Consider the following 113,370-nt stretch of genomic DNA (forward strand, 5'->3'; position numbering starts at 1 on the left):
CTCGCCCCAGCCGTGATGGCCGGAGACGGGGTATCAACATATCTGGCGTTGACTTTTGGCACGCTGTTGAGTTCTCAAGGAACGGTCGCTTCCTTTGTACTCACCCTCTCGGGCTTTCCTCCGGGCTTCCCTTCGTTCTTGCGTTTCCGACTCTATCAGATCTTTTTCCGATCCGATTTCCTCGGTGCTTTCCAGGTTCTCGCTCTCGCGTTTCCCTTTCCGGCGGTTCCGACTCTATCAGATCCTTTCGGCGTCTGATTCCCAGTCAGCGGGGGTTGTCTTCGCGGCTGTTGGGCCGTTCCGACGAGTGAGACTTTAGCGGATTCCCGGCCTCCGAGCTAATCGGGGGCCGCGTCCTTTCGAACGTGGATTCCTTCATTTCGCACATACGCATGCCGAAGCAAAACGACGACGAGTCGCCGACTGCTGGTAGGTACTTGCGGAATGGCTGTCCGGGGACCGACCGGAGTCGGCGCTCACGTCGGACAACTCGGAGAACATTACGTAACCGGTTGGGGTGTGTCAACTCGCGGCGGGACGGCACCCCGGAGCGTATGGTGGACGACATGACTACGCGTACGTGCACCCAGCAGTGGTGGGCCGCCTGACGGCGGCCGCGTTCACGTACGCATTCAACGGCCGCCGCTTCGGCGGCCGTTCGTGTATCTCCCTCCAGAACCTCTGAGGGTCGGCCGCTCGGGACGGCGGCTCCGACCAGGAGGTGGAGAAGGAATGACACGGGTCTTCAGCGGGATCAAGCCGACCGGGCACCTGACGCTGGGGAACTACCTGGGGGCCATGCGGCAGTGGGCTGCCGTGGATCAGCACCAGGCCGACTCCCTGTTCTGCATCGTCGATCTGCACGGGATGACCGTGGACCACGATCCGGCGCGGCTGCGCCGGCTCACCCGGCAGGCGGCGACCCTGCTGCTGGCGGCCGGTCTGGATCCGCAGCTGTGCACCGTGTTCGTGCAGAGTCATGTCGACGAGCACACCCGGCTGTCGTACCTCATGGAGTGCGTGGCGACCGACGGGGAGATGCGGCGCATGATCCAGTACAAGGAGAAGGTCGCGAGCGAGGCGGTGCGCGGGCGGAGTGTGCGGCTGTCCCTGCTGACGTATCCGGCGCTGATGGCGGCGGACATCTTGGCGTACGGGGCGGACGAGGTGCCGGTCGGGGACGACCAGGCGCAGCACGTGGAGCTGGCGCGGGATCTCGCGGTGCGGTTCAACCAGCGGTACGGGCATACGTTCGTGGTGCCGAAGGCGACCGTGCCGAAGGTGGCGGCACGGGTGATGAACCTGCAGGATCCGACGTCGAAGATGGGTAAGAGCGACGACTCCGGGGCGGGCATCGTCTATCTGCTCGACGAACCCGAGGTGATCCGGAAGAAGATCATGCGGGCCGTGACGGACAGCGGGCAGGAAGTCGTCTACGACCGGGAGGAGCAGCCCGGGGTCGCGAATCTGCTGGAGATTCTCGCTGCGTGCACGGGCGGGAACCCTGAGTCACTGGCAACCGTTCACGATTCGTACGGCGCTCTGAAGCAGGCCACCGCGGAGGCGGTGTTGGACGTGCTCGGTCCCGTGCAGGCCAGGCACAAGGAGTTGTGCGTCGATCCGGGATATGTGGAGGAGGTGCTGCGGCATGGAGCGGAGAAGGCTCGGGCGATCGCCCGGCCGATCGTCGATACCGCCTATCGGGGGATCGGGCTGTTGCCACCGGGCGCCTTCTCGGGGGCTGCCGCGGCCCAGCCCGCGTTGAACGCGGCGCGCTAGGCGCACGGCAGTCCCTCGTGGCCCAACTCGATCCTGCTCGCCTCGGTCCTCGGTGTCCTGGGCCTTGTTGCCCCGGTCTTTCTTGCCTCAGTCCTTCTTGCCTCAGTCCTTCTTGCCGGTGGCGAGTGCACGGCTGCGGTCGCGGGCGGCTTCGAGGGCGGCGATGAGGGCGGCTCGTACGCCGTGGTTCTCCAGTTCGCGGATGGCGTTGATGGTGGTGCCGGCGGGCGAGGTGACGTTCTCACGGAGCTTGACGGGGTGTTCACCGCTGTCGCGGAGCATCACGGCGGCGCCGATCGCGGACTGGACGATGAGTTCGTGGGCCTTGTCCCGGGGCAGGCCGAGCAGGATGCCGGCGTCGGTCATGGCCTCGACCAGGTAGAAGAAGTACGCCGGGCCCGAGCCCGACAGGGCGGTGCAGGCGTCCTGCTGGGACTCGGGGACCTGGAGGGTCTTGCCGACGGCACCGAAGATCTCCTCGGCGGTGGCGAGGTGGGCGGCGGTGGCGTGGCTGCCGGCGGAGATGACGGACATCGCCTCGTCGACGAGGGCGGGAGTGTTCGTCATGACACGGACGACCGGGGTGCCGGTGACGAGGCGCTCCTCGAAGAAGGAGGTGGGGATGCCCGCCGCGCCGCTGATGACGAGGCGGTCGGCGGGGATGTGCGGGGCGAGTTCGTCGAGGAGGGTGCCCATGTCCTGCGGCTTGACCGTGAGGATCAGGGTGTCGGCCGTCTTCGCGGCCTCGGCGTTGGTCACCGGGGTGACTCCGTGACGGGCGCGGAGTTCTTCGGCCCGTTCGGGGCGGCGGGCGGTGACCAGGAGGTCGGCGGGTGCCCAGCCTGCCCGGATCATTCCGCTGAGCAGGGCTTCGCCGATCTTGCCGGTGCCGAGGACTGCGACTTTCTGACTCATACGGTTCAGTCTGGCACCGGGAGTGGCGGGCGAGGGGCGGTTGTCCGCTGGGCGGACGTCGGCGGCGGCTATGCCGTCCGTCGCCTGAGGGTGGCCGCGCCCAGGGTCAGCACCAGCAGGGCGCAGCCGGCGACGATCAGGACGTCCCTGAGGAAGGTGGCGGTCATGTCGGTGTGGTTGAGGACCTGGTTCATGCCGTCGACCGCGTAGGACATGGGGAGGACGTCGGAGAGCGCTTCGAGGGCGGGGTGCATCTCGGAGCGGGGTGTGAAGAGGCCGCAGAGGAGGAGCTGGGGAAAGATCACCGCGGGCATGAACTGGACCGCCTGGAATTCCGAGGCCGCGAAGGCCGAGACGAAAAGACCGAGGGCCGTGCCGAGCAGGGCGTCGAGCAGGGCGACCAGGAGCAGGAGCCAGGGGGAGCCGGTGACGTCGAGGCCCAGGAACCAGACGGCCAGGCCGGTGGCCAGGGCAGACTGGATGATCGCGAGGATGCCGAAGGCGAGCGCGTAGCCGGCGATCAGGTCGGCTTTGCCCAGGGGCATGGCGAGGAGGCGTTCGAGGGTGCCGGAGGTGCGTTCGCGGAGGGTGGCGATGGAGGTCACCAGGAACATCGTGATGAGCGGGAAGATGCCGAGGAGTGAGGCGCCGATGTTGTCGAAGGTGTGCGGGCTGCCGTCGAAGACGTAGCGGAGCAGGACCAGCATCAGGCAGGGGATGAGGAGCAGCAGCGCGATCGTGCGGGGGTCGTGGCGGAGCTGGCGCAGGACGCGGGCCGCGGTGGCCGTGGTGCGGGAGAGGTTCAGGGCGCTGACGGGTGCGGTGGCGGTGGTCGCCGTCCGGGTGGTGGCCGTCTGAGTGGTCATCGTGCGCTTTCCTTCGTGCGGGACTGGGAAGTCGCGGCCGCTTCGTCGACGAGGTGGAGGAAGGCCGCCTCGACCGTGTCGGAGCCGGTGCGGGTGCGGAGGGCCTCGGGGGTGTCGTCGGCGAGGATCTCGCCCTCGCGCATGAGGAGGAGGCGGTGGCAGCGCTCGGCCTCGTCCATGACGTGGGAGGAGATGAGGAGGGTGGCGCCGCGGGTGGCGGTGATGGAGTGGAAGAGCTGCCACAGGTCGCGGCGCAGCACGGGGTCCAGGCCGACGGTGGGTTCGTCGAGGACGAGGAGTTCGGGGGTGCCGAGCAGGGCGACGGCGAGCGAGACGCGGCTGCGCTGGCCGCCGGAGAGGTTGCCGGCGAGGGAGTCGGCGTGGCTGGTGAGGTCGACTTCGCCGAGGACGCGTTCGACGTCGGCTCGACGGTCGGGGGCGGGGCGGGTGGGGTCGAGGATCGCGCCGAAGTAGTCGAGGTTCTGGCGGATGGTCAGGTCGTCGTAGACGGAGGGGGCTTGGGTCACGTAGCCGATGCGGGTCCGGAGGGTGGGGTGGCCCGCGGGCCGGCCGAGGACGTTCAGGGTTCCGGTGACCTTGGCCTGGCTGCCGACGATGGAACGCATCAGGGTCGACTTGCCGCATCCGGAGGGCCCGAGCAGGCCGGTGATCTGGCCGCGGGGGACGGTGAAGTCGAGGCCGCGCAGGACGGTACGGGGGCCGCGGACTGCGGTGAGTCCGGCGGCTTGGACGGCTGGGGGCAGGGCGGAGTTGCCGGGGGCCTCGGTCGGCTCCGGCGAGTAATTCACCATGTGATGAATAATCCTCGGCGCGGCAGGGGTCGTCAAGGGGAGCATGCGAGGGGCAGCACCGCTGGAACTGTCGTGCCGGGGCGCCGGGAGTCGGGCGTCTGGCGTCTGGCGTTCGCTGCGACGACCGGAGGGCAAGTCGCCCTCGCCGGTGTCCCGCTGACCGGGCGGGATCCCGGCAGGTGGGCGGGGTACGCCTGTCACGTCCGCTGATCGTGATCGAGGGGTACGTCCGAGGCGGGTCCGCCCGCTGAGTCCGGCCGGGTCCGCCGGGGGGACATGGCTGAGCCGCCACCGGCCCCCGCGGCTGCATCGGGTCGGCGGGCCGGTGTGGGCGTATGGCTCAGGTGTTGAGGGCGACGAGGAGGAGGACGTCGTACGTCTCCTCGACGATCCCTTCCGGGAAGACCTTCAGAAGGTGGGCACGCTCGTCCGCGAAGAAGGCGGTGCGGCGGTCCTCGGGGGTGACCAGGAATGCCGAGTGGCTGCCGATGTTGGCGAGGTGGGTGTCGAGGGGGACGCGGCGACTCCAGCGGACCTCGCGGCGGGTGAAGCGGAGGCGGCCGCTGGGGTCCGCGAGATCCGTGCGGTCGGCCGCCTTGCGCTTCTCTGCGGCCGTGTCCAGGCCGAGGAAGCGGCTTGTCCGGTCGCTCTGCCCGACGATCCAGTCGATGTCCTGGGCGTCGGTGTTCCACCACAGCGCCAGCGCGCCGCCGGGGCGCAGTACGCGGAGTGCCTCCGGTACGGAGCGGGCCGGGTCGGTCCAGTGCCAGGCCTGGGCGTAGGTGAGGAAGTCGGCGGTGCCGTCGGCGAGCGGGAGGGCGTTGCCGTTGCCGCGGACGACCGGGACGCCGGGGAGTGTGGCCTGGAACTGCGCCGCCATGCCCTCGCCCGGCTCCACCGCGACCACGTCGGCGCCGCGCGCGTGCAGGAGGGCGGTCGCGATGCCGGTGCCCGCGCCGACGTCGACCACCCGGGCGCCGGCGAGGGAGCGGCCGGCCTCCTCTTCGACGGCGTCGAGGAGAGCCGGCGGGTAGGAGGGGCGGTTCGCGGCGTACTGGGCCGCGGCGGCGTTGAAGGAGTGGGCGCGGGTCGCGTGGGAGGAAGGGGCGGGGTTCGAGGGGTGCGACTGGCTTGTGGTCATACGGCCATGGTCCCGGGGGCGGGGTGGGGGACGACAGGGGATATCGGCAGGCGGGCATGGACGCCCGGTGCCGTACCGGACGGTCTCAGCGCTTCCGCTTCTTCTTCGACGGATTGCCCGTGCGACGCGTGGTGCGGCGTTCGTGTTCCTGGACGGCGGTCTCGTACTCGGCGCGGTGGAGTCGTTCGCCGGGGGCCTCCGTCAGGGCGCGGAAGAAGTAGGCGAGGAGGGAGCCGACGAAACCGATGGCGAGGAGGCCGCGCAGGGAGGCCTGCCGTTCGGGGTCGGGGCGCTTGCCGAAGGACTCCCAGGTGTTCCGGAAGGCCAGGGCGCTGCAGATGGCGAACATCGCGACGACCAGGACCGTGACGAAAGCCCCGGTGTCGGCGAGTTGCACGCCCTGGTAGGCGAGGCGGAGGACCAGGCAGGAGGCGACGGCCGCGGCCAGCGAGCCCACGGCCACGCCGACGCGGCGGACGGTGTATCCGTCGTCATGGTTGACCCAGGACGTGCCGAAGAAACGGAGGGGCTCGGGGCGGGGGCCGCTCGAGGCCTCGCCGGTGGAGCCCGCGGGGGTGTCCGGGGTGCCTGGTTCGTCGCTCACGGGACGATTATGGCGCCGGGGGCCGCGGGCTCCGGGTCGGGGTGACCGGTCAGGCGCAGCGGTCGGCCACGTAGCCGTCGCTGCCTGTGTGGACGTTGGTGTCCGAGACGTATTCGCCGTTGTCGATGTTGTCCCAGATGTTCGACGTGCCGTAATACCCGGACACAGTCGTACCCGGCGTCTGGCAGAAGATCGGGACCTTGGTGCCCTCGGGGAGGGTGCGGGTGATGTTGTAGTTGGTGCCCGGGCCGCTGCGGACGTTCAGACGGACGCCCGGGGCGACGGAGTATGTGTTCACGGTGGCGGCCGCGCTGGCGACGGAGGCCGACCCCATGATCATGAGAAAGGCTCCGGCGGAGCCTGCGAGAAGGAGGGAAGCGCGTCTTCTGGATGTCATCCCAGTCCTCCTGGACCGGTCAGGAGCAGCGGTCGGTCACGTAACCGTCGCTGCCCGTGTTGACGTAGGCGTCTGACACGAACTCGCCGTTGCTGATGTTGTCCCAGATCTTGGACGTGCCGTAGTACCCGGAGACCGTCGTACCGGGCGTCTGGCAGTAGATCGGGACCTTGGCGCCCTCGGGGAGGACGCGGGTGATGTCGTAACTGGTGCCGGGACCGCTGCGGACGTTAAGGCGGAGGCCTGGGGCGACCGAGTAGTAGCGCACGGACGCCGTCAGCGTCGTGACGGCCTCCTCCTCGCCGCTGCTCTCGGCTTCCTGCGCGTGATCGACAGACATGTAGAGCTCCCCCCACCAGACCCATGAGTGCCATGGAGTCCCGTTGATTCCCCTGAATCGAGCCACGAAACACATGTGCGCAACTCGCACGCGGAGGCTAGCAAGCCGCCTCTGTATCGCACGCGTCATCGACTAGGCTCCGTGCGTCGCGCGCCGCGAGGAACAGCACGGGGGTGATCCCATGACGCCACAGCGCAACACCGGAGCGGGCGCGGAAGCGGAACTTCCCGAGTACGCCGGGCACTACCGCCTGGAATCCTGCCTGGGTTCGGGCGGCATGGGCGTGGTGCACCTCGCCCGCAGCACCTCGGGGCTGAAACTCGCCGTGAAGGTCGTGCACGCCGAGTTCGCCAAGGACCGCGAGTTCAGGGGCCGTTTCCGGCAGGAGGTGGCTGCGGCACGGAAGGTCAGCGGGGCCTTCACCGCGCCCGTCGTGGACGCCGATCCAGAGGCCGCACGGCCCTGGATGGCCACCCTCTTCATCCCTGGCCCGACCCTCTCCGAGCAGGTGAAGCGGAACGGGCCCATGTCCCCTGCCCAGCTGCGCCGGCTGATGGCCGGGCTCGCCGAGGCGCTGCGCGACATTCACCGGGTCGGGGTGGTGCACCGGGATCTCAAGCCGAGCAACGTGCTGCTCGCCGAGGACGGTCCGAAGGTCATCGACTTCGGCATCTCCCGGCCGAAGGACAGCGAACTGCGGACCGAGACGGGGAAGTTGATCGGTACGCCGCCGTTCATGGCGCCGGAGCAGTTCCGGCGGCCGCGTGAGGTGGGGCCGGCCGCCGACATCTTCGCGCTCGGGTCGGTGCTGGTGCACGCGGCGACCGGGCGGGGGCCGTTCGACTCCGACAGCCCTTATGTCGTCGCCTACCAGGTCGTCCATGACGAGCCCGACCTCACCGGCATGCCGGAGGAGTTGGCTCCGCTGGTGCTGCGCTGTCTCGCCAAGGAGCCCGAGGACCGGCCGACGCCCGACGAAATGATGCGGGAACTGCGGTCGTTGTCAGCGTCGTACGACACGCAGGCGTTCATACCGGCACAGCGGACCAATGGCATCGGTGACAGCAGTGACATGCCGGAGCCGCCGAAGGCGAAGGAGCCGGAGCGGCGGCGGCCACGCCTCAGCAGGCACGTCGCCTTGGCCACGGGTGCCGTCGTGCTCGCGCTGGGCGGGGCCGCGGCCTTCGTCCAGTGGGGGGCCGGGAGCAGCGGCCCGGAGCAGCGGGAGAGCAATCCGAGAACCACTGCCGCCGCTTTCGCCGCCTGGCAGGCGAAAGCGGTCACCAAGGGCGCGGCCACGCCCCAATGTGCCACCGGTGAGGGAAAGTTGTTCTGCACCGAGTCGTCTGCGGCCTTCGCCCTGGACCCGGTGACGGGCGCCGTGCTCTGGCGCCACTCCGTCACCGACGCCCACTGGAGCAGGCCCCCGGTCCTCTCCGGCGGGCTCGTTCAACTCGTCACGGACGGGGCCCGGCATGTGACGGCGCTCGATCCGGACTCGGGCAGGAGCCGATGGCAGCGGGACCTGCCCGAGAACAGGGGGATGAAATTCGCCGGCGACATGCTTCTGCTCGCGCGCGCGGACGGCACGGTCAACGGGGTGGACAGCGCGACCGGCACCAGCAAGTGGAGCCGACCCACAGGGGGGCACGGCACACCGCGGATAGACTTCTTCCCCTCGGATCCGTCGTCGGCGTATGTGACCAGTTCGTCCGCGGATGGGGCCGGCACCCGGGTGACCGCCGTGGACCCGGCCACCGGAGACGTACGGTGGGACGCGCCTTTGCAGGGTCTGCTGCGGCCGGTCGGCGCGCAGGACGGGGCGGTCTTCCTGCTGGCCGCTGATCCGGTGTACGGCGACACCGATGCGGTGGTCCGCTACACGCCGGGGTCCGGAACCACCCGCCGGGTCAAACTGCCCGTACCGCGTGCGGACGCGCAGGCCGGGGTGTACGACGGCGTGGTCTACCTGCTGGCCGCCACCGGGGCCCTGGACGCCGTCGACCTGGACTCAGGCAAGCGGACATGGCACCTGGAGACTTCGGTGAGCCGGGGCTCGGCGCCCGTCGCCGACGACCGGCACGTGTACTTCTCGGCCGCCGACGGACGGCTCATGGCTGTGGACACGCACGACGGGAAGGTGGCGGGACAGACCTCGCCCCGCTTCGGAACGGCCTCGGGCGGGGTCGCCACCTCGGTGCCCGCCCCCCTGATCCTCACCACCCACATCTACGCCACCGCCCCCGACGGCACCGTCTTCGCCGTGGACGCGGAGGATCCCGCCGCCTGGTGATGACACACGGCGGAAGGGGGCGCCCCCCTTGTGGGAGGCGCCCCCTGTCGCAGGTGTCACGTGCCCGGTGTCAGCCGAGCTTGCTCACGTCGCGCACCGCGCCGCGGTCCGCGCTGGTGGCCATCGCCGCGTAGGCCCGCAGGGCCGCCGAGACCTTGCGGTCGCGGTTCTTAGGGGCGTACACGCCGTCCAGGGCCTGCTCGCGACGGGCCAGCTCGGCGTCGTCGACGAGGAGCTCGATCGTGCGGTTCGGGATGTCGATGCGGATCCGGTCGCCGTTCTCGACGAGGGCGATGGTGCCGCCCGAGGCCGCCTCCGGGGAGGCGTGGCCGATCGACAGGCCCGACGTGCCGCCGGAGAAGCGGCCGTCCGTGATCAGCGCACAGGTCTTGCCGAGGCCGCGGCCCTTGAGGAAGGACGTCGGGTACAGCATCTCCTGCATGCCGGGGCCGCCCTTGGGGCCCTCGTAGCGGATGACGACCACGTCGCCGTGGGTGACCTGCTTGTTGAGGATCTTCTCGACGGCCTCTTCCTGCGACTCGCAGACGACCGCCGGGCCCTCGAAGGTCCAGATCGACTCGTCGACGCCGGCCGTCTTCACCACGCAGCCGTCGACGGCGAGGTTGCCCTTGAGGACGGCGAGGCCGCCGTCCTTGGAGTACGCGTGCTCGACGCTGCGGATGCAGCCCTCCGCCGCGTCCTCGTCCAGGGCCTCCCAGCGCTCGGACTGGGAGAAGGCCTCGGAGGAGCGGACGCAGCCGGGGGCCGCGTGCCACAGTTCCACCGCCTCGGGGGACGGGGAGCCGCCGCGCACGTCCCAGGTCTTCAGCCAGTCCGACAGGGACGGGCTGTGCACGGAGTGGACGTCCTCGTTGAGGAGACCGCCGCGGTGCAGTTCACCGAGGAGGGCGGGGATGCCGCCGGCCCGGTGCACGTCCTCCATGTAGTACGTGCGGGTCTTCGCGACGTTCGGCGCCACCTTGGCCAGGCAGGGCACCCGGCGCGAGACCTCGTTGATCTCCTCCAGGCCGAACGGGACACCCGCCTCCTGGGCGGCGGCCAGCAGGTGCAGGATCGTATTGGTGGAGCCGCCCATGGCGATGTCCAGGGCCATCGCGTTCTCGAACGCCTCGAAGGTCGCGACGTTGCGGGGCAGGACCGTGTCGTCGTCCTGCTCGTAGTAGCGGCGGGTGATGTCCATGACCGTGCGGGCCGCGGCGACGTACAGCTGTTTACGGGCCGTGTGGGTGGCCAGGACCGAGCCGTTGCCGGGGAGGGAGAGACCGATGGCCTCGGTCAGGCAGTTCATCGAGTTGGCGGTGAACATGCCGGAGCAGGAGCCACAGGTCGGACAGGCGTTCTCCTCGATACGGAGGATGTCCTCGTCCGAGATCTTGTCATTCACGGCGTCGGAGATCGCGTCGACCAGGTCGAGGGTGCGGACCGTGCCGTCGACGAGGGTGGCGCGGCCGGCCTCCATCGGGCCGCCGGAGACGAAGACCGTGGGGATGTTGAGCCGCAGCGCGGCCATCAGCATGCCCGGCGTGATCTTGTCGCAGTTGGAGATGCAGACCAGGGCGTCGGCGCAGTGCGCCTCGACCATGTACTCGACCGAGTCGGCGATCAGGTCGCGGGACGGGAGGGAGTACAGCATGCCGCCGTGGCCCATCGCGATGCCGTCGTCCACGGCGATCGTGTTGAACTCGCGCGGGATGCCGCCCGCCTCCTTGATCGCCTCGGAGACGATCCGGCCGACCGGCTGGAGGTGGGTGTGGCCCGGCACGAACTCGGTGAAGCTGTTGGCGACCGCGATGATCGGCTTGCGGCCGATGTCCGCGCCCGGTACACCGGAGGCGCGCATAAGGGCGCGGGCGCCCGCCATGTTGCGGCCGTGGGTGACTGTGCGGGACCTCAGCTCGGGCATCGTGGCTCGCTCCTTCAGACAGATAGGGCTGCTAACGAGCGTACGCCCGTTGCCCAGGCCTCGGGACGAGGTGTCCGGAATGCGGGACGGGTGTCTCGTGATGCCGGCCTCAGGGCCCGGTCAGATGCCCCTGCACCACCGGCGCCACCCGCGCCACGATCTGCTCCAGGTCGGCCGACGCCAACGGCTCCAGCTTGATCACGTACCGCAGCATCGCGCACCCGACCAGCTGCGCGGCCGCCAGCTCGGCGCGCAGATGCGCGTCCGGGAGGTCCAGCTGTTCGGCGAGACGGCGCAGCAGCTGGGCGGCGATCAGCCGGCGGAAGACGGCGGCGGCTGTCTCGTTGTTCACGGCCGAGCGGAGGATCGCCAGCAGGGGTGTACGGGTGGTGGGGTTCTCCCAGATGCCGAATATGAAGCGGGTCAGGCGCTCGCCGACGCCGTCCACCGGGCCGTCGGCGATCGCCACGGGCGCGTTCAGCGCGGGGGCGAAGGCGACCGAGATGGCGGCCTCGAAGACCTGCTCCTTGGTGCCGAAGTAGTGGTGCACGAGGGCCGAGTCCACGCCGGCGGCCTTGGCGATCCCGCGGACGGACGTCTTGTCGTACCCGAGTTCGGAGAACTCCTCGCGCGCGGCGGCGAGGATACGGTCCCGGGTGTCCGCCGACTCGGTACGCGGGGGGCGGCCGCGGCGACGGGTACCGGTACCGGTACCGGTACCGGTACCGGTACCGGTACCGGCGTCACCGTTTCCGGTCTCGGCGCCGGTCACCGGCGGGGCACCTTCAGCGCCGAGGCCAGGTGCAGGCGGGTGAAGGCCAGCGCCTCCGCGAGGTCGGCCTCGCGCTCGGCGCCGGACATCGCGCGCCGGGTGTTGACCTCGATGACGACATGCCCGTCGAAACCGGTGAACGCGAGGCGCTCCAGGAGCTCGGCACAGGGCTGGGTGCCGCGGCCGGGCACCAGGTGCTCGTCCTTGGCGGAGCCGCGGCCGTCGGCGAGGTGGACATGGCCGAGCCGGCCGCCCATCCGGTCGAGCATGGCGAGCGCGTCCGTGCGCGAGGTCGCGGCATGGCTGAGGTCGATCGTGAAGTGCCGGTAGTCGTCCTTGGTGACGTCCCAGTCGGGGGCGTACGCCAGCATCTCGCGGTCGCGATAGCGCCAGGGGTACATGTTCTCCACCGCGAACCGGACGTCCGTCTCGTTCGCCATGCGCCAGATCCCCTCGACGAAGTCGCGGGCGTACTGACGCTGCCAGCGGAACGGCGGATGCACCACGACCGTGCTCGCGCCCAGCTTCTCGGCGGCGGCCCGGGCCCGCTGGAGCTTGACCCAGGGGTCGGTGGACCAGACCCGCTGGGTGATCAGCAGACAGGGCGCGTGGACGGCGAGGATCGGGATGCGGTGGTAGTCGCTCAGCCTGCGCAGGGCCTCGATGTCCTGGCTGACCGGGTCGGTCCACACCATGACCTCGACACCGTCGTAGCCGAGGCGCGCGGCGATCTCGAAGGCCGTCGCCGTCGACTCCGGATAGACGGAGGCCGTGGAGAGCGCGACCTTCGCATCCGGGATGCGGACGACGTCCCTTGGTTTTGCCACGAGGGACAGGTTACGGGGTGGGGTTGGGTGGAGGCGGGGCACGTCTTCGCCGGTGTGACGATCGTCGCGTCGGCGGTGGGGCCCGGCGCCTGCCCGCCGTTGCGGGTCGCCCGCGCCCCCTGCGGGGGTGCCTACGCCGAACCCATGTGATCAAGTCGCCGCAGGATCACGCCCTCCCGGAGCGCCCACGGGCACACCTCCACCGTCTCCACCCCGAACAGGTCCATCGCGGCCTCCGCCACCAGCGCGCCCGCCACCAGCTGGCCCGAGCGGCCCTCGGAGACTCCCGGGAGCGCGCTGCGCTGGGCCGTGTCCATGGCCGCCAGCCGCGGGACCCAGGTCTCCAGGGAACTGCGCTTGAGCTCGCGCTGGACGTAGAGGCCGTCGGCGGAGCGGGCCGCGCCGGCGATACGGGCCAGCTGCTTGAAGGTCTTGGAAGTGGCGACCACGTGGTCGGGGGCGCCGAAGCGGCTGAACTCGCCGACCGTTCGCGCGATCTCGGCCCGTACATGGCGGCGCAGTGCCCGTATGTCCGCCGGGGCCGGCGGGTCGCCGGGGAGCCAGCCGGCGGTGAGCCGGCCGGCGCCGAGCGGCAGCGAGACGGCCGTGTCCGGCTCCTCGTCGATGCCGTACGCGATCTCCAGGGAGCCGCCGCCGATGTCCAGGACCAGCAGTTTTCCGGCGGACCAGCCGAACCACCGGCGTACCGCGAGGAAGGTCAGCCGGGCCTCCTCGGCGCCGGTGAGGACCTGGAGCTCGACGCCGGTCTCGGCCTTCACGCGCGCGAGGACGTCATCGGCGTTGCTGGCCTCGCGCACGGCGGAGGTGGCGAACGGCAGCAGATCCTCGACGCCCTTGTCCTCGGCGGCCTGCAGGGCCTCATGGACGACACGGACCAGTTTCTCGACCCCGTCGGGACCGATCGCGGCGTCGCCGTCGAGGAGTTGGGCAAGGCGCAGTTCCGCCTTGTGCGAGTGCGCGGGCAGCGGGCGTGCACCGGGGTGCGCATCCACCACCAGCAGATGCACCGTGTTGGATCCCACGTCGAGGACACCGAGTCTCATGTACGGAACGCTACTGCCAGGTGGCCGGTATCCCCTCGTCGGAGCCGTCCCCGAAGCCGGGCCGGGCGACATACCCTGTACAGGTGCCAAAGACGAAAAAGACGAAGGACCACAAGGGCGCCAAATCCGCCGACGGTTCTTCTCGGGCGAAGCCACCGAAGAAGTCGAAGACGTCACAGCGGCCTCCGGCAGGGGACGAGAAGGGCCTCGACTTCGCGCGCGCATGGGTGGAATTCCCGGATCCGGCGGACGACGAGCAGGTGTTCCGCTGTGATCTGACATGGCTGACCTCTCGCTGGAACTGCATCTTCGGCAGCGGCTGCCAGGGCATCCAGGCGGGCCGCGCGGACGACGGCTGCTGCACGCTGGGCGCGCACTTCTCCGACGAGGACGACGAGAAGCGGGTCGCCGATCATGTGTCGAGGCTCACTCCGGACATCTGGCAGCACCACGACGAGGGCACACGGAACGGCTGGATCTCGGAGGACGACGAGGGCTCCCGCCAGACCCGCCCGTTCAACGGCTCGTGCATCTTCCAGAACCGTCCCGGGTTCGAGGGCGGCGCGGGCTGCTCGCTGCACATCCTGGCGCTGCGGGAGGGCCGCGAGCCGCTGGAGACCAAGCCGGACGTCTGCTGGCAGCTGCCGATCCGCCGCACGTACGACTGGATCGACCGCCCCGACGACACGCGCGTCCTCCAGGTCTCGATCGGCGAGTACGACCGCAGGGGCTGGGGCCCGGGCGGCCACGACCTGCACTGGTGGTGCACGTCGGCGACCTCGGCACACGGCGCGGGCGACCCGGTCTACGTCTCCTACCGCCCGGAGCTGACCGAACTGATGGGCAAGGCCGGCTACGACCGCCTGGCAGAACTCTGCGAGCAGCGCCTGGCCTCCCAGCTCCCACTCGTGGCCCCGCATCCGGCGGACCCGGCGAGCTGAGGCACTCGTTTCGGGAACGCCCCGAAGGGGCGCGGGGAACTGCGCGACCAGCCACGATGCGGCCACACCTGCCCACACACCGCAACCCACCCGTCACGGACTCGCCGACGCCCCCGCACTCTCGCTCTCCGTCGGCGAAGCCGACCCCGTCGGGCTGGGCGTCTCCGATCCGGTCGGCGTAGGCGAGGCCGACGTCGGCGGCTCGCTGACCGGCGGTGTCGGTCGGGGAGACGCCGACTCGGTCACCGTCGGCGTCGGCCGCCCCGGAGGGGTCGGCCCCCTTCGCACCGGCGGAGCCATCCCGTACCCGTCGATCGACACCACCGCCCCCGCCGGCGCCACCGCCACCCGCGCGCTCCAGTGCCCGGCCGGCTCCCGCAGATGATCGACGTACACCTTGATCGTGAACGACTCGCCCGGCCGGAGCGTTCCCGAGGACCGCGAGAAGTACAGCCACCCCGCCGAGGTGGACACCGACCACCGCGTCGGCGCGTCCCCCGCGGCCGCGAGCGTGATCAGCGTCGTGTCACCGTCGTTCGCGGCCGTCACCGCGAGGTGCCCCGCACCGGCCTTCGTCCGGTCGCCGCCCACGACGCCGACCACCTCCACCGAGACGTCGGCCTTGCCGTCCTTCCCGATGCGCGGCCCGGGTCTGGTGCTGGCGTTTCCGGCGTTCTCGTAGCCCCCCGCCTCGTCGCCCCCCAGCGCGTCGGGCCCGGAGGCCTCGCGCGCGGTCGCGGAGGGACCCTCGTGGCTCTCCCCCGCCGGCGAGCCCCGGTACGCGGCCCACAGGGCCAGCACCGGCGCCGCCACCACCGTGGCGACGACGGTCGTCGTGACGGCACGCGCGCGTAGCCGGTCGCGGCGGGCCGCGCGGTCCTTGGGGTCCATCGGGAATCCGCGCCGGTCGAAGCGCGGCACGGCGGCGCCACGCACGCGCGTGGGGTGCGCCATCGCCATGTGCAGGGCCGCGCGGGGCGCCTCCAGGACGGGCAGCTCGGCGGGCGTGGTGATCGCGCCGGGCCACCGCCCGGGGGCCGCGCGTTCCGCGGTACGGCGGCAGCGCGGGCAGTCGTCGACGTGCCGGACCAGCTCGCGGCGCAGGGCGCTGCTGAGCACCAGCTGGCTGTCGCCGGTGAGGTGGGACACGCTGGGGCAGCCGCCGGTCTCGACGACGGCGAGCGCCGCGCGGGTGCGTTCCACCTCACAGGCGGCGGAGGCGAGCAGCTCACGGGCGCCGGGCAGGTCCATGCCGAGGACGGCGGCGACCTCGTGGGCGGTCAGGTGGTGGCGTACGGCGAGTTCCAGCGCCTCGCGCTGCTCCGGGGTGGTGCCGGCGGCCTCGGGCCAGGCGAGCTGGGCGAGTTCGCGGCGCCGCTGCTCCTCGGTCTCGCCGGCGGCCGGCGGTTCGGGGGCGCTGCGCCGTCCCGCCGCGTGGGTGGCCTGACGTTTCTGCTTGGCCTCGGCCAGCCCGCGCAGACAGGCCCAGCGGGCCAGCGCGTACAGCCAGGCCCTGCGGTCCCCGGCTGCCTCCAGGACGCGCTGGCCACGCCGCTCGGCGAGGGCGAGGACGTCCCCGAGGGCGGTGGTGGCCGCCTCGTGGTCGCACAGCACCGAGAGGCAGTACGTGAACAGCCCGTCCAGGTACGGCTCGTAACGCGCCGCCGGCGACTGCGCCAGCGCGCGAGCCGCCGTACGATCGCGCGCCGCGCGCGCCCCCCGGTGTGCCCGGTGCGCGCCAGTCATGCGGGTCGAGGTTTCCGGGCTGCTGCTCATCACCCGTGCGACCGTAGGCGGCGGCGTAACGTCCCTTCTGGCGCCTTGAGCTCTTTTAATCCGTACGGGTGAAACGATCCCTCATAAGGGGACCCGGACCCGATATTCGGTGGCTTGTTCCAGATGAGGCATGGCCAGGACCCGTCCACCCACATCCGTCACGGGCGTCACCGTGGCCCCGCTGTCAGTGGCGGGGGCTACGGTTTCCGCATGGCTGCCCGTACCAAGACCGCGAAAGACCGTCCGTCGTACCGCTGCACCGAGTGCGGCTGGCAGACGGCCAAGTGGCTCGGCCGCTGCCCCGAGTGCCAGGCCTGGGGGACGGTCGAGGAGTACGGCACGCCCGCGGTCCGCACGACGTCGCCGGGCCGGGTCACCACCTCCGCGGTGCCCATCGGAGAGGTCGACGGCCGCCAGGCCACCGCGCGGACGACCGGCGTGCCCGAGCTGGACCGGGTGCTGGGCGGCGGCCTGGTCCCCGGCGCGGTCGTCCTGGTGGCCGGCGAGCCGGGCGTCGGCAAGTCCACCCTCCTGCTCGACGTGGCGGCCAAGTCGGCCAGTGACCAGCACCGCACGCTCTACGTCACCGGCGAGGAGTCCGCGAGCCAGGTCCGGTTGCGCGCCGACCGCATCGGCGCCATCGACGACCACCTCTATCTCGCCGCCGAGACCGATCTGGCCGCCGTCCTCGGCCACTTGGACGCGGTCAAGCCGTCGCTGCTGATCCTGGACTCCGTACAGACGGTCGCGTCGCCCGAGATCGACGGCGCACCCGGCGGCATGGCCCAGGTGCGGGAGGTGGCCGGCGCGCTCATCCGCGCCTCCAAGGACCGGGGCATGTCGACGCTCCTGGTGGGCCATGTCACCAAGGACGGCGCGATCGCGGGCCCCCGTCTGCTCGAACACCTCGTGGACGTCGTGCTGCACTTCGAGGGCGACCGGCACGCCCGCCTGCGGCTCGTCCGGGGCGTCAAGAACCGCTACGGCACCACGGACGAGGTCGGCTGCTTCGAACTGCACGACGAGGGCATCACGGGCCTCGCCGACCCGAGCGGACTTTTCCTGACACGTCGTGACGAACCGGTCCCGGGTACCTGTCTGACGGTGACCCTGGAGGGTCGCCGCCCGCTGGTCGCCGAGGTGCAGGCGCTGACCGTGGAGTCCCAGATCCCCTCCCCGCGCCGCACCACCTCCGGCCTGGAGACCTCCCGGGTCTCGATGATGCTGGCGGTGCTGGAGCAGCGCGGGCGGATCAGCGCGCTCGGCAAGCGGGACATCTACTCCGCGACCGTGGGCGGCGTGAAGCTCTCCGAGCCCGCGGCCGACCTGGCGATCGCCCTCGCCCTGGCCTCCGCCGCGAGCGACACCCCGCTCCCCAAGAACCTGGTGGCCATCGGCGAGGTCGGCCTCGCGGGCGAGGTCAGACGGGTCACCGGCGTCCAGCGCAGGCTCGCGGAAGCGCACCGCCTGGGCTTCACGCACGCGCTCGTACCGAGCGATCCCGGCAAGATCCCCACGGGCATGAAGGTCCTGGAAGTCGCGGACATGGGGGACGCGCTGCGGGTGCTGCCGCGCTCCCGTCGCCGAGAGGCCCCACGGGAGGCGGAGGAGCGCCGGTAGACTTTGCCCTGGTCTCGCCCGTCCGTACGAACCGCGTGCGGGTGCGGGAGCGCCTCAGAATCTGCGACCGGAGGAGTGCAGTGGCAGCCAACGACCGGGCAACGGCTCCCGGAAAGTCCGGTGGGAGTGCCGGTTCCGATGGCCTGATGCGCGCCTCGCTGAGCGCTGTGGCTCCGGGCACGTCGATGCGCGACGGCCTGGAGCGGGTCCTCCGCGGCAACACCGGCGGGCTCATCGTCCTCGGCTTCGACAAGACGGTCGAGACGATGTGCACGGGCGGTTTCGTCCTCGATGTCGAGTTCACGGCGACCCGGCTGCGCGAGCTGTGCAAGCTCGACGGCGGCATCGTGATCTCCTCCGACCTGTCGAAGATCCTCCGGGCCGGCGTCCAGTTCGTGCCGGACGCGACGATCCCCACGGAGGAGACCGGCACGCGGCACCGCACGGCGGACCGGGTCTCCAAGCAGGTCGGCTTCCCGGTGGTCTCGGTCTCCCAGTCGATGCGGCTGATCGCGCTCTACGTCGACGGGCAGCGCCGCGTCCTGGAGGACTCGGCGGCGATCCTCTCCCGTGCGAACCAGGCGCTCGCGACCCTGGAGCGGTACAAGCTCCGCCTGGACGAGGTCGCGGGAACGTTGTCAGCGCTGGAGATCGAGGACCTGGTGACGGTCCGCGACGTCTCGGCCGTCGCCCAGCGGCTGGAGATGGTCCGCCGTATCGCCACGGAGATCGCCGAGTACGTCGTCGAACTGGGCACCGACGGGCGGCTGCTCGCGCTCCAGCTGGACGAGCTGATCGCGGGTGTCGAGCCCGAGCGCGAACTGGTGGTCCGGGACTACGTCCCCGAGCCCACGGCCAAACGCTCCCGCACGGTCGACGAGGCGCTCTCCGAGCTGGACGCGCTGAGCCACGCGGAGCTGCTGGAACTGCCGACGGTGGCGCGGGCGCTCGGTTACACGGGTTCCCCGGAGACGCTGGACTCGGCGGTGTCGCCGCGCGGCTTCCGGTTGCTGGCGAAGGTTCCGCGGCTGCCCGGGGCGATCATCGACCGGCTGGTGGAGCATTTCGGCGGCCTGCAGAAGCTGCTCGCCGCGAGCGTCGACGATCTCCAGACCGTCGACGGGGTCGGCGAGGCGCGCGCCCGCAGCGTCCGGGAGGGCCTGTCGAGGCTGGCGGAGTCGTCGATCCTCGAACGCTACGTGTAGCTCCGCGGGGGGCCGGTATTTCGGCTGCCTGCCGGTGGGGGCCGGCCACGCAGTTCCCCGCGCCCCTTACGGGGCCCGTCGTAACTGCGGGCAGTCGTGCCTCCCCCAGTGCCTCGAGGGCCTGGGAGGTGCCCCCAGGTGGCACGGGTGGGCGCAGGCGGCACCCTGCAAGCGCCGGTGAGGGAAACCCCCCGGCCTCGGCTAATCCGCCGCCAGGACGAAGGAGGCCTGGGCCTTTGTGAAGCCCGGGGTGGCGGCTTCCAGCAGGTACGTGCCGGAGCCGGCCGATCCCGCCGAAGGCGTCGCGCACTGGGGAGCGCTCGGCTTGCGGTCCCACTTCAGGGTGTACGTGATGCTGCTGCCCGCCGGCACGCGGTACCACAGGGTCCCCGCCGACCTCGGGCAGTCCGCCGACGACCAGTAGCTGTCGTCCGCACTGGCCGGCGTGATCGTCAACACCGCGTTCTTCGGCCCGAGATCGACCTTGCAGTCACTGGACGACGTGTTCTTCGCCGTGAGTTCGAAGGTCGGCGTCTGCTCCGGCGAGTAGGAGTTGTGCAGGCTCTTCAGGCTCAACGACACCGCAGCGGCCGTGCAGTTGGGAAGGGTGGAGGCCCCCGGCAGCGAGGCGACCGTACCGCCGGAGCCCGAGGTGACGTCCCCCGAGCCCGACGAGGCTCCCGAGGATCCGCCGGAACCGGACGACGAGCCGTCACCCGACCCGTCCGAACTCCCGCCGCCGGAACCGGAACTGGCACCGGAACCGGCACCGGTGCCCGTGCCGGACGACGCGCCGCCGCCCCCGCTCGACTCGTCCCGCCCGCCCGGCGCCTGGCTGATCGCCGGCCCGCTGCCGGACGGCCCCGGCGTGATCGTGGACGCGGGATTCTTGCCGTCCGCCCCGTCGGCGCCCTTCTTGCCGCCCCCGCCACTCGACGTGACGATCCAGGTGATCAGCAGCGCCAGCACGGCGACCACGGACACCATGACGACCCTCCGTCGCCAGTAGATGGAGGAGGGAAGCGGCCCGACCGGATTGCGCAGAGATCCCACGGCGCAAACTGTACGAGAGATCCGTGCACTTCCTCGCCCCACCCGCCGCTCAAACCTCAACTTTTCCGGATCATCATTTCGGCAACTTCCGTCGGCACGACCCCTCTTCGCGTGACAGGCGCGCGGGGCGGGTCCGAAGGGCGGGTCCGGGGACAGTCACCGGAAGGGCACGCCCCGGCCCGGCCGCCGCCCGGCCCCGCCGCGAACCACGTCCAACCCAGCCGTGGCCGGACGTGGCAGGATCGGAAGGGCCATGACTGAGAAGCTCCACGCCCCCGTGATCGCCTGGTTCGACGCCCATGCCCGTGACCTCCCCTGGCGCCGCCCGGAGGCGGGCCCGTGGGGTGTGATGGTCAGCGAGTTCATGTTGCAGCAGACCCCGGTCAGCCGGGTGCTGCCCGTCTACGAGCAGTGGCTGGCCCGCTGGCCGCGCCCCGCCGACCTCGCCGCCGAGGCGCCCGGCGAGGCGGTACGCGCCTGGGGCCGGCTCGGCTACCCGCGCCGCGCCCTGCGGCTGCACGGCGCCGCCGTCGCCATAGCGGAACGGCACGGCGGCGACGTACCGACGGATCACGCGCAGCTGCTCGCGCTGCCGGGCATCGGCGAGTACACCGCCGCGGCCGTCGCCTCCTTCGCGTACGGGCAGCGGCACGCCGTGCTCGACACCAATGTGCGGCGGGTGTTCGCACGGGCCGTGACCGGTGTGCAGTACCCGCCGAACGCCACCACCGCCGCCGAGCGCAGGCTCGCACGTGAGCTGCTGCCCGAGGACGAGCGGACCGCCGCCCGTTGGGCCGCCGCCTCCATGGAGCTCGGCGCGCTGGTGTGCACGGCGAAGAACGAGACGTGCCTGCGCTGCCCGATCGCCGGGGAGTGCGCCTGGCGGCTGGCCGGCAAGCCGGAGCACGAGGGGCCGCCCCGGCGCGGGCAGACGTACGCCGGTACCGACCGGCAGGTGCGCGGCAAGCTGCTGGCCGTGCTGCGCGAGGCGTACGCCCCCGTGCCGCAGGCGGCGCTCGACCGGGTGTGGCACGAGCCGGTGCAGCGGGCCCGCGCGCTGGACGGGCTGGTCTCGGACGGGCTGGTGGAGCCGCTCGCGGGCGGCCTGTACCGGCTCCCGCTGGGCTGACGTACAGCCACATCACAGGAGAAGGGGCTGTGTTACGGCCTCACCCGCACGGCAAATCAGCACATAACACGCCATAAGGTTGCGCTCGCTTACCCCGCACCTACATCCGTTACACAACCGACGGACAGCCGATTGCTACCCGAAGGCTGCTCCGCACAGCCCCGTGACAACAGGTCCGTAGCTTCGTTTCTGTGCCCGCCAGGACCGCGGGACGGCAGTAACTCAGGCACAGGGCCGGGGAAAACGGGGATCGGGAGGCGGTTGATCATGGCGCAGGGCGAGGTGCTCGGATTCGAGGAGTACGTCCGCACTCGGCAGGACGCGCTGCTGCGCAGTGCCCGCCGCCTGGTCCCGGACCCGACGGACGCCCAGGACCTGCTCCAGACCGCGCTGGTACGGACGTACGGCCGCTGGGAGACCATCGAGGACAAGCGGCTCGCGGACGCCTACCTGCGCCGGGTCATGATCAACACGCGCACCGAGTGGTGGCGGGCCAGGAAGCTGGAGGAGGTCCCGACCGAGCAGCTGCCCGACGCCTGCGTGGAGGACTCCACCGAGCAGCACGCGGACCGCGCGCTGCTCATGGACATCATGAAGGTTCTGGCACCGAAGCAGCGCAGTGTCGTGGTGCTGCGACACTGGGAGCAGATGTCCACGGAGGAGACGGCCGCCGCCCTCGGCATGTCGGCCGGAACGGTCAAGAGCACGCTGCACCGGGCGCTCGCCCGGCTCCGCGAGGAGCTGGAGTCACGCGACCTCGACGCACGCGCGCTGGAGCGTGAGGAGCAGGAGCGTTGCGCGGCCTGACCGGCACGGGGCCCAGCCGGGGCCCGGCGAGTGCACAGGCGGTGACCACGGCGGCGGCCGTGCTCGCCGCCCTCGCCCTTTTCGCCGCCGCCTGCGGCACCGGCGGCACCGGCGCCCGGGACGAGGGGCCGGCGCACGCCGACTCGGCGGAGAAGGCTCCGGCCGCCGCCGCCCCCTCACCCAACCCGTCCCAGACGTATGCCAAGGTCGACGCGGTCGCCCTGGTGAAGGCCGATCCGGCGGTCTCGGCCACCGTGAAACGAGACCTGAAGCCGTGCGCGGGCGACGAGTACCCGGTCGACGTCACCTACGGCGACCTGACCGGCGGCCCGGCCGAGGACATCGTCGTGAACGTGCTGACCTGCGGAGACGCGGTCGGGGTGGGGGCGTACGTGTACCGCGAGCAGAGCGGCGCGTACAAGAATGTGTTCAAGGCAGAGGAATCCCCGGTCTACGCGGAGATCGACCGGGGCGACCTGAGCGTGACCAAACAGGTGTACGAGAAGGGCGACCCGGTGTCGAGCCCGTCCGGTGAGAACGTGATCACCTACAGCTGGGCCGCGGGACGCTTCGTCCAGGAGGACTTCCACCACACCGACTACGGCAACGCGACCGGCAGCGGCGGCGCCACGCCGGTCCCCTCCCCCGCCGGCTGACCCCACACGAGCACACGACCACACGAGAGAGCAGGGATGGCAGACCAGACCCACGTCCTGTTCGTCGAGGACGACGACGTCATCCGCGAGGCCACCCAGCTCGCCCTGGAGCGCGACGGCTTCGCGGTCACCGCCATGCCCGACGGGCTGTCCGGCCTGGAGGCGTTCCGCGCCGACCGGCCCGACATCGCCCTGCTGGACGTGATGGTGCCGGGCCTGGACGGGGTGAGCCTGTGCCGGCGCATCCGCGACGAGTCCACGGTGCCGGTGATCATGCTGTCGGCGCGCGCCGACTCCATCGACGTGGTGCTGGGACTGGAGGCGGGCGCCGACGACTACGTCACCAAGCCGTTCGACGGCGCGGTGCTGGTCGCCCGGATCCGCGCCGTGCTGCGGCGCTTCGGGCACGCCAGCGGCGGCGACCGGCCGCACGAGGACGCTTCTCCGGTGACCGGCCTCCCGCTCACCTTCGGCGAGCTGGAGATCGACACCGAGGGCATGGAGGTGCGCCGGGCCGGCCAGCCGGTCGCGCTCACCCCGACCGAGATGCGGCTGCTCCTGGAGTTCTCCTCGGCACCGGGGACCGTACTCTCCCGGGACAAGCTGCTGGAACGCGTCTGGGACTACGGCTGGGGCGGGGACACCCGGGTCGTCGACGTCCATGTGCAGCGGCTGCGTACGAAGATCGGCCAGGACCGGATCGAGACGGTCCGTGGTTTCGGTTACAAGCTGAAGGCCTGAGCGGGGCGGTCATGCGGGGGCTCATCAGATCCATCCGGAGATCCATTCGGCACCGAGGTCCGAGTTTGCGCACCGGGCTCCGGTGGAAGCTGAGCGCGGCGATCGCGCTGGTCGGCGCGCTCGTCGCGATCGCGCTGAGCCTGGTGGTGCACAACGCCGCCCGGGTCTCGATGCTGGACAACGCGCGCGACCTGGCCAACGAACGGCTGCAGATCGCGCAGCGCAACTACGAGCTGTACGGGCGGGCGAACTTCCCGGACGTCAAGGTCAACGACCCCGAGCTGCCGCCGGCGCTGCGCGAGCGGGTCGACGCGGGCCGCCGGGCGACCGACGTCATCGACCCGGGCGGCGGCGCGCCGGACATCTGGGCGGCGGTACAGGCCAAGGACGGGCGGGTGCTGTCCCTGCACGGCACCTTCCCGAACCGGAGCAGCGATGTGCTCAAGGACCTCGACCAGGCCCTCGTCATCGGCTCCATCGCGGTCGTGCTCGGCGGCAGCGCGCTCGGCGTGCTGATCGGCGGGCAGCTCTCGCGGCGGCTGCGCAAGGCCGCGACCGCGGCCAACCAGGTCGCCCAGGGCGAGCCGGACGTGCGGGTGCGGGAGGCGATCGGCGGGGTCGTACGGGACGAGACCGACGACCTGGCGCGCGCGGTGGACGCCATGGCGGACGCGTTGCAGCAACGCCTGGAGGCCGAGCGGCGGGTGACGGCCGACATCGCGCACGAGCTGCGGACGCCGGTGACCGGACTGCTCACGGCGGCCGAACTGCTGCCGCCCGGCCGCCCGACCGAGCTGGTCCTGGACCGGGCGAAGGCGATGCGCACCCTCGTCGAGGACGTGCTGGAGGTGGCCCGGCTCGACAGCGCCTCCGAGCGGGCCGAGCTGCAGGACATCATGCTGGGCGAGTTCGTCTCCCGGCGGGTGGCCGCGAAGGACCCGGCGATCGAGGTGCGGGTGGTGCACGAGTCGGAGGTCACCACCGATCCGCGGCGCCTCGAGCGGGTGCTGTTCAACCTGCTCGCCAACGCGGCCCGGCACGGCAGGCCGCCCATCGAGGTGACCGTCGAGGGCCGGGTCATCCGGGTCCGCGACCACGGCCCCGGCTTCCCCGAGAAGCTGCTCGCGGAGGGCCCGAGCCGCTTCCGTACCGGCAGCGAGGACCGCGCGGGGCAGGGCCACGGCCTGGGCCTGACCATCGCGGCCGGCCAGGCCCGCGTTCTGGGCGCCCGCCTGACCTTCCGCAACATCCGCCCGGCGGGCGCGCCCGAGCACATCCCGGCGGAGGGCGCGGTGGCCGTGCTGTGGCTGCCGGAGCACGCCCCGACAGCCACGGGGAGCTACCCGATGCTCCCGGGGCCGACACAGGCGAGCCGTGGAGCCACTGAAGGACTGCGCTGAGCCACTGAGCGGCTGAGCGGCCGGGGGCTGGGGGCTGAGCGGCTGTCGGGGGCGCGGCGGGCTCATCCCGCTGTCCGGCTCGACGTCCTCGATCGGCCGTAGGAACGTCGTGACCAGCGTCGATCCAGGGGCCGGCCCGGCGATACGGCGGAGGGTGGCGGCCACGGCGTCCTCGGTGAGGTACATGGCGACCCCGAGAAGACAGCCGCGCACGCCCGTACCGCGAAGACGACCCTGCGCCCGTACCGAGAAGACAGCCGTGCGCCGGTCCTGAGACGGCAACCGAAAGCGGGTGGCCCCGGAGACGCTCGGTCCCCGGAACCACCCGCCGGCGTCTGTCAGACGGCCTCGACCACGGGCAGCGGCGCCGCCTCGTCGGAACCCGCCTTCTGCGCGCCGCCCCGCAGCGGCACCTCCTTGACGAACACCGCCGCCACCACGACCGCCACCGCGATCACGGCACCGAGCAGGAACGCCGAGTGCGTGCCGGCCGCCACCGCGTGCTGGTACGCCTCGCGCACCGCGGCCGGCAGCTTCGCCAGGCTGGCCGCGTCCAGCGAGGCCGACTGCTCGGTGACCTTCGAGCCCAGCCCGCCGGCCCGCGCCGCCATCTCGTTCTTGACCCGGTCGTTGAAGATCGCGCCCATGATGGCGACGCCGAAGGAGGAGCCGAGCGTACGGAACAGGGTGGTGGACGAGGACGCGACGCCCATGTCCTTCATCTCCACGCTGTTCTGCGCGACCAGCATGGTGATCTGCATCAGGCAGCCCATGCCGAGGCCGACCACGGCCATGTACACGCCGGAGATGAACCGGGTGGTGTCGGTGTCCATCGTGGACAGCAGGTACAGCCCGACTGCCAGCAGCACCCCGCCCGCGACGGGGAAGACCTTGTAGCGGCCGGTGCTGGTGGTGACCCGCCCGGCGACCAGCGAGGTCACCAGCATCGCGCCGAGCATCGGAAGCAGCAGCAGCCCGGAGTTGGTGGCGGACGCGCCCTGCACGGCCTGCTGGTACAGCGGCAGGAACAGCGTGGCGCCGAACATCACGAAGCCCACGATGAAGCCGATGATCGACATCAGGGTGAAGTTGCCGCTGCGGAAGATGTGCAGCGGCAGGACCGGCTCGGCGGCCTTGGTCTGCCAGAAGACGAACCCGATCAGCGAGACGACGCCGATGGCGATCAGTTCCATGATCCGCGCGGACGTCCAGGCGTACTCGGAGCCGCCCCAGGTGGTGACCAGCACGATCGAGGTGATGCCGAGGGTCAGCAGACCGGCGCCGAGGTAGTCGATGCGCGCCTTGCTCCGCTTCTTCGGCAGGTGCAGTACGGCGGTGACGGCGGCCAGCGCGACCACGCCGAGCGGCAGGTTGATGTAGAAGGCCCAGCGCCAGCCCCAGTTGTCGGTGATGGTGCCGCCGACCAGCGGGCCGCCGATCATCGCGAGCGCCATGACGCCGGCCATCATGCCCTGGTACTTGCCGCGCTCACGGGGCGGCACGAGGTCCCCGATGATCGCCATGACGCCGACCATCAGACCACCGGCACCGAGCCCCTGAACGGCCCGGAACCCGATCAGCTCGCCCATGTTCTGGGCCATGCCGCTGAGCGCGGAGCCGATCAGGAAGATGACTATGGAGGTCAGGAAGGCGCCCTTGCGCCCGTACATGTCACCGAGCTTGCCCCAGAGCGGGGTGGCCGCCGCGGTGGCGAGGGTGTACGCGGTCACGACCCACGACAGATGTTCGAGGCCGCCCAGGTCACCCACGATCGTCGGCATCGCCGTACCGACGATCATGTTGTCGAGCATCGCGAGCATCATCGCGATCATGAGCGCGAGGATCACGACCCGCACGCTCCTGGGCTGTTTCGCCGACGCATCCGCCGCGACCGGTGCCCCCGGTGACTCCTGGCCGGTGCCGGCCGCCTGGGTGTCCGCCATCTCTCCCACTCCCCCTGGCGGCAGCTACTTACTTGCCGCCCGGCTAGTTCAGTACACTGGAAAGGTAAACCTGTCACTAGCCGGTCGTCAAGTAAGTTACCGGGCCGGCCGCCGGTATCCGACAGGGCGAGTTTTCGCGGGAGTGCGAGGAGTAAGAGGATGGGCGTCATCATGGACGGCACCAAGCAGCAGCGCCGGGGCAACACCCGCCAGCGCATCCAGGACGTTGCCCTCGAACTCTTCGCCGAGCAGGGCTACGAGAAGACCTCCCTGCGGGAGATCGCCGAGCGCCTCGACGTGACCAAGGCGGCCCTGTACTACCACTTCAAGACCAAGGAAGAGATCCTGGTCAGCGTCTTCGAGGACCTGACGCAGCCGATCCAGGACCTGATCGAGTGGGGCGAGGGCCAGCCGCACACCCTGGAGATCAAGCTGGAGATCGTACGGCGCTACAGCCGGGCGCTCGCCGAGGCCGGACCGCTGTTCCGCTTCATGCAGGAGAACCAGGCGACCGTGCGGGAACTGCGCATCGGCGACACCTTCAAGGACCGGATGCGCGGCCTGCGGAGCATCTTCGTCGACCCGGACGCGCCCCTGACCGACCAGGTCCGCTGCATCAGCGCGATGTTCACGCTGCACGCGGGCATGTTCGTCATGCAGGACCTGGAAGGCGACCCCCAGAAGAAGCAGGAAGCCGTTCTGGAGGTCGCCCTGGACCTGGTGACCCAGGCCCACCAGGGCTCGGATCGCTCCGCTTAGAGGATCACGCGCCTCAGACGGTCACGCCCTTGGCACGGAGGAAGGCGACCGGGTTCACCGCGGAGCCGTAGTTCGGCGTCGTACGGATCTCGAAGTGCAGGTGCGGCCCGGTGGAGTTGCCGGTGCTGCCGGAGAGCGCGATGTGCTGGCCGGTCCTGACGACCTGGCCGACCTTGACGTCGACGCGGGACAGGTGCGCGTACTGCGAGTACTGACCGCCGGCGTGCTTGATGACGACGGCGTTGCCGTAGGCGGGACCGTCACCGGCCCCGTTGCCGCCGGCCTTGACGACGGTGCCGCCGTGCGCGGCGAGGACTTCGGTGCCGGTCGGCACCGCGAAGTCCTGGCCACTGTGCTTGGCGGTCCACATGCCGCCGGCCTGGGCGAAGCTCGCGGAGAGGGTGTACCTCTTCACCGGGTCGATCCAGGCGGCGGCACTGGAGGTGGCGGCCGACGCGACCCCCGAACCCACCACGGCCGTGACTCCGACACCGGCGGCCAGAACGGCGGCCCGCTTGCGGAGCGAGGACGTACGGGGAGCACGGAGAGTGGCGCGCAGGGACATCGGAACCTCGTGGAGTAGGCAACGGGGATCCCCCTCCGGCACCGGCTGACACTGACAGCCGCCGAACGGGGCATCTCTTGGTAACCCGAAAGCCGCGCACCGCTCAAATGCCACCATCTACGGCATGCCCTAGTACCTATACGTAAAGTTGACTCTTTCTTGACAGAGCCCTCGGCCGGACAGCCGGGGCCCGGCTGTGTCCGTTCGAGGGGCGAGATGGGGTAAAAACCCACTGCCCCACCACCCGGGCCCCACTATCCCGGCTAGTAACGGGCATTTCGCCCGTGCGCTATGTCACCGGCGACCGGGACCCGAAACCGTCCGGATGTGACCCGCACCTCGCCCGTTCTACCCGCAAGTAACCTCACGGTCCCCTCCGCGCCATATCCTCCACTCATCATGCCCCTGACACAGCCGTGGACGTGAGAGGACACCCCAACCGATGACCACAGGCACCTGGACCCGCCGCATGTCCGTCACCGCCGTCTCCGTGGCCGCGCTCGCCGGGATGGCCGCGCCGGCCCAGGCCGCGACGGAGAGCAGCTCCACCACGGTCGACTACGCCACCTGGCAGAGCGACTGCCAGTCCGTGATGGACCAGGCCCTGCCCTACCTGAAGCAGCGCATCGCCGCCGCCAAGCCGGGCGAGCGGCAGGCGATCGTCTTCGACATCGACAACACCACCCTGGAGACCGACTTCGGCTTCAGCTTCCCCCAGGCGGCCAACAAGCCGGTCCTGAACGTCGCCCGGTACGCCCAGGAGCACGGCGTCGCCCTGTTCTTCGTCACGGCCCGCCCGGGCATCATCTACCTGCCGACCGAGTACAACCTCGAACACGACGGCTACGACGTCTCCGGCCTGTACGTCCGCGGCCTCTTCGACCTCTTCAAGGACGTCGCCGCCTACAAGACCGCCCAGCGGGTCGACATCGAGAACAACGGCTACACGATCATCGCGAACATCGGCAACAGCGCCACCGACCTCTCGGGCGGGCACGCGGAGAAGACGTACAAGCTGCCGGACTACAACGGCCAGCTGTCGTAGTCGCACGACGCCCCACATGGCGACCCGCACCGCGTCCCACGCGGCGGTGGGCAGCCCGCGCGGCGGCATGCGAAAGGGGCCGGTGCTTCGGAAAAGCACCGGCCCCTTTCTTCGGCGAACCCCGAGGGGTTACGCCTCCTTGCTCAGGTTCGGACCGGCTCCGCCGGCCGCCTGCTCGATCGGCGGGACGTCGGGGAGCGCCGACTTCTCCTCACCCCGGAAGGTGAAGGTCTTGGCGTCGCCCTCGCCCTCGGTGTCCACGACCACGATGTGACCGGGGCGCAGCTCGCCGAAGAGGATCTTCTCGGAGAGCGTGTCCTCGATCTCGCGCTGGATCGTGCGACGCAGCGGACGCGCGCCCAGCACCGGGTCGTAGCCCTTCTTGGACAGCAGCTCCTTGGCGGACTGGGAGAGCTCGATGCCCATGTCCCGGTCCTTGAGGCGCTCGTCCACCTTGCCGACCATCAGGTCGACGATCCGCAGGATGTCCTCCTGCGTGAGCTGCGGGAAGACGACCACGTCGTCGACACGGTTGAGGAACTCGGGACGGAAGTGCTGCTTGAGCTCGTCCGACACCTTGTTCTTCATGCGCTCGTAGTTGGACTTCGTGTCGCCCGTGGCCGCGAAGCCCAGGTTGAAGCCCTTGGAGATGTCCCGGGTGCCGAGGTTGGTCGTCATGATGATGACCGTGTTCTTGAAGTCCACGACCCGGCCCTGGGAGTCGGTCAGACGACCGTCCTCCAGGATCTGCAGCAGGCTGTTGAAGATGTCCGGGTGGGCCTTCTCGACCTCGTCGAAGAGGACGACGGAGAACGGCTTGCGACGGACCTTCTCGGTCAGCTGGCCGCCCTCTTCGTAGCCCACGTAACCGGGGGGCGAACCGAAGAGACGCGACACCGTGTGCTTCTCACTGAACTCCGACATGTCGAGGGAGATCAGCGCGTCCTCGTCACCGAAGAGGAACTCGGCGAGGGCCTTGGACAGCTCGGTCTTACCGACACCGGACGGGCCCGCGAAGATGAACGAGCCACCGGGGCGCTTCGGGTCCTTCAGACCGGCACGCGTACGGCGGATCGCCTTCGACAGCGCCTTGACGGCGTCGACCTGGCCGATGACCCGCTTGTGGAGCTCGTCCTCCATGCGCAGCAGACGCGAGGACTCCTCCTCGGTGAGCTTGAAGACCGGGATGCCCGTGGCCGTGGCCAGCACCTCGGCGATCAGCTCGCCGTCGACCTCGGCGACGACGTCCATGTCGCCGGCCTTCCACTCCTTCTCCCGCTTGGCCTTGGCGGCCAGGAGCTGCTTCTCCTTGTCGCGGAGGGAGGCGGCCTTCTCGAAGTCCTGCGAGTCGATCGCGGACTCCTTGTCCCGGCGGACGGCGGCGATCTTCTCGTCGAACTCGCGCAGGTCCGGCGGAGCGGTCATCCGGCGGATGCGCATCCGGGAGCCGGCCTCGTCGATCAGGTCGATCGCCTTGTCCGGCAGGAAGCGGTCCGAGATGTAGCGGTCGGCCAGGGTGGCCGCCTGGACCAGCGCCTCGTCCGTGATGGAGACCCGGTGGTGGGCCTCGTACCGGTCACGCAGACCCTTGAGGATCTCGATCGTGTGCGGCAGGGACGGCTCGGCGACCTGGATGGGCTGGAAACGGCGCTCCAGGGCCGCGTCCTTCTCCAGGTGCTTGCGGTACTCGTCCAGGGTGGTGGCGCCGATGGTCTGCAGCTCACCGCGGGCCAGCATCGGCTTCAGGATCGAAGCCGCGTCGATGGCGCCCTCGGCGGCACCCGCACCGACCAGCGTGTGCAGCTCGTCGATGAACAGGATGATGTCACCGCGGGTGCGGATCTCCTTGAGCACCTTCTTCAGGCGCTCCTCGAAGTCACCGCGGTAGCGGGAGCCGGCGACCAGGGCGCCGAGGTCCAGGGTGTAGAGGTGCTTGTCCTTGAGGGTCTCGGGCACCTCGCCCTTGACGATGGCCTGGGCGAGGCCCTCCACGACGGCGGTCTTGCCGACGCCGGGCTCACCGATCAGGACCGGGTTGTTCTTGGTACGGCGGGACAGCACCTGCATGACCCGCTCGATCTCCTTCTCGCGCCCGATGACCGGGTCGAGCTTGGACTCACGAGCGGCCTGGGTGAGGTTCCGGCCGAACTGGTCGAGGACCAGGGACGTCGAGGGGGTGCCCTCGGCAGGCCCGCCGGCGGTGGCGGTCTCCTTGCCCTGGTAACCGGAGAGCAGCTGGATGACCTGCTGCCGCACCCGGTTGAGATCTGCGCCCAGCTTGACCAGGACCTGGGCGGCGACGCCCTCGCCCTCACGGATCAGGCCGAGCAGGATGTGCTCCGTGCCGATGTAGTTGTGGCCCAGCTGAAGGGCCTCGCGGAGCGACAGCTCCAGGACCTTCTTGGCACGGGGGGTGAAGGGGATGTGCCCGGACGGGGCCTGCTGGCCCTGGCCGATGATCTCCTCCACCTGCTGGCGGACCGCCTCGAGCGAAATCCCGAGGCTCTCAAGGGCCTTGGCGGCGACACCCTCACCCTCGTGGATCAGGCCCAGGAGGATGTGCTCGGTGCCGATGTAGTTGTGGTTGAGCATCCGGGCTTCTTCCTGAGCCAGGACGACAACCCGCCGCGCGCGGTCGGTGAACCTCTCGAACATCGTTAATCGCTCCTCAGAGCGGTCAGGCAGTGGGGGGAACTTCCCCTCTCTGTCCTTCCGCAGCTTAGTCCCGCAAGCGGGGACCGCTCATTCCAACTGCCGACACCGTCGATGGCCTCCTGACCCCGAACGCCGACATATGCTCCAACCCGATGGTGCGAGACGATGTTCCCGCAGGCCAGGCAGTTACCCCTTCCTCCAGTACGCCGATGGCGAACGTGAGACGGCCTCGCCTGCGTGTCGCCCCCTCCCACTAGGGATGTCTTACCCGCCCGGACTGACAGTCCATGCCGTATGCCCCCGGTCCCTCCGCTATGGGCGAACAACCTTGCGTCTCTCCGGACCCCGAAGGCCCCCTCTTCCGGCACTCGGCGCATTCACCCGCACACCCAGCGTAACTTGGGCGGGTTCGCGACGGTTGCACCGGGCATGGCTGGCACGGTCCCTCTGTCCGCTTCAACGGTCCCTCACCCCCGTCGTCCGCTCGGTTCCGGTGTCGATTGCGCCGTCGCGCCCGGTTCCGGTTGCGCCCTCGCACCGGGTTCCGGCCGCGCCGTCGGGCCGGACGGGCGGGCGGCCCGGCTCCGGCACTGGTACGAGAACGATCTGGGCTGGGCGACAGTGCCCGAAGCGCCCGGAAAGCCGCTGCGGCTGGTCACGGGCGTGCGTTTCGACGTGCTGGACGTGCCGGCCCCGGCGGGCGCGAGGGCGCTCAGGCATCTGGGGCCGGGCTCTCCGGTGGCACTCCGGGGCGACCGGATGCTGCTGCTGGTGGCCGCGGGCAGCGCGGAGGAGCTGCCGGGGCTGCTGGACTGGCTGGAGTGGGGCGCGCTGGCCCTGGATCTGCGGGCACTGGGCGCGCACGGCCGGATGGACGCTCCGGTACGGCGCGAGCCGGTCTCCACCGGGACCCGATCAATTCCCGAAGCCGCTCAGGCCGCCGAAGGCCCCGATGAACCGTCGGACCCTCCGGAACGTTCGGAACTTCCGGAATCCGTGCAGGGGGCCGCCTTCTGGTTGCGGCCCCCCGAGTCGGGGTGCGAGGTCGAGGCCTCGCTGCCGAGCATGTCGACGCTGTCGACGAGGTCGGCCATGGGGGGCGTCACAGGCGCCCCCGATCTCGTACGGCTGGTGGACACGGTGGCCACCGAATGCCACCGGGTCCGGTTGTGGCGCGCGAGCCATGGGCCAAAGGACCGTCAGGCGTTGGCGTCCTCGTAGGCCTGGCGAATCGTCGCCGGAACACGGCCGCGGTCGTTGACCTCGTAGCCGTTCTCCTTCGCCCACGCGCGAATCTGCGCGGTGTCCTGGCTGCCGCCGGCAGCCGCACGGGCCTTTCCACGTCCGCCCGACGCACGGCCACCGGTACGACGACCGCCCTTGACATAGGGGTCGAGAAGGCCGCGCAGCTTGTCCGCATTGGCAGTCGTGAGATCGATCTCGTACGTCTTGCCGTCCAGCGCGAACGTCACGGTCTCGTCCGCCTCGCCGCCGTCGAGGTCGTCGACAAGAAGGACCTGAACCTTCTGTGCCACCGGATTTCCTTTCATCGATAACTTCAGGGCCGGGGGTCTGCGGCGCCCGCCGTTTCGCCGCCCCCTGTTATATGCAGTACTGCAGTACGTCGGAAAGCAAACCGCTTTTGCGGGAAAAACACAAACCCCTGGGAGAGACCGAGGGGCCTGCTCCCGCCCAGAAACATGCGCGTTTCGGACATAGGGCACCGGGGCAAGGCGAGGTGCCCGGAATTGGGGCCCGATCTCCCGCCCAACTCCGCCGCGATGCCTCTTGTCCGCCCCGATCCCTCCGGGCGATCACAGATGCAGAAGCATCCGGCTGTTGCCCAAGGTGTTCGGTTTCACTCGTTCGAGTCCGAGGAACTCAGCGACACCCTCGTCATAGGAGCGCAACAGCTCGGCGTAGACATCGGTGTCCACGGGTGTCTCGCCGATCTCCACGAAGCCGTGCTTCCCGAAGAACTCGACTTCGAAGGTCAGACAGAAAACCCGGCGAACACCAAGCCAACGCGCGGTCTCCAGCAACTTCTCCAGCAACTGATGACCGACACCGGCGCCCTTGAGGCCCGGCTTCACCGCGAGAGTACGCACTTCGGCGAGGTCTTCCCACATCACGTGCAGTGCGCCGCAGCCGACCACCTCGGCGTTGTCGTCGCGTTCCGCGACCCAGAACTCCTGGATGTCCTCGTAAAGCATCACGGTGGCTTTGTCGAGGAGGATGCGGTCACGGACGTACGCGTCAAGGAGTCGGCGCACCGCCGGGACATCGCCGGTCCGGGCCCGCCGGACGGTGATGGCTTTTGCGGTGACTTCGGGGCGCATCGCTGACATGAGCGGACGCTATCGCCCGCCGTGGTCCGCCATGGAGCCGGGGTTCTCCTCTTGCGGGGCTTCCCGCTCTTCGCGTTCTTCCCGCTGTTCCGGCGTATCCGGACCCTGCACCATCCGTACGGCGTCCCGCAGGGCCTGGCGCTGTTCGTCGCTCATCATCCCGAAGAAGGCGACGAGAGCGGCGGCCGGGTTGTCGCTCTGGGACCACGCGTCGTTCATGAGGGCGGCGGCGTAGGCGGCCCGTGTGGAGACGGCCTCATATCGATAGGCACGTCCTTCGGCCTCCCGCCGCACCCAGCCCTTCTGATGGAGATTGTCCAAAACGGTCATCACCGTGGTGTACGCGATGGACCGTTCCTGCTGGAGGTCTTCCAGGACTTCTCGAACGGTCACCGGGCGGTTCCACTTCCACACCCGCGTCATGACCGCGTCTTCGAGTTCTCCCAATGGGCGAGGCACAGCTCAGACAATAGTGGCAGATCCCACCAATGGCGTGCCGGACGTGCACTTTCACCAACAAAGGCGAACAAAAAGGGCGTACGACCCGGAAGGCACAGCTGTGACCGTGAGGCGAGTCGTACGCCGGGGAGGGGAGGCCCGCGGTCAGGCGTCGCCGCTGGGGGCGGCGGTCTTCGGGCCGCTCTCCCCACGTGCCGCGCGCGCGAGGGCGGCGTCCACGGCGGCGTCCTCCTTGGCCTTGGCGGCGCCGCCCTGGGTCTTCACGATCACCCGGACCAGACCGATGAAGAAGACGGCCATGACGACCGGGGGCAGGAGCGCGGAGACGTATTCCATGCGTCCAGGGTAGCCACGGGGAACCGGGCGAAAGGTGCGGGGTGGGCGCAGTGTCGCGCAACGCGCGCGAGCTGCCGTTTTCCGCGCCGCTTCCGCGCCGCTTCCGCGCTGTGCCGCCGGGCGTCCGGTCAGCCGGCGGCGAGCTGCTGCGGCGGCGGGGTGGGCCGGCGCCGGGGGAAGACCTCGCCCGGGGTCGGAATGGGCCGCTTCGGCGCCACGGGCTCGGGGGCCGCGGGCTGCGGGGCGGGCCGCTCGGCGGGCCTCTCCTTCGGCTTCTTCTCCGGCTCCTTGGCCACACCTCCCGGCAGGGCCGTCAGGCGGACCCTGGACGCCGGAACGGCCGGTGCGGGCACCTTGCGGGCGCCCTGTGCGAGCCGGGCCCGCACATCGCGCTCCGCGAGCCCCTGGCAACGGTCGAGCAGCGCGGCGGCGCCGGGGTTGCCGCGCAGCGCCCGCAGCGCTGCGAGGTCGTCCGGGGTGGGCCGGTGTCCGGCACTCAGCGCCTCCTCCAGGAGGGTGAGATAACCGGCGACGGTCCCGGGCAGGGCCGCGCGGTACCGGACCAGATCGGCCACCAGGAAGGCACGCAACCGGGCCCCCTCACGCATCGCCTCGTCGAACGACTCGGCGAGCCGATGACAGTCCTTGATGTCCTCGGCGGAGGCGGGACCGGGGTGAAGGGCGAGGGCGAGAGCGCGGCGGAGCACACGCAGCTCCTCCGCACCGAACGCCATGCCGCCGCGGGATCCGTAGGGCGTGGGCATGGACCGAAGATACGCGTAAATCAGACAAACTCGACATAGGGGGCGGGGTGTGGCGCATCAGGGCCACCCACCTGGCCGCCGGGGGACCATGTCCCCGCCCCGCCACCTCACATCCGCGAGACGTTCCGCTCGTACACCAGGCGCAGCCCGACCAGCGTCAGCCACGGCTCGTGCTCGTCGATCACCGAGGACTCCCCCAGCACCATCGGTGCCAGCCCGCCCGTCGCGATCACCGTCACGTCGTCCGGATCGTCCGCCAGCTCCCGCGCCATCCGGCCGACCACCCCGTCGACCTGCCCGGCGAAGCCGTACACGATGCCCGCCTGCATGGCCTCCACGGTGTTCTTGCCGATCACACTCCGCGGCCGGGCCACCTCGATCTTCCGCAGCTGCGCGCCCCTGACACCCAGCGCCTCCACGGAGATCTCGATGCCGGGCGCGATCACGCCGCCGACGTACTCCCCGCGCGCGGAGACCGCGTCGAAGGTCGTCGCCGTACCGAAGTCGACGACGATCGCCGGGCCGCCGAACAGCTCGACGGCGGCGACCGCGTTGATGATCCGGTCCGCGCCGACCTCCTTGGGGTTGTCGGTGAGGATCGGCACCCCGGTCTTCACCCCCGGTTCCACCAGCACCGCCGGCACATCGCCGTAGTACCGCCGGGTGACCTCGCGCAGCTCGTGCAGCACGGACGGCACGGTCGCGCAGATCGCGATGCCGTCGATACCGTCACCGAGTTCGTCGCCGAGCAGCGGGTGCATGCCCATCAGGCCCTGGAGGAGCACCGCCAGCTCGTCGGCGGTACGGCGCGCGTCCGTGGAGATGCGCCAGTGCTCGACGATGTCCTCGCCGTCGAAGAGCCCGAGGACGGTGTGCGTGTTGCCGACATCGATGGTGAGCAGCATGGGGTCACTCCGCCTCGCGCAGATCCAGGCCGATGTCCAGGATCGGCGAGGAGTGGGTCAGGGCACCGACGGCCAGGAAGTCCACGCCGGTGTCGGCGTACGCCCGCGCGTTCTCCAGGGTGAGCCGCCCGGAGGCCTCCAGGAGCGCGCGGCCGTGCACGATCGCCACGGCCTCCTCGCACTCCCCCGGCGTGAAGTTGTCCAGCAGGATCAGGTCGGCGCCCGCGTCGACGGCCTCGCGCAGCTGGTGCAGGGTGTCGACCTCGACCTCGATCGCCAGGTCCGGGAAGGCCTCGCGGACGGCCTTGAAGGCCTGCTCGACGCCGCCGGCGGCGACCACGTGGTTGTCCTTGACCAGGGCCGCGTCGGAGAGCGACATCCGGTGGTTGACGCCGCCGCCGCAGCGCACCGCGAACTTCTCCAGGGAGCGCAGCCCCGGGGTGGTCTTCCGGGTGTCCCGCACGCGCGTGGTGGTGCCCTCCAACGCGTCCGCCCACGCGCGCGTGGCGGTCGCGATGCCGGAGAGGCGGTTCAGGATGTTGAGCGCGCTGCGCTCGGCGGTGAGCAGGTCGCGGGTGCGGGTGGTGATCGACAGCAGCGGCTGTCCGGCCTCGACCCGGTCGCCGTCCTCGACGTGCCGCTCGACCTCGAACTCGTCCGTGCAGACCACCGAGACCACGGCCTCGGCGACCCGCAGCCCGGCGACGACGCCCGCCTCGCGCGCGACGAAGTCGGCGGTCGCCACGGCCTCCTCGGGGATCGTCGCGACGGTCGTCACGTCCACGCCGTTGTCCAGGTCCTCCTGGATGGCCACGTTGGCGATGTCCTCGACCTCCACGGGGTCGAGTCCGGCGGCGGCGAGGAGTTCGGCGAGCGCGGGGTCGAGCCCGCACTCCAGGTACTCCTCGTCGCCCTCGGCGCCGCAGGCACAGCCGTCGCCGCAGCCGCCGCCGTTGGCGAGGGGAAGGTCGTTGGTGCTCACGTCTGTCACTGCTCCTGGGATGGCTGGTGCGGCCGGGTCGGGGGGAAGTCTGCGGTGTCGGTGGTGCCCACGGCCAGCGAGCGGTCCGGATTCAGCCGTACGACGATGTGGCGGCGCCACGCGGTGTCGTCGCGGTCGGCGTGGTCCTCGCGCCAGTGGCAGCCGCGGGTCTCCTGGCGGCGCCGGGCCGCCTCGACGAGCACCCGCGCGACGCACAGGAGGTTGGTGGCCTCCCAGGTGTCGACGCCGGGCTCGGCGGTCTTGCCGTTCTCGGCGAGGGCGTCACGGGCCTCGGTGTGCAGGCGCTGGAGCTGCTCGGCGGCCCTGGCCAGGGATTCCTCGGAGCGCAGGACGCCGGCGCCCTCGGTCATGATCCGCTGGATCGCGAACCGGGCCTCGGGGGCCTGCAGCGGGTGCGCGGGCTTGTCGGGGTGCGGGACCGGGACGGGCACGCGCGCGTGCAGGCGGTTCTCCGCGTGCCGCGCCGTGATGTCGGCGGCGATGCGCTCGGCGTAGACCAGGCCCTCCAGGAGGGAGTTGGAGGCGAGCCGGTTCGCGCCGTGCACGCCGGTGCACGCGACCTCGCCGCACGCGTAGAGCCCGCGCACGGTCGTGCGCCCGCGCGCGTCGGTGCGCACGCCCCCGGACGCGTAGTGCGCGGCCGGCGCTATCGGGATGGGCTCGGTGACCGGGTCGATGCCGTGCGCCCGGCAGGCGGCCAGGATCGTCGGGAAGCGGTGTTCCCACATGTCGGCGCCGAAGTGCCGGGCGTCCAGGAACATGTGCTCGGCGTCCTGCTCCTGCATGCGCCGCATGATGCCCTTGGCGACGATGTCCCGGGGCGCCAGCTCGGCCAGCTCGTGCTGCCCGACCATGAAGCGCACGCCGTCCGCGTCGACCAGGTGCGCGCCCTCCCCGCGCACCGCCTCGGAGACCAGCGGCTGCTGACCCTCCGCGTCGGCGCCGAGGAACAGCACGGTCGGGTGGAACTGGACGAATTCGAGGTCGGAGACCTCCGCGCCGGCCCGCAGCGCGAGCGCCACGCCGTCGCCGGTGGACACCGACGGGTTGGTGGTGGCGGAGAAGACCTGGCCCATGCCGCCGGTGGCGAGGACGACCGCGGGGGCGTGCACGGCGCCCACGCCGTCGTGCTGGCCCTCGCCCATCACGTGCAGGGTCACGCCCGCCGTGCGCCCCTCGGCATCGGTCAGCAGGTCGAGCACCAGCGCGTTCTCGATCATCCGCACGCCCCGCGCGCGAGCCGCTTCCACCAGGGCGCGCGAGACCTCCGCGCCGGTCGCGTCCCCGCCCGCGTGCACGATCCGGCGCCGGTGGTGGCCGCCCTCGCGCGTGAGCTCGATGTCGCCGTCCGCGTCGGTGTCGAAGTGGGCCCCGGTCGAGATCAGCCGCCGTACCGCGTCGGGGCCCTCGGTGACGAGGATCCGTACGGCACCCTCGTCGCACATGCCCGCGCCGGCGACCAGGGTGTCGTCCAGGTGCTGTTCGGGGGTGTCGCCCTCGCCCAGGGCGGCCGCGATGCCGCCCTGGGCCCAGCGGGTGGAGCCGTCGTCGAGGAGCGCCTTGGTGACGACGACCGTGGTCAGTCCGGCGGCCTCGCAGCGCAGGGCGGCGGTCAGGCCGGCGACGCCGGACCCCACGACCACCACGTCCGCGTCGATGGACCACCCGGGGGCGGGTGCGTGCAGTCGTATGCCTGTGCTGGTCACGAGGCGGCTCCGGGAGCGGCGAAGGTGAGCGGGATGTTGTCGATCAGCCGGGTCGTCCCGACCCGGGCGGCGACGGCGAGGACGGCTTCTCCGGTGAAGTCGTCGTCGATCTCGGTGAAGTCGGAGGGGTCGACCAGGGCGAGGTAGTCCAGTTCGAGCGGCGGGTCGTAGTGGACGGCCTCGTCCAGGACCGTCCGCGCGGCGGCGCGCACGGCGGCCGCGGCGTTCGGCACGGCCTTGGCGACGGCGTGCGCGTCGGCCGCCGCGCGGGACTCCCCTATGGCGCTGAGCGCCTCGGCACGCGCCCGCGTGGACGGCACCTCGCGCGCCCGCGCACGCAACGCCTCCTGCGCGGCGTGCCGGTCGGCTCCGGCGAACAGCGCGCGCGACAGCGTGAGCGCCGTGCGGCGCTCGTCGGCCGACAGGTAGCGGTTGCGGCTGGAGAGCGCGAGCCCGTCGGTCTCGCGCACCGTGGGTACACCGACGATCTCGATGCCGAAGTTCAGGTCCCGCACCATGCGCCGGATCACGGCCAGCTGCTGGGCGTCCTTCTGCCCGAACAGGGCCGCGTCGGGGCGGGTGAGGTGCAGCAGCTTGGCGACGACGGTGAGGACGCCGTCGAAGTGCCCGGGGCGCGAGGCGCCCTCCAGGAGCGTGCCCATCGGACCCGCGGTGATCCGCACCTGGGGCTGCCCGCCCGGGTAGACCTCCTCGACCGACGGGGCGAACACGGCGTCCGCGCCCGCCTGTTCCGCGATCTTCAGGTCGGCGTCCAGGGTGCGCGGGTAGCGGTCGAGATCCTCGCCGGCCCCGAACTGCAGCGGGTTGACGAAGACCGTGACGACGACCTCGCCGTCCGGGCCGGCGATCTCGCGGGCGCTCCGGATCAGCGTGGCATGGCCCTCGTGCAGGGCACCCATGGTCATCACGACGGCCCGGCGACCGTGTCGCACGCGCGCGTGCAGTTCGTCGGCGGTGCGCAGCAGGGTGGTGCTCATCGGGGGTTCCCCTCGGTGCCGTGGGTGCCGTTCGTGCCGCCGGCGAGGACGCCGAGGAGGTCCTCGGCGAGTTCCGGCTTCAGCAGGCCCTGGGCGAGCGCCCGGTCGGCCGTGGCACGGGCCATCGCCAGATAGCCGTCGACGGTCTGCGGGGCGTGCCGGCGCAGCTCCGTGACGTGCGCGGCGACGGTGCCCGCGTCCCCGCGCGCTACCGGCCCGGTCAGTGCCGCGTCGCCGGAGCGCAGGGCGTTGTCCAGGGCGGCACCGAGCAGCGGGCCTAGCATCCGGTCCGGGGCCTCGACACCGGCCGTGCGGAGCAGCTCCATGGACTGGGCGACCAGGGTGACCAGGTGGTTGGCGCCGAGGGCGAGGGCCGCGTGGTAGAGCGGGCGGTTCTCCTCGGAGATCCACTCCGGCTCGCCGCCCATCTCGATGACGAGGGCCTCGGCGGCCAGCCGCAGCTCCTCGGGCGCGGTCACCCCGAACGAGCAGCCCGCGAGCCGCTGCACGTCCACCGGTGTCCCGGTGAAGGTCATCACCGGGTGCAGGGCCAGCGGCAGCGCGCCCGCGCGCAGGGCCGGATCGAGGACCTTGGCGCCGTATCGCCCGGAGGTGTGCACGAGCAGCTGGCCCGGCCGTACCGCGCCGGTCTCGGCGAGGCCGGCGACCAGGCCGGGCAGGGCGTCGTCGGGGACGGTCAGGAGCACCAGGTCGGCGCGCTGGAGGACCTCGGCGGGGGGTACCAGCGGGATGTCGGGCAGCATCGCCTCGGCGCGCCGCCGGGAGGCGTCGGAGACCCCGGAGACGGCCACCGGACGGTGCCCGGCGAGCTGCAGGGACGCGGCGAGCGCGGGACCCACCCGGCCGGCGCCGACGACGCCGACGGTGAGCCGCGCGGGGCGGTCACTGGGGTCTGGCTGTTGGACTGTACTCACGCGACGGTGGCCTTCCCGTTCCAGTCCGCTCTGGGTACCGGACGATTTCTCGTCATGTTAACGCTATCGGGTTCGGGCCCAGTTGGCTGTCCACAGGCTGTGGGTGACCGGTCACACCGCCCGGGACGGCCCCCCCCGGGCGGAAAATGCGAGGACCTCCGTCCCGGCGCCACGGCATCATCCACGGCATGAGCGATACGGCGACGACGCCCCAGGACGAACAGCCGAACGAACCCCGGTCGGCGGAACAGCGGATGCGAGAGCGGCGCGCGGCCGCCTACCGGAAGGCCGATCGCGTCCTCGCGCGCGTGGGCCCGCGTGCCTCCCTGCGTGAACGGCTCGCGCTGCTCCACGAGGCGGCCCCCGACGTGTACGACCTGGACGAGCCGGGGGACGTCTACGGCAATGGGATCGTCGCGGCCCTGGAGGAGCGGGTCGCGGCCCTGCTGGGCACGGAGTCCGCCGCGTTCTTCCCGACCGGCACGATGGCCCAGCAGGTGGCCCTGCGCTGCTGGGCGGCCCGGACCGGCAACCCCACGGTCGCCCTGCACGCCCTCGCCCACCCCGAGGTCCACGAACGCGACGCCTTCCGCGAGGTCGCCGGCCTGCGCACGGTCCGCGTCACGGGCGAGCCCAGACTCCCCACCGCCGAGGAGATACGCGACTTCGAGGAGCCCTTCGGGGAGCTGATGCTGGAACTGCCCCTCCGGGACGCCGGATACGTGCTGCCCACCTGGGAGGAGCTCACCGAGGTCGTGGAGGCGGCGCGGGAGCGCGACGCGGTGGTGCACTTCGACGGCGCGCGCCTGTGGGAGTGCACCGTCCGCTTCGGGCGCCCCCTGCACGAGATCGCGGACCTCGCGGACAGCGTCTACGTGTCGTTCTACAAGTCCCTCGGCGGCATCGGCGGCGCCGCCCTGGCCGGCCCGAAGGCTCTGGTCGAGGAGGCGAAGACCTGGCGCCACCGCTACGGCGGCATGATCTTCCAGCAGTTCCCGACGGCGCTCGCGGCCCTGATCGGCCTGGAGCGCGAACTGCCCCGCCTCCCGGACTACGTCCGCCACGCGCGCGTGGTCGCCGCCGCCCTGCGCGAGGGCTTCGCCGAGGCGGGGCTCGCGTGGACGCGCGTGCACCCCGAGGAGCCGCACACCCACGAGTTCCAGGTCTGGCTGCCGTACGACGCCGACGTGCTGCTGGAGGCGGCGGCACGGCAGGCCGAGGAGACCGGCACGTACCTCTTCGCCGGCTTCTGGGAGACGAAGGGCCCGGGTCTGTCCATGACCGAGGTGACGGTGTCGGAGGCCGGCCTGGGCTGGACGGCGGAGGAGGTGCGGGCGGCGGTCGCGGAATTCGTGCGCCGGTTGCCCACAGCGCCGCGCTAGGGGCGCGGGGAACCGTCAGTGCACCCCCCACCGGCGCGCACGCTCCGCCGAGCGCTGCCCGGCACCCCCGGTGGGCGACCGGCGCACGCCTCCTACGAGGCGCGCGGGCGCGCCCACCGCACCACGGCGCCCCGGATCCGCCCGCGCGCCGGCCGTCCCGCGACAACCGCACGGAACCGCCGGTAATCGCGCGCCGCACGCGCCACGCGCGCATCGTGCGCGCCGGGCGCGGGCGGCGCGGGCTCCCCGTGCTGCTGAGCGCGGTACGTGTCGAGGAAGTGCTGCTGGACGATGCTCATGAGTCCCCAGCCTTGCGCGCCCACCGCGCCGCCGTCGTGTCGATTGACGGCGCCCGTCAATCGGGGGAGGCGTTGTCGGTGGCGGGGTGCACGATGGGGACATGAGCGTACGTATCGACATCGCGGGGCTGCGGCCGGAGAGGGTCGCCGTGGTGCCCTCGCCCCTGGCCGAGCTCGGCATGGCGCTGCACGCGCTGTCTGAGCCGGGGCACCATCCCGGCCTCCAGGGCTGGGTGACCGGCGTGACCGCCCGGATGGAGCCGCATCTGGCCGACCGCATGTGCGAGGCGGACTTTCTGTGGCGGTCGACGTTCTCGGACCTGTTCCTGCCGTACGCGGCCGTTCCCGGCGCCGTCCCGGGCGGGACGCTGGCCGAGGAGCTCGGCCAGCTGGACAAGCTGACGGACGAACAGTTCGTCGACGCGGCCCTGGAGTTCACCTGCGTGCTCTCCTACGACACGCAGGCGCCGGCCCTTCTGTCGGATCCGGTCGGGCGCCGCAGGGCACTGGAGGTGGCCGCCTCGCGCGGTCCGCAGCAGGTCCGGTTCGCGCAGCGGCTGCTCGACGATCCGCCGAGTGTGCGCGCGTGGCTGCGCCGGTTCCTGGAGGACTGCGCCGAGGCGTTCTTCGACGAGGCCTGGTCGCGGCTGCGTCACCAGCTGGCGGCCGACGCCCGGCACAAGACGGAGCTGCTGCGCCGCAAGGGGCTGGCCGAGGCGCTGGCCGCGGTCTCGCCGGTCGTGACGCTCGACGAGGCGGGCGCGCGGATCACCGTGGACAAGCTCACCGACGGCCATGCCGTGGTCGACGCCGACGGCCTCCTGCTGGTGCCCACGAGCCTCGGCTGGCCCCATCTGATGGTCCTGCACCGCTACGGCTGGCAGCCGGTGCTGCACTACCCGGTCGGCTCGCCGGAGCTGGCCTCCCCCGCGTCGGTGGAGGCGCTCACGCTGCGGATGGCGGCGCTGTCCCATCCCGTCCGGATGCGGCTGTGCCGGTACCTGGCGCGCAGTGCGTACACCACCAGCGAACTGGCGCAGGTGCACGGTCTTTCGGCACCCGAGGTCTCCCGGCACCTGGGCGTCCTCAAGAAGGCGGGCCTGGTCACCACGCGCCGCCGCGGCCGGTACGTGCTGCACCAGCTGGACGTCACGGTGGTGGCCCGCCTCGGCAGCGACTTCCTGGAAGGGATACTCCGCTAGCCGCGCGGGCCGTACGTCGGCCGCGCGGGAGTGGGTCAGCCGTGGCCGCCGCCCGCGCGGACCAGCCCGGTCTCGTAGGCGAGCACGACCACCTGGACCCGGTCGCGCAGGCCGAGCTTGGTCAGGATGCGGCCCACATGGGTCTTCACGGTCGCCTCGGAGAGCACCAGCCGGCTCGCGATCTCGCCGTTCGACAGACCCTGCGCGACCAGCACCATGACCTCGCGCTCGCGGTCGGTGAGCCGGTTCAGCTCCTGGTGCTGGGACTCCTTGCCTGCGGAGGGCAGCATCGGTGCGAACCGGTCGAGGAGCCGCCGGGTGGTGGACGGCGCGACGACGGCGTCGCCGCTGTGCACCGAGCGAATCGCGGCCAGCAGCTCGCCCGGCGGCACGTCCTTGAGCATGAAGCCGGAGGCGCCCGCCTTCAGCCCCGAGAAGGCGTACTCGTCGAGGTCGAAGGTGGTCAGGATGAGCACCTTGGGCGGCTCGGGCTCCGAGCAGATGCGGCGGGTGGTCTCCACCCCGTCCAGCTTGGGCATGCGCACGTCCATCAGGACGACGTCGACATCGGCGGACTTCAGCACCTGGAGGGCCTCGACGCCGTCTCCCGCCTCCGCGACGACCTCCATGTCCGGCTGGGCCGCGAGCACCATCCGGAACCCGGTGCGCAGCAGCACCTGGTCGTCGACGAGCATCACGCGGATCGTCATCGGGTCCTCTTCCGTTTCCGTTCGTCGGTCTGTTGCGGGGATTTCCCCGGGGGGCGTGACAGGTGTCAACCGGGGGCGCGCGTCTGTGTCAATGCGCCGGTTTGAGCGGCAGCAGAGCACTGATGCGGAATCCTCCGCCGGGACGGGGCCCCGCGTCGAGCGTGCCGCCGACCATACCGACCCGCTCGCGCATGCCGATCAGGCCGTGCCCCTGCCCGTCGGCGCCGCCCTCCTCGTACATCTCGTGCGGGGCGCCCTTGCCGTCGTCCTCGACCAGCAGGCCGAGTCCGTCGTCGAAGTAGACCAGCCGCACGCTGGCGCCCGTGTTGGGCCCGCCGTGCTTGCGGGTGTTGGTGAGCGCCTCCTGCACGATCCGGTACGCCGTGAGCTCGACGCCGCTGGGCAGCGGGCGCGGGGTGCCCTCGACCTTGAAGTCGACGGGCAGGCCGGAGCTGCGGCACTGCTCGATGAGCTCGTCGATCTGCTCGACGTCGGGCTGCGGAACGTACTCGCCGACCTCCTTGTGCTCGCCCGTGCGCAGCACGCCCAGCAGGCGGCGCATCTCGGCGAGGGCCTGGCGGCCGGTGGAGGAGATCGTCTCCAGGGCCTTCTTGGCCTGGTCGGGGGCGGCGTCGAGGACATAGGCGGCGCCGTCTGCCTGGACCACCATCACCGACACGTTGTGCGCGACCACGTCGTGCAGTTCGCGCGCGATCCGGGCGCGCTCGGCAGCGACCGCGACCTTGGCCTGCGCCTCGCGCTCCTTCTCGAGCCGGGCGGCACGCTCCTCCAGCTGTGCGAAGTAGGCGCGGCGGGTGCGCATGGAGTCGCCGAGCACCCAGGCGAGCACGAACGGCACCGTCTGGAACACCACGATGGCCAGGTGCCCGACGAGACTCGTCCTGTCCTGCGGCCACCGGATCTGCGCCAGCGGCGCCGCGCACAGCCCCGCGTAGAGGGCGAACCGGGACGCCCAGCGCTCGCCGACCGCGGCGACCGTGCAGACGATCACCAGCATCGCGAAGTCGGCGACCGTCGTCTCGATGTCGAGGATCAGCTGGGCCAGGCCGGTCGCCGCGGTCAGCAGCAGCATCGGCTCCGGAAACCGGCGGCGCAGTGCGACCACCACTCCCATGACGACGGACACGGCCAGCATGGCGGCGGTCGAACCGTGATGGCCGGGCGCCCCGCTGAGGTTCACGACACTCACGCAGGAAACCCCGAGCAGGACGACGGCCCAGAAGCTGTCGACCCATGTCGGGTTCCTGCGGAGGAAGTCATAGAGGCGCTGCACGTAACCCAGAGTAGGGAAGCGTGATAGGTGCAGGGGTCAACCGGAGGGCCGATCCCTGTTCCGCACACGTACTCCGCAAGGTGGAGAAGGTGATCACCTGTGCGCCTAGTCTGGCCCGGTGACGGATGAGGCGACGCGGGAGACGGCAGACGACTTCCGTGGCTGGCGTGCGGCCACCGAGGCGGCCCTGTACGGCCCTGGCGGCTTCTACCGCCGCCCGGAGGGACCGGCCGGCCACTTCCGTACGTCGGTCCACGCGTCGCGGCTGTTCGCCGAGGCAGTGGCCGAGCTGCTGTGCCGGGTCGACGAGGCGCTGGGGCGCCCCGGGACGCTGGACTTCGTCGACATGGGCGCCGGCCGGGGCGAGCTGGTCACCGGCGTGCTCGCCGCGCTGCCCGCCGACGTGGCGGCACGCACGCGTGCCCGTGCCGTCGAGGTCGCCGACCGGCCGCACGGCCTGCCCGACCGCATCACCTGGCTGACCGAACTGCCGCGCACGATCACCGGCCTGCTCTTCGCCAACGAATGGCTCGACAACGTCCCGGTCGACGTCGCCGAGGTGGACTCGGCCGGTACGCCCCGGTTGGTGCACGTCCGGCGCGACGGCACCGAACTGCTCGGAGAGCGTGTCTCGGGCGCGGACGCGGAGTGGCTCACGCGGTGGTGGCCGCTGGGCACCGAGCCGGGGCTGCGCGCGGAGATCGGGCTGCCCCGGGACCGGGCGTGGGCGGACGCCGTCACCTGCGTGCGGGAGGGGCTCGCGGTGGCCGTGGACTACGCGCACACCGTGGAAACCCGCCCCCCGTTCGGCACGCTCACCGGCTTCCGCGAGGGGCGCGCGACGACGCCCGTCCCGGACGGGTCGTGCGACATCACCGCGCACGTCGCGCTGGACGCGTGCACGGCGCTCGACCCGGCGTACGCCCTCCCCGAAGCGCTCTTCCTCACCCAACGCGCCGCCCTGCGCGCTCTGGGTCTCCTCGGCGCACGCCCCCCGCTCACGCTCGCCTCCACCCACCCCGCCGCCTACGTACGCGCCCTCGCGAGCGCCGGCGAGGCCGCCGAGCTCACCGCCTCCGGCGGCCTCGGCGACTTCGGGTGGCTGCTGCAGCCGGTGAGCATCGAGAACCCGCTGCGGTGACCGCGCGTCCGGCGCGCGGGCCCCAGCACCACATGCAGCGCACGCCACACGCCACACGCCCCCGCCCGACGCGCACCACCCCATGCCACACGCCCCCGCCCGGCGCGCACCACCCCATGCCTCACGCCCCGCGCGCCCGCGCCCTACTTGTCGATGTCCCCCACCACGAAGAACATCGACCCCAGAATCGCGACCATGTCCGCCACCAGCGTCCCCGGCAGCAGCTCCATCAGCGCCTGGATGTTGTTGAACGACGCCGAGCGCAGCTTCAGCCGGTACGGGGTCTTCTCGCCCTTGCTGACGAGGTAGTAGCCGTTGATGCCGAGGGGGTTCTCGGTCCAGGCGTAGGTGTGGCCCTCGGGTGCCTTGAGGACCTTGGGGAGCCGCTGGTTGATCGGTCCCGGCGGCAGCTCGGCGACCCGGTCCAGGCAGGCGTCGGCCAGGTCCAGGGCGTTGTGGGTCTGCTCCAGGAGGCACTCGAAGCGGGCCAGGCAGTCGCCCTCGGCCCGGGTGACCACGCGGAGCGTGTCCTGGAGTTCTCCGTAGGCCAGGTAGGGCTCGTCGCGGCGCAGGTCGAAGTCGACGCCCGAGGCACGCGCGATGGGCCCGCTCACGCCGTAGGCGTGCACGGCCTCCGGCGCGAGGACGCCCACGCCCCGGGTGCGCCCGCGGAAGATCTCGTTGCCGAGGACCAGGCCGTCGAAGACGTCCATACGGGAGCGCACGGCGGAAACGGCGGCACGCGCGCGTGCGGTCCAGTCGGCCGGGAGGTCCTCCTTGAGGCCGCCGACACGGTTGAACATGTAGTGCATGCGTCCGCCGGAGACCTCCTCCATGACGTTCTGGAGCTCCTCGCGCTCGCGGAAAGCGTGGAAGACCGGGGTGATCCCGCCCAGCTCCAGCGGGTAGGAGCCGAGGAACATCAGATGGTTGAGCACCCGGTTCAGCTCGGCGAGCAGGGTGCGTGTCCACACCGCGCGGACCGGCACCTCCATGCCGAGCATGCGCTCGACGGCGAGGACCACGCCCAGCTCGTTCGAGAAGGCCGACAGCCAGTCGTGGCGGTTGGCGAGCATGATGATCTGCCGGTAGTCGCGCGCCTCGAAGAGCTTCTCCGCGCCGCGGTGCATATAGCCGATCACCGGCTCGGCGGAGACGATCCGCTCGCCGTCCAGCACGAGCTTCAGCCGCAGCACGCCGTGCGTGGAGGGGTGCTGGGGGCCGATGTTGAGCACCATGTCGGTGCTCTCCGCGGCGCCGCCGATACCGACCGTGGTCTCCGTCGTAGGAGTCATGAACCCAGTCTCTCGTACGTACGCTGACCTCATGGAGACGGGGAGCCCGGCCGGTGCCGGGGCGATGGAGACCGAGCGGGTGTGGACGGGGCTGCCGCCCGGCCTGCTGCGGATGCGGCGGCTGCTGCTGGTGGTGTGGCTGGGGCTGCTCACGCTCGCCGTGGGCCTGCTGCCGGGTCTGCTCGCGGGGCCGGTGTGGGCGGCCTTCGCGCTGCTGCCGCTGGCCGTGATGGCCTGGGGCTGGGTGCTGATCGGCCGCAACTGGCGTTCCTGGCGGTACGCCGAGCGCGCGGACGACCTGTTGATCAGCCGCGGCGTGCTGTGGCGCGAGGAGACCGTGGTGCCGTACGGGCGCATGCAGCTGGTGGAGGTGACCTCGGGGCCCGTCGAGCGGTACTTCGGCCTGGCGAGCGTGCAGCTGCACACGGCGGCCGCCGCTACCGACGCGGCCATCCCCGGCCTCGACCCGGCCGAGGCGGAACGGCTGCGCGACCGGCTCACCGAGCTCGGCGAAGCCCGATCGGCGGGCCTGTGACCGCGCCCGGCGTCGACGGCGCCATACGCGCCGGCAAGGCCGTGGGCGAGCGGCGGCTGCATCCCGTGACGCCGTTCCGGCGGGCGTGGGCGCCGGTCGCGGTGCTCACCGGCTGGGCGGTGCACGACCCGAACCAGGCCCAGGAACAGCTGACGAAGCTGACCACGACCATGCTCCTGGCCGGACTCGCCGTCCTGGTCACGGCGGGCGCACTGTACGGCTTCCTGAGCTGGTGGTTCACCTACTTCGCGGTGACCGACAGCGAACTGCGCATACGCACGGGGCTGTTGTTCCGGCGCACCGCGCACATCCGGCTGGAGCGGATCCAGGCCGTCGACGTGACCCAGCCGCTGCTCGCGCGCGTGGCGGGTGTCGCCAAGCTGCGCATCGACGTCGTCGGCACCGACAAGAAGGACGAGCTGGCCTTCCTGGGGCAGGGTGAGGCGCGTGCGCTCCGCGCGGAGCTGCTGGCGCGCGCCGCCGGATTCGCGCCCGAGACGGCGCGCGAAGTCGGCGAGGCGCCGGCGCACGAGCTGATGCGTGTGCCCCCGGGCAAGCTCGCGCTCTCCCTCGTGCTGACGGGCGCCACCTGGGGCTCCCTGGCCGCCGCCCTCGTCGTACCGCCGGTGCTGTGGCTGGCCACCCACAGCGTGTGGACGGTCCTCGCCACCGCCCTGCCGCTGCTCGGCGCGGCGGCCACGACCAGTGTGGGGAGGTTCGTCGGGGAGTACGACTGGACGGTCGGGGAGTCCCCCGACGGGCTGCGCATCGACCACGGGCTGCTCGACCGCACGCACGAGACGGTGCCGCCGGGGCGGGTGCAGACCGTGCGGATCGTGGAGCCGCTGCTGTGGCGGCCGCTGCGTTGGGTGCGGGTGGAGCTGGACGTGGCCGGGTCGGCGAACTCGGTGCTGGTGCCGGTCGCGCCGCGCGCGGTCGCCGAGTCGGTCGTCGCGCGCGTGCTGCCCGGTGTGACGGTGCCCGATGAGCTGCCCCGGCCGCCCCGGCGGGCCCGCTGGTGCGTTCCGTTGTGGTGGCGCGGCTACGGGCTCGCGGTCACGGAGACGGTGTTCGCCGCGCGGCACGGGTTGCTGCGCCGGCGCCTGGCGCTGGTCCCGCACGCCAAGGTCCAGAGCGTACGGCTGACGCAGGGGCCCTGGGAGCGGCTGTGGCGGCTCGCGGACGTTCATGTGGACACGGGGGCGGACAAGACCGTGACGGCCCGTCTGCGAGACGCGGGGGCGGCCGCGTCGCTGTTGCGGGAGCAGGCCGAGCGGTCCCGGACGGGCCGCCGCTCGGCGCGTCCGGACCGCTGGATGGCCTGAGCACGGTGCCCGAAGGGCGCCGGGGAGCCCGCGGACGGCCAAGGGAACGCCTGAGCCGGGGCACCCGTCGGGTGCCCCGGCTCAGGACCTGCTCAGGACCGGCTCAGGACCGGCTCAGGACCGGCTCAGGACCGGCTCAGGACCGAATCGGTATCGGCGCGGCTTCCGCGAAGGTGCCGCGGTGGTCAGGAGGCGGCGCTGCGCAGGCCGCCGAGGTTGATCTGCTCGGTCTCGTCGTGCGCGGTCAGGTCGATGATCTGGCCGACGCCCCGGGTCTCCGGGTCGGCGGGCTTGAACTCGGCCTCGGACTCGGCCTTGTGGAGCGCGAGCGCCTCCTGGCCGACGACGTCCGCGAGGTCCTCGTTGTGCATGGAGTCCAGCCCGCCGGCGGCCGAGCCCTTCTGGGTGCCGAAGAAGTCGAACCCGCCGGTGACCAGCGGACGCGGGATGGGCGCGGCCGGCAGCACGGCCACCGCGGTCGGCACGGTGAAGTGCCCGGTGGGCTTAACGGAGTTGACGGACGGTGCCGACGTGGTGCGGGCGTCCTCCTCCGTCGGGGCCGGGGTGGTGTCCGCCGGCTCGGCAGTGGTGACGGCGGCCGCGCGCGTATGCCCGTCGACCGCCTCGGGCTTCCCCTGTTCCTCGTCCTCCGGTGCGGACTCGCCCTTCGGCGCGTCGGGTGCGGCGGTCGTCTCCGTCGCGCCCTCGGTGTCGATGTCGGCGTCGGACTCGACCGCCGGTGCGTCGCCCTCGTCGAAGCGGGCCAATGCCACCTTGGCCCGCAGGAACAGCTTGGAGCCCTCCGGCGAGAAGACCGCCGGGGCCGTCTCCTCGACCTCCAGCTCCTCGACGCCCGCCGCCTCCGCGGGCTCTTCCGCCTCTTCGGCGGTCCGGGCGGCCGGCAGGGCGTTCGACGGCACGGTGGCCTCGATCTCCAGCAGGCGGCGGCCCTCCAGGGCGCTCGCGCGCTCGGTCTCGGCCGTGGCGTAGCGGCGCAGCAGGGACGCGTGCTCGTTGCGCAGTCCCGCCAGCTCCGACCGCTTCGCGCGCAGTCGCTGCTCCAGCTTGGCGCGCAGCTCCCGCGACTCCTCGAGGTCGGTCTCCAGCTCGGCGATCCGCTCCTCGTGGCGCCACTCGTCACTCGCACGCGCGCGTGACAGGTCGGCCACCTGCTTGCCCGCCTCGCTGTCCCAGCGGCGCATGACGGCGGCACCGACGGCCGCGGTCGCCGCGGCTATCGCGGCCAGCATGCGCAGCACCGTCGGTTGGGAGAACAACCAGGGGCCCAGAGCGCAGACGAGGGAGACACCGGCGATCGCCGAAGGAGGCAACAGCCTGTGCAAAGGCGGGGAATGACGGTGACGTCCACGTGGCATGGCCAGAAACTTACCGCGCGTAGGCGAATCGTGGTGCCCCGGGCCGTAAAAACACGGCGACAACGAAGTCTTCGCATTGCGTCGCCGGGGGCCGCCCTCAGCGGTCGCTCAGCCGGCTGCTGATCCACTGGAGCGTCGCGGGGATCTCGCGGCGCCAGGTGTTGAAGTTGTGGCCGCCGCTGTCGAGGATGATCGACGAGATCCGGGTCAGGTTCGTGGCCTGCACGCGCGCGATGAATTTCACCGTGTCCTTGTAATTGGTCTCTCCGATTCTGCTGCTGGTGACCAGCAAGGACGTGTCCGGAGCGGGTTCGTGCCCGAGGAGCCACCACAGGTTCGCGCGGTCGCGGAGTTTCCCGTCGCCCTGGAAGAGATCACCGGTCGTGGGGTCGACGGGCGCCTTGTAGTACGGGGACAGGCCCGCGCCGACCGCGTACACGCGGGGGTGGTGCATCGCCAGCTTGAGCGCGCAGTAGCCGCCGGTCGAGTCGCCGACGATCCCCCAGCTTCCCGGCTTCCCGCCGACCCTGTAGTGCGCGGCCACGGCGTCGGGCAGGTCCTTGGCGAAGAAGCTCTCGCTCCGCGGGCCCCCCGGGACGTCCACGCACTCGGTGTCCCGGGGCGGTGCGACCGTGGGCCGCAGCATCACCAGGATCATCGGCCGCATCCGCCCGTCCTTGGCCAGCTGCTGTGCCGTACGCGGGTAGTGCAGCTTGTCGACGAGCGACCGCGCGGTGCCCGGGTAGCCGGTGAGGACGACCGTCACCGGGAACGTACGGGTGCGGTACTGCGGCTGGAAGTACTCCGGCGGCAGGTACACGTAGGCGGGCGTGGCGATGTGGGTCGTACGGCCGACGATGTCGACCTGCTGGATCTGACCGGCCGACTGTGGCTGCACACCGGGGGCGCCGTGCACGTGGGAGGTGGCGATCACGTGGAGCGGGCCGCGGCCCGCGCCGCCCACCGCGTGGTCGACGACGACACCCTGGTCCGTCTCCCTGCCGAACAGGTCCGCCCAGCTGGCGTAGAAACCGAAGGACTGGTTGGCCGCTATCCCGAGGCATGCGAAGAGCAGCGTCTGAGTGGCCAGCAGAAGGCCGACGCGACCACTGACGGCCCGCCAGTTCCGGCGGGCCAGCCGGGGCCACAACCACACCGTGCCGACGAACAGCAGTACGGCGAACAGGATCGCCAATGCCAGCGTTTTATCGCTCGTGAGTCCCATGAGGTGCTCCCTGCCTGCGCTTTCCCCCGTGACGACCGCCGCTTTCAGCGAGGCTTGCCCCGGACTTTCCTTGGCCTTTGACCCGGCTTTCCGATGGGGAGTGAACCTCTCCCCCCGAGACACCGTCCTAGAGGGCGCAATGTCGCCGGATGCCCGAATCGGGCCCGGATTCAAGGTCTCTCGCAGAACTACGGGATGCGATGTCTGTCAGGATAGATGGGGAAATGTCGGGCGGGGTTCCGGGCCGATCAAGCCGGGCGCGGCGCATAGTCCGTAGTCCGCGCCCTGAGGCGGTCCCCGCTCTGGTCGGCAGGGCGTGCGCGGTCGTAGGCGTCCTGGACATCGCCGCGGGTGTGTTCCCGCGCTTCAGGCACAGCCGTATGCACGCCATGGCCGAGGTGCTGCCCGGGTCGCTGGGGCCGTTCGCCGCCGCGCTCTCGCTCAGTGTCGGTGTGTTGCTGCTGCTGCTCGCGCACGGGCTCAAGCGGCGCAAGCGCCGGGCGTGGCGGGCCGCGGTCGCGCTCCTGCCGGCCGGCGCCGTGTCGCAGTTCGTGTACCGGCACTCGGTCATCGGGGCCCTGATCTCACTGGCGCTGTTCGTGCCCCTGGTGATCCACCGGAGCGAGTTCAAGGCGCTGCCCGACCCGCGCAGCCGGTGGCGGGCGCTCGCCAACTTCGTGCTCATGAGCGCCGGTTCGCTGGCGCTCGGGCTCGTCATCGTCAGCGCCCACCCGAAGCGCACGATCGGCGACCCGAGCCTGGCCGACCGCATCACCCACGTCCTGTACGGCCTGTTCGGCTTCGAGGGCCCCGTCGACTACGAGGGGTCCACCTCCTGGACGGTCGCCTTCTCGCTCGGCGCCCTCGGCCTGATCACCGCGGTCACCACCATCTACCTCGCCTTCCGCCCCGAACACCCCGCCGCCCACCTCACCGAGGAGGACGAGGCCGGGCTGCGCGCCCTCCTGGAGAAGCACGGCGCCCGTGACTCCCTCGGCCACTTCGCGCTCCGCCGCGACAAGGCGGTCGTCTTCTCTCCCAGCGGCAAGGCGGCGGTGACGTACCGCGTCGTCTCCGGCGTGATGCTCGCCAGCGGCGACCCGATCGGCGACGTCGAGGCCTGGCCCGGCGCCATCGAACGCTTCATGGACGAGGCCAAGGCCCACTCCTGGACCCCCGCCGTGATGGGCTGCTCGGAGACGGGCGGCGAGGTGTGGACCCGGGAGACCGGCCTGGACGCCCTCGAACTGGGCGACGAGGCGGTGGTGGACGTAGCGGATTTCTCGCTCGCCGGACGCGCGATGCGCAACGTGCGCCAGATGGTCAAGCGCATCGAGCGGGCCGGCTACGAAACCCGGGTGCGGCGCATCCGTGACCTCGGCGAGGCCGAACTGGACCGCATCCGCCGGGCGGCGGAGGACTGGCGCGGCACCGACACCGAACGCGGCTTCTCGATGGCCCTGGGCCGCATCGGCGACGCCGCCGACGGTGACTGCCTGATCGCCACCGCCCACAAGGCCGACGAGACACCCGGTCCCTACGGCGACCTCAAGGCGATCCTGCACTTCGTGCCCTGGGGCACCGACGGCGTCTCCCTGGACCTGATGCGCCGCGACCGGGCGGCCGACCCCGGGATGAACGAACTGCTCATCGTGGCCGCCCTCCAGGCCGCCCCGAAGCTGGGCATCGCCCGGATCTCGCTCAACTTCGCGATGTTCCGCTCGGCGCTCGCGCGGGGCGAGAAGATCGGCGCGGGCCCGGTGCTGCGTGCCTGGCGCGGGCTGCTGGTCTTCCTGTCCCGCTGGTTCCAGATCGAGTCGCTCTACAAGTTCAACGCGAAGTTCCAGCCGCGCTGGGAGCCGCGCTTCGTGGTCTACCGGGCCTCCGGCGACCTGCCGCGGATCGGCCTCGCCGCCATGCAGGCCGAGGGCTTCGTCAGCCTCGCCCTTCCGCTGCCGCGCTTCCTGCGCCGCAGCAGCCCGGCCGCCCGCCCCTGCCCCCACGGCGTCGCCGAGCAGGGCATACGAGCGGCCTGACCCCACGACCGGCCCGAGCGGGCGCCCCTCCCCCTCCAGCCCGGGGCCCCGCTCGGGCCTGCCCGAAGGCCACCCGGGAGGCCCGCCGTTTCCTGGGCCTACGCTGAACGTATGAGCAACCACAGCGGACGTGGCCAGGTGGCAGGGCTTCCGGCATGGGACCGGTGCGCGGTCATGGGGGTCGTGAACGTCACCCCCGACTCCTTCTCCGACGGCGGCCGCTGGTTCGACACGACGATCGCCGTCAAGCACGGCCTCGACCTCGTCACCGCGGGCGCCGACCTCGTCGACGTCGGCGGTGAGTCCACCCGCCCCGGCGCCACCCGCGTCGACGAGGACGAGGAACTGCGCCGTGTCATCCCCGTGGTCCGCGGCCTCGCCGCCGAAGGCGTCGTCGTCTCCGTCGACACCATGCGGGCCTCCGTCGCCCAGCAGGCCCTCGCGGCCGGCGCGGCGCTCGTCAACGACGTCAGCGGCGGCCTCGCCGACCCTGACATGATCCCGGTCGTCGCCGAGTCGGGCGCCCCCTTCGTCGTCATGCACTGGCGGGGCTTCCTGGACGGCGGCAACGTCAGGGGCGTGTACGACGACGTCGTCGCCGAGGTCCTCGACGAGCTGCACGCGCGCGTGGACGCGGTCCTGGCCGGCGGCATCTCCCCCGACCGCATCGTCGTCGACCCCGGCCTCGGCTTCTCCAAGGACTCCGAGCACGACCTGACCCTGCTCGCCCACCTCGACCGGCTGCACGCCCTGGGGCATCCGGTGCTCGTCGCCGCCTCCCGCAAGCGGTTCCTCGGCCGGGTCCTGGCCGGACCCGAGGGAGCGCCTCCGCCGGCCCGGGAGCGCGACGCGGCGACGGCCGCCGTCTCCGCGCTCGCGGCGCACGCCGGCGCGTGGGCGGTGCGCGTGCACGAGGTGCGCGCCACGGCGGACGCGGTACGGGTCGCGCGCGCGATAGAGGGGGCGCGCACGGGAGTGGACGCGCCGGGCGCGCACGCCTCGCAAGCCCTGCAGGCGCCCCCGGCCCCCCAGGCCTCGCAAGCTCCCCAGGCCCCGCACGCCTCACACGCCTCACACGCCCCGCAGAACCCTCCCCACCGCACAGAGGGAGCCCGGTGAGCGCCCCCCATACCGACGTCGAGCAGGTCGAGGCCGCCAACACCGCCTTCTACGAGGCAGTGGAGCGGGCCGACTTCGAGGCGGTGTCCGGCCTCTGGCTCACCCCCGCCGACCTGGGCGTCGACGAGGAGTACCACGATCCGGCGGACACCGGCGTGGTCTCCTGCGTGCACCCGGGCTGGCCGGTGCTGAACGGCCGCGGTGAGGTCCTGCGGTCGTACGCGCTGATCATGGCGAACACCGACTACATCCAGTTCTTCCTGACCGACGTGCATGTCTCCGTCACCGGCGACACCGCCCTGGTGACCTGCACGGAGAACATCCTCAGCGGCGGCCCGGCCCCCACGGGCGGGCAGGAGCTGGGCCCGCTGGTGGGGCAGCTGGTCGTCGCCACGAACGTGTTCCGGCGTACCCCGGACGGCTGGAAGCTCTGGTCCCACCACGCCTCCCCGGTGCTGTCGGAGACCGACGAGGACGAGGACGACGACACGCCCTCCTGAGACCCGCCCTCGTGAGACCCGCCCCCCAGAGACCCGCGCCCCCCGAGCCGTCCGGCCGGTCCGCCGCCGTCCGCCGAGGCCCGTGCGGTCCGCGTGGCCCAAGAAGTGGCTGGAATCACGAACTCACCAGTAGGTGCGGCTACCGGCCCGTGAGCCGCCGGGTTCTCCAGGGAAAACACACGATGAACCCTGTAACCCCCGGCGCGGGCCACCGCCGCGTGACCCGGCTATGTCAGTGCCCGCAGGTAGATTCGTCTGAGGCCGGTCGATCGCCCGCACGCGATACGACCTCGCCGTTACCGACGATTGCAGGAGTGATTCGCGTGGATCGTGTCGCGCTGCGCGGCCTGAAGGCCCGCGGGCACCACGGTGTCTTCCCCAAGGAGCGCGAGGAGGGCCAGACCTTCCTCGTGGACGTCGTCCTTGGCCTGGACACCCGGCCGGCGGCGGCCGACGACGACCTGACGAAGACCGTGCACTACGGCGTGGTGGCCGAAGAGGTCGTCGCCGTGGTCGAGGGGGAGCCGGTGAACCTGATCGAGACGCTCGCCGAGCGGATCGCCCAGGTCTGCCTCAAGCACGAGGGGGTAAGAGAGGTCGAGGTCCAGGTCCACAAGCCGGACGCGCCCATCACCGTCCCCTTCGACGACGTCACCGTCACCATCACCCGGAGCCGAGTATGACCGCATCCTCTCTGCGGGGTCCCAGCGACCCGACCGTCCAGCCGGTGCCCGCCTCCGTCGTCGAGCAGGTCGACGCCGCCGACACCACCCTCTCCAACCCCAAACGCGCCGTGGTCGCCCTCGGCTCCAATCTCGGCAACCGCCTGGAGACCCTGCAGGGCGCGATCGACGCCCTGGAGGACACCCCGGGCGTCCGCATCAAGGCCGTGTCGCCGGTGTACGAGACGGAGCCGTGGGGCGTCGACCCCGGCAGCCAGCCGACGTACTACAACGCGATCGTGGTGCTGAAGACCACCCTCCCGCCGTCCTCGCTGCTGGAGCGGGCGCACGCGGTGGAGGAGGCGTTCAACCGGGTGCGGGACGAGCACTGGGGCCCGCGCACCCTGGACGTCGACATCGTCGCCTACGCGGACGTCGTCTCCGACGATCCGCAGCTCACCCTGCCGCATCCGCGCGCCCACGAGCGTGCCTTCGTGCTGGCGCCCTGGTACGACGTCGACCCCGAGGCCCGGGTGCCCGGCCGCGGCACGGTCGCCGAGTTGCTGGCGACCGTCACCCGGCACGGTGTGGAACCACGTGCGGACCTGGAACTCCGACTGCCCGAGTAGTCGTTAAGGTCGACACGACCACATCGCTGCGGGGGAGCTGAAGGAAGACAGTGAAAGAGCTGCGGATCAGGGTGCTGGCCGGCGTGTTCGTCGTGGCCGGGGTGCTGTCCTGGGCGGGGGCCCGCCTGTGGAACGCGGTGGGGACCCTGCCCAGCGTGCCGGTGGCCGCCCCGATCGTCCTCGCCCTGATCGCCGTGGTGCTGCTCGCCACGGCGCTCTCGCTGCGCGCCCGTCTCCGGGCCCAGCGCGAGCGTCGCCCGGGTGCCAAGGGCGTCGATCCCCTGATGGCCGCCCGCGCGGTCGTCTTCGGCCAGGCCAGCGCCCTGGTCGCGGCCCTGGTCGCCGGCATGTACGGCGGCACGGGCGCCTTCCTGCTGGAGCTCCTCGACCTCCCGGCCCGCCGCGACCAGGCGCTCTACGCGGCCTTCTCGGTGGTCGCCGGCATCGGTGTCATAGCGGCGGCGATGTTCCTGGAGCGGGTGTGCAAGCTCCCGGAGGACGACGACAACCACCACAGCGGGGCCGAGCCGGCCGCCTGAGCCCCGTCCGGGCGGTCAGCGGGCCAGTATCAGGCTCATCGCCTCGGCGCGCGTCGTGGCGTCCCGGAGCTGGCCGCGAACCGCCGACGTCGTCGTCTTGGCACCCGGCTTGCGGATCCCCCGGACCGACATGCACATGTGCTCCGCCTCGATGACGACGATCACGCCCCGGGCCTCCAGGATGCGCATCAGGGAGTCGGCGACCTGCGTGGTGAGCCGCTCCTGCACCTGGAGACGGCGTGCGAACACCTCGACCAGGCGGGCCAGCTTCGACAGTCCCGTGATCTTGCCGGTCTCCGCCGGGATGTAGCCGACGTGGGCGACGCCGTGGAACGGCAGCATGTGGTGCTCGCACAGGCTGACGATCTCGATGTCCTTGACCAGGACCATCTCGTCGTGCCCGAGATCGAAGGTCGTCGTCAGGACCTCTTCGGGCTGCTGGTGGTTCCCCGCCAGCAGCTCGCGGTACGCCCGCGCCACCCGCGCCGGAGTCTCCCGGAGCCCCTCACGGTCGGGGTCCTCGCCGACCGCGATCAGGAGTTCGCGTACGGCGTTCTCGGCACGTTTCTCATCGAATTCGCCGATGGTGCCCTCGCCGTCCAGCGTCACGGGGTCGGTCATCTGAGGTGCCTCGTTCCTTGGAGGGGGCGCCTGTGGGTCACGCGCCTCATATGCGGGCATACCGAAAAGCCGCGCCCCCCAGGCTAGATCCTGGGGGGCGCGGCATCCATTCCGAGCCGGGTGATACCGGTGTGACTCAGCTCTCGGGACGGTCCTCCGGGGCCTTCTCGACCGCCGGGGCGGACTCGGCCGCCGTGGACTTCGCGGTGCTGATAGCCGGCGTCGAGCCGTTCGCCCCGTTGGTCAGTGCGAGCTCCCTCGGGGAGAGCACCGGCGGGCGCGTGGACGGCGTACGGCGGGAGGAGCCGGTCCACGCGGGCCGCGCGGGCCGCTTGTGGAGCGCGGCGAAGATCTCGGCGATCTCCTCCTTGCCCAGGGTCTCCTTCTCCAGCAGCTGGAGAACGAGGTTGTCGAGGACGTCACGGTTCTCGACCAGGATCTCCCAGGCCTCGTTGTGCGCGTTCTCGATGAGCTTCTTGACTTCCTCGTCCACCAGGGCGGCGACCTCTTCCGAGTAGTCGCGCTGGTGGGACATCTCACGGCCGAGGAAGGGCTCGGTGTTGTCGCCGCCGAACTTGATCGCGCCGAGACGCTCGGTCATGCCGTACTGCGTGACCATCGCGCGAGCGGTGGCCGTGGCCTTCTCGATGTCGTTGGCGGCGCCGGTGGTCGGGTCGTGGAAGACCAGTTCCTCGGCCGCGCGGCCGCCCAGCATGTAGGCGAGCTGGTCGAGCATCTCGTTGCGCGTGGTCGAGTACTTGTCCTCGTCCGGCAGGACCATCGTGTAACCGAGGGCACGGCCACGGGACAAGATCGTGATCTTGTGGACCGGGTCGGAGTTGGGGGAAGCCGCCGCGACCAGGGCGTGGCCGCCCTCGTGGTACGCGGTGATCTTCTTCTCCTTGTCCGACATGATCCGGGTCCGCTTCTGCGGGCCCGCGACCACACGGTCGATCGCCTCGTCGAGCATCTGGTTGTCGATGAGCTTGCGGTCGCTGCGGGCCGTGAGCAGCGCCGCCTCGTTCAGCACGTTCGACAGGTCCGCGCCGGTGAAGCCCGGCGTGCGGCGGGCGACCGCCGCGAGGTCGACGTCGGGCGCGACCGGCTTGCCCTTCTGGTGAACCTTGAGGATCTCCAGACGGCCCTGCAGGTCCGGCGGGTCGACCGCGATCTGACGGTCGAAACGGCCGGGGCGCAGCAGCGCCGGGTCGAGGATGTCGGGCCGGTTCGTCGCGGCGATGAGGATCACGCCGCCCTTGACGTCGAAGCCGTCCATCTCGACGAGCAGCTGGTTCAGGGTCTGCTCGCGCTCGTCGTGACCGCCGCCGAGGCCGGCGCCGCGATGACGGCCGACCGCGTCGATCTCGTCGACGAAGACGATCGCCGGGGCGTTCGCCTTGGCCTGCTCGAAGAGGTCGCGGACCCGGGAGGCACCGACACCGACGAACATCTCGACGAAGTCGGAACCGGAGATCGAGTAGAAGGGCACCCCCGCCTCGCCGGCGACGGCACGCGCGAGCAGCGTCTTGCCGGTACCGGGACGGCCGTAGAGGAGCACGCCCTTGGGGATCTTGGCGCCGACCGCCTGGAACTTGGCCGGCTCCTGGAGGAATTCCTTGATCTCGTGGAGCTCCTCGACGGCCTCGTCACAGCCCGCGACGTCCGAGAACGTCGTCTTCGGGGTGTCCTTGGTGATGAGCTTCGCCTTGGACTTGCCGAAGTTCATGACCCGGGAGCCGCCGCCCTGCATCTGATTCATCAGGAACAGGAAGACGACCACGATGAGGACGAAGGGGAGCAGGGAGAGCAGGACACCGACGAAAGCGTTCTGCTTGGTCGGCGAGACGGTGTAACCGTCGGGGATCTGCTTGTCCTGGTACTTGGTCTGCAGCGTGTTGGCGATGGTCACGCCCTGGTCGCCGATGTAGCTCGCCTGGATCTTCGAGCTGCCGTCGACCTTCTGACCGTCCTTGAGCGTGACCTTGATGGTCTGCTCGTCACCGGTGGTCAGCTTCGCCGATTCCACCTTGTTGTCGTTGATCGCCGCCACGACCTGGCCGGTGTCCACCGTCTTGTAGCCGCCGGACGAGCCGACGACCTGCATCAACACGACCACGGCAAGGACGGCCAGCACGATCCACATGACCGGCCCACGGAAGTATCGCTTCACGTCCATCCATACGGAGCGGTGTCGCCCCGTCCCTCCTGCCATAGTGAGTTTGATAAGACAGTTCTTCTGACGGTACCCCAGCATGACTACCCGAAGCCGCACGGAGCGGCTCGGACGGCTGGCAAACCCGTCTCTGCATGCTCCAACGGCGCGAAACCCGCTGGGGTTCCCGATCGTCTTACGTAAGTGGACCCTCCGGCGTATCAGCCGGGGTTCAGCCGCCGTAGACGTGGGGCGCGAGCGTACCGACGAACGGGAGATTGCGGTACTTCTCGGCGTAGTCGAGGCCGTAACCGACGACGAACTCGTTGGGGATGTCGAACCCGACCCACTCGACGTCGATGGCGACCTTGGCCGCGTCCGGCTTGCGCAGCAGGGTGCAGATCTTCAGGGTCTCGGGCTCGCGGGAGCCGAGGTTGTTGATCAGCCAGGACAGGGTCAGTCCGGAGTCGATGATGTCCTCGACGATCAGGACGTGCTTGCCCTTGATGTCGGTGTCGAGGTCCTTGAGGATCCGCACCACACCGGAGGACTGGGTGCCCGCGCCGTAGGAGGACACGGCCATCCAGTCCATGGTGACGGGGGTGGACAGCGCCCGGGCGAGGTCGGCCATGACCATCACCGCGCCCTTGAGGACGCCGACGATGAGCAGGTCCTTGCCCGCGTACTCCGCGTCGATCTTCGCGGCCAGGTCGACCAGCTTCGCGTCGATCTCTTCCTTGGTGATGAGTACCCGCTGAAGGTCGGCACCCATGTCTTTCGCGTCCACCCGCATCACTTTCGGTCGTCCCACCGGCGGAGCCCGGACCCCGGGGGGGTGCGGATTCAGCCTTGCCGGATCACCAGTCTGCCACCCTGACGCTGGGCGACGACCTTGCCAGGGAGATTGATCACTCCCTGACCGCGCCAGCCGGTGATCAGCCGGTCGACTTCCTCGATGTGCCGGGCGAAGAGCGAACCGGCCGGTGCGCCCGCCTCGATGGCCGCGCGGCGCAGGATCCGGCGGCGGACGGCGGGTGGCAGGGCGTAGAGCTTGGCGCACTCCAGCTGACCCGCCGCGTCCCGTACGGAGGCCTCGGCCTGGCTGGCCCAGGTGTCGAGGGCGTCGGCGTCGTCGCGGGAGAGCTGGGCGGTGCGGGCGAGGGCCTCGACGACGCCCTTGCCCAGGGCTTTCTCCAGGGCGGGCAGGCCTTCGTGGCGGAGCCGGGAGCGGGTGTAGGCCGGGTCCGCGTTGTGCGGGTCGTCCCAGACCGGCAGGGACTGGACCATGCAGGCCTTGCGGGCGGTCTGCCGGTCCAGCTGGAGGAACGGGCGACGGTAACGGCCGCCGGCCCCCGAGACCGCGGCCATTCCGGACAGGGAGCGGATGCCCGAGCCGCGGGCGAGCCCGAGCAGGACTGTTTCGGCCTGGTCGTCCCGAGTGTGGCCGAGCAGGACCGCGGTGGCGCCGTGCCGCTCGGCGGCGGCGTCCAGGGCGGCGTAGCGGGCGTCCCGGGCGGCGGCCTCGGGGCCGCCGTCGCGGCCGACGGTCACGGTGATCGACTCGGCCGGGTCCAGGCCCAGTTCGCGCAGTCTCAGGACGACTTCTTCGGCCCGCAGGTCGGAGCCGGGCTGCAGGCCGTGGTCGACGGTGATGCCGCCGGCACGGACGCCGAGTTTGGGGGCCTCGAAGGCGAGGGCGGAGGCGAGCGCCATCGAGTCGGCGCCGCCGGAGCATGCCACGAGGACGAGCGGGGAGGGGGGCCGCTCGTTCGGTGACTGTTCCGGGATGTCTCCGACGGGGCGCGTGAGGCGCGCGACGATGCGCCCACCGGCGCGTTCACCGGTGGTACGGCTGTAGGAACTGTTGTCGGTGAGGATGTCGTGGAGGACGCGGCGGACCGCCAGGCGTATCGCCGCGACCGCAGGATGGGGACCCATGTCCGGTTCCCTTCATGAAGTTTTCGGGGGGTGAACCCGAGATCGGTCACTCAGAGTGTGTAGATGGTGACAGAAACGGGCCGTTCCCCGAGCATCGCACGCCTACCCATCGCTCACGGTCCCTCGGACGGGTGATTGGAGGGGCGTTCGCCTGCCGTCGGCGGGATCCGATTCACCACACCCCCGTCGGTTCACGACTCGGCTTTGCGATGCACCCGCGCGACCCAGTCCGCCGGTTTGGCGATCTCGGCCTTCGTGGGCAGGGTGTTGGGGGAGGTCCACACCCGGTTGAAGCCGTCCATGCCGACCTGTTCGACGACGGCCCGCACGAACCGCTCGCCGTCCCGGTACTGCCGGAGCTTGGCGTCCAGGCCGAGCAGCTTGCGCAGGGTCGTGTCCAGGCGGGAGGCGCCCTTGGCCCGCCGCTGCTGGAACTTCTCGCGGATCTCGGCGACGGTCGGTACGACCGACGGTCCCACCCCGTCCATGACGAAGTCGGCGTGGCCCTCCAAGAGGGACATGACGGCGGTCAGCCGGCCGAGGATCTCGCGCTGGGCCGGGGTCTGGACCAGCTCGACGAACGACCGTCCGCCGTCGTCCTCCTCGGCGTCCGGACGGCCCCCGGCGAGCGACTGTGCGGCGTCCCGGACCCGTTCGAGGACGGTCATCGGGTCGACGTCGGTCTCCGACAGGAATCCCTGGATCTCGCCCTCCAGGTGGGCGCGCAGCCAGGGCACCGCCGTGAACTGGGTGCGGTGGGTCTCCTCGTGCAGGCACACCCACAGGCGGAAGTCGTGGGGCTGTACGTCGAGTTCGCGCTCCACGTGGACGATGTTCGGGGCGACCAGCAGCAGCCGTCCGCCGCCGTGCTCGTCCGCGGGGAGGTCGCGGGAGGCGGGGGCGAAGGTCTCGTACTGGCCGAGCACCCGGGAGGACAGGAACGACAGCAGCATGCCGAGTTCCACGCCGGTGACCTTGCCGCCGACCGCGCCGAGTACCGCGCCGCCCGGACTGCCGGCCCGCCGCTCCTGCATCTTGTCCAGCAGCGGCTTGAGGAGTTCACGGAACCCGGCGACGTTGGCCTTCACCCAGCCCGGGCGGTCGACCACCAGGACGGGGGTGTCGTGGATGTCGTCGTTCCCCATACGAGTGAAGCCCCGGACATGCTCCTCCGAGGCCTTCGCGTGCCGCCGCAGCTCCGCGACGATGGCCCGGGCCTCGTCACGGCTCACCTCGGGGCCCGGCCGCACGAGCCGGGTCGCGGTCGCCACCGCGAGATTCCAGTCGACCATCCCAGAAGAAGCAGCGCCACCGATGCTCGTCATGCGTCAACCGTACGTTAGCGCTCCCACTTGGGGCAGGCCGTGGAGGTTGGTGAAGGTGCGGCTGATTTGTGCGGTGGGCGGGGTTGGTGGTGCTTGCGCCGGCCGGTGTGGGCCTGTGTCGGCGCCGGCCGGGCGCCGCGGTTCACAGGCCTGCCAGCGCCGTCGCCGTCCGGTCCAGTGCCTCCTGGGCCTCCTGCGGACTCGTGGTGTCCGCCGCGAGAAAGGCGAACGCCAGCAGGCGGCCGTCCTTGTCCACGAGCGTGCCCGCCAGGGTGTTGACCCCGGTCAGGGTGCCGGTCTTCGCGCGTACGACGCCGGCCGCGCCGTCCGTGTAACGCGTGCTCAGGGTGCCCGTGAACCCGGCCACGGGCAGGCCGGTGAGGACCGGGCGCAGGCCCGGCCGGTCCGCGTCGGCGGCCTTGACGAGCAGGGCGGTGAGCAGGTTCGCCGTCAGCCGGTCGTCGCGGTTCAGGCCGCTGCCGTCGTGGAAGGAGGCGCCGGTCATCGGCAGGCCCAGCTGGGCCAGTTGGGCCTGGATGGCGGCCGCTCCCCCGGCGAAACTGGCCGGCCGGCCGCTCGCCAGTGCCGTCTGGCGGGCCAGGGCCTCGGCGATGTCGTTGTCGCTGTTGGTCAGCATGAGCTCGACGATCGCGGACAGCGGGGGCGAGGAGACGGCGGCGAGGGTGTCGGCCCGGCTGCTCGCCTTGGAGGTGCCGGGCGACGAGGTCTTGATGCCGGCGTCGGTCAGGAAGCCCGCGAACTTCCGTGCCGCGTCGGCCGCCGGGTCGCCCACCCGGATCGCAGGGCCGTTGGCGGAGCCGTCGGTGCGGGCCTCGTCGGCCATGAGGGGGCTCACGCGCGCGATGTTGTCGTTGACCCCGATGGGGTGCAGGTCGGGGCCGCTGTAGAGCGTGGTGTCGTACGAGAGCGTGATCTGTTTGATGCCCCGCGCGGTCAGCGATCTCGCCGTCTCGGTGGCGAGGGTGCGCAGGCCGGCCCAGCCGCCCGGGTCCTTGCGGGCGGTCAGGGTGGGGTCGCCGCCGCCGACCAGGACGACCTCCCTGGTGCCGGGTTCGAGGGCCACGCGCGTGGTGATGCGGTGGTCGGGACCGAGGGCGGAGAGGGCGGCGACGGCGGTGGCGATCTTGGTGGTGGAGGCGGGGGTGAGGGCCGTGTCGGCGCCGGCGCCGTAGAGGCGCCTGCCGGTGGACACGTCGACGACCACGGCGGTGCGGGTGGCGCCGAGCGCCGAGGAGTCCAGAAGGGGCCCCAGGAGGTCCGTGACGGCCGTTCCGGAGATTCCGGCGGGTTCTCCGCTCGGCGCCGACTTCACGGTGTTCATGGCGGCGCCAAGGCCCGTCAGGACGGATCCGGCGCTGGGCGCGGGACTCGGCTCTCCCGCTGCGGTGCCGGAACCGTGATCTGCGCCACCCGTCCGTCCCGGAGCGGCGGCCCGGTCCCGCTCGGCCGTACGCTGACCGTTGGCGTCCCAGGGGCCCGCCGCGGTCACCACACCGGCGGCCAGCGCGAGCCCCGCCGTGGCGGCGCCCGCCGTGTACTGCCAGGTCCTGAGGTTCCGGGGACGAGGGGGGCGGACCAGGGTGGCCGGCCGGGGTGCCCGTGCCCGCGTGATGCGTGCCAGCTGCGGTCCGACCGCTCGCCCCAACCGCTTGACCTGCGGTTTCGTGGCGGTCACCACGCGTGCCAGACCCGGTCGCACGGCACCCGCGATCTTCCGCACACGCGGTTTCGCGGACTGCCAAGGCCTCAGCTCTGGCACGACCACCAGCCCCTTTCGCGATCACACACCTGCGTGAGGGACACTTAACCACCAGAACTATGTGTTGATCATGGAGGAGCCACCGGTGGAGTTCGACGTCACGATCGAGATCCCGAAGGGTTCGCGGAACAAGTACGAGGTGGACCACGAGACCGGTCGGATCCGCCTGGACCGTCGTCTCTTCACCTCGACCGCCTACCCGACCGACTACGGATTCGTCGAGAACACCCTCGGCGAGGACGGCGACCCGCTGGACGCGCTGGTCATTCTTGACGAGCCGACGTTCCCGGGCTGCCTCATCAAGTGCCGCGCGATCGGCATGTTCCGGATGACGGACGAGGCGGGCGGCGACGACAAGCTGCTGTGCGTCCCGGCCACCGACCCGCGCGTGGAGCACCTGCGCGACATCCACCACGTGTCGGAGTTCGACCGCCTGGAGATCCAGCACTTCTTCGAGGTCTACAAGGACCTGGAGCCCGGCAAGTCCGTCGAGGGCGCCAACTGGGTGGGCCGCACCGACGCCGAGTTGGAGATCGAGCGGTCGTACAAGCGCTTCAAGGAGACGGGCGGCCACTGAGCCAGTCCGCGCACGGGAGACGGGCCGCACGCACGCGTGGGGCCCGTTTTTCGTGTCCGCCGGATGTTCGCCGGATCTCCACCGCCCCGCGCGGGCCGGTTTTTGGTGGCCGCTGAGTGGTCATGCGCATACTGAGGCGTACGTGAAATTGTCGTTCAGGGAGCGTTACGACGGTGACGGAGGAGGAGGACCGCAAGCCCCGGTCGGACGAGGCGCGGTACGACCCGGAGATCACGTCCGAGTTCGCCCTTCCGGCGGGCATCGCGGTTCCCGAGGCCGGCGTCGAGCCCGAGACCACGTCCGAGTTCGTGGTGCCGAAGGGGCTGGCGACGCCGCAGCCGACGGCCGGCGAGCCGGAGGGCTCGGCGTTCACCATGCCGAGCACCTACAGCGCCTACGACGCCCCGGCCGCCTTCACGCCCGCTTCCGGCTTCCCCACGGTCAGTCTCGTCAAGGACGCGCCCTGGCAGGACCGGATGCGCACCATGCTGCGCATGCCGGTGGCCGAGCGGCCGGCGCCGGAGCAGGTGCAGAAGGCCGAGGAGGGCGGCCCCGCCGTCCCGCGCGTGCTCGACCTGACGCTGCGTATCGGGGAGTTGCTGCTGGCCGGTGGGGAGGGCGCGGAGGACGTGGAGGCCGCGATGTTCGCGGTCTGCCGGTCGTACGGACTCGACCGCTGCGAGCCGGGCGTCACCTTCACGCTGCTGGCGATCTCGTACCAGCCCTCGCTGGTCGACGACCCGGTGACGGCGTCCCGGACGGTGCGGCGGCGCGGGACCGACTACACGCGGCTGTCCGCCGTCTTCCGGCTCGTGGACGACCTCACCGACCCCGAGACCCATGTCTCCCTGGAGGAGGCCTACCGGCGGCTCGCGGAGATCCGCCGCAACCGGCACCCGTACCCCGGCTGGGCGCTGACCGGCGCGAGCGGGCTGCTCGCCGGGGCCGCCTCGGTGCTCGTCGGCGGTGACTTCCTGGTGTTCGTGGCGGCCGCGATCGGCGCGATGCTCGGCGACCGGCTGGCGTGGCTGTGCGCGGGGCGCGGGCTGCCCGAGTTCTACCAGTTCATGATCGCCGCGATGCCGCCGGCCGCGATCGGAGTGGCCTTCTCGCTCGCCCACGTCGACGTCGCGGCCTCCGCCGTCGTCACCGGTGGACTCTTCGCGCTGCTGCCCGGGCGGGCGCTGGTCGCGGGCGTCCAGGACGGGCTCACCGGCTTCTACATCACCGCCTCCGCGCGGCTGCTGGAGGTCATGTACTTCTTCGTCGGCATCGTCATCGGGGTGCTGACGGTCCTGTACTTCGGCGTGAAGCTGGGCGGCCGGCTCAACCCCGACGCGGCGCTGATCGGCTCCGAGCGGCCGCTGCTGCAGATCGCCGCGTCGATGGTGCTGTCGCTGACCTTCGCCGTGCTGCTGCAGCAGGAACGGTCCACCGTGCTGGCCGTGACCCTCAACGGCGGTGTGGCCTGGTGCGTCTACGGCGCGATGCACTACGCCGGCGGGATCTCGCCGGTCGCCTCCACGGCCGCGGCGGCCGGGCTTGTGGGGCTGTTCGGGCAGCTGCTGTCGCGGTACCGGTTCGCTTCCGCGCTGCCGTACACGACCGCGGCGATCGGGCCCCTGCTGCCGGGGTCGGCGACCTACTTCGGGCTGCTGTCGATGGCGCAGAACGAGGTCGACAAGGGGCTGGTGTCGCTGGCCAAGGCGGCGTCGCTCGCCATGGCCATCGCCATCGGGGTCAACCTGGGGTCGGAGATCTCGCGGCTGGGGCTGCGGGTGGGTTCCGCCGGCAAGCGCAGGGCCGCGAAGCGGACGCGGGGGTTCTGAGCGCCTGAAGGGGCCGCCCAGGGGGAACATCGGTCCGTGCGCGACCGCAGGTCGTGGGGGTTGATCGCGCAGTTCCCCGCGCCCCCAAAAGCAGGGTGTCGCGCTTACGGCGCGCGGTAGTGGTCCTCACCGTACGGGTTGTCCTGCTGGCCGTAGCCGTTCTGGCCGTAGCCGTTCTGGTCGTAGCCGTTCTGGTCGTAGTACGGCTGCTGCTGGCCGTACTGAGGCTGGGGCTGCGGCTGGCCGTACTGCTGCTGCTGCGGCTGGCTGTACTGCGGCTGCTGCTGACCGTACTGCTGGTGGGGCTGGCCGTACTGCTGCTGCGGCTGCGGGTGGCCGTACTGCTGCTGGGGCTGCGGGTGGCCGTACTGCTGCTGGGGCTGCGGCTGGCCGTACTGCTGCTGGGGCTGCGGCTGCTGCGGGGTGTACGCCGGCTCGATCCTGCGGAGCTGGGTCGTCGCGTCGTCCGTCATCGGCGGGGCGGGGTGCTGCTGGAGCGGCTGCTCCGCCGGCGTCGCCTTCTTGCTCTTCGATCGGGCACGCAGGAACTCGATGGCGATCGGGATCACCGAGACGAGGACGATCAGGATCAGGATCGCCTCGATGTTGTTCTTGACGACGTCGATCTTGCCGAGCCAGGAGCCGAGCAGGGTGACACCGGCGCCCCAGAGGACACCGCCGATGACGTTGAACACCAGGAAGGAGCGGTAGGCCATGCCGCTGACGCCGGCGATGATCGGCGTGAACGTGCGGATCACCGGCACGAAGCGGGCCAGGATCAGGGACTTCGGGCCGTGCTTCTCGAAGAACTCGTGCGCCTTGGCGACGTTCTCCTGCTTGAAGAGGCGGGAGTTCGGGCGGTTGAAGAGCGTCGGGCCGACCTTCTTGCCGAACATGTAGCCCGCCTGGTCGCCGAGGATCGCGGCGGCGCAGATCAGGGCGATGGCACCCCACAGGGGGAAGTCCAGCTGGTTCGAGGTGATCAGCAGGCCGCAGGTGAACAGGAGGGAGTCACCCGGCAGGAAGAAACCGATCAGCAGGCCGGACTCGGCGAAGACCACCAGGAGCAGACCCCAGATGCCGAACGAGTCGAGAAGGTTGTTCGGATCCAGCCAGCTCGGGCCGAGGGCGAGCGTCATCACGGTTCCGGGCTCCTGTGGGGTGAAGGCACAGCGGGTTCCTTGTGCGGCCGCACAAAACTATCAACGCAATGTGTCCACCCCAGGTTCCACCGGTGGAACCTGGATGCACTGTGCCTGCCCTGGGGAATGGCTGTGGACATGGGTATCGAAGAATACGGCGGCGGTCAGGGACCCCGTCCCGATGTGCTGGTGGTCACCACGAACGACGTTCCCGGGTACCGGGTGCGGGAGGTCATCGGCGAGGTCTTCGGACTGACCGTGCGCTCCCGGCACCTGGGCAGTCAGATCGGCGCAGGTCTGAAGTCGATGATCGGCGGTGAGCTGAAGGGGCTGACGAAAACGCTCGTCCAGACCCGCACCCAGGCCATGGAGCGGCTGGTGGAGCAGGCACGCGCGCGTGGCGCCAACGCCGTGCTGGCCTTCCGGTTCGACGTGACGGAGGCGGCGGACGCGGGCACCGAGGTGTGCGCGTACGGCACGGCCGTCATCGTCGAGAAACTCGACCAGCCCGACAGGGCCTGACCCGACGAGGCCCGGCTCGACAGGGCACGACCCGGCCCGACGAGGCTCGGCCCGACAGGGCCTGACCCGACGAGGCCCGGCCGGACGCCGGGTCACGGCGTGTGCCGTGCCGCGTTCGCCTCGATCGCCGCCTTCAGGTGCTCGGCCATGCCCGGGGCCATCGAGTCGTAGAACGCCCTGAAGCGGTCGTCGGACACGTACATCCCGGCGAGGCAGCGGTGCATCTCGTACGGGCAGTCGTAGAACCAGGCCGAGATGTGCCGCCGGTGTTCCTCGGCCATGTCCATGGCCCGTGCGCCGGTCGGCGGCTCGGCCTCGTTCACCAGGGCGGCGTAACGCTCACCCCAGTCGTCGACCTCGGCCTTCATGCGCTGCCAGTCGGCCTTCGTGTAGCGGGCGGCCCGGCGCTGCGACTCGGCGTAGGCGTCGGTGCCGCCCCAGCGCTGCTCGGCCTCCTCGGCGTACTGCTCGGGGTCCTTGTCGCCGAAGACCTCGAAGCGTTCCTCGGGGGTGAGATTGATGCCCATCCTGCGTGCCTCCATGGCGTGTTCCACGGCCGCGGCCATCTTCCGCAGCTTCTCGATCCGGGCGGTCAGCAGTTCGTGCCGGCGGCGCAGATGCGCGCGCGGGTCCGCGTCCGGGTCGTCGAGCAGCGCCGCGACCTCGTCGAGCGGGAAGCCGAGCTCCCGGTAGAACAGGATCCGCTGCAGCCGGTCCAGGTCGGCGTCGCCGTACCGCCGGTGCCCGGCGGGGCTGCGCTCGCCCGGGACCAGCAGGCCGATCTCGTCGTAGTGGTGCAGGGTGCGCACGGTGACGCCGGCGAATCGGGCGACCTGTCCTACGGAGTAGCTCACTTCCGCTCCTTTCCGGGCTCCACCTTGGGTCCTCACGTCACGTGAGGTGCAAGTCGGCTGGGTCCGGAGCCTCCCGACGTCCGATTCCTCCGGGATGTTGTGTCTGTTTTGCCCGCTTATGGTGGGGCCGTGGCCCAGGACACCGCGCGGCAGGCGCTCCCCACCCCGCCCTCGGCCCCCGCGCGTGCCCTGCTGCCGCTGATCGTGCCCGCCCTGGTCGTCGGGGTCGGCAGCAGCCTGCTGTACCTGGTGGTGAGCTCGCTGGCGGAGCGGTTGCAGCACGTGCTCTGGAACAACCTGCCGGACGCGCTCGGCATCGGCCGCTACTCGGTGCTGTGGATGCTGGTGATGCTGACCGCGACCGGCGTGGCCGTCGGGCTGGTGGTGTGGAAGGTGCCCGGGCACGCGGGGCCCGATCCGGCCACCCTGGGCCTGGAGGCGGTGGCGCTGCCGCCCGTCGTTCTGCCGGGTCTGCTGCTGGCGACCGTGCTGATGCTGGCCGGCGGCCCGAGCCTCGGTCCCGAGAACCCGATCATCGCCGTGAACGTGGGGCTGGCGTTGTGGCTGGGGCGCCTCGCGATGCCCCGGATGCCGGGCTCGCTGTGGCCCGCGCTGGCCGACGCGGCGACCCTGGGCGCGCTGTTCGGTACGCCGGTGGCGGCGGCCCTGGTGATCTCCGAGGCGCTGGCCGGGAAGCCGCTGAAGGGGGCGCTGTGGGACAACCTCTTCGGGCCGCTGATGGCGGCGGGCGCGGGTGCGATGACGACCGCCCTGGTGGCCCGTCCGGCCCTGGACCTCGGGCTGCCCGCGGTCGGCAGGCTGCGCTGGCCGGACCTGCCGGCGGCTCTGGTGATCGCTCCCGTGGCCGCGCTGCTCGGCATGCTCGCCGTCTACGCCCTGCCGTACGTCCACGGGGCCTTCCGGCGCCTCGGACACCCGATGGTGGCCCTGCCTGCCGGCGGTCTGGTCCTCGGCCTGCTGGGCGCGCTGGGCGGCCATCTGACGCTCTTCAAGGGGCTGGCCGAGGTCGCGGAACTGGCCAAGAACCCGGCGGGCTGGTCGGCGGGACAGTACGCGGTGATGACGGTCGTCAAGCTGGCCGCGCTGCTGGTGGCCGCCGCCTGCGGTTTCCGCGGTGGCCGGATCTTTCCGTCGGTTTTCATCGGCGCGGCCCTCGGGCTGTGCGCCCACGCCCTGGTGCCCGCCGTCCAGCCCTCGGTGGGCGTGGCGGCAGGCGTGCTGGGCATGCTGTTGGCGATCACCAGGCAGGGCTGGGTGAGCCTGTTCACGGCCTCCGTACTCGTGGCCTCGCCGACGATCCTCGCCCTGCTGTGCATCGCGTCGCTGCCCGCCTGGCTGCTGGTGACCGGACGGCCGAAGATGCAACTGCGGGCGGACGGCACGGCCCTGCGCTGAACTCTCTGAAGCCGAACCTTGTGAAACTGCTCTAGGAGGCACCTGTCATGCCGCTCCACAAAGGATCCGGGAAGCACCGCGAGCGCTCCATGTCCGTCAACCCGTTCTTCGGTGAGGCGAACCCGGTCGCCGGCATGGCCGAGGCGCCTCCCACGCACCGGCTGCCGGACGGCCCGCTGCCGCCCTCGACCGCCTACCAGCTGGTTCACGACGAGCTGATGCTGGACGGCAACGCCCGGCTGAATCTGGCCACGTTCGTCACCACCTGGATGGAACCGCAGGCCGGTGTCCTGATGGCGGAGTGCGACGACAAGAACATGATCGACAAGGACGAGTACCCGCGCACCGCCGAGCTGGAGCAGCGCTGTGTGGCGATGCTCGCCGACCTGTGGAACGCGCCGGATCCGGCCGGCATCATCGGATGTTCGACGACGGGCTCCAGCGAGGCCTGCATGCTGGCCGGAATGGCGATGAAGCGCCGCTGGGCGCAGCGCAACGCCGACCGCTATCCGGGCGCCGCCCGGCCGAACCTGATCATGGGCATCAACGTCCAGGTCTGCTGGGAGAAGTTCTGCAACTTCTGGGAGGTGGAGGCCCGGTTCGTGCCCATGGACGGGGACCGCTACCACCTGGACCCGCAGGCCGCCGCCGAGCTGTGCGACGAGAACACCATCGGGGTGGTGGGCATCCTCGGCTCCACCTTCGACGGGTCGTACGAGCCGATCGCCGACCTCTGTGCCGCCCTGGACGCCCTCCAGGAGCGCACCGGCCTCGACATCCCGGTCCATGTCGACGGCGCGTCCGGCGCGATGATCGCGCCCTTCCTGGACGAGGACCTGGTGTGGGACTTCCGTCTGCCACGGGTGGCGTCGATCAACACCTCCGGGCACAAGTACGGGCTGGTCTACCCGGGCGTCGGCTGGGCGCTGTGGCGCGACAAGCAGGCGCTGCCCGAGGAACTGGTCTTCCGGGTCAACTACCTGGGCGGCGACATGCCCACCTTCGCCCTCAACTTCTCCCGCCCCGGCGCCCAGGTGGTCGCGCAGTACTACACGTTCCTGCGCCTCGGCCGGGACGGCTACCGCGCGGTGCAGCAGGCCTCCCGGGACGTGGCCACCGGGCTCGCCCAGCGGATCGAGGCGCTCGGCGACTTCCGGCTCCTCACCCGGGGCGACGAGCTGCCCGTGTTCGCCTTCACCACCGCCGACCACGTGACGTCGTACGACGTCTTCGACGTCTCCCGGCGGCTGCGGGAGAGCGGCTGGCTGGTGCCGGCGTACACCTTCCCGGCGAACCGGGAGGACCTGTCCGTGCTGCGGGTGGTGTGCCGCAACGGCTTCTCCGAGGACCTGGCCGAGCTGTTCCTGGAGGACCTGACCCGGCTACTGCCCGAACTGCGCCGGCAGCCGCATCCGTCGACCAGGGACAAGGACGCGGCCACCAGCTTCCACCACTAGAAGCGGCCCGGAGCGGCCAGGAGCGGCCCAAAGCGGCTGGGAGCTGCCCAGAACGGCTAGGAGGCCTGTTCCAGGGCCACCAGCTCGAAGGCCGTCTTCCCGTCCAGGGACTCGCGGATGATGTCGGCGTGGCCCGCGTGGCGGGCGGTCTCGCGGATCAGGTGGAGGCAGAGCCAGCGCATGGAGACCCGGCCCTCCGGCGGGAACCAGGGGTCCGGCGGGAGCGGGAAGGTGTCGTCGAGGCTGGGCACGGAGCGGACGAACTTCTCCGTCTCGGCGGCGACCTGCTCCCAGTGGGCGAGCTGCGAGGCCACCGTCTCGTCGCCGACCAGCTGGAAGGTCTCGTGCCAGTTCGACTGGTCGCGCCGGATCGCGGGCGGCTCCTGCTTGGCGCGGGCGATCCAGCTCTGCTCGACCTCGGCGACGTGCTTGAGCAGGCCCGCCAGGGTCAGCTCGCTCGCGCTCGGCCTGCTCGCCGCCTGCTCGTCGGTCAGACCGAGCAGTGCCCGGCGGATGCCACCGCGCTGTTCCTCGATGAAGGAGAGCAGTGCTCCGCGCTCGTCGCCCTGTTCTTCGGCGGAAACGTGAGTGACCATGACCGGCAGCCTTTCCTCGGATCGTGTTGCCCTGACACCGACGAAGCTACGGGCCCTTTAGGACAGATCGAGTCCTAAAGGGCCCGCCGCGGCCGGACGGATCCCAGAACACGGATCTCAGAACGGGAAGCCGCTCCGGCCGTGCTGGACCGAGATCCACTTCAGGGTGGTGAAGGAGTCCACCGTGGTCTCGCCGTTCAGGCGGCCGAGGCCGGAGTGCTTCTCGCCGCCGAAGGGGACGACCGGCTCGTCGTGGACCGTGCCGTCGTTGACGTGAAACATGCCGGTGTCGATCTGCTTGGCGAAGGAGACGCCCCGCTCGATGTCACCGGTGTGGACGGCGCCGCTGAGGCCGTACGGGGTGTCGTTGACGATGCGTACGGCCTCCTCCTCGCCGTCGAAGGGGATGAGGAAGGCGACCGGGCCGAAGACCTCCTGGCGGAGCAGTTCGGACTCGGCCGGGACGCCGGTGAGGACCGAGGGCTCGACCAGGTTGTCGGTGGTCGTGCCGTGCACCAGGGCCGTGGCGCCCTCGGCGATGGCCTGCTCGACCGTGGCCGAGACCGACTCCGCCTGCTGGGAGTTGATCAGCGGGCCGATGACGGTCCGGGGGTCCTGCGGGTCACCGGCCCTGAGGGTCTTCACCTTGGCGACGAACTTCTCGGTGAACTCGTCGGCGATCGACCGGTCGACGAGCACGCGGTTGGCGGCCATGCAGACCTGGCCCTGGTGGACGTAGCGGCTGAAGACCGCCGCGTCGACCGCGTAGTCGATGTCGGCGTCGTCGAGGACCACGATCGCGCTGTTGCCGCCCAGTTCGAGCACCGAGCGCTTGAAGAGCGAGGCGCAGACGGTGGCCACGTGCCGGCCGACCTTGTCGGAACCGGTGAAGGAGATGACCTTCGGGACGGGGTGCTCGATGAAGGCGTCGCCGATCTCCGCGATGTCGGTGACGACGACGTTGAGCAGGCCGCCCGGCAGGCCCGCGTCCTCGAAGAGCTTCGCCACCAGGGTGCCGCCGACGATCGGGGTGTTCTGGTGCGGCTTGAGGACCACGGCGTTGCCGAGCGCGAGCGCCGGCGCGACCGACTTGATCGACAGCAGGAAGGGGAAGTTGAAGGGGCTGATCACGCCCACCACACCGACCGGCACGCGGTAGACGCGGTTCTCCTTGCCGTCCACCGGGGAGGGCAGGATCCTGCCCTCGGGGCGCAGCGACCACTGGATCGACTCGCGCAGGAACTCCTTGGCGAGGTGCAGTTCGAAGCCGGCCTTCAGGTGCGTGCCGCCGAGCTCGGCGATGATCGCCTCGGTGATCTCGGCCTCGCGCTCCTCGATGAGGCGCAGGGCCTTCTCGAAGACGGCGCGGCGGGCATAGGGATTGGTGGCGGCCCACTGCTTCTGGGCGCGCGCGGCGGCCCGGTAGGCCTGATCTATCTCCTCGACCGCGGCTATGGTGATCGACGCCAGCTTCTCGCCGTCGTACGGGTTGAAGTCGATGATGTCCCAGGAACCGGTCCCCGGGCGCCACTCACCGTCGATGTACTGCTGGGCCAGGTCGGTGAAATAGGACGACATGTGATCCCTCGATCCCCTGCTGCGTCGGCAGTCGATGCAGACACCCGATCCACATCCACATCACGGTCTGATCACGCGTCATCGTACTTGCGTGACAGGGGAGTTGGGACATCAGTTCGGTGATCTACCGGCAGGGTCGAGGGTAATCCCCCGGTGCACCGATATATCTACGACAGCTGGAGCAGCCCGCGCAGCAGGTCCCGGCTCTCGTCCGGTCCGGGGCTGTCCTGCTGGAGCTCCTTCAGCGCCTGCTCGTACTGGGCGACGTCCTCACGCTTGTCGAGGTAGAGGGCGCTGGTGAGCTGCTCCAGGTAGACCACGTCGGACAGGTCGGACTCCGGGAAGCTCAGGACCGTGAAGGAGCCGCCCTCGCCGGAGTGGCCGCCGAAGCTGAACGGCATGATCTGCAGCCGCACGTTGGACCGCTCGGAGATCTCGACGAGATGCTGCAGCTGACCGCGCATCACCTCGCGGCTGCCGTAGGGCCGGCGCAGGGCGGCCTCGTCGAGGACGATGTGGAAGTCGGGGGCGTTTTCGGCCACCAGATACTTCTGCCGCTCCATGCGCAGGGTGACCCGGCGCTCGACATCCTCCTCGCTGGCCCCCTTCATGCCGCGCCGCACCACGGCGCGCGCGTACTCCTCGGTCTGCAGGAGGCCGTGCACGAACTGCACCTCGTACGCGCGGATCAGATGCGCCGCGCCCTCGAGGCCGACATAGGTGGGGAACCAGCTCGGCAGGACGTCCGAGTAGCTGTGCCACCACCCCGCCACGTTGGCCTCCCGGGCGAGGGAGACGAGCTGTTCGCGCTCGGCCTCGTCGGTGATGCCGTACAACGTCAGCAGGTCTTCCACGTCCCTCGTCTTGAAGCTCACCCGGCCGAGCTCCATGCGGCTGATCTTGGATTCGGACGCGCGGATCGAGTACCCCGCGGCCTCGCGGGTGATGCCCCGGGCCTCACGCAGCCGCCTGAGTTGCGAGCCGAGCAGCATTCGCCGCACCACCGATCCGGGCTCTCCCGCGCTCACGTTCGCCAGCCTCCCCAACCGTCTTCAGGGCCCGCAGTCTGCCACTAAAACACTTCGAGCAGTACTCGTCCGGTTACGGAAACGGAAAGCGGCCAAAGTTTAAGCACAGGAAGTTGCAAGCAGGTAGTGAGCCAACGGCTGCAAGTTGGCGGAAAAAATGGCCAACAAGCGGTACGGGAGGGTCCAATTCGGTCGCGTGCACGTGCATCTGCCCTTGCATCTGCTGTGCGCATCCGAAACCATGGTCCCGCGCCACCGCTGCATCGCAACGACCGCGAATTCCCGGGAGTGCCTCGCATGGGGACGAATGGATCGACCATGCTCAAGCCATTACGGCAGGGCCTTCCGCCGCTTGATCCCGCGGCCGTGTCCAACGCCGCCTCCTGCGCCCTGCCGGCCCGCTACGAAGCCGTGCGCGAGTCCCGGCAGTTCACCCGGAGAACGCTGGACCAGTGGGACGTCGGCGAGCGCTTCGACGACATCTGTCTCGTCGTCTCGGAACTCGTCACCAACGCCCTGCGGCACGCGGTGCCCGGTGAGTCCGAGCGCTCCGTCGCACCGCAGGCCCCGGCCGTCCGGCTGCACCTGATGCGGTGGACCGAGCGGCTGGTGTGCGCGGTGCGCGACCCGAGCCACGACACCCCCGCCCCCAGGGACTCCGACGACTTCTCGGCGGAGTCGGGCCGCGGGCTGTTCCTGGTCGACTCCTTCAGCGACAGCTGGGGCTGGCACCCGCTGGCGGGCACCCTCAGCGGCAAGGTGGTGTGGGCCCTGTTCCGGCTCCAGTCCGCCGAATAGGAAACCCGGCGCCTTCGGACGCCGGGTTTCTACGCGCGTCACCGCGCATCCCTCGGCGAATGCGCCGGGTTCCTCCTGATGCGCCCGGCGTCAGCTCACTATCAGGTGATCGAACTCCCCGTCCTTGACGCCGAGGAGCATCGCCTCGATCTCCGCCCGCGTGTAGACGAGCGCCGGCCCGTCCGGGAAGCGCGAGTTGCGGACCGCCACGTCGCCGCCCGGCAACCGCGCGAACTCGACGCAGGAACCCTGCGAGTTGCTGTGCCTGCTCTTCTGCCAGGCCACTCCGTCCAGCTGCGTCGCAGCCATGCCGTTGTACACGTCAAACCCCCCGTACACGCTGTCAACGTCGAGGTCCACAGGTCGCTCCCCGGTGGTGCACTAACTGGCTGATGTGGCCATTGATGCAGTGGTCAACTGACCCGGATCATAACCCTGTTCACGTGCAGATGCATGAGCAGATGCACGTGCACGGGGGGTGTTCCTGCGGTTACAGCTTTGACGACCGCTTTACCCAAGCCGTTCCAGCGTCTGCCCCGGAGCTGCCCAGACATGCGGCCACCGGCCCCCGTCCATGATCGTGCACGCCGTCATCCACGCCCGGCCGTCGAGATCGAACCCCTCATGTACTAGGAAGAGACGCGTACCGCGGCCCTCGTGTTCCAGCCTCCATGTGATGGTCCGGTGAGCGAGACCGGCCGGAAGGCTTTACGGGCGGATACGGAAGGAACCGGCCCGCGTGGACCCGGTCCGTTCCCGCCCGTTCCGGGCTCGTTCCCGGCTCGTTCCCGGCGGGGCGTCCTAGCGAGTGGCTCCGTACGGCAGCAGCGCCATCTCGCGCGCGTTCTTGATCGCCCGGGCCGGCAGTCGCTGCTGCTGGGCGGAGACCCGGGTGACGCGGCGGCCGCGGATCCTGCCCCGGTCGGAGACGAACTTCCGCAGCAGGTCGGTGTCCTTGTAGTCGATGTACGTCACGCCCGCCTGGTCCAGCGGGTTCGGCCGGTTCTGCACCGGCTTGCGGTCGGTCGTGCGGGGCATGGCGGGGTCAGACCTCCAGGAGGGTGTCGAAGTCGGGCGGCAGCCGTTTCCGGGCGGCGCGCCCGCCGGCGTACTCGGCATCGGTCAACAGGCAGGACTCCAGCAGCCGTTCGAGCCCGTCGCGGTCCAGGCCCGGTGACGTGAAGACCAGGTGCTGGCAGCAGTCGCCGTACTCCGGGTGCCAGTCCAGCGCGGCGGCGGCCCGGCGCACCGGCGGGAGCAGTTCCCAGGCCGCGTCCGGGAGAGAGGCGAGCCACGGCCCGTCGCCCTCCACGCAGAGGGCGCCGCCCGCCGCGTCCCAATGCAACAGCACGTCGGGCCTGTCGGCGAGCCAGAACCTCCCCGGCTGCGGGCGGCCGCGCAGGTCAGGTCCTCCAGGGCCGCGTACAGCCGCTCGGGGTGGAAGGGCCGCCTGCGGTGCCGGACCAGCGTGCTGACACCGTGGCCGTCGGCCTCGGCGGGCAGCAGGGCGCAGGCCGGATGCTGGGCGGCGGCCGCCTCCACGTCGAAACCGGCGAGGGACGGTCGACGCGATCGGCGTGACGGCGGCCGTGGCGCGCATCCGCGCGCGGGGCGTGAAGGTCTGACGGGGACGAGGCACCGATATGGCGAAGAAGAGCAAGATCGCGAAGAACGAGCGGCGGCGGACGACCGTCGCCCGTCACGCGGCCCGCCGGGCCGAACTGAAGGAGATCGTCCGGCGACCGGCCGGCACGGAGGCCGAGCGGCTCGCCGCCCAGCGTGAGCTGCGCGGGCAGCCGCGTGACGCGAGCGCCACGCGCGTACGCAACCGCGATCAGATGGACGGCCGGCCACGCGGCTACTTCCGCGCGTTCGGCCTGTCCCGCGTGAATCTGCGGGGGCAGGCTCACAGCGGATACCTGCCTGGCGTCCGCAAGTCCTCCTGGTGAGTCCTGGTAGCTTGCCGCTGTCGTTCGGGCGGCCTGGCGGCCGACCCCCCTAGAGCTTGGGAGCGTTGCGGTGACCACGGCTAAGGCGAGTACGACTACGACGCACGCGGAGACGGCTGGGGCCGCGACTTCGGCGCACGCGGGGACGGCTTCGGCTGTGACTGCGGCTGCGGCTTCGGCGCACGCGGGGCCGGCCGCGGCTGCGGCTGCGGCTGCGGCGCACGCGGGGCCCGCCGCGGCTTCGGCGCACGCGGGGCCCGCCGCGGCTTCGGCTTCGGCGCAGGCGGGGACGGCTGCGACTTCGGTGCGCACGGGGACGACTTCGGTCGTGGCGGGTGGTGCGTCGGCCGGGTGGCCGGGCGCGCGACCCGCCATGCGGATCGCGGCCGCCGCCGCGGCGGGGCTGGTGGGCGCGCTCGCGCTGGCCGCGTGCAGCAGCGGCGGCTCCGGCAGTTCCGGCGGTGACTCCTCGGCCACCTCGCCCGGCACCTCGTCCGCGGCCGCGACCGCCACGTCAGGATCGGACGGCACCACGGCCTCCTCCGACGCGCTGCAGGGCAGCTGGATCACCACGAGCAGTGGCAAGATCGTCGCCCTTGTGGTCACCGGCAAGAGCGCCGGGCTCTTCGAGACCGGCGGGTCGGTGTGCAGCGGAACCGCCGGCGAGGAGGCCGGGATGCGGATGATCCACCTCACCTGTACGGGCGGCAGCAAGGACCGGGTCACCGGAATGGTCGACTCGGTCAGCAAGAGCGGCATGAAGGTCACCTGGTCCGGAAAAACCGGCGAGGAGACCTATACCAGGGCCGAGGGCGGCAAGTTGCCGTCGGGGCTGCCGACGGCGGGCCTCGGACAGTAGGAGAAATAGGGGCAATAGGCGCGTATTCGGTGACCTAGACGTACTTTCACCGGTCCGCGCCGATCGGCCCGAGTGCGTCGTGAAGCGGTCAGGGGCAGGGGCGGGCGCGCGGGACCCGGGCGGGGGCGTGATGATGCTGGGACACCGCCACGACCTCGATGGGGATCTGCTCATGCGCGCCATTCCGCTCACCGTCACGGCCCTCGCCGCCGCCCTCGCCCTGACCGCCTGCGACAACGGCAACGCCGGCACCAGCGGCAAGAACAGCTCGGCCTGCGAGGTGGGCAAGGTCTCCGTCCAGGTCGGCTCCGCGAGCGTCGCGCCGGCCGCGGGCGACACCGGCGAGGTACCGGTGAGCCTCACGAACCAGAGCGCACCCTGCACACTGGACGGCTTTCCCGGCGTCAAGCTCAAGGCGGGTGGCACGTCGGCGACGGTGTCCGCCCTGTCGGGCGCGAAGGCCGACAAGCTCAAGCTCGCCAAGGGCGACTCCGCCACGTTCTCGATCAGTTATGTGCGCGCCAAGGACGGCGACCAGGCGGGCCTCGCGGCCACGTCGATGACGGTGTCCCTGCCGGGGAGCGACGCGACGCAGAGCTTCCCGTGGAAGTACGGGCCGGTGGCGGGCAAGGGTTCCGCGGACAAGCCGAACGCGACGGTGGGGGCGTTCCAGCAGGCGGGAGACTGAATTCCGGGGCGGCCGGGCCGAGCTTGGCCGCGCTTGGCCGGTCCGGGTCGTACGGCAGTCCGGACCGCACGCCGACTCGGGTCTACGCCTTGGCCCGGGCCGCGCGGTCGGCCCAGGCCCCGCGTCGGTCCGAGCCGCCCGTCGGTCCGGGCCGCCCGTCCGGCTAGGGCAGGGGGGAGCGGGAGTGGACCTGGGCCCGGTCCGCCGCTCTCGTGCCCTCCGTCCAGCCCGCCTCGTCGGTCACCCCGCGCAGCCGGGTCGTGGTGGTCTCCGGGAACATCCGCTCCATGTGATCGGTCACGGCCATCTCCCTGGTGGCCAGGACCGGGAGCAGGTCCTGGGGCGCCTCGGTCCCGGTGACGGCCGCCCGCGCGGCGGCCGCCAGCCGGTCGCCGACCCGGTGGGCGTACGCCGCCAGGAAGGACTGACGGAAGGTCTTCGTCCGCTTGCGGCCGCCCGCCCGCTGCGCCGCCTCCGCCTTCGTCATCGCGTGCGTGGCCTGCACCAGCAACGAGGTGTAGAGCAGCTCGACCGCCTCCAGGTCCGCCTCGAAGCCGACGACCGTGGAGAACGCCAGCGGCTCGTTCCACACCGCCCGGCAGTGGTTGGCCGTGGCGACCGCATCCAGCAGCACCGCCTTGGCCTGCTCGTACGGCGGCTCGACCCCGATCCGGCAGGCTCCGGGCGCATCCGGCGCGGGCGCCCCAACGGCGAGCAGCGCCTCGTCGACGCTGTGCCGGGCCATCAGCTCCTGGGCCTTGGCGCTGAGCGCCTCCGCCTCCTCGGGATAGCCGGTCGCCTCGGCCTTGGCGAGCAGCGCGCGGATCCGGGTGAGCATGCGGGACTCCGGCCGGTGCGCGTCCGCGCGGGGTCCGGACTCGTCGAGGGGCTCCAGGGAGGGCAGCCGCAGCAGCAGCCGGTACAGCTCCAGGACGGCGGTGGCCTGCGAGAAACGGTCGCCCGCGCGCGCGTGGCCGTCCGGCAGCGCGTCCAGCTGTGCCCGCCAACGGGGGCCGCGCGACCGGTCGTCCGGCGCCTGGGCCCGTATCAGCCCGGCGGCGAGCCGGACGTGTGGGTCGTCCAGCTCGCGCCGCACCAGTCGTACGACGTCGGCGGGCTGCCAGCCGCGCCGCCAGGCCGCGGCGACGAACTCCCGGCCGCGGCGCGCGAGTTCCGCGTCCGCGCCGGAATCGGCCGCGAGAAGGGACGCGCCCGTGTCGAGGCCGGAGTCGGTGCCGTCGTACAGGGCGGTCTGGAAGGCTCGGTCGACGGTGCTGGGTTCACTGCTGGTCACACGTCGATCGTGCCATGTGCCACGGACAGCGGTCGGCGGCCGTCCACACCCTGTGGACAACTGTCCGGCGCCCGGCCGTCACGATGGAACCGTGATGTCAACCGAGGGTTGACACTCCTGCACTGTCAACCTACGGTTGACACATGGCGACCAACCCGAACATCACGGCATCCGTACGCCTCGACGACCTCATCGCGGCGATCAAGACGGTTCACCCCGAACCCCTCGACCAGCTCCAGGACGCGGTGATCGCCGCCGACCACCTGGGCGACGTGGCCGACCATCTGATCGGCCACTTCGTCGACCAGGCCCGGCGCTCGGGCGCGTCCTGGACCGAGATCGGCAAGAGCATGGGCGTGACCCGGCAGGCGGCCCAGAAGCGCTTCGTGCCCAAGGAGTCGGCCGACCTCGACCCCAGCCAGGGCTTCAGCCGCTACACGCCACGGGCGAAGAACGTGGTCATGGCCGCCCACAACGAGGCGATCGCGGCACGCAACCCCGAGGGCCGACCCGAGCACCTGGTCCTCGGCCTCCTGTCCGAGCCGGACGGCATCGCGGCGAGGGCGATCGTCGCGCAGGGCGTCCTGCTGGACACCGTGCGCCAGGCGGCGACGGCCGCGCTCCCGCCGGCCGCCGAGAACGTCCCGGACCTCATCCCCTACGGCCCGGAGGCCAAGAAGGCCCTCGAGCTCACCTTCCGCGAGGCCCTGCGCCTCGGCCACAACTACATCGGCACCGAACACCTCCTGCTGGCCCTCCTGGAACACGAGAACGGCGACGGCGTCCTCAGCGGACTGGGCATCACCAAGCCCGCGTCCGAGGAGTACATGCACAAGGTGCTGGGGCTGCTGCTGGAACAGAAGAACGCGGCGGCGGAGGCCGCCGGCGCGGCGGCGGAGGCGGAGGACGGGCCGAAGGAGGGCGAGGCGGGCTGAGAAGTCCCTCGAGACGCTGAATTCCCAGGTCAGGGCCGTTGTCAGTGCCAGGTGCCACACTCGCAGCATGACCGACCGGTGGGCTCTCGCTCCGGCCGAGGACGGTGGCGTGGATGTCGCCCCCCTCGGCCCGGACGGGCTGCCCGCCGGTCCGGTGCGGCGGGAGTCCGATCTCGCCGGGGCGGTCAGGGGCCGCCCGGAGGTCACGCGCTGGGTGTGGCGGTCGACCGCCGAGGTCTACCCGCGTCTGCTCGCCACGGGGGTGCGAGTAGAGCGGTGCTACGACATCGAGGACGCCGAGACACTCCTGCTGGGCCACGAGGGACGGTCCGGTGAGCCGCACTCGGCCGCCGCCGCCCTGGCCCGCCTCCGCGGCGGCCCCGTACCACCCGATCCACCGCAGCGCTCGGCCGAACCGGGCGCGCAGTCCCCGCTGTTCGAGCCGCAGGGCACCGCCCGCCTGACGCTCGACGAACTCCTCGCGGTCTACGCCGAGCAGCAGCGCCGGCACGACCGGGCCGAGCGCCCGGACCGGATGCGGCTGCTGACGGCCGCGGAGTCCGCGGGGATGCTGATCGCCGCCGAGATGAACCGCGCGGGCCTGCCCTGGAGCGCCGAGGTGCACCGCGAGATGCTGCGCGAACTGCTCGGCGAGCGGTACGCGGGTGGCGGCGAACCCCGCCGGCTGGCCGAGCTGGCGGACGAGGTGTCGGCCGCGTTCGGCAGGCGGGTCCGCCCGGATCTGCCGGCTGATGTGATCAAGGCCTTCGCCCAGGCCGGGATCAAGGTGAAGTCCACCCGCCGCTGGGAGCTCTCCGGCATCGACCACCCGGCGGTGAAGCCGCTCCTCGAATACAAGAAGCTGTACCGGATCTGGGTGGCGCACGGCTGGACCTGGCTCCAGGACTGGGTGCGCGACGGCCGGTTCCGGCCCGAGTTCCACGCGGGCGGCACGGTCACCGGGCGCTGGGTGACGAACGGCGGGGGCGCGCTGCAGATCCCCAAGGTGATCCGGCGGGCCGCGGTCGCCGACCCCGGCTGGCGGCTGGTCGTCGCCGACGCCGACCAGATGGAGCCGCGGGTCCTCGCGGCGATCTCCCGGGACCCCGGGCTGATGGAGGTGGCCGGGCGGGAGACCGACCTCTACCAGTCCGTCTCCGACCGCGCCTTCTCCGGCGACCGCGGACAGGCCAAGCTCGCCGTCCTGGGCGCGGTCTACGGCCAGACCTCCGGTGACGGCCTGAAGAACCTGGCCGCGCTCAGACGCCGTTTCCCCAAGGCGGTGGCCTATGTCGACGACGCGGCACGGGCCGGCGAGGAGGGCCGGCTGGTGCGGACCTGGCTGGGCCGGACCTGTCCGCCGGCGGCCGGTGCGGGCGACGGCGCGGAGGAGGCGGGCATGCCCCAGCAGGAAGCGGAGGAGCAGACGGCCGACGGCTGGGTGCCGGGCTACGCGTCCACCAACTCCCGTGCCAGAGGCCGCTTCGCGCGCAACTTCGTCGTTCAGGGCAGCGCCGCCGACTGGGCTCTGCTGATGCTCGCGGCGCTGCGCCGGACCTGCGCGGACCTGGCGGCCGAGCTGGTCTTCTTCCAGCACGACGAGGTGATCGTGCACTGTCCCGAGGAGGAGACCGGGGCGGTCGTGGCGGCGATCCGGGAGGCGGCCGACCTGGCGGGACGGCTGACGTTCGGGGAGACGCCGGTCCGCTTTCCGTTCACGACTGCGGTGGTGGAGTGCTATGCCGACGCGAAGTGATCAGTCGGCGGCCGACAGCAGCTCGCGCAACTCCACGAGGACCTCGGGCTCGTCGGTGCCGTCCAGGGCTGCCAGGGCGGCGCGCCAGACGTCTTGCGCCTCGCTCGTGCGCCCCTGCTCTCGCAGGAGGAGACCGAGCTGGTGGCGGGCCAGACCGCCGCTGTAGCGGTCGGCGCGGGCGTCGGCGCGGTGCAGGAGTTCGACGCACTCGTGGTGGGCGCGGTCGGTGTGGCCGAGGCCGCGCAGGGCACGGACCAGACCGAGCCGGGTCTGGGACTCGCCGTGCCAGTCGCCGTGGTGGCCGAGGATGTGCAGACTCTCCTCGAAGTGCGGGGCGGCGGCCGCCGGTTCGCCCAGGGAGAGATGGGCGTAGCCGATGTTGCAGTGCGCCGAGTGCTGCACGATGACGGCGCCGATCGCGTCCCCGATCGCCAGCGAGCGCCGGTGCTGCTCGATGGCGGCGCGGGGGTCGGTGTGCTCGTAGAGGTTGCCGAGGTGGCTGTGGGTGACGGCCTCGCCGTAGGGGTCGTTGAGCTGCCGGGAGTACTTAAGGCTCTGCCGCAGCGCCTCGCCCGACTCGTCGTACCGTCCGAGCCCCTCGAGGAGCAGCCCCCGGTTGTTCAGGCAGCGCCGGATCCAGGACACCACGTCCAGCCGCCGCCAGATGACGAGGGCCCGGTCGGTCAGGGCGAGGGCCTCCCGCTGGCGGCCGGTCAGGAAGTGCAGCCCGGCGAGGTCGCCCAGGGCGTAGGCCTCGGCGGCCTCGTCGTCCAGACGCCGGGCGGCGGCCAGCCCGGCCGTGCCGAGCACCTCCATCTCGGCGACCCGGCCGCCGCGCAGGACATAGGGGAAGAGCAGCCGGACCAGCGTGGAGAGGTAGGCGCTGATGCGCGGATCGGCCGTGTCGGCGTACCGCTCCACCAGGGCGACGATGTTCTCCAGCTCCACATCGCCCCAGGCGAAGGCGTGCTCGGCGCACTCGAAGGGGGCCAAGGCGGCCGTGTACGGCTGGTGTTCGGCGGGCTGGGCGGCGGTGGGCCGGCGGCGGTCGCCCTGTTCGAGGCCGGGTTCGAGGATGGCGACGAGGGCGAGTTCGGCGACGGCGGCGAACCAGCGCAGGGCGGTGAGTGCGGCCTCGGTGCGGTCGGTTCCCTCGGCCAGTTCCCGAGCGAAGTCCCGCACCAGGTCGTGCGGGGTGTAGCGGCCGTAGGCGGTCTCCTCCAGGAGCGCCACCTCGACCAGCCGGTCCAGGGCGGCCTCGGCGCGGCGCGCGTCGAGGCCGGTGAGACGGGCGATCAGCAGGGCGCCGTAGGTGGGCAGGTCGAGGGCGCCGATATGGCGCAGGGCGAGGGCGGCGTCGCGGTCGGGTGCCCGGTCGGAGGCGGCGAGGGCGTCGTGGGCGACGGCGAGGGAGCGCCGGACGCTCAGGTCGTCGTACTCGAGGTGCTGCAACCTGCCCTCGGTGGCGGCGAGCTGACCGGCCAGCACCTCGGGGGTGAGGGCGCGGCGCGCGGCCAGCCGGGCGGCCACCACCCGCAGGGCGAGCGGCAGCCGGCCGGTGAGACCGACGAGCGGGTGACCGGCGTCGATCTCCGGCCGCCCGCTGACCGTGCGCAGCAGGGCGGCGCTGTCCTCGCCGGTCAGCGGCCCGAGCGGAAACCGGCGGGCGCCGTCGAGCGCGGTGAGGGGCGAACGGCTGGTGACGATCACCGCGCAGCCGGGGCCGCCGGGGAGCAGCGGTCGCACCTGGGCGGCGTTCGCGGCGTCGTCGAAGAGCAGCAGGGTGCGGGTAGGCGCGAGCAGGGAGCGCAGCAACGCGGCTGCCGCGTCCGGGTGTTCAGGGATGTGCCGGGGGTCGGCACCGAGGTCCCGCAACAGGGCGGCGAGCGCTTGGGCGGGGGCGAGCGGGGGTACGCCCGGGGTGGCGCCGTGCAGGTTGACGTAGAGCTGGCCGTCAGGGAAACGTTCCCGCAGGTGATGGGCGACATGCAGCGCGAGCGCGCTCTTGCCGACACCGGCCATACCGCTGACGACGGCGACGGCCGGACCGGCCGCGGCGGCGAGGGCACCGCCCAGCTCGTCACGGACGGCGGTGCGTCCGGTGAAGTAGGCCGGGGGCGCGGGAAGTTGGGCGGGCCGGGGCGCCGGGGAGTCGCCGCGCGTAGAACCGGGACCGGCGGGCCGCTCCTCATCCGGGTCGCACCCCGCTCCGGCGTCAGCGCCCTCGCCCGTCGGCCGACGGTCCGCCGACCCGCCTGTCAGGGACGCGGCGCCCGTCGGCCGACGGTCCACCGATCCGCCTGCCAGGGACGCGGGGCCTGTCGGCCGACGGTCCGCCGACCCGCCTGCCAGGGACGCGGGGCCTGTCGGCCGACGGTCCGCCGACCCGCCTGCCAGGGACGCGGGGAACTCCGCGACCGGCCAGGACGCCCCCGCACCCGCCTCACCACCCTCACGCACCCGCTCGCGCGCCGTGCCCGCGTCCGGCACCCCCTCGCGTGCCGTGCCCGCGTCCGGCACACCCTCGCCCGCCCCCCGCGCGTCCGGCCCACCCCTCTCGGCTACCCCGCTGCCCTGCACGCCCGGGTCGCTTACTCCGCGGCCCTGCGCCCCCGCATCGCCCACACCGCTGCCCTGCACACCCAGGTCGCTTACTCCGCGGCCCTGCACGCCCGCATCGGTCACGCCGCCGCCCTGCACACCCAGGTCGGCCACACCGCTGCCCTGCACGTCCGCGTCGGCTACCCAGCTGCCCGGCACCCCCGCATCGGCCACACCGCTGCCCTGCACGCCCGCGTATGACCCGCCGCCGGTCTCCCCGGACCCGCCGCTCCCCCGCAGCACCTGGACATGGGTCTCGCGTACCGCCGCTCCCGGCTCGACGCCGAGTTCCTCGATCAGGCGGTGGCGCAGGTCGCGGTGGACGGCGAGGGCCTCGGCCCGGCGGCCGGTGCGGTGCAGGGCGAGCATCAGCTGGCGGTGGTAGGCCTCACGGAACGGGTACTGCGCGACCAGCGCCGCCAACTCCGGCACGACACCGCCCAGTCGCGGCCCGCCGAGGGCGAGCTCCGCGTCGTAACGCCACTCCAGCAGGAGCAGCCGTGCCTCCTCCAGGCGCTGCACGAAGGCGTAGCCGCCGAACTCGGCGGGGAGTCCGCCGAGCGGGCTGCCGCGCCAGAGCGCGAGCGCCTCGGCGCACGCGCTCAGCACCGGCGCCCACTCTCCGCGCCCGTGCGCCGCGCGCGCCTGCGCCACCCGCGTGTCGAACACCTCGACGTCCAGCTCGCCGTCGTCGACGCGCAGCAGATAACCGGGCGGTACCGCGCGCAGCCGCTCCGGGTCGTCGAGGAGCCGGCGCAGCCGGGTGACGTGGTTGTGCAGCGAGGCCTGTGCGGACACCGGGGGCGCCCCGCCCCACAGCGCGTCCTTGACCGAGTCGACGGAGACGATTCGCCCGGCCTCCAGGAGCAGCGCGGCGAGCAGCGCGCGCACCTTGGGGCTGCCGATGGGCCGGACGTCGCCGCCGGGGAGATAAAGCACCGGAGCTCCCAGCAGTCCGAACCGCAGCTCGTCCCGCCGCATCACTCCGCCCATCGCCTTCCCGTACGGTCATGGCCGACCGCGCTGCATGGCGGGGATGCCCGCCGGTACCTGGCTCCTGGCGGAATTCGATCCCGTCGAGGACGAGTTCCCGCCACCTTCTCCGTGCCGTCGGAGCCGGAATCCGCAGGGCTTCCGGCCTGTTCCCGGAGTCGTACGACGCCTTCACGCCAACCGGTCGGCCACCTCCGGGAGAACCGCTGGCCATATGTTAGCGATCCGTTGGCGAGCCCTGATGTGATCTTCGCATCGGATCGGGCCCGACGGCGCGCGTGTACAACGCGCAACTCGGGGGAGTGTCGCCGCAGGCCTGGATCCGGGGACGCGAGAGGGTCCCGGTCGGCGGAGGTGAACGACCGGGATCCTCGTCCTGTTTCCGGCACGGTCGCCGGGCTCAGATGATGGGCTCAGATGACGGGCTCAGATGACGGGCGGGCGACCCAGCCGGGTGAGCCGCCAGACCGTGCGCCAGCGCATCGGCTGGCGCTCACCGGCAGGTTCGCGCATCCCCTCCACGAAGCCCCCGAACCAGGCCCGCAGCCCGCCGGTCGAACGGGTCCGCAGGAGGGTGATCAGCGTCCACACGGCCAGGTGCACCGGGATCAGCGGCATGGGCAGCCGACGCCGGGTCAGCCAGACCCGGTTGCGGGCGGTCACCCGGAAGTAGACGGCATGCCGGGCCGGCGAGGTCCGGGGGTGCTGGAGGAGCAGCTCGGGCGCGTAGAGGATCTTCCAGCCGGCGTCGGCGGCCCGCCAGGCCAGGTCGGTCTCCTCGTGCGCGAAGAAGAACTCGGCGGGCCAGTCGCCGGTCTCCGTGAGCATCGTCATGCGCAGGGCATGGCCGCCGCCGAGGAACCCGGTGACGTAACCCCCGCGCATCGGGTCGGCGTTGCCGACGCGGGGCACGTGCCGCTGCTGGGTCTCGCCCTGTTCGTCCGCGATGCGGAAGCCGACGATGCCGAGGCGGGGGTCGGTGGCGAACAGATCCCGGACCTGCCGGAACACCTCGACGTCGACGAGCACCCCGTCGTCGTCCAGTTCGACGACGACGTCCACGTCGCCGTACGCGCGCAGCCGGGCGAGGGCGATGTTGCGGCCGCCGGGGCAGCCGAGGTTGTCCTCGACCTCGATGGTGGTGACCTCGCCGGGCAGGTCGAGGCGGCGGGCGAACTCGGGGAGTCGGCAGCCGTTGCCGACGATCACGATGCGGTCGGGGGTGAGGTCCTGCTTGGCGACGGACCTGAGCAGGGCGTCGACTTCGTCGGGCCGGTTCCCCATGGTCACCACGGCAACCGCGAGCCTCGGCTGCGCCATGTCCTCACCCCATCCGGCCGACGGCGGTGCCCGCGCCTGACCGAGGGACACTCACCGTTCACCAGGATGTTGCCTCAGATACCCCAAAGCTCCGGGCATGGGTCCACTTTGTGTCGGCTTTGACAATGTTTTGATCGACTATTTTCGCCGACCATAAGTTCCCTCACCCGAAAGGCCTCTCCTTCGTTCGATTCGCCTGCCGGAACGAGGGGATCCGCGCTCCCACCGGGAAGGGAACATGACGACGGAACATGACGACATCACGCAAGCCATGACATCCCAGCACATGACGCCATGCCGACCTCGCACATGACGCCGTGTCGGCACATGCTGACGGCATGTCATCGCAGGACAGGGCCGCAGGACGTGAATGGGGACGGACCATGCGAAGACATCTGCACCGGTTACGCGGGCGGTGGTCCGAAGCGCCGAAAATGGCAAGACTGTCACTGATATCGATCCCCTGCGCGATCCTCCTGGTCGCCGAGCCGGAACGCCGGCTGACCACCGCGGTCGCACTGCTCAGCCTGGCGTACACGGTCTACGCGGTACTGGCACCGCAGGCCGGTCCCACCCCGGAACCGCCGGACTGGACGAGATCCTGGCCCACGAGCGCAAGGACACCCTGAGACTGATCTGGGTCCAGGAGGGAACCTGCCGAGCGCGCCGCGGGCCGCCTACCGTGCCGCCTGGCTGGCCGACCGGAGGGGCCACGGCGATCGGCTTCACGACCGTACTGACCATGGGCATGCTGCGTGACAGCGAGCCTCGCCCGTCCGGCTGGCCGCCGGCGGAGCTGCTGACCGGTGCCGCCGGGGCGGCTGGGGTGGCGGCCGTCGGCACCGCCCTGATCGACCTGCGCGGCGGGGTGATCGACGCGCTCGAACTGGGCTGAGCCTTCACAGCCGTACTCCTGCTGCTGCCGCGTCTCACCTGCGAGTCTGGCCGGGGTCTTCCTCACCCTCCAGTTCGGCTGGAGCTACGGCACCACACTGATCGTGGTCTTCGGTCTCTGCCTCGGCGTGCCGATGGGATCCTCGCCGGGCTGCTGCTCTGGTACAACCACCTCCACCACGGCGTCCTCTTCGGCCTGGCCATCGGCTGGATCCTGGCCTCCTGCCACACCGCTTCCATCCCGGTGACAGTCAGCCACACCTGGCACGCCCCGCACGGCCGCCTCCCCTGGCGCATCGGGACCCACCTGGACGCCCTCCACACCTGGGACGCCCTCATCCAACTGGGCCGCACCTACCAGTTCCGCCACGCGGCCCTCGGCACCCGCCTGGCCCAACGCCTCCCGGAACTCAGGAACTCCGCACCGACCGATCTCTGATCCGAGCTCCCCGGAACGGGAAAACCCCGGTTCGGAAGAGTCCGAACCGGGGTTCTGGGTGGAGCCGCCTTCGGGATTCGAACCCGAGACCTACGCATTACGAGTGCGTTGCTCTGGCCATCTGAGCTAAGGCGGCGCGTCGCCCGCACTATGGTGCGATCAGCGACGTCGGTAAGTCTACACAGTTTCCGGGGGTGCTCGGGACACGCCCCGGCAGCGGGGCTCCCGGGGCGTGCGCAGGGCTATGAGCAGCGCTTTCCGTTCGCCGGCGGGGTGCCCTTGAGGAGGTAGGCGTCGATCGCCGAGTCGATGCAGGTGCTGCCCCGGCCGTATGCGGTGTGGCCGTCGCCGACGTAGGTGAGGAGCCGGGCCGAGGTGAGCTGGCGGGCCAGGGACTGGGCCCAGGGGTACGGCGTCGCCGGGTCACGGGTGGTGCCGACCACGACGATCGGGGCCGCGCCCTTCGCCTCGATGCGGTGCGGCTCCCCCGCGGCCCTCACCGGCCAGTACGTGCAGTTCAGCGAGGCCCACGCCAGGTTGGCGCCGAACACCGGCGACGCCTTCTCGAACTGGGGCAGCGCCTTCTCGACCTGCTCGGGGCCCGTGAAGGCGGGCGGCAGGTCCAGGCAGTTCACCGCGGCGTTCGCGAACATCAGGTTCGAGTAACGGCCGTCGGCATCACGCTCGTAGTAGCTGTCGGAGAGCGCGAGCAGGCCCGCGCCGTCGTTCTCCTTCATCGCCGCGTGCAGCGCGTCACGCAGCTGTTCCCACTCCGCCTGGTCGTACATCGCCGCGATCACGCCCGTGGTGCCGAGGGACTCGGTGAGCTTGCGGCCGTCCGCGTCGCCGGTCGGGATCGGGTGTGCGTCGAGCTTCCGGAAGAACGTACTGAGGTTGTCCGCGATCTGCGCCGGTGAGCTGCCCTTCGGGCCCAGCGGGCAGTCCGTGCGCTTCGCGCAGTCCTTCGCGAACGACTGGAACGCCGTCTCGAACCCCGCCGTCTGCTCCAGATTCATCTGGCGCGCGGACAGGGAGGGGTCCATCGCGCCGTCCAGGACCATCCGTCCGACCCGCTCCGGGAACAGCCCCGCGTAGGTCGCGCCGAGGAACGTGCCGTACGACGCCCCCACGTAGTTCAGTTTCGGGTCGCCGAGCACCGCCCGCAGGATGTCCATGTCGCGCGCCGAGTCGGCGGTGGAGACATGGCGCAGCAGCTCCGCCGAGTGCGTCCCGCACGCCTCGGCGAACTTCTTGTACTCCCCGACCAGTTCGTCGGTCTCCTTCCGGTCGTCGGGCGTCACGTCGGTCTCGGTGTACGTGTCCATCTGCGGTCCGTCGAGGCACTCGACGGGCTCGCTGCGGGCGACTCCGCGCGGGTCCATCGCGACCATGTCGTAGCGCGCCCGCACCTCCGAGGGGTAGCCGATGCCGGCGTACTGCTGGAGGTAGTCCACCGCCGAGCCGCCCGGGCCGCCCGGGTTGACCAGCAGCGAACCGAGCGGCCTGGCCTTGCCGGTCGCCTTCTTCCGGGCGACCGCCAGCCGCACGTCACCCGCGCCGGGCTTGGCGTAGTCGAGCGGGGCCTTCATCGTGGCGCACTGGAAGCCGGGGACGCCGCAGCTGCGCCAGCTGAGCTTCTGGTCGTAGTACGGCGCCAGCGCGGACGGGGTCGAGCGGGGCAGCGCGGCCAGCTGGGCGATACCGGCCGAGGCCGATGTCGACGCGCTTTCCGGGGCGGAGCACGCGGAGACGAGCAGGGCGGCGGCCGACAGCAGAGCCCCCGCGGTCAGGGCGCTGATGCGAGTCCGGGTCCGGGTACGGCGGAGGGTTCGCCTGATGTGCATCAATCGAGCGTAACGCTGAGAGATGATCTCCGTGCGGTGCGTGTTGGTTGTGGCTCGTACGGGTGACGCCGGTCAACCACGGGCCGACTCCCCCGCTCACCCCGTCGGCCACGGGCGGCTCCCCCGCTCAGCCCGCTCTGAGCGCCATCGTCATCGCCTCCACCGCGAGCAGCGGCGCCACGTTGCGGTCGAGGGCGTCCCGGCAGGCGGCGATCGCCTCGATCCGGCGCAGGGTGGACTCGGGCGAGCCGGCCCGGGCCAGCCGGTCCAGGGCGTCCTCGGCGTCCCCATTGGCGATCGCGACCCTGGAACCCAGCTGGAGGGCGAGAACGTCGCGGTAGAAGCCGGTGAGGTCGGTGAGGGCGACGTCGAGGCTGTCCCGCTGGGTTCGGGTACGGCGGCGCTTCTGCATGTCCTCCAGGTCCTTCATCACGCCCGCCGTGCCACGCGGCAGCCGCCCGCCCTCGGCCGCGCCGAGCGCCGCCTTCAGCTCCTCGGTCTCCTTGCCGTCCGTCTCCTCGGCGAGCTGCTTGGCGTCCTCGGCCGCCGCGTCCACCAGCTCCTGGGCGGCCTTCAGACACGCGCCGATCTCGTCCAGCCGCAGCGGCAGCTTCAGCACGGCGGCACGGCGCGCACGGGCGGCCGGGTCGGTGGCCAGCCGGCGGGCCCGGTCGACATGCCCCTGGGTGGCCCGGGCGGCGGCCGCGGCCGCCGCCGGCTCGATGCCCTCGCGCCGTACGAGCATGTCGGCGACCGCCTGCACCGAGGGGGTGCTGAGGTTCAGGTGGCGGCAGCGGGAGCGGATCGTGGGCAGCACGTCCTCGATCGACGGCGCGCACAGCAGCCAGACCGTGCGGGGGGCGGGCTCCTCGACGGCCTTGAGGACGGCGTTGGCCGACTTCTCGTTCAGCCGCTCGGCGTCCTCGACGAGGATGATCTGCCAGCGACCGGTCGCCGGGGACGTGTAGGACTTGCGGACCGTGTCGCGCATGTCCTTGACCAGGATCTCCGAGCCGACGGCGGCGACCGAGCTGACATCCGCGTGGGTGCCGATCAGGGCGGTGTGACAGCCGTCGCAGAAGCCGCAGCCGGGGACTCCGCCGAGGGCTCGGTCGGGGCTCACGCACTGGAGGGCGGCGGCGAAGGCCCGCGCCGTCTGGTTCCGGCCGGCACCGGGCGGGCCCGTGAAGAGCCAGGCGTGCGTCATCTTCGACGTCTCCGGCAGCGGCTGGTCGGCCGCGGCGGCGGTGACCTGGGCGTCGGCGTCCCGAGCGGCGGCGGTGAGCACCTCGCTCACCCGCTCCTGCCCGACGAGGTCGTCCCATACGGTCATGGGTCACGCCGCCCTTCCGTGCGTCACGCGTCCTGATCCCTGATTCCGGATCCGGAGTCCACCGGTTCCGTGGCCTCGCCCTCCATTGTGCGGGCGCCCACTGACAACGGGTTCCACACCCGGCAGGCCCCGCCTCGACAGGTCCCGCACCGGCAGCCTCCGCGCCAACGGCAGGCCCCACACCGGCAGGCCCCGCACCGACGGCCACGGGGGCGGCACCGGTCGGCACCCCGACCCGCACCGCCCCCGTAGGAACGTTTCCGGCCTCGAGACCGGGTCAGCCGCGCCGCCCGCGACCCCGGCGGCCCCGCTCGTCGTCGCGCTCCTCTTCCTCGTACGACCCCAGCAGCTCGTCCGCCAGCGACGGCAGGTCGTCCAGCGGGGTCTCCTCGGCCCAGTCGGGCCGGGGGCGCTGCCGCCGGGCCGTACCGTCGTCGTCGACCTGCGGCAGCTCGCGCGTACGGCCCTCGGAGCCGTCGGGGTTCCCGTCCGCCCCTTCCGACCCGCCCGACCGCTCGTCCCGGAAGAAACCGGGCGGCACCCGGTCCGCCGGGGTGCTGGCGGGAGCGGTGGCGTCGTCGCGCACCGGAGGCAGTACGGCGGTCTCGTCGGTCGCGCGCACCGGAGGCAGTACGGCGGTCTCGTCGGTCGCGCGCACCTGAGGCAGCACGGCCGTCTCGTCCGCTGCGCCGGGCACCACGGGCGGCCGTACCGCCGTCTCGTCCACGGCCCCGGGCGCCACCGAAGGCAGCACCGCGGTCTCGTCGGACGCCCCCGCCGGCGGCTGCGGGAGCTGCGCCGTCACCTCGGACTCGGACTCCCGGGCGGCGGGCTCTCGGTCCGCACGCACGGGCCGCAGCACCGCCGTCTCGTCCACCGCGCGCCTCGGCGCCGCCGGCGGTTCGTCGTCCGGCCGCACCACCGGCGTCGGCATGGTCGTCGCCTCCGGAGTCACCCCGGGCGCGGTCGGCCGGGGCGCGGACGACTCCCGGGCGGCCACGTCGGCCGCGGCCGCCGCCTCCGCCGCGGCACGCCGCGCCTGCTCGGCCTTGAGCAGGGCATCCTCGGCCTTGCGCTGCTTCTCCAGGCGCCGTTCCTCGGCCTCGGCGTGCAGCCGGGCCTCCTCCTCGGCCTGCTGGCGGCGGCGCTCGTCCTCGGCCTTGCGGCGGGTCTCCGCCTCCGCGCGGGCCTTCTCCTCGGCGAGCAGCCGGGCCTGCTCCTCCTCGGCACGGCGACGGGCCTCCTCGGCACGCAGCCGGGCCTCCTCCGCCTGCCGTTCGGCCTCACGCCGCTGCGCCTCCTCCAGCTCGCGGCGCTTGCGCTCCTCCTCCTCGGCACGGAGCTTGGCGAGCTGCTCCTGGCGCTCCCGCTCCAGGCGCTCCTCCTCGGCCTTGCGCGCGGCCTCTTCCTCGGCCTTGCGGCGGGCCTCCTCCTCGGCGGCCTTGCGAGCCTCCTCGGCGGCCTTGACCTCGGCCTCGGACAGCGGCAGCACGGTGTCGAGCCGGGCCCTGATGACCGTGGTCACCGACTCGGGCTCCTGGCCGGCGTCGACGACCAGGTAGCGGCCGGGGTCGGAGGCGGCCAGGGTCAGGAAACCGGCCCGCACGCGCGCGTGGAACTCGGCGGGCTCCGACTCCAGCCGGTCGGGTGCCTCGGTGAACCGCTCGCGGGCGGTCTCCGGCTCCACGTCCAGCAGGACCGTCAGATGCGGGACCAGTCCGTCGGTCGCCCAGCGGTTGATGCGGGCGACCTCGGTCGGGGACAGGTCGCGGCCGGCGCCCTGGTAGGCGACCGAGGAGTCAATGTAGCGGTCGGAGATGACGACCGCCCCGCGCTCCAGGGCGGGCCGGACGACGGTGTCGACGTGCTCCGCGCGGTCGGCGGCGTACAGCAGCGCCTCCGCACGGTGGGACAGACCGGCGGACGAGACGTCGAGCAGGATCGAGCGCAGCCGCTTGCCGACCGGGGTGGCGCCGGGCTCGCGGGTGAGGACGACCTCGTGCCCCTTGGCGCGGATCCACTCGGCGAGAGCCTCGGCCTGGGTGGACTTCCCGGCGCCGTCGCCGCCCTCCAGGGCGATGAAGAAACCGTTCGTCGTGGGAACCTGCGCCGGGTCGTCGCCGCCGAGCAGCGCGTCACGCAGGTCGTGCCGGAGCGGTACGCCCGCGCGGTCGTCGACCTTGGCGAGGACCAGCGCGGCCACCGGCAGCAGCAGCGCGCCGACCAGCATCAGGGTGAACGCGGCGCCGCCGTGCGCGAACACGAACTTGCCGTTCTCCATCCGGTGCGGCCCGATCAGGGCGGCCACCAGAGGCGCGATCACCGCGCCGAGCGCTATGGCGACCCGGACGACCGCGTGCAGATGCTCGGCGGTGCGGGCCTTGCGGTAGTCCTCGGTCTCCTGGTCGAGCAGGGTGTGCCCGGTGTTGGCGGCCACGCCCGCGCCGATGCCGCCCAGCGCGACGATCAGCAGCACGGTGGTGACGTCCGGGACCAGGCCGCCGGCCAGCAGCGCGATGCCGGTGAAGGCGATCGCCAGCGACAGCAGCCGACGGCGGGACAGCGTCGGCAGCAGCGCGGGCGCCGTACGGATGCCGACGGCGACCCCGCCGGTCAGCGCGAGCACCAGCAGGCCGTACAGCACCGGGCCGCCGCCCAGGTCCTTGGCGTGCAGCACGGAGACGGCGACCGCGGCGGAGATGGCACCGGCGACGGCCGCGCAGGCCGTCACCAGCAGCGGGATGGCGCCGGTACGGCCCCGGTCGGTGCCGGCGCCGGCCTTGGGGCGACGCAGGCCCTCCAGCGGCGACCGCGCGCGCGGGGTGCGCGTGCCGGGCACCTCCAGGTAGACCAGCACCGAGAGAGAGGCGGCGAACAGACCCGCCGCCACGTACGACCCGAGGGCCGCCTGGTGCTGGGCGAACCACTCGATGCCCGTGCCCAGCAGGTTGTTGACCAGGGAGGCGACGACGAGCGCGGCGGCCGCGAGCGGGACGGCCAGGAAGGTCGTCCGCAGCGACAGGCGGCGCAGTGCGTCCTGGTGGTCCGGCAGCGGTCGTACCGTCGCGCCCTCCGGGGGCGGGGCGGGCAGCAGCGCGGGGGCCGCGCTCTCCCGGCAGACCGTCCAGAAGCGCTCGGCGACTCCGGTGACGAAGGCCGTCACCAGTAGCACCGCCGGGGCGTTCTCCGGTGTCCAGTCGATCCACAGGGGCGCGATGATCAGCAGGGCGGCCCGCAGGCCGTCGGCGCCGACCATGGTCCAGCGCCGGTCCAGCGGGCCGTCCTGAGCGGTCAGTGTGGTCAGCGGGCCCAGCAGGACCGCACCGAAGAGCAGGGTGGCCAGAATGCGGACCCCGAAGACGATCGCCACCGCGAACGCCACACCGCGGTAGCCGCCGCCGAACGAACCCTGCGCGATCGCCGCTTGAAGCGTGAGCACGACAAGCACGAGAAGCGCCAGCGTGTCACCCACACCGCTGACTAGCTGGGCGCTCCACAACCGCCTCAGCTCGGGTCGGCGCAGCAGCGAGCGGACGGCGCGTTCGCGGGAATCCGCTACCAGTGCGTCGTCCGGTTCTGTCTGGGGGGCCGTTGGCTGCTCGGCTGGCGTCATGCTTTCAGCCTATCGGCAGCCGCCGACAGCCCGTCGCGACCGTCCACAGGTACGCACACCCCGACACCAAGTTGATGCCGGGGCGTTCGCATTGCGAAGACGGTGTGAACCGGTGTGACCGATATGGACCGGCCTGGCCGACAAGAACCGGTACCTCCGGTATGGGTACCTGAGGGTGCCTCAGTCCTCCGCGGCCGCCTTGGAAGCCGTCGCCTTCTTGGCGGCCGTCTTCTTCGCGGCCGTCGTCGTCTTGGCGGCGGTCTTCTTGGCAGCCGTCTTCTTCGCGGGCGCGGCCTTCTTGGCGGCCGCGGTCTTCTTCGCGGGCGCCTTCTTCGCCGTCTTCTTGGCGGGCGCCTTGGCCCGCTTCTCGGCGAGCAGCTCGAAGCCGCGCTCCGGGGTGATCTCCTCGACGCTGTCGCCGGAGCGCAGGGTCGCGTTGGTCTCCCCGTCGGTGACGTACGGCCCGAAGCGGCCGTCCTTCACCACGACCGGCTTCTCGCTGACCGGGTCCGTGCCCAGCTCCTTCAGCGGCGGCTTGGCGGCGGCGCGGCCCCGCTGCTTGGGCTGGGCATAGATCGCCAGCGCCTCTTCGAGGGTGATCGTGAAGAGCTGGTCCTCGGAGGTGAGCGAACGCGAGTCCGTGCCCTTCTTCAGGTACGGCCCGTAGCGCCCGTTCTGCGCGGTGATCTCCTGGCCCTCGGCGTCGGCGCCGACGACGCGCGGCAGCGACATCAGCTTGAGCGCGTCCGCCAGGGTGACCGTGTCCAGGGACATGGTCTTGAAGAGCGACGCCGTGCGCGGCTTGACCGCGTTCTTGCCGGTCTTCGGGGTGCCCTCGGGCAGCACCTCGGTGACGTACGGGCCGTAACGGCCGTCACGGGCGATGATCTGATGGCCCGTCTCCGGGTCCGCGCCCAGCTCGAAGTCGCCGCTCGGCTTGGCGAGCAGTTCCTCCGCGAGCTCGACGGAGAGCTCGTCGGGCGCCAGGTCCTCCGGCACGTCCGCGCGCTGGTGGCCCTCGGAGTCCTTCTCGCCGCGCTCGACGTAGGGACCGTAGCGGCCGACCCGCAGCACGATGTCGTTGCCCACCGGGAACGACGACACCTCGCGCGCGTCGATCGCGCCCAGGTCGGTCACCAGCTCCTTGAGGCCGCCGAGGTGGTCGCCGTCGCCGTTGCCGGCGTCGGCCGCACCGCCCGTCGCCGCGCCTTCGCCGAAGTAGAAGCGCCGCAGCCACGGCACCGCCTGGGCCTGGCCCGCGGCGATGCGGTCGAGGTCGTCCTCCATCCTGGCGGTGAAGTCGTAGTCGACCAGCCGGCCGAAGTGCTTCTCCAGCAGGTTGACCACGGCGAAGGAGAGGAAGGACGGCACGAGGGCCGTGCCCTTCTTGAAGACATAGCCGCGGTCGAGGATGGTGCCGATGATCGACGCGTACGTCGACGGGCGGCCGATCTCCCGCTCTTCCAGCTCCTTGACCAGCGAGGCCTCGGTGTAGCGGGCCGGGGGCTTGGTGGAGTGCCCGTCGACCGTGATCTCCTCGGCGGAGAGCGCGTCGCCCTCGCCGACCTGGGGCAGCCGGCGCTCGCGGTCGTCCAGCTCTGCGTTCGGGTCGTCGGCGCCCTCGACGTAGGCCTTGAGGAAGCCGTGGAAGGTGATCGTCTTGCCGGAGGCGCTGAACTCGACGTCCCGGCCGTCGGCGGCGGTGCCGGCGATCTTCACGGTGACGCTGTTGCCGGTCGCGTCCTTCATCTGGGAGGCGACGGTCCGCTTCCAGATCAGCTCGTAGAGCTTGAACTGGTCGCCGGTCAGGCCGGTCTCCGCAGGAGTGCGGAAACGATCACCCGAGGGGCGGATCGCTTCGTGCGCCTCCTGGGCGTTCTTCACCTTCCCGGCGTACACGCGGGGGGACGAGGGCAGGTAGTCGGCGCCGTACAACTGCGTGACCTGGGCTCGGGCGGCGGCGACGGCCGTGTCGCTCAGCGTCGTGGAGTCCGTACGCATGTAGGTGATGTAGCCGTTCTCGTACAGCTTCTGCGCGACCTGCATGGTGGCCTTGGCGCCGAAGCCGAGCTTGCGGCTGGCCTCCTGCTGGAGGGTCGTCGTACGGAACGGGGCGTACGGCGAGCGCCGGTACGGCTTGGACTCGACGGAGCGGACCGCGAACCGGGTGTTCTCCAGAGCGGCGGCGAGAGCACGGGCGTTCGCCTCGTCGAGGTGGAGGATGTTCGCGCTCTTGAGCTGCCCGAGCGAGTCGAAGTCACGGCCCTGGGCGATGCGCCGGCCGTCGACGGCCTGCAGGCGGGCGACGAGCGAGGACGGGTCCGAGGGGTCGCCTGCGCGGCCGGTCGCGAAGGTGCCCGTCAGGTCCCAGTAGTCGGCGGAACGGAACGCGATGCGGTCGCGTTCCCGCTCCACCACGAGCCGGGTCGCGACGGACTGGACACGGCCGGCCGACAGGCGCGGCATGACCTTCTTCCACAGGACCGGCGAGACCTCGTAGCCGTAGAGGCGGTCGAGGATGCGGCGGGTCTCCTGGGCGTCGACCATGCGCTGGTTCAGGTCGCGCGGGTTGGCGACGGCCTCGCGGATCGCGTCCTTGGTGATCTCGTGGAAGACCATCCGCTTGACCGGGACCTTGGGCTTGAGGACCTCCAGGAGGTGCCAGGCGATGGCCTCGCCCTCGCGGTCCTCATCGGTGGCGAGGAAGAGCTCGTCGGAGTCCTTCAGCAGGTCCTTGAGCTTCTTGACCTGCGCCCTCTTGTCGGCGTTGACGACGTAGATCGGCTCGAAGTCGTGCTCGACGTCCACGCCGAGGCGCCGGACCTCGCCGGTGTACTTCTCGGGCACCTCCGCGGCGCCGTTGGGAAGGTCACGGATGTGCCCGACGCTCGCTTCGACGACGTATCCGGGGCCCAGATAGCCCTTGATCGTCTTCGCCTTGGCAGGCGACTCGACGATGACGAGTCGGCGGCCGCCCTGTGCGGTCTCGCTGGTCGGGGACAACTTCGCTCTTCTCTCCGGTCGACGCTGGGGCCTCCCCAGGCCTTGCTCCCGGGGTCGTGGCACGGGCACGGATGCCCGCTCACTTGGTGACGCTGCGGAGTGTGACGGTACATCCCGCCCCCGTGTCAAACGGGAAAAGCCCACAACGGCCACTCGAACGGTAACCCGACTACCGCCATTCCTGCCGCCCGGAGTCCCCGGCCGCTCTCTCGGCCCTGTCCGGAGCGTGATGCTCCGATTACCGGAACGGTGTCCTCAGAGGCGGGTCAGGCAGTACGCACCGAGGCCCAGCGCGATCACCGCGGCGAGGCTCGCAAGGGTCGCCGATGCGACCTGACTCACACCTTGGGCGACGGGTTCACCACGCCGGACCCGGATGCCGGTCCACACCAGCAGTGCGCCTCCGAACAGGGCGAACACCGCCCCCGCGAAGATCGCCGGTCCGTTCTCCATGACCCGCGGCCCCTTCCCTGCCGTCCGCGACTGCCCAGCGCCGGGAGACTGACACGGGCGGACGGCGGGCGGGAGGCGGGAGGGCGAAATCAAGGTGAACGGGACACCTCCCCATTCTCGAACATACGACCGACTGACTACGAGGCGAACATTCTCGCCACATTTTTCCCGCCCTTTTCCTTTCCCGGCGCGTCCGGGCGATGGCCGGAACACCCGGGCAGCGCCCTGCCGGCGCCTACGCGTCCCGGCCGGGGCGGGAGAGGACGGGAAGGACGGGGCAGGGCGGACGGGGCAGATGCGGTGCGGCCGGAATGCCCGGGCAGCGCCCTGCCGGGGCCTGCGCGTCCCGGGCCGGGACAGACGGCGCGGGTCGGGGGGCGCGGACGGCACGGCGCGGACGGCGCGGGGCGGGGCGGGGCGGGGCGGCCACGGCGTAGCGGCGCGGCATGGCGCGGCCGGCGGACCCGACATGACGACCGGCTCGTGCGTCCCGTGGATCGGTCGACAGACCAGGCACGCCCGGGTCGGCAGACCGGGTATGACACCCGCTCATGCGTCCCGCGGGTCGGTCGGCGGACCAGGTACGCCCGGGTCGGCAGACCCGGCATGACACCCACTCATGCGTCCCGCGGGTCGGTTGGCAGCCCAGGTACGCTCCGCCCCGTCCTGCCGTGCAACGGAACGGAAGCCGCGCCCTCGGACCGGGCGCGGCCGCCCGGTCCGGCCTCACCGTTCGTCAGCTCGCCGGCTCCAGGAACCCCTGCTCCACCAGCAGCCGGATCTGTGCGGGCGTGCGGTCGCGGAGCAACACCGGGTCCTCGCCCATCAGCTGGGCGATGGCGTCGAGAATCCGGCCCGCGCTCAGCGAGCCGTCGCACACCCCTGCGAACCCGGCGCCCACCGTGTCCACCTTGGTCGCGCGGCGCATCCCGCGGTGCTGGCGCAGCACCACGTGCTCCGGGTCCTCGGCGCCGGGCAGCCCGACCTGCTCCTGGACCACCTCGACGGCGAGCCTGAAGTGACCTTCGAGCAGATCCGCGTCGTCGTGCTCGCGGAGATAGTCGAGGCGTTCGAAGTGCGCGCGGATCGTCTCACCGAGCGGCTGTTCGATCGGATGCGGCCACTCCTCCACCGTGACCGAGGGCACGGCGGCCGCCGTCTTCCGCAGCGTGATCCAGCCGAATCCCACGCCCTTGACCTTGCGCGCCTCGAACTCGTCGAGCCACGCGTCGTACCGCGCCTGGTACTCCGCCGTGTCCCCGCGGTGGTCGCCGGAGTCCCGGAGCCACAACTCGGCGTACTGGTTGACGTCCTGCACCTCGCGCTGCACGATCCACGCGTCGCAGCCACGCGGCACCCATGACCTGACCCTGTCCTGCCAGTCCTCCCCCGCGACGTGCTGCCAGTTGGCGAGGAACTGCGCGAACCCGCCCTCGGCCAGCCGCTCCCCGGCCTGTTGAACGAGCGAGCGGCACAGATCGTCCCCGCTCATCCCGCCGTCCCGGTACGTCAGCCGGGCGCCCGGCGAGATCACGAACGGCGGGTTGGACACGATGAGGTCGTACGACTCCCCCTCCTTGACCGGCTCGAACAGCGAGCCCTCGCGCAGGTCGGCCGCCGGGGCGCCGGACAGCGCCAGCGTGAGCGCCGTGATGTGCAGCGCGCGCGGGTTGAGGTCGGTCGCCGTCACGCGCGTGGCGTGCTGGGCGGCGTGCAGCGCCTGGATCCCGGAGCCGGTGCCGAGGTCGAGGGCGGCGGAGACGGGCGTACGGACGGTGATGCCGGCCAGCGTCGTGGACGCGCCGCCGACACCCAGGACGACGCCCTCGTGGCGCTGCCCGATGCCGCCGGCGCCGCCGACCGCGCAGCCGAGGTCGGAGACGATGAACCAGTCCTCGCCCTCGGGCCCGCCGTACGGCCGTACGTCCACGGTGGCCGCGACCTCGTCGCCGCCCGCGTGGGTCAGCCAGCCGCTCTCCAGAAGGCCGTCCACGGGCAGCATGTCCGCCACGCGCGCGTGCGGAACGGGCTGCTGGAGCAGGAACAGCCGGACGAGCGTCTCCAGCGGTGTGTCCCCGCGGGTGGCCCGGAGCGCGGGCACCGTCTCGCTGCGGGCCAGCGCCGCGTACGCGGGCGCGCCGAGGAGTTCCAGGAGCCCGTCGGCGGTGAAGGAGGCGCCCAGCAGGGCGGTGCGCAGCCGGGCGGCGACGTCGGGGCGGTCGGAGGCGGGCAAGGTGGCGAGGCCGGAGTCAGTCACGCCCTCCATTGTGGCCCGCGCCCCCTTCCGGCCACCGCCTCAGCTCGCGGCGGCCGAGGCCTTACGGACGACCGTCGCCCCATCGGCGCCCACCGCCCCGGGGGCGCCGGAGGGCTGTCGACCCGTGCGCTCGGCCCCTGCCGTCAGCTCGCGGTCGACGAGGCCGACGCCGAAGCCGACGACGTCACCGAGACCTTCTTGCAGCTGGCCTGCTCGGCGATCGCGTCCTTGACCTCGCCCTGTTCCAGGGCCTGCAGCGCCGCGGTGCCGCTCTTGTTCTGCGTCTCCAGGTCCGCCATCTGGGAGGCGACGTCGTGCAGACCGGAGGCGAACTTCGCCTGGTCCTTGGTGTGGAGCGCGTCGACCTTCTTCTTCAGGGCGGCGTAGGACGAGGAGAGGCTGTTGAGGTTCTTGACCACGTCCTGCTGGCGCCTGGCGCCGTCGTCGATCCCAGGGGGCGCACCGGCGCTGCCGATGGCCGTGGCGAGCGCCTTGTAGCCGTCGGACATGTCCTGGAAGGCCTGGGAGTCGGTCTTCTGGATGGTCGCGGGCGAACTCGTGGTGTCCGAGGCCGTCTGCGCGATGGCCGCGTTGGCCGCCTTGATCTTCGCGTCCTGCGCCGGCACCGCGTCACACACGGTCTTGGCCCAGGCGATCAGCTTGGGGTCGGTGCCCTTGTTGCTGCTGCACCCGGACAGCGCCACTACCAGTACCGCACCGCCGGACAGTGCGGCCGCGAGCTTCTTGTTCACCGGATAGGTCCCTTCAATGGCTCTCGGCCCCCGGAATCTACACGGCACACGGAGAGCACCCCCATGGAGAGCATCCATTAAGTACGCTTTTAGATGGATTTGCACCAAGAGAGAGAAGGCTCACGACGAGACGACGAGCACACCCGGAGCCGGACCGCCACGGCCGCCCACGAGCACGTACGGCGGCGCACGACCACATACAACCGCGCACCACCACGTACACCCACGTACGACCGCGTACGACCGCGTACGACCGCGTACGGCGACCGCGTGCGAGAACCGGCGAGCAACCCCCGGCACGCGAAACGGGCGGACGGCGTGTCAGCACACGCCATCCGCCCGCCCGTTGGCCCGGCCCCCTCGCGGGAGCCCCGGTGGCCGTCGTAAGACCGCTTACGAAACCACCGCTGGATCGGCCGACTTGGCCACGCGCTCCGCGCTGTCCTCGTCGTCGCCGACGGTGATACCGCGTCGCTTGGAGATGTACACCGAGCCGACGATCACGATCAGCGCGAGGACCGCGATCAGGATCCGGACGCCGATGCTCTTGTCATGGCCGTACGAGAACTTGATCACCGCTGGTGCGATGAGCAGCGAGACCAGGTTCATGACCTTGAGCAGCGGGTTGATCGCGGGACCCGCGGTGTCCTTGAAGGGGTCGCCGACCGTGTCGCCGATCACCGTGGCGGCGTGGGCCTCACTGCCCTTGCCGCCGTGGTGACCGTCCTCGACGAGTTTCTTGGCGTTGTCCCAGGCACCGCCGGAGTTGGCCAGGAAGACGGCCATCAGGGTGCCCGCGCCGATCGCGCCGGCGAGGTAGGAGCCGAGGGCTCCGACGCCGAGCGTGAACCCGATGAAGATGGGCGCCATCACCGCGAGCAGTCCCGGCGTGGCCAGCTCGCGCAAGGCGTCCTTGGTGCAGATGTCGACGACCTTGCCGTACTCGGGCGTCTCCGTGTAGTCCATGATCCCGGGGTGCTCGCGGAACTGCCGCCGCACCTCGTAGACCACCGAACCCGCCGACCTCGACACCGCGTTGATGGCGAGTCCGGAGAAGAGGAAGACGACCGCCGCGCCGGCGATGAGGCCGACGAGGTTGTTGGGCTGCGAGATGTCCATCGACAGGGTCAACGGCGCGCCCGGGCCCGTCAGTTTCGCCCCCACGTCCTGCACGTTCGTGGTGATCGCGTCTCGGTACGACCCGAAGAGCGCAGACGCCGCGAGGACGGCGGTGGCGATGGCGATGCCCTTGGTGATCGCCTTGGTGGTGTTGCCGACGGCGTCCAGGTTGGTGAGCACCTGCGCGCCCGCGCCCTCGACGTCACCGGACATCTCGGCGATGCCCTGGGCGTTGTCGGAGACCGGACCGAAGGTGTCCATGGCGACGATCACACCGACCGTGGTGAGCAGGCCGGTGCCGGCCAGCGCCACCGCGAACAGCGCCAGCATGATCGACGTACCGCCGAGCAGGAACGCCCCGTAGACGCCGAGGCCGATCAACAGGGCGGTGTAGACGGCCGATTCGAGGCCGATCGAGATGCCGGCGAGGACCACCGTGGCCGGTCCGGTCAGCGAGGACTTGCCGATGTCCATGACCGGACGCCGGTTGGTCTCGGTGAAGTAGCCGGTCAGCTGCTGGATGACGGCCGCCAGCAGGATGCCGATGGCGACCGCGACCAGCGCGAGGATCCGCGGATCGCCGTCCTTGGCCCTGATGGCCGCGTCGGAGATGCCGTTGAGATCCGAGTACTTCCCCGGCAGGTACACGAAGACCGCGATCGCGACCAGCGCGAGCGAGATCACCGCGGAGATGAAGAAGCCGCGGTTGATGGCGCTCATGCCGCTGCGGTCGCTGCGACGCGGGGCCACCGCGAAGATGCCGATCATCGCGGTGAGCACACCGATGGCCGGTACCAGGAGCGGGAACGCGAGACCCGCGTCCCCGAAGGCCGCCTTGCCGAGGATCAGCGCGGCGACCAGGGTCACCGCGTAGGACTCGAAGAGGTCGGCCGCCATGCCAGCGCAGTCGCCGACGTTGTCGCCCACGTTGTCGGCGATGGTCGCGGCATTGCGCGGGTCGTCCTCCGGAATGCCCTGTTCGACCTTGCCGACCAGGTCGGCGCCGACGTCGGCGGCCTTGGTGAAGATGCCACCGCCGACACGCATGAACATGGCGATCAGGGCGGCGCCCAGGCCGAATCCTTCGAGCACCTTCGGCGCGTCGGCCGCGTACACCAGCACCACACAGGAGGCGCCGAGCAGGCCGAGCCCCACCGTGAACATGCCGACCACGCCGCCCGTGCGGAAAGCGATCTTCATGGCTTTGTGCGAGACGGCGGTGAGATCCTTTTCCGGTTCGCCTTCCGCCGGGGTGGCTTCCCGGGCGGCCGCGGCGACGCGGACATTGCTGCGTACGGCGAGCCACATGCCGATATAGCCGGTGGCCGCCGAGAAGGCCGCGCCGATCAGGAAGAAGATCGATCGGCCGGCGCGTTGATTCCAGTCGTCCGCGGGCAGCAGCAGGAGCAGGAAGAACACCACGACGGCGAATACGCCGAGGGTGCGCAACTGCCGGGCCAGATAGGCGTTCGCGCCTTCCTGGACCGCCGCTGCGATCTTCTTCATGCTGTCGGTGCCCTCGCCTGCCGCGAGTACCTGGCGCACCAGGATCCAGGCGACCACGAGCGCGGCCAGCGCCACGACGGCGATCACCGCGACCAGGACCCGGTTGTCGTCGGTCAGGACCGCGGCCGCCAGGGTTGTGGGGTGACCCAACTGATGAGGGGTAGAAAGCCCCGCCATTCGTCCTCCTTGACGCTTGGGCTGAGCTCAAGATGTGGACGGATTCTAGGTACCCGCGAGTGATCTAAACAGGGGACGGTAAGCGGAATTGGCCTTCTCGTGCTCTTCAGCAAATGATCGAGGTCACGCCGACGAACCCGAAAGGAGTAACGCCCTAAAAGCATTGACGATCACCACTGGCCTATTCGGCGCTTGATCAAATTATCGGGCGATCCGCCGGAGCATTGATCGTGAATTCTTTCACGAATTCGGCGAACGGATGACACCCGAAGGAAAATAACAAGAAGGGCCCTGCTCAGCAGGGCCCTTCTCATGATCGGGTGACTCTCAGGTGAGGGCGACTCCGGGCGGGGTGGTCGGCCAGGTCATGCGGATCAGGCCGCCGTGCTCCCCGGCGGTGACCTCGACGTCGTCGACGAGACCACTGATGACCGCGAGGCCCATCTCGTCCTCCTCGGCCTCCACGTCCGCGTCCGGCGCCGCACCGGTCGCCCGGTCGACGGGAACGGAACGGGGTGCCTCGTCGCCGACCTCGATGGAGAACTGTTTCTCGTCCTCGATCAGCGCCACCCGCACCGGCTCGGTGATGCCGGCGCTCTGGTGCAGACCGACAGCACGGGAACAGGCCTCGCCGACGGCCAGCCGGACCTCGTCCAGGACGGCCTCGTCCACTCCGGCCCTGCGTGCCACCGCCGCCGCCACCAGTCGGGCGGTGCGGACGTGCTCGGGCAGCGCGCTGAAGCGGAGTTCAACGGTGGCCATACGTCCCCCTCGGAACTACAGGCGTGCGGTAGGGGGCCGGATCGCCGAAAACCCGGCCCCCCGATGAATTGCGTCCGTCGCGGGCCTGCGACCCGTGTACGGCTGCCGGCACGGGCATGCGGGCCCGAGCGGGCGGGGGCGACACGGGCCCGCGTACGACTCTGTACGAGCCCGTGTCGGAGGCCGACCGGACGGCGCGGACCGATCGGCGGTCCGGGAGACGTCGGCCGGCCCGGGTCAGTCGGTGGCCGCCACCGCTTCCTCCACCGAGGTGTGGATCGGGAACACCTTGGTGAGACCGGTGATTCGGAAGATCTTCAGAATGCGCTCCTGGTTGCAGACCAGGCGCAGTGAGCCCTCATGGGCTCGCACCCGCTTCAGGCCGCCGACCAGCACGCCGAGCCCGGTGGAGTCGAGGAAATCCACGCCCTCCATGTCAACGACGAGGTGGAAATTCCCGTCGTTCACCAGCTCGACCAGCTGCTCGCGCAGCTTGGGCGCGGTATATACGTCGATTTCGCCACCGACCTCAACGACCGTGCGATCGCCGACGGTACGGGTCGACAGGGACAGGTCCACGGATCCTCCAGCACCTTGCTATCGAGCGGGTCGCCCCTTGGGACACCTCGGCTTGCGGCCCCCGGGACGGTACGCCAGCCGCGATGGCATTCAATCACTTACCGGCAGGCGTGCACGACGCCTTGGCCCCATTGTCCGTCACGCCAGTGACACACTCGGTCCCGATGGCCATAAATCACCGATCCGATCGACCCTCGGGTCCGGCCGCGTCCGGGTTCTCTCCGGGCACGGTCCTGGACCGGCTCGCCTCCGGGCCGAGCCGGGCTTCGCGCATCACTCATACGGAGCACTTGCCCCCGCGGGCGGGTCGGCATGCCGTCTGGCCTGACCGGATTCGCTCGGAGGTCGTCGCGGCGGTGCAGGCGTGCGGCATCGATCATCCCTGGGAGCACCAGGCGCTGGCCGCCGAGCACGCCCTGGACGGCGCCTCGGTGGTGGTCGCCACCGGCACCGCCTCCGGCAAGTCGCTGGCCTATCTCGTGCCGGTCCTCTCGACCCTCCTGGACGGCTCCGAGGCACCCAACGGCCGCGGTGCCACCGCCCTCTACCTGGCGCCCACCAAGGCACTGGCGGCGGATCAGTGCCGATCGGTGAAGGAACTTTCACAACCGCTGGGCACCGCCGTACGGCCCGCGGTGTACGACGGCGACACCCCGTACGAGGAGCGGGAGTGGGTCCGTCAGTACGCCAACTACGTGCTCACCAACCCGGACATGCTGCACCGCGGGATACTTCCCGGTCACGCCCGCTGGTCCTCCTTCCTGAAGTCGCTGAAGTACGTCGTCATCGACGAGTGCCACACCTACCGGGGCGTCTTCGGCTCGCACGTCGCCCAGGTGCTGCGCCGGCTTCGCCGCCTGTGCGCCCGCTACGGCGCCTCCCCGGTCTTCCTGCTGGCCTCCGCGACCGCCGCCGAGCCGGCCGTCGCCGCCCGCCGTCTCACCGGCCTGCCGGTCGTGGAGATCGCCGAGGACGCCTCCCCGCGCGGCGAGCTGGTCTTCGCCCTCTGGGAGCCGCCGCTGACCGAGCTGCACGGCGAGAAGGGCGCCCCGGTCCGCCGTACCGCCACCGCCGAGACCGCCGATCTGCTGACCGACCTCGCCGTGCAGGGCGTGCGGTCGGTGGCCTTCGTGCGCTCCCGGCGTGGCGCCGAGCTGATCGCCCTCATCGCGCAGGAACGGCTGGCCGAGGTCGACCGTTCCCTCGCCCGGCGTGTCGCGGCCTATCGCGGCGGCTACCTCCCCGAGGAGCGGCGCGCCCTGGAACGCGCGCTGCACTCCGGGGAACTTCTCGGACTTGCCGCCACGACGGCCCTGGAGCTGGGTGTGGACGTCTCCGGGCTGGACGCCGTACTGATCGCCGGGTACCCGGGGACGAGGGCCTCTGTGTGGCAGCAGGCGGGTCGCGCGGGCCGCTCCGGGCAGGGCGCCCTCGCGGTCCTGGTGGCCCGCGACGACCCACTGGACACGTTCCTCGTCCATCATCCCGAGGCCCTGTTCGACCAACCGGTGGAATCGACGGTCCTCGACCCCGACAACCCGTACGTCCTCGCCCCGCATCTGTGTGCCGCCGCGGCCGAGATCCCGCTCACCGACGACGACCTCGACCTGTTCGGCCCCGCCTGCGAGGAGCTGCTGCCACAGCTGGAGGCCGCGAAGCTGCTGCGCCGGCGTACCAAGGCCTGGCACTGGACCCGGCGGGAGCGGGCCGCCGAGCTGACCGACATCCGCGGCGAGGGCGGGCGCCCGGTGCAGGTCGTCGAGGAGGGCACGGGGCGGCTGCTCGGCACGGTGGACGCCGGGGCCGCGCACTCCACGGTCCACGAGGGCGCGGTCCACCTGCACCAGGGCCGCACCTACCTGGTGCGTTCCCTGGACCTGGAGGACTCGGTCGCGCTGGTCGAACAGGCCGAGCCGCCCTACTCCACGGTCGCCCGCGACACCACGGCCATCTCCGTCCTGGAGACCGACGTCGAGGTCCCCTGGGGCGACGGCCGCCTCTGCTGCGGCTCCGTCGAGGTCACCAACCAGGTGGTCTCCTTCCTCCGCCGCCGGCTCATCACCGGCGAGGTGCTGGGCGAGACGAAACTCGACCTCCCGCCCCGGACGCTGCGCACCCGCGCGGTGTGGTGGACCGTCACCGAGGACCAGCTCGACGAGGCCCGGATCACCCCGGAGATCCTCGGCGGTGCCCTGCACGCCGCCGAACACGCCTCCATCGGCCTCCTCCCGCTCTTCGCGACCTGCGACCGCTGGGACATCGGCGGCGTGTCCGTCCCCCTGCACCCCGACACGCTGCTGCCGACGGTCTTCGTCTACGACGGCCACCCGGGCGGCGCGGGCTTCGCGGAGCGCGCCTTCCACACGGCCCGCGCGTGGCTCACCGCCACCCGGGAGGCGATCGCCGCGTGCGAGTGCGAGGCCGGGTGCCCGTCCTGCATCCAGTCGCCCAAGTGCGGGAACGGGAACGATCCGTTGCACAAGCGGGGGGCGGTGCGGCTGCTCGGTGTGCTGCTGAAGGGGGCGCCGGAGGAGAAGCCGGCGGAGGGCTAGCGGCAGCGGGGCCCGCTCTGGCCCGGACCTCCGCAGCGAACGGCCCACCACCCGACGCAGCCGTCACATCCGAGACGTCTCCCACGATCACGCACCGCGTCAGCCGCGCACCCTGCGCCCTCGCCACCCGGTCCGCCCGGACGCAGGCCGCGGGGGTCCCCTCGGCCCAGTGATCCGCGGCCGCGAGGGCCGCCATGTCGGCACCCCCGGCCGCGCGGTGCCGGACCACGACAACCTGCCCCAGCCCGAGCACCACGCCGAACACCACGCAGAGGACGCCGATCGCGCCGACGCTCCAGACGGTGGCCGACCCCCGATCCGAAAACCGGCCTCTCACGGCCCCGCCTCCTCCGCCAGCGCCACCGCCGACTCCCGCACCTCGAACGGCAGCGCTCCCAGCACCGGCGGCCTCGCCACCACCGTCACCCGGACCTGGTCGCCCTCCCGGCCGACGGTCACCGTCGCGCCGCCCGGCGCCGCCGCCTTCGTCACCGCGACCACCGCGCCCTCGGCGTCCTGCCGCGCGGCGGCCCGCGCCCCGGTGCGGGCGGCGTCCACGCACCGGATCTGGGCGGCCACCACGAGCAGCCCCCACACCAGCGCCATCGTGAACGCCACCAGCACCGGCAGCACCACGGCCGCCTCCGCCGTCACGAATCCGCCATCCGCCCCGCGGCCCCGCTCACATCCGCGCACTGAGGGCTCGTTTCACGATGTCCTGGAGCTCCGCACTGACCTGGCCGCTCGTCACGACCGCATAGAGCACCGCCGCGAACCCGACGGCGGCGATGATCCCCATCGCGTACTCGGACGTGACCATTCCGGCGTCCCTGCGCAGCAACTTCCGCATCTTCCGGTACATCTCGACTCCCTTGAATTCCGAATTCGGTGATCTGTCCCTGTTGACGGCCCGTTATCGCCGCTTTCATCCACCACCCCCTCGCATCACCCCGCCCGCCAGCCCGATCACCACGGGCAGCACCCCGACCGCGATGAACGCGGGGAGGAAACACAGCCCCACCGGCGCGGAGATCAGCACGGCCGCCCGCCGCGCCCGTGCGGTCGCGCTCCTCGCCCACTCCGCGCGGGCGTCCGCGGCGAGCCGGGCGACCGGGGCGGCCGCCGGCAGCCCCGACTCGTCCGCGCGCTCCAGCAGCCGGGCAAGGGCGGCCGCCCCCGGCAGTGCCGCCAACCGCCGCCAGGCGTCCGCCGGTTCGCCGCCCAGCCGGACCTCAGCCGCACCCCGCGCGAGCCCTTCCCCGACAGGACCGCCGAGCGCCTCGCCGACAGCCTGCGCGGCGACCACCGGGCCCGCCCCGGCGGCGAT

General features: G+C 71.4%; 101 protein-coding genes, 1 tRNA gene and 2 pseudogenes (1 of these 104 only partly in view). 40 read left to right on the forward strand and 64 right to left on the reverse strand.

Annotated features, from left to right (window positions below; genetic code table 11):
• The coding region (locus ACWDGI_RS21795; RefSeq protein ID WP_450761395.1) for a hypothetical protein at positions 1 to 258 on the forward strand (258 nt) is incomplete at its 5' end.
• A gap of 474 nt (positions 259 to 732) precedes the next feature.
• Positions 733 to 1,779: a tryptophan--tRNA ligase gene (trpS, locus tag ACWDGI_RS21800; RefSeq protein WP_450761397.1), complete on the forward strand. Its 1,047-nt coding sequence runs from the start codon at positions 733 to 735 to the stop codon at positions 1,777 to 1,779.
• A gap of 102 nt (positions 1,780 to 1,881) precedes the next feature.
• Here the strand turns inward: trpS and proC are convergent, their stop codons facing one another.
• The 7 genes from proC to ACWDGI_RS21835 all read right to left on the reverse strand — a co-directional run bounded on the left by proC (position 1,882) and on the right by ACWDGI_RS21835 (position 6,854).
• Positions 1,882 to 2,694 (reverse strand): pyrroline-5-carboxylate reductase, encoded by an 813-nt coding sequence (gene proC / locus ACWDGI_RS21805; protein WP_450761399.1) that lies wholly within the window; start codon positions 2,692 to 2,694, stop codon positions 1,882 to 1,884.
• A 68-nt stretch (positions 2,695 to 2,762) separates the two neighbouring features.
• Positions 2,763 to 3,560, reverse strand: coding sequence for an ABC transporter permease (locus ACWDGI_RS21810; protein WP_450761401.1), 798 nt, complete (start codon positions 3,558 to 3,560; stop codon positions 2,763 to 2,765).
• On the reverse strand, positions 3,557 to 4,372 hold the full coding sequence (locus ACWDGI_RS21815) for an ABC transporter ATP-binding protein (protein WP_450761403.1): 816 nt from the start codon (positions 4,370 to 4,372) through the stop codon (positions 3,557 to 3,559). The genes ACWDGI_RS21810 and ACWDGI_RS21815 overlap by 4 nt, the downstream gene beginning before the upstream one ends.
• A gap of 340 nt (positions 4,373 to 4,712) precedes the next feature.
• Positions 4,713 to 5,513: a class I SAM-dependent methyltransferase gene (locus tag ACWDGI_RS21820; RefSeq protein ID WP_450761405.1), complete on the reverse strand. Its 801-nt coding sequence runs from the start codon at positions 5,511 to 5,513 to the stop codon at positions 4,713 to 4,715.
• 85 nt (positions 5,514 to 5,598) lie between these two features.
• Positions 5,599 to 6,117: an EamA/RhaT family transporter gene (locus ACWDGI_RS21825; protein WP_450761407.1), complete on the reverse strand. Its 519-nt coding sequence runs from the start codon at positions 6,115 to 6,117 to the stop codon at positions 5,599 to 5,601.
• Positions 6,118 to 6,166: 49 nt separating this feature from the next.
• The gene (locus ACWDGI_RS21830) at positions 6,167 to 6,457 is read right to left on the reverse strand and encodes an SH3 domain-containing protein (RefSeq protein ID WP_450761409.1); all 291 of its coding nucleotides are present in this window, start codon (positions 6,455 to 6,457) and stop codon (positions 6,167 to 6,169) included.
• A gap of 76 nt (positions 6,458 to 6,533) precedes the next feature.
• Positions 6,534 to 6,854: an SH3 domain-containing protein gene (locus tag ACWDGI_RS21835; protein WP_450761411.1), complete on the reverse strand. Its 321-nt coding sequence runs from the start codon at positions 6,852 to 6,854 to the stop codon at positions 6,534 to 6,536.
• A gap of 181 nt (positions 6,855 to 7,035) precedes the next feature.
• On the opposite strand from ACWDGI_RS21835, the gene ACWDGI_RS21840 reads away from it, so the two are divergent.
• Positions 7,036 to 9,147, forward strand: a complete 2,112-nt coding sequence (locus tag ACWDGI_RS21840; protein WP_450761413.1) for a serine/threonine-protein kinase — start codon at positions 7,036 to 7,038, stop codon at positions 9,145 to 9,147.
• Between the two features lie 70 nt (positions 9,148 to 9,217).
• On the opposite strand, the gene ilvD is transcribed toward ACWDGI_RS21840, so the two are convergent.
• The 4 genes from ilvD to ACWDGI_RS21860 all read right to left on the reverse strand — a co-directional run bounded on the left by ilvD (position 9,218) and on the right by ACWDGI_RS21860 (position 13,734).
• Positions 9,218 to 11,071 (reverse strand): dihydroxy-acid dehydratase, encoded by a 1,854-nt coding sequence (ilvD, locus tag ACWDGI_RS21845; protein WP_450761415.1) that lies wholly within the window; start codon positions 11,069 to 11,071, stop codon positions 9,218 to 9,220.
• 109 nt (positions 11,072 to 11,180) lie between these two features.
• Positions 11,181 to 11,843 carry a TetR/AcrR family transcriptional regulator gene (locus ACWDGI_RS21850; RefSeq protein ID WP_450761417.1) on the reverse strand — a complete coding sequence of 221 codons (663 nt, stop codon included), beginning with the start codon at positions 11,841 to 11,843 and terminating at the stop codon, positions 11,181 to 11,183.
• Positions 11,840 to 12,670: a sugar phosphate isomerase/epimerase family protein gene (locus ACWDGI_RS21855; protein ID WP_450761419.1), complete on the reverse strand. Its 831-nt coding sequence runs from the start codon at positions 12,668 to 12,670 to the stop codon at positions 11,840 to 11,842. The genes ACWDGI_RS21850 and ACWDGI_RS21855 overlap by 4 nt, the downstream gene beginning before the upstream one ends.
• A 131-nt stretch (positions 12,671 to 12,801) precedes the next feature.
• Positions 12,802 to 13,734 carry a Ppx/GppA phosphatase family protein gene (locus ACWDGI_RS21860; RefSeq protein ID WP_450761421.1) on the reverse strand — a complete coding sequence of 311 codons (933 nt, stop codon included), beginning with the start codon at positions 13,732 to 13,734 and terminating at the stop codon, positions 12,802 to 12,804.
• A gap of 83 nt (positions 13,735 to 13,817) precedes the next feature.
• Between ACWDGI_RS21860 and ACWDGI_RS21865 the strand changes: the two genes are divergently transcribed.
• Complete coding sequence (locus tag ACWDGI_RS21865) at positions 13,818 to 14,675, forward strand: hypothetical protein (RefSeq protein WP_450761423.1); 858 nt, start codon at positions 13,818 to 13,820, stop codon at positions 14,673 to 14,675.
• A gap of 93 nt (positions 14,676 to 14,768) precedes the next feature.
• Here ACWDGI_RS21865 and ACWDGI_RS21870 read toward each other — a convergent pair whose 3' ends face one another.
• Positions 14,769 to 16,451, reverse strand: coding sequence for a BACON domain-containing protein (locus tag ACWDGI_RS21870; RefSeq protein WP_450761425.1), 1,683 nt, complete (start codon positions 16,449 to 16,451; stop codon positions 14,769 to 14,771).
• A gap of 210 nt (positions 16,452 to 16,661) precedes the next feature.
• Between ACWDGI_RS21870 and radA the strand changes: the two genes are divergently transcribed.
• Both radA and disA read left to right on the forward strand, forming a co-directional pair.
• A complete protein-coding gene (gene radA, locus ACWDGI_RS21875) occupies positions 16,662 to 18,071 on the forward strand; it encodes a DNA repair protein RadA (RefSeq protein WP_450761427.1) in 1,410 nt (469 codons plus the stop codon).
• Positions 18,072 to 18,151: 80 nt separating this feature from the next.
• On the forward strand, positions 18,152 to 19,276 hold the full coding sequence (gene disA, locus ACWDGI_RS21880) for a DNA integrity scanning diadenylate cyclase DisA (protein ID WP_450761429.1): 1,125 nt from the start codon (positions 18,152 to 18,154) through the stop codon (positions 19,274 to 19,276).
• 201 nt (positions 19,277 to 19,477) lie between these two features.
• On the opposite strand, the gene ACWDGI_RS21885 is transcribed toward disA, so the two are convergent.
• Positions 19,478 to 20,329 carry a hypothetical protein gene (locus ACWDGI_RS21885; RefSeq protein WP_450761431.1) on the reverse strand — a complete coding sequence of 284 codons (852 nt, stop codon included), beginning with the start codon at positions 20,327 to 20,329 and terminating at the stop codon, positions 19,478 to 19,480.
• Positions 20,330 to 20,582: 253 nt separating this feature from the next.
• On the opposite strand from ACWDGI_RS21885, the gene ACWDGI_RS21890 reads away from it, so the two are divergent.
• The 5 genes from ACWDGI_RS21890 (at position 20,583) to cseC (ending at position 25,062) form a co-directional block, all read left to right on the forward strand.
• Positions 20,583 to 21,458: an A/G-specific adenine glycosylase gene (locus tag ACWDGI_RS21890; RefSeq protein ID WP_450761433.1), complete on the forward strand. Its 876-nt coding sequence runs from the start codon at positions 20,583 to 20,585 to the stop codon at positions 21,456 to 21,458.
• 267 nt (positions 21,459 to 21,725) lie between these two features.
• Positions 21,726 to 22,265: a SigE family RNA polymerase sigma factor gene (locus ACWDGI_RS21895; RefSeq protein ID WP_450761435.1), complete on the forward strand. Its 540-nt coding sequence runs from the start codon at positions 21,726 to 21,728 to the stop codon at positions 22,263 to 22,265.
• Positions 22,253 to 22,921 carry a hypothetical protein gene (locus ACWDGI_RS21900; protein WP_450761437.1) on the forward strand — a complete coding sequence of 223 codons (669 nt, stop codon included), beginning with the start codon at positions 22,253 to 22,255 and terminating at the stop codon, positions 22,919 to 22,921. Before ACWDGI_RS21895 ends, ACWDGI_RS21900 begins: the two co-directional genes overlap by 13 nt.
• Before the next feature lie 36 nt (positions 22,922 to 22,957).
• The gene (gene cseB / locus ACWDGI_RS21905) at positions 22,958 to 23,662 is read left to right on the forward strand and encodes a two-component system response regulator CseB (protein ID WP_450761439.1); all 705 of its coding nucleotides are present in this window, start codon (positions 22,958 to 22,960) and stop codon (positions 23,660 to 23,662) included.
• A gap of 11 nt (positions 23,663 to 23,673) precedes the next feature.
• Positions 23,674 to 25,062, forward strand: a complete 1,389-nt coding sequence (gene cseC / locus ACWDGI_RS21910) for a two-component system sensor histidine kinase CseC (protein ID WP_450761441.1) — start codon at positions 23,674 to 23,676, stop codon at positions 25,060 to 25,062.
• Between the two features lie 338 nt (positions 25,063 to 25,400).
• Here cseC and ACWDGI_RS21915 read toward each other — a convergent pair whose 3' ends face one another.
• On the reverse strand, positions 25,401 to 27,005 hold the full coding sequence (locus ACWDGI_RS21915) for an MDR family MFS transporter (RefSeq protein WP_450761443.1): 1,605 nt from the start codon (positions 27,003 to 27,005) through the stop codon (positions 25,401 to 25,403).
• Positions 27,006 to 27,164: 159 nt separating this feature from the next.
• Between ACWDGI_RS21915 and ACWDGI_RS21920 the strand changes: the two genes are divergently transcribed.
• On the forward strand, positions 27,165 to 27,764 hold the full coding sequence (locus ACWDGI_RS21920) for a TetR/AcrR family transcriptional regulator (RefSeq protein WP_450761445.1): 600 nt from the start codon (positions 27,165 to 27,167) through the stop codon (positions 27,762 to 27,764).
• A gap of 13 nt (positions 27,765 to 27,777) precedes the next feature.
• On the opposite strand, the gene ACWDGI_RS21925 is transcribed toward ACWDGI_RS21920, so the two are convergent.
• Complete coding sequence (locus ACWDGI_RS21925; RefSeq protein WP_450761447.1) at positions 27,778 to 28,329, reverse strand: M23 family metallopeptidase; 552 nt, start codon at positions 28,327 to 28,329, stop codon at positions 27,778 to 27,780.
• 442 nt (positions 28,330 to 28,771) lie between these two features.
• On the opposite strand from ACWDGI_RS21925, the gene ACWDGI_RS21930 reads away from it, so the two are divergent.
• Complete coding sequence (locus tag ACWDGI_RS21930) at positions 28,772 to 29,374, forward strand: HAD family acid phosphatase (RefSeq protein WP_450761449.1); 603 nt, start codon at positions 28,772 to 28,774, stop codon at positions 29,372 to 29,374.
• A gap of 129 nt (positions 29,375 to 29,503) precedes the next feature.
• On the opposite strand, the gene ACWDGI_RS21935 is transcribed toward ACWDGI_RS21930, so the two are convergent.
• Positions 29,504 to 32,029 carry an ATP-dependent Clp protease ATP-binding subunit gene (locus tag ACWDGI_RS21935; RefSeq protein ID WP_217559641.1) on the reverse strand — a complete coding sequence of 842 codons (2,526 nt, stop codon included), beginning with the start codon at positions 32,027 to 32,029 and terminating at the stop codon, positions 29,504 to 29,506.
• 429 nt (positions 32,030 to 32,458) lie between these two features.
• Between ACWDGI_RS21935 and ACWDGI_RS21940 the strand changes: the two genes are divergently transcribed.
• Positions 32,459 to 33,250, forward strand: a complete 792-nt coding sequence (locus ACWDGI_RS21940; RefSeq protein ID WP_450761451.1) for an SCO3374 family protein — start codon at positions 32,459 to 32,461, stop codon at positions 33,248 to 33,250.
• Here the strand turns inward: ACWDGI_RS21940 and ACWDGI_RS21945 are convergent.
• The 10 genes from ACWDGI_RS21945 to ACWDGI_RS21990 form a co-directional block, all read right to left on the reverse strand.
• Complete coding sequence (locus ACWDGI_RS21945) at positions 33,229 to 33,564, reverse strand: histone-like nucleoid-structuring protein Lsr2 (RefSeq protein WP_351317758.1); 336 nt, start codon at positions 33,562 to 33,564, stop codon at positions 33,229 to 33,231. The genes ACWDGI_RS21940 and ACWDGI_RS21945 overlap by 22 nt on opposite strands.
• Positions 33,565 to 33,843: 279 nt before the next feature.
• The gene (locus tag ACWDGI_RS21950) at positions 33,844 to 34,377 is read right to left on the reverse strand and encodes an amino-acid N-acetyltransferase (protein ID WP_351712168.1); all 534 of its coding nucleotides are present in this window, start codon (positions 34,375 to 34,377) and stop codon (positions 33,844 to 33,846) included.
• 9 nt (positions 34,378 to 34,386) lie between these two features.
• A complete protein-coding gene (locus ACWDGI_RS21955; protein WP_450761983.1) occupies positions 34,387 to 34,800 on the reverse strand; it encodes a BlaI/MecI/CopY family transcriptional regulator in 414 nt (137 codons plus the stop codon).
• Positions 34,801 to 34,980: 180 nt separating this feature from the next.
• Entirely contained in the window at positions 34,981 to 35,172 is a 192-nt protein-coding gene (locus ACWDGI_RS21960) for a hypothetical protein (RefSeq protein WP_450761454.1), read from the reverse strand.
• Positions 35,173 to 35,300: 128 nt separating this feature from the next.
• Positions 35,301 to 35,906 (reverse strand): hypothetical protein, encoded by a 606-nt coding sequence (locus ACWDGI_RS21965; protein WP_450761985.1) that lies wholly within the window; start codon positions 35,904 to 35,906, stop codon positions 35,301 to 35,303.
• Positions 35,907 to 36,043: 137 nt separating this feature from the next.
• Entirely contained in the window at positions 36,044 to 36,841 is a 798-nt protein-coding gene (locus tag ACWDGI_RS21970) for a type III pantothenate kinase (RefSeq protein WP_351714172.1), read from the reverse strand.
• Between the two features lie 4 nt (positions 36,842 to 36,845).
• Entirely contained in the window at positions 36,846 to 37,823 is a 978-nt protein-coding gene (gene nadC / locus ACWDGI_RS21975; RefSeq protein WP_450761456.1) for a carboxylating nicotinate-nucleotide diphosphorylase, read from the reverse strand.
• Positions 37,824 to 37,828: 5 nt separating this feature from the next.
• The gene (locus ACWDGI_RS21980; protein ID WP_450761458.1) at positions 37,829 to 39,550 is read right to left on the reverse strand and encodes an L-aspartate oxidase; all 1,722 of its coding nucleotides are present in this window, start codon (positions 39,548 to 39,550) and stop codon (positions 37,829 to 37,831) included.
• Positions 39,547 to 40,548, reverse strand: a complete 1,002-nt coding sequence (gene panC / locus ACWDGI_RS21985) for a pantoate--beta-alanine ligase (protein WP_450761460.1) — start codon at positions 40,546 to 40,548, stop codon at positions 39,547 to 39,549. The genes ACWDGI_RS21980 and panC overlap by 4 nt, the downstream gene beginning before the upstream one ends.
• Complete coding sequence (locus ACWDGI_RS21990; protein ID WP_450761462.1) at positions 40,545 to 41,483, reverse strand: Rossmann-like and DUF2520 domain-containing protein; 939 nt, start codon at positions 41,481 to 41,483, stop codon at positions 40,545 to 40,547. Before ACWDGI_RS21990 ends, panC begins: the two co-directional genes overlap by 4 nt.
• A 188-nt stretch (positions 41,484 to 41,671) precedes the next feature.
• Here ACWDGI_RS21990 and ACWDGI_RS21995 point away from each other — a divergent pair, with 188 nt between their 5' ends.
• On the forward strand, positions 41,672 to 42,865 hold the full coding sequence (locus ACWDGI_RS21995) for a threonine aldolase family protein (RefSeq protein WP_450761464.1): 1,194 nt from the start codon (positions 41,672 to 41,674) through the stop codon (positions 42,863 to 42,865).
• A 92-nt stretch (positions 42,866 to 42,957) separates the two neighbouring features.
• Here the strand turns inward: ACWDGI_RS21995 and ACWDGI_RS22000 are convergent, their stop codons facing one another.
• A complete protein-coding gene (locus ACWDGI_RS22000) occupies positions 42,958 to 43,164 on the reverse strand; it encodes a hypothetical protein (RefSeq protein WP_450761465.1) in 207 nt (68 codons plus the stop codon).
• Positions 43,165 to 43,265: 101 nt separating this feature from the next.
• Here ACWDGI_RS22000 and ACWDGI_RS22005 point away from each other — a divergent pair, with 101 nt between their 5' ends.
• The gene (locus ACWDGI_RS22005) at positions 43,266 to 44,366 is read left to right on the forward strand and encodes a DUF5937 family protein (RefSeq protein ID WP_360492201.1); all 1,101 of its coding nucleotides are present in this window, start codon (positions 43,266 to 43,268) and stop codon (positions 44,364 to 44,366) included.
• Between the two features lie 35 nt (positions 44,367 to 44,401).
• On the opposite strand, the gene ACWDGI_RS22010 is transcribed toward ACWDGI_RS22005, so the two are convergent.
• Both ACWDGI_RS22010 and ACWDGI_RS22015 read right to left on the reverse strand, forming a co-directional pair.
• Positions 44,402 to 45,076: a response regulator gene (locus ACWDGI_RS22010; RefSeq protein ID WP_450761467.1), complete on the reverse strand. Its 675-nt coding sequence runs from the start codon at positions 45,074 to 45,076 to the stop codon at positions 44,402 to 44,404.
• An 88-nt stretch (positions 45,077 to 45,164) separates the two neighbouring features.
• Positions 45,165 to 46,370, reverse strand: coding sequence for a sensor histidine kinase (locus tag ACWDGI_RS22015; protein WP_450761469.1), 1,206 nt, complete (start codon positions 46,368 to 46,370; stop codon positions 45,165 to 45,167).
• A 118-nt stretch (positions 46,371 to 46,488) separates the two neighbouring features.
• Between ACWDGI_RS22015 and ACWDGI_RS22020 the strand changes: the two genes are divergently transcribed.
• Positions 46,489 to 47,511: an SAM-dependent methyltransferase gene (locus tag ACWDGI_RS22020; protein ID WP_450761471.1), complete on the forward strand. Its 1,023-nt coding sequence runs from the start codon at positions 46,489 to 46,491 to the stop codon at positions 47,509 to 47,511.
• A 143-nt stretch (positions 47,512 to 47,654) separates the two neighbouring features.
• Here ACWDGI_RS22020 and ACWDGI_RS22025 read toward each other — a convergent pair whose 3' ends face one another.
• Positions 47,655 to 48,806, reverse strand: a complete 1,152-nt coding sequence (locus tag ACWDGI_RS22025) for an NADH-quinone oxidoreductase subunit D (protein ID WP_450761473.1) — start codon at positions 48,804 to 48,806, stop codon at positions 47,655 to 47,657.
• Between the two features lie 31 nt (positions 48,807 to 48,837).
• On the opposite strand from ACWDGI_RS22025, the gene ACWDGI_RS22030 reads away from it, so the two are divergent.
• A complete protein-coding gene (locus tag ACWDGI_RS22030) occupies positions 48,838 to 49,341 on the forward strand; it encodes a PH domain-containing protein (RefSeq protein WP_450761475.1) in 504 nt (167 codons plus the stop codon).
• The gene (locus tag ACWDGI_RS22035; protein ID WP_450761477.1) at positions 49,338 to 50,666 is read left to right on the forward strand and encodes a PH domain-containing protein; all 1,329 of its coding nucleotides are present in this window, start codon (positions 49,338 to 49,340) and stop codon (positions 50,664 to 50,666) included. The genes ACWDGI_RS22030 and ACWDGI_RS22035 overlap by 4 nt, the downstream gene beginning before the upstream one ends.
• Before the next feature lie 185 nt (positions 50,667 to 50,851).
• Here ACWDGI_RS22035 and ACWDGI_RS22040 read toward each other — a convergent pair whose 3' ends face one another.
• Both ACWDGI_RS22040 and ACWDGI_RS22045 read right to left on the reverse strand, forming a co-directional pair.
• Positions 50,852 to 52,042 (reverse strand): hypothetical protein, encoded by a 1,191-nt coding sequence (locus tag ACWDGI_RS22040; protein ID WP_450761479.1) that lies wholly within the window; start codon positions 52,040 to 52,042, stop codon positions 50,852 to 50,854.
• 97 nt (positions 52,043 to 52,139) lie between these two features.
• Positions 52,140 to 53,267, reverse strand: a complete 1,128-nt coding sequence (locus tag ACWDGI_RS22045; RefSeq protein WP_450761480.1) for an alpha/beta hydrolase — start codon at positions 53,265 to 53,267, stop codon at positions 52,140 to 52,142.
• Between the two features lie 224 nt (positions 53,268 to 53,491).
• Here ACWDGI_RS22045 and ACWDGI_RS22050 point away from each other — a divergent pair, with 224 nt between their 5' ends.
• The 6 genes from ACWDGI_RS22050 (at position 53,492) to ACWDGI_RS22075 (ending at position 58,752) form a co-directional block, all read left to right on the forward strand.
• On the forward strand, positions 53,492 to 55,303 hold the full coding sequence (locus ACWDGI_RS22050; RefSeq protein ID WP_450761482.1) for a phosphatidylglycerol lysyltransferase domain-containing protein: 1,812 nt from the start codon (positions 53,492 to 53,494) through the stop codon (positions 55,301 to 55,303).
• A gap of 111 nt (positions 55,304 to 55,414) precedes the next feature.
• Positions 55,415 to 56,422: a dihydropteroate synthase gene (gene folP, locus ACWDGI_RS22055; protein WP_450761484.1), complete on the forward strand. Its 1,008-nt coding sequence runs from the start codon at positions 55,415 to 55,417 to the stop codon at positions 56,420 to 56,422.
• The gene (locus ACWDGI_RS22060) at positions 56,419 to 56,922 is read left to right on the forward strand and encodes a nuclear transport factor 2 family protein (RefSeq protein WP_450761485.1); all 504 of its coding nucleotides are present in this window, start codon (positions 56,419 to 56,421) and stop codon (positions 56,920 to 56,922) included. The genes folP and ACWDGI_RS22060 overlap by 4 nt, the downstream gene beginning before the upstream one ends.
• Before the next feature lie 323 nt (positions 56,923 to 57,245).
• Entirely contained in the window at positions 57,246 to 57,605 is a 360-nt protein-coding gene (folB, locus tag ACWDGI_RS22065; RefSeq protein ID WP_351748877.1) for a dihydroneopterin aldolase, read from the forward strand.
• Positions 57,602 to 58,213, forward strand: coding sequence for a 2-amino-4-hydroxy-6-hydroxymethyldihydropteridine diphosphokinase (gene folK / locus ACWDGI_RS22070; protein ID WP_450761487.1), 612 nt, complete (start codon positions 57,602 to 57,604; stop codon positions 58,211 to 58,213). Before folB ends, folK begins: the two co-directional genes overlap by 4 nt.
• A 50-nt stretch (positions 58,214 to 58,263) precedes the next feature.
• On the forward strand, positions 58,264 to 58,752 hold the full coding sequence (locus ACWDGI_RS22075; RefSeq protein WP_360492240.1) for a DUF3180 domain-containing protein: 489 nt from the start codon (positions 58,264 to 58,266) through the stop codon (positions 58,750 to 58,752).
• Positions 58,753 to 58,767: 15 nt separating this feature from the next.
• Here the strand turns inward: ACWDGI_RS22075 and folE are convergent, their stop codons facing one another.
• The 6 genes from folE to dacB all read right to left on the reverse strand — a co-directional run bounded on the left by folE (position 58,768) and on the right by dacB (position 66,529).
• Positions 58,768 to 59,373 carry a GTP cyclohydrolase I FolE gene (folE, locus tag ACWDGI_RS22080; RefSeq protein WP_450761489.1) on the reverse strand — a complete coding sequence of 202 codons (606 nt, stop codon included), beginning with the start codon at positions 59,371 to 59,373 and terminating at the stop codon, positions 58,768 to 58,770.
• A 136-nt stretch (positions 59,374 to 59,509) separates the two neighbouring features.
• A complete protein-coding gene (ftsH, locus tag ACWDGI_RS22085; RefSeq protein WP_450761491.1) occupies positions 59,510 to 61,549 on the reverse strand; it encodes an ATP-dependent zinc metalloprotease FtsH in 2,040 nt (679 codons plus the stop codon).
• A gap of 208 nt (positions 61,550 to 61,757) precedes the next feature.
• Positions 61,758 to 62,318 carry a hypoxanthine phosphoribosyltransferase gene (hpt, locus tag ACWDGI_RS22090; RefSeq protein WP_450761986.1) on the reverse strand — a complete coding sequence of 187 codons (561 nt, stop codon included), beginning with the start codon at positions 62,316 to 62,318 and terminating at the stop codon, positions 61,758 to 61,760.
• A gap of 50 nt (positions 62,319 to 62,368) precedes the next feature.
• The gene (gene tilS / locus ACWDGI_RS22095) at positions 62,369 to 63,463 is read right to left on the reverse strand and encodes a tRNA lysidine(34) synthetase TilS (RefSeq protein WP_450761493.1); all 1,095 of its coding nucleotides are present in this window, start codon (positions 63,461 to 63,463) and stop codon (positions 62,369 to 62,371) included.
• 191 nt (positions 63,464 to 63,654) lie between these two features.
• Entirely contained in the window at positions 63,655 to 64,788 is a 1,134-nt protein-coding gene (locus ACWDGI_RS22100; protein WP_450761495.1) for a zinc-dependent metalloprotease, read from the reverse strand.
• A gap of 142 nt (positions 64,789 to 64,930) precedes the next feature.
• Entirely contained in the window at positions 64,931 to 66,529 is a 1,599-nt protein-coding gene (gene dacB / locus ACWDGI_RS22105; RefSeq protein ID WP_450761497.1) for a D-alanyl-D-alanine carboxypeptidase/D-alanyl-D-alanine endopeptidase, read from the reverse strand.
• Between the two features lie 124 nt (positions 66,530 to 66,653).
• Here dacB and ACWDGI_RS22110 point away from each other — a divergent pair, with 124 nt between their 5' ends.
• Entirely contained in the window at positions 66,654 to 67,145 is a 492-nt protein-coding gene (locus tag ACWDGI_RS22110) for an inorganic diphosphatase (protein ID WP_020941402.1), read from the forward strand.
• A 173-nt stretch (positions 67,146 to 67,318) separates the two neighbouring features.
• The gene (locus tag ACWDGI_RS22115) at positions 67,319 to 68,974 is read left to right on the forward strand and encodes a threonine/serine ThrE exporter family protein (protein ID WP_450761499.1); all 1,656 of its coding nucleotides are present in this window, start codon (positions 67,319 to 67,321) and stop codon (positions 68,972 to 68,974) included.
• A 104-nt stretch (positions 68,975 to 69,078) separates the two neighbouring features.
• On the opposite strand, the gene ACWDGI_RS22120 is transcribed toward ACWDGI_RS22115, so the two are convergent.
• Positions 69,079 to 70,113, reverse strand: coding sequence for a DedA family protein (locus tag ACWDGI_RS22120; RefSeq protein ID WP_450761988.1), 1,035 nt, complete (start codon positions 70,111 to 70,113; stop codon positions 69,079 to 69,081).
• 141 nt (positions 70,114 to 70,254) lie between these two features.
• On the opposite strand from ACWDGI_RS22120, the gene ACWDGI_RS22125 reads away from it, so the two are divergent.
• Positions 70,255 to 70,638: a YbjQ family protein gene (locus tag ACWDGI_RS22125; protein ID WP_450761501.1), complete on the forward strand. Its 384-nt coding sequence runs from the start codon at positions 70,255 to 70,257 to the stop codon at positions 70,636 to 70,638.
• A 92-nt stretch (positions 70,639 to 70,730) separates the two neighbouring features.
• Here ACWDGI_RS22125 and ACWDGI_RS22130 read toward each other — a convergent pair whose 3' ends face one another.
• Entirely contained in the window at positions 70,731 to 71,492 is a 762-nt protein-coding gene (locus ACWDGI_RS22130) for a MerR family transcriptional regulator (RefSeq protein ID WP_450761503.1), read from the reverse strand.
• A gap of 129 nt (positions 71,493 to 71,621) precedes the next feature.
• On the opposite strand from ACWDGI_RS22130, the gene ACWDGI_RS22135 reads away from it, so the two are divergent.
• Together ACWDGI_RS22135 and ACWDGI_RS22140 are read left to right on the forward strand one after the other, a co-directional pair.
• Entirely contained in the window at positions 71,622 to 72,908 is a 1,287-nt protein-coding gene (locus ACWDGI_RS22135) for an ion channel protein (protein ID WP_450761505.1), read from the forward strand.
• A gap of 47 nt (positions 72,909 to 72,955) precedes the next feature.
• Positions 72,956 to 74,365, forward strand: a complete 1,410-nt coding sequence (locus ACWDGI_RS22140) for a glutamate decarboxylase (protein WP_450761507.1) — start codon at positions 72,956 to 72,958, stop codon at positions 74,363 to 74,365.
• 56 nt (positions 74,366 to 74,421) lie between these two features.
• Here the strand turns inward: ACWDGI_RS22140 and ACWDGI_RS22145 are convergent, their stop codons facing one another.
• From ACWDGI_RS22145 to ACWDGI_RS22155, 3 genes are all read right to left on the reverse strand, one after another.
• Positions 74,422 to 74,961 (reverse strand): DinB family protein, encoded by a 540-nt coding sequence (locus ACWDGI_RS22145; RefSeq protein ID WP_450761509.1) that lies wholly within the window; start codon positions 74,959 to 74,961, stop codon positions 74,422 to 74,424.
• Between the two features lie 117 nt (positions 74,962 to 75,078).
• Positions 75,079 to 76,539, reverse strand: coding sequence for an aldehyde dehydrogenase family protein (locus ACWDGI_RS22150; RefSeq protein ID WP_450761511.1), 1,461 nt, complete (start codon positions 76,537 to 76,539; stop codon positions 75,079 to 75,081).
• 167 nt (positions 76,540 to 76,706) lie between these two features.
• Positions 76,707 to 77,531, reverse strand: coding sequence for a helix-turn-helix domain-containing protein (locus tag ACWDGI_RS22155; RefSeq protein WP_360492424.1), 825 nt, complete (start codon positions 77,529 to 77,531; stop codon positions 76,707 to 76,709).
• A 333-nt stretch (positions 77,532 to 77,864) separates the two neighbouring features.
• On the opposite strand from ACWDGI_RS22155, the gene ACWDGI_RS22160 reads away from it, so the two are divergent.
• A complete protein-coding gene (locus tag ACWDGI_RS22160) occupies positions 77,865 to 78,365 on the forward strand; it encodes an ATP-binding protein (protein WP_450761513.1) in 501 nt (166 codons plus the stop codon).
• 90 nt (positions 78,366 to 78,455) lie between these two features.
• On the opposite strand, the gene ACWDGI_RS22165 is transcribed toward ACWDGI_RS22160, so the two are convergent.
• The 3 genes and pseudogenes from ACWDGI_RS22165 to ACWDGI_RS22175 all read right to left on the reverse strand — a co-directional run.
• Positions 78,456 to 78,725 (reverse strand): DUF397 domain-containing protein, encoded by a 270-nt coding sequence (locus ACWDGI_RS22165; protein ID WP_362717341.1) that lies wholly within the window; start codon positions 78,723 to 78,725, stop codon positions 78,456 to 78,458.
• Between the two features lie 441 nt (positions 78,726 to 79,166).
• Positions 79,167 to 79,403, reverse strand: coding sequence for a 30S ribosomal protein S18 (rpsR, locus tag ACWDGI_RS22170; RefSeq protein WP_450761515.1), 237 nt, complete (start codon positions 79,401 to 79,403; stop codon positions 79,167 to 79,169).
• 7 nt (positions 79,404 to 79,410) lie between these two features.
• A pseudogene (locus tag ACWDGI_RS22175) lies at positions 79,411 to 79,931 on the reverse strand (GTP-binding protein); the annotation flags it as partial.
• A 77-nt stretch (positions 79,932 to 80,008) separates the two neighbouring features.
• On the opposite strand from ACWDGI_RS22175, the gene rpsN reads away from it, so the two are divergent.
• The 3 genes from rpsN (at position 80,009) to ACWDGI_RS22190 (ending at position 81,861) form a co-directional block, all read left to right on the forward strand.
• Entirely contained in the window at positions 80,009 to 80,314 is a 306-nt protein-coding gene (rpsN, locus tag ACWDGI_RS22180) for a 30S ribosomal protein S14 (RefSeq protein ID WP_450761517.1), read from the forward strand.
• Between the two features lie 373 nt (positions 80,315 to 80,687).
• A complete protein-coding gene (locus ACWDGI_RS22185; protein ID WP_450761519.1) occupies positions 80,688 to 81,173 on the forward strand; it encodes a hypothetical protein in 486 nt (161 codons plus the stop codon).
• Between the two features lie 172 nt (positions 81,174 to 81,345).
• Positions 81,346 to 81,861: a DUF4232 domain-containing protein gene (locus tag ACWDGI_RS22190; protein ID WP_450761521.1), complete on the forward strand. Its 516-nt coding sequence runs from the start codon at positions 81,346 to 81,348 to the stop codon at positions 81,859 to 81,861.
• 163 nt (positions 81,862 to 82,024) lie between these two features.
• Here the strand turns inward: ACWDGI_RS22190 and ACWDGI_RS22195 are convergent, their stop codons facing one another.
• Positions 82,025 to 83,155 carry a DUF2786 domain-containing protein gene (locus ACWDGI_RS22195; RefSeq protein WP_450761523.1) on the reverse strand — a complete coding sequence of 377 codons (1,131 nt, stop codon included), beginning with the start codon at positions 83,153 to 83,155 and terminating at the stop codon, positions 82,025 to 82,027.
• Between the two features lie 143 nt (positions 83,156 to 83,298).
• On the opposite strand from ACWDGI_RS22195, the gene ACWDGI_RS22200 reads away from it, so the two are divergent.
• The gene (locus ACWDGI_RS22200) at positions 83,299 to 84,090 is read left to right on the forward strand and encodes a Clp protease N-terminal domain-containing protein (protein ID WP_450761524.1); all 792 of its coding nucleotides are present in this window, start codon (positions 83,299 to 83,301) and stop codon (positions 84,088 to 84,090) included.
• A 67-nt stretch (positions 84,091 to 84,157) separates the two neighbouring features.
• Positions 84,158 to 85,846, forward strand: coding sequence for a bifunctional 3'-5' exonuclease/DNA polymerase (locus tag ACWDGI_RS22205; RefSeq protein WP_450761526.1), 1,689 nt, complete (start codon positions 84,158 to 84,160; stop codon positions 85,844 to 85,846).
• Here the strand turns inward: ACWDGI_RS22205 and ACWDGI_RS22210 are convergent, their stop codons facing one another.
• Both ACWDGI_RS22210 and ACWDGI_RS22215 read right to left on the reverse strand, forming a co-directional pair.
• Positions 85,847 to 89,440, reverse strand: coding sequence for a BTAD domain-containing putative transcriptional regulator (locus ACWDGI_RS22210; protein WP_450761528.1), 3,594 nt, complete (start codon positions 89,438 to 89,440; stop codon positions 85,847 to 85,849). It abuts the gene before it with no gap.
• 426 nt (positions 89,441 to 89,866) lie between these two features.
• Positions 89,867 to 90,760, reverse strand: coding sequence for a glycosyltransferase family 2 protein (locus tag ACWDGI_RS22215; protein WP_450761530.1), 894 nt, complete (start codon positions 90,758 to 90,760; stop codon positions 89,867 to 89,869).
• A gap of 434 nt (positions 90,761 to 91,194) precedes the next feature.
• Here ACWDGI_RS22215 and ACWDGI_RS22220 point away from each other — a divergent pair, with 434 nt between their 5' ends.
• From ACWDGI_RS22220 to ACWDGI_RS22230, 3 genes are all read left to right on the forward strand, one after another.
• Positions 91,195 to 91,389 carry a hypothetical protein gene (locus ACWDGI_RS22220; RefSeq protein WP_450761532.1) on the forward strand — a complete coding sequence of 65 codons (195 nt, stop codon included), beginning with the start codon at positions 91,195 to 91,197 and terminating at the stop codon, positions 91,387 to 91,389.
• Between the two features lie 113 nt (positions 91,390 to 91,502).
• Positions 91,503 to 91,655 (forward strand): hypothetical protein, encoded by a 153-nt coding sequence (locus ACWDGI_RS22225; protein ID WP_450761534.1) that lies wholly within the window; start codon positions 91,503 to 91,505, stop codon positions 91,653 to 91,655.
• Between the two features lie 243 nt (positions 91,656 to 91,898).
• Positions 91,899 to 92,093, forward strand: coding sequence for a hypothetical protein (locus tag ACWDGI_RS22230; protein WP_450761536.1), 195 nt, complete (start codon positions 91,899 to 91,901; stop codon positions 92,091 to 92,093).
• Between the two features lie 59 nt (positions 92,094 to 92,152).
• Here the strand turns inward: ACWDGI_RS22230 and ACWDGI_RS22235 are convergent.
• The 11 genes from ACWDGI_RS22235 to bldG form a co-directional block, all read right to left on the reverse strand.
• Positions 92,153 to 92,229 (reverse strand) — tRNA-Thr (locus tag ACWDGI_RS22235).
• Between the two features lie 106 nt (positions 92,230 to 92,335).
• Entirely contained in the window at positions 92,336 to 93,937 is a 1,602-nt protein-coding gene (locus ACWDGI_RS22240) for an alpha/beta hydrolase (RefSeq protein WP_450761538.1), read from the reverse strand.
• Between the two features lie 127 nt (positions 93,938 to 94,064).
• Complete coding sequence (locus ACWDGI_RS22245) at positions 94,065 to 95,270, reverse strand: DNA polymerase III subunit delta' (protein ID WP_450761540.1); 1,206 nt, start codon at positions 95,268 to 95,270, stop codon at positions 94,065 to 94,067.
• Positions 95,271 to 95,547: 277 nt separating this feature from the next.
• Positions 95,548 to 98,883: a dTMP kinase gene (tmk, locus tag ACWDGI_RS22250; protein ID WP_450761542.1), complete on the reverse strand. Its 3,336-nt coding sequence runs from the start codon at positions 98,881 to 98,883 to the stop codon at positions 95,548 to 95,550.
• A 180-nt stretch (positions 98,884 to 99,063) separates the two neighbouring features.
• Positions 99,064 to 101,886, reverse strand: a complete 2,823-nt coding sequence (topA, locus tag ACWDGI_RS22255; RefSeq protein WP_450761543.1) for a type I DNA topoisomerase — start codon at positions 101,884 to 101,886, stop codon at positions 99,064 to 99,066.
• A gap of 255 nt (positions 101,887 to 102,141) precedes the next feature.
• Entirely contained in the window at positions 102,142 to 102,339 is a 198-nt protein-coding gene (locus ACWDGI_RS22260; RefSeq protein ID WP_450761545.1) for a hypothetical protein, read from the reverse strand.
• 736 nt (positions 102,340 to 103,075) lie between these two features.
• Complete coding sequence (locus tag ACWDGI_RS22265; RefSeq protein ID WP_450761547.1) at positions 103,076 to 104,605, reverse strand: DUF7059 domain-containing protein; 1,530 nt, start codon at positions 104,603 to 104,605, stop codon at positions 103,076 to 103,078.
• Between the two features lie 134 nt (positions 104,606 to 104,739).
• The gene (locus ACWDGI_RS22270) at positions 104,740 to 105,348 is read right to left on the reverse strand and encodes a small secreted protein (protein WP_450761549.1); all 609 of its coding nucleotides are present in this window, start codon (positions 105,346 to 105,348) and stop codon (positions 104,740 to 104,742) included.
• Positions 105,349 to 105,741: 393 nt separating this feature from the next.
• On the reverse strand, positions 105,742 to 108,150 hold the full coding sequence (locus ACWDGI_RS22275; protein ID WP_450761551.1) for a sodium-translocating pyrophosphatase: 2,409 nt from the start codon (positions 108,148 to 108,150) through the stop codon (positions 105,742 to 105,744).
• 327 nt (positions 108,151 to 108,477) lie between these two features.
• Positions 108,478 to 108,912, reverse strand: coding sequence for an ATP-binding protein (locus ACWDGI_RS22280; RefSeq protein WP_450761553.1), 435 nt, complete (start codon positions 108,910 to 108,912; stop codon positions 108,478 to 108,480).
• Positions 108,913 to 109,149: 237 nt separating this feature from the next.
• Positions 109,150 to 109,491 (reverse strand): anti-sigma factor antagonist BldG, encoded by a 342-nt coding sequence (gene bldG, locus ACWDGI_RS22285; RefSeq protein WP_010986038.1) that lies wholly within the window; start codon positions 109,489 to 109,491, stop codon positions 109,150 to 109,152.
• A gap of 83 nt (positions 109,492 to 109,574) precedes the next feature.
• Here bldG and ACWDGI_RS22290 point away from each other — a divergent pair, with 83 nt between their 5' ends.
• The gene (locus tag ACWDGI_RS22290) at positions 109,575 to 112,043 is read left to right on the forward strand and encodes a DEAD/DEAH box helicase (protein WP_450761555.1); all 2,469 of its coding nucleotides are present in this window, start codon (positions 109,575 to 109,577) and stop codon (positions 112,041 to 112,043) included.
• On the opposite strand, the pseudogene ACWDGI_RS22295 reads toward ACWDGI_RS22290, so the two are convergent.
• The 4 genes and pseudogenes from ACWDGI_RS22295 to ACWDGI_RS22310 form a co-directional block, all read right to left on the reverse strand.
• Positions 112,012 to 112,380: pseudogene (locus tag ACWDGI_RS22295) on the reverse strand (Rv3654c family TadE-like protein); the annotation flags it as partial. The gene ACWDGI_RS22290 and the pseudogene ACWDGI_RS22295 overlap by 32 nt on opposite strands.
• Positions 112,377 to 112,697, reverse strand: a complete 321-nt coding sequence (locus ACWDGI_RS22300; RefSeq protein WP_450761557.1) for a TadE family type IV pilus minor pilin — start codon at positions 112,695 to 112,697, stop codon at positions 112,377 to 112,379. The pseudogene ACWDGI_RS22295 and the gene ACWDGI_RS22300, both read right to left, overlap by 4 nt.
• A gap of 28 nt (positions 112,698 to 112,725) precedes the next feature.
• Positions 112,726 to 112,905, reverse strand: a complete 180-nt coding sequence (locus tag ACWDGI_RS22305; RefSeq protein ID WP_450761559.1) for a DUF4244 domain-containing protein — start codon at positions 112,903 to 112,905, stop codon at positions 112,726 to 112,728.
• Positions 112,906 to 112,968: 63 nt separating this feature from the next.
• Positions 112,969 to 113,370, reverse strand: the 3' portion of a protein-coding gene (locus tag ACWDGI_RS22310) for a type II secretion system F family protein (RefSeq protein WP_450761561.1). It continues 378 nt past the right edge of the window; 402 of the gene's 780 nt are visible here — the last part of the coding sequence; the start codon falls outside the window, past its right edge; its stop codon occupies positions 112,969 to 112,971.

The organism is Streptomyces sp. NPDC001220, assembly GCF_053597895.1.

Coding starts and splice junctions, on each gene's coding strand:
- ACWDGI_RS22210 (WP_450761528.1), bottom strand. CDS start 89,440: ATGGGCGGAGTGATGCGGCGGGACGAGCTGCGGTTCGGACTGCTGGGA.
- ACWDGI_RS21925 (WP_450761447.1), bottom strand. CDS start 28,329: ATGTCCCTGCGCGCCACTCTCCGTGCTCCCCGTACGTCCTCGCTCCGC.
- ACWDGI_RS22025 (WP_450761473.1), bottom strand. CDS start 48,806: ATGACTCCTACGACGGAGACCACGGTCGGTATCGGCGGCGCCGCGGAG.
- ACWDGI_RS22245 (WP_450761540.1), bottom strand. CDS start 95,270: ATGACCGTATGGGACGACCTCGTCGGGCAGGAGCGGGTGAGCGAGGTG.
- ACWDGI_RS21950 (WP_351712168.1), bottom strand. CDS start 34,377: ATGTCAGCGATGCGCCCCGAAGTCACCGCAAAAGCCATCACCGTCCGG.
- ACWDGI_RS21830 (WP_450761409.1), bottom strand. CDS start 6,457: ATGATCATGGGGTCGGCCTCCGTCGCCAGCGCGGCCGCCACCGTGAAC.
- ACWDGI_RS21930 (WP_450761449.1), top strand. CDS start 28,772: ATGACCACAGGCACCTGGACCCGCCGCATGTCCGTCACCGCCGTCTCC.
- ACWDGI_RS22200 (WP_450761524.1), top strand. CDS start 83,299: ATGGCGACCAACCCGAACATCACGGCATCCGTACGCCTCGACGACCTC.
- ACWDGI_RS22000 (WP_450761465.1), bottom strand. CDS start 43,164: ATGAGCATCGTCCAGCAGCACTTCCTCGACACGTACCGCGCTCAGCAG.
- ACWDGI_RS22125 (WP_450761501.1), top strand. CDS start 70,255: ATGGGTATCGAAGAATACGGCGGCGGTCAGGGACCCCGTCCCGATGTG.
- ACWDGI_RS22045 (WP_450761480.1), bottom strand. CDS start 53,267: ATGGGACTCACGAGCGATAAAACGCTGGCATTGGCGATCCTGTTCGCC.
- ACWDGI_RS22150 (WP_450761511.1), bottom strand. CDS start 76,539: ATGTCGTCCTATTTCACCGACCTGGCCCAGCAGTACATCGACGGTGAG.
- ACWDGI_RS21810 (WP_450761401.1), bottom strand. CDS start 3,560: ATGACCACTCAGACGGCCACCACCCGGACGGCGACCACCGCCACCGCA.
- radA (WP_450761427.1), top strand. CDS start 16,662: ATGGCTGCCCGTACCAAGACCGCGAAAGACCGTCCGTCGTACCGCTGC.
- proC (WP_450761399.1), bottom strand. CDS start 2,694: ATGAGTCAGAAAGTCGCAGTCCTCGGCACCGGCAAGATCGGCGAAGCC.
- ACWDGI_RS22265 (WP_450761547.1), bottom strand. CDS start 104,605: ATGGAGGGCGTGACTGACTCCGGCCTCGCCACCTTGCCCGCCTCCGAC.
- folE (WP_450761489.1), bottom strand. CDS start 59,373: ATGACCGACCCCGTGACGCTGGACGGCGAGGGCACCATCGGCGAATTC.
- ACWDGI_RS22240 (WP_450761538.1), bottom strand. CDS start 93,937: ATGCACATCAGGCGAACCCTCCGCCGTACCCGGACCCGGACTCGCATC.
- ACWDGI_RS21890 (WP_450761433.1), top strand. CDS start 20,583: ATGACTGAGAAGCTCCACGCCCCCGTGATCGCCTGGTTCGACGCCCAT.
- ACWDGI_RS22100 (WP_450761495.1), bottom strand. CDS start 64,788: ATGACGAGCATCGGTGGCGCTGCTTCTTCTGGGATGGTCGACTGGAAT.
- ACWDGI_RS22050 (WP_450761482.1), top strand. CDS start 53,492: ATGTCGGGCGGGGTTCCGGGCCGATCAAGCCGGGCGCGGCGCATAGTC.
- ACWDGI_RS22190 (WP_450761521.1), top strand. CDS start 81,346: ATGCGCGCCATTCCGCTCACCGTCACGGCCCTCGCCGCCGCCCTCGCC.
- ACWDGI_RS21995 (WP_450761464.1), top strand. CDS start 41,672: ATGAGCGATACGGCGACGACGCCCCAGGACGAACAGCCGAACGAACCC.
- ACWDGI_RS22225 (WP_450761534.1), top strand. CDS start 91,503: ATGGGCATGCTGCGTGACAGCGAGCCTCGCCCGTCCGGCTGGCCGCCG.
- ACWDGI_RS22205 (WP_450761526.1), top strand. CDS start 84,158: ATGACCGACCGGTGGGCTCTCGCTCCGGCCGAGGACGGTGGCGTGGAT.
- ACWDGI_RS21870 (WP_450761425.1), bottom strand. CDS start 16,451: ATGAGCAGCAGCCCGGAAACCTCGACCCGCATGACTGGCGCGCACCGG.
- rpsR (WP_450761515.1), bottom strand. CDS start 79,403: ATGCCCCGCACGACCGACCGCAAGCCGGTGCAGAACCGGCCGAACCCG.
- ACWDGI_RS22185 (WP_450761519.1), top strand. CDS start 80,688: ATGCGGATCGCGGCCGCCGCCGCGGCGGGGCTGGTGGGCGCGCTCGCG.
- ACWDGI_RS22155 (WP_360492424.1), bottom strand. CDS start 77,531: ATGCTGCTCGGCTCGCAACTCAGGCGGCTGCGTGAGGCCCGGGGCATC.
- cseC (WP_450761441.1), top strand. CDS start 23,674: ATGCGGGGGCTCATCAGATCCATCCGGAGATCCATTCGGCACCGAGGT.
- ACWDGI_RS21935 (WP_217559641.1), bottom strand. CDS start 32,029: ATGTTCGAGAGGTTCACCGACCGCGCGCGGCGGGTTGTCGTCCTGGCT.
- ACWDGI_RS21915 (WP_450761443.1), bottom strand. CDS start 27,005: ATGGCGGACACCCAGGCGGCCGGCACCGGCCAGGAGTCACCGGGGGCA.
- ACWDGI_RS21940 (WP_450761451.1), top strand. CDS start 32,459: ATGGCTGGCACGGTCCCTCTGTCCGCTTCAACGGTCCCTCACCCCCGT.
- ACWDGI_RS22005 (WP_360492201.1), top strand. CDS start 43,266: ATGAGCGTACGTATCGACATCGCGGGGCTGCGGCCGGAGAGGGTCGCC.
- tmk (WP_450761542.1), bottom strand. CDS start 98,883: ATGACGCCAGCCGAGCAGCCAACGGCCCCCCAGACAGAACCGGACGAC.
- ACWDGI_RS21860 (WP_450761421.1), bottom strand. CDS start 13,734: ATGAGACTCGGTGTCCTCGACGTGGGATCCAACACGGTGCATCTGCTG.
- ACWDGI_RS21835 (WP_450761411.1), bottom strand. CDS start 6,854: ATGTCTGTCGATCACGCGCAGGAAGCCGAGAGCAGCGGCGAGGAGGAG.
- ACWDGI_RS22290 (WP_450761555.1), top strand. CDS start 109,575: ATGGCATTCAATCACTTACCGGCAGGCGTGCACGACGCCTTGGCCCCA.
- ACWDGI_RS22280 (WP_450761553.1), bottom strand. CDS start 108,912: ATGGCCACCGTTGAACTCCGCTTCAGCGCGCTGCCCGAGCACGTCCGC.
- ACWDGI_RS22140 (WP_450761507.1), top strand. CDS start 72,956: ATGCCGCTCCACAAAGGATCCGGGAAGCACCGCGAGCGCTCCATGTCC.
- ACWDGI_RS22260 (WP_450761545.1), bottom strand. CDS start 102,339: ATGGAGAACGGACCGGCGATCTTCGCGGGGGCGGTGTTCGCCCTGTTC.
- ACWDGI_RS22305 (WP_450761559.1), bottom strand. CDS start 112,905: ATGTACCGGAAGATGCGGAAGTTGCTGCGCAGGGACGCCGGAATGGTC.
- trpS (WP_450761397.1), top strand. CDS start 733: ATGACACGGGTCTTCAGCGGGATCAAGCCGACCGGGCACCTGACGCTG.
- ftsH (WP_450761491.1), bottom strand. CDS start 61,549: ATGGACGTGAAGCGATACTTCCGTGGGCCGGTCATGTGGATCGTGCTG.
- ACWDGI_RS22120 (WP_450761988.1), bottom strand. CDS start 70,113: ATGACGCTCGCCCTCGGCCCGAGCTGGCTGGATCCGAACAACCTTCTC.
- ACWDGI_RS22215 (WP_450761530.1), bottom strand. CDS start 90,760: ATGGCGCAGCCGAGGCTCGCGGTTGCCGTGGTGACCATGGGGAACCGG.
- ACWDGI_RS22220 (WP_450761532.1), top strand. CDS start 91,195: ATGGCAAGACTGTCACTGATATCGATCCCCTGCGCGATCCTCCTGGTC.
- folK (WP_450761487.1), top strand. CDS start 57,602: ATGACCGCATCCTCTCTGCGGGGTCCCAGCGACCCGACCGTCCAGCCG.
- ACWDGI_RS21955 (WP_450761983.1), bottom strand. CDS start 34,800: ATGACGCGGGTGTGGAAGTGGAACCGCCCGGTGACCGTTCGAGAAGTC.
- ACWDGI_RS22040 (WP_450761479.1), bottom strand. CDS start 52,042: ATGCCACGTGGACGTCACCGTCATTCCCCGCCTTTGCACAGGCTGTTG.
- ACWDGI_RS21960 (WP_450761454.1), bottom strand. CDS start 35,172: ATGGAATACGTCTCCGCGCTCCTGCCCCCGGTCGTCATGGCCGTCTTC.
- tilS (WP_450761493.1), bottom strand. CDS start 63,463: ATGGGTCCCCATCCTGCGGTCGCGGCGATACGCCTGGCGGTCCGCCGC.
- panC (WP_450761460.1), bottom strand. CDS start 40,548: ATGAGCACCACCCTGCTGCGCACCGCCGACGAACTGCACGCGCGCGTG.
- cseB (WP_450761439.1), top strand. CDS start 22,958: ATGGCAGACCAGACCCACGTCCTGTTCGTCGAGGACGACGACGTCATC.
- folP (WP_450761484.1), top strand. CDS start 55,415: ATGAGCAACCACAGCGGACGTGGCCAGGTGGCAGGGCTTCCGGCATGG.
- rpsN (WP_450761517.1), top strand. CDS start 80,009: ATGGCGAAGAAGAGCAAGATCGCGAAGAACGAGCGGCGGCGGACGACC.
- ACWDGI_RS21895 (WP_450761435.1), top strand. CDS start 21,726: ATGGCGCAGGGCGAGGTGCTCGGATTCGAGGAGTACGTCCGCACTCGG.
- ACWDGI_RS21970 (WP_351714172.1), bottom strand. CDS start 36,841: ATGCTGCTCACCATCGATGTCGGCAACACGCACACCGTCCTCGGGCTC.
- ACWDGI_RS21920 (WP_450761445.1), top strand. CDS start 27,165: ATGGGCGTCATCATGGACGGCACCAAGCAGCAGCGCCGGGGCAACACC.
- ACWDGI_RS21820 (WP_450761405.1), bottom strand. CDS start 5,513: ATGACCACAAGCCAGTCGCACCCCTCGAACCCCGCCCCTTCCTCCCAC.
- ACWDGI_RS22145 (WP_450761509.1), bottom strand. CDS start 74,961: ATGGTCACTCACGTTTCCGCCGAAGAACAGGGCGACGAGCGCGGAGCA.
- ACWDGI_RS22160 (WP_450761513.1), top strand. CDS start 77,865: ATGGGGACGAATGGATCGACCATGCTCAAGCCATTACGGCAGGGCCTT.
- ACWDGI_RS21815 (WP_450761403.1), bottom strand. CDS start 4,372: ATGGTGAATTACTCGCCGGAGCCGACCGAGGCCCCCGGCAACTCCGCC.
- ACWDGI_RS21965 (WP_450761985.1), bottom strand. CDS start 35,906: ATGGCGTTCGGTGCGGAGGAGCTGCGTGTGCTCCGCCGCGCTCTCGCC.
- ACWDGI_RS21840 (WP_450761413.1), top strand. CDS start 7,036: ATGACGCCACAGCGCAACACCGGAGCGGGCGCGGAAGCGGAACTTCCC.
- ACWDGI_RS22030 (WP_450761475.1), top strand. CDS start 48,838: ATGGAGACGGGGAGCCCGGCCGGTGCCGGGGCGATGGAGACCGAGCGG.
- hpt (WP_450761986.1), bottom strand. CDS start 62,318: ATGCGGGTGGACGCGAAAGACATGGGTGCCGACCTTCAGCGGGTACTC.
- ACWDGI_RS22275 (WP_450761551.1), bottom strand. CDS start 108,150: ATGGCGGGGCTTTCTACCCCTCATCAGTTGGGTCACCCCACAACCCTG.
- ilvD (WP_450761415.1), bottom strand. CDS start 11,071: ATGCCCGAGCTGAGGTCCCGCACAGTCACCCACGGCCGCAACATGGCG.
- ACWDGI_RS22010 (WP_450761467.1), bottom strand. CDS start 45,076: ATGACGATCCGCGTGATGCTCGTCGACGACCAGGTGCTGCTGCGCACC.